This is a genomic window from Caulobacter vibrioides (assembly GCF_002858865.1).
Taxonomy (GTDB): Bacteria; Pseudomonadota; Alphaproteobacteria; order Caulobacterales; family Caulobacteraceae; genus Caulobacter; species Caulobacter vibrioides.
In genome coordinates this window covers 115,343-226,696 of record NZ_PJRR01000005.1, presented here as the reverse complement: position 1 = coordinate 226,696, position 111,354 = coordinate 115,343, and the positions used below count along the sequence as shown (strand labels likewise).

Sequence of the window (111,354 nt, the reverse complement as noted above, 5' to 3'; positions counted from 1 at the left end):
AGGGCGATGGCGTTCTCGAAGGCTTGCTTGGTCAGGATGTCGAGCGGTTTGACGTCGTCATAGGCCAGATCAACGATGCGCTGGCCGGTCTTGTAGGCCATCTGGCCGCGCTCGCGGTACGGGGCGGGAATGGCCGCGCAGCCGGTCAGAGACAGGCCAAGCGCCTCGGCCACGGCGTTCATGGTCGAGGCCGTGCCCATGGTGTTGCAGTGGCCCGCCGACGGCGCCGAGCTGGCGGCGCGGTCGATGAACTCTTCCTCGGTGATCTCGCCGGCCGCCAGCTTGCGACGCGAGCGCCAGATGACGGTGCCCGAGCCCACGAGCTCGTTCTCGTGCCAGCCGTCCAGCATCGGGCCGCCCGACAGCACGATGGCCGGGATGTTGACCGTGGTGGCGGCCATGATCCCGGCCGGGGTGGTCTTGTCGCAGCCGGTGGTCAAAACGACGGCGTCGATCGGATAGCCGTGCAGGGTCTCGACGAGACCCAGATACGAGAGGTTCCGGTCCAGCGCCGCCGTCGGGCGACGGCAGTTCTCGAAGATCGGATGGACCGGGAACTCCATGGGGATGCCCCCGGCGTCGCGGATCCCGTCCCGCACCCGCGCCACCAGGTCGAGGTGGATGCGGTTGCAGGGCGAGATGTCGCTGCCGGTCTGGGCGATGCCGATGATCGGCTTGCCGCTGCGCAGCTCCTCCGGCGTGATCCCGTAGTTCATGAAGCGCTCCAGATAGAGCGCGGTCATGTCGATATGGTCGGGGTTATCGAACCAATCGCGGGACCGGAACCGGCGGGGCGTGCGGTTAGACAAGGCGGACCTCATGCTGGGGTTGGCCGGCCACATCGACCGGAACGGCGAACACACCGCCGGCCAGCGGGTACTGGGCCAGGGTCTCGTCGCTCAGGCCCTTGCGGGCGGTGGTGAAATAGAGGGTCTTCAGGTCAGGCCCGCCGAAGCAGGGCTTGGTGACGTTGGGGGCGGGCAGTTCGATGCGCGTCACGGCCTCGCCTTGCGGCGAGAAGCGGACCGCGCCGAAACCGCCCCACAGGGCCGTCCACAGATAGCCTTCGGAATCGACGACCGAACCGTCCGGATAGACCTCGTCGCCCAGGGCGAACTGCACGAAGACGCGCTTGTTCGACAGCAGGCCGTCCTCGGACAGGTCGAAGGCGTAGATCGTCTTTTCCAGGGTGTCGGTGTGGTAGAAGGTCTTGCCGTCGGGCGAGACGCACGGACCGTTGGTGATGCAGATGTCGCGGTCCATCCGGGCGACGCCGGTGAGGTCCATCCGATAGAGCGAGCCGCTCTTGTTCTCTTCCCCGTCGTGCATGGTGCCGAACCACAGACGGCCTTGCGCGTCGACCGTGGCGTCGTTGGGGCGGTTGTTCAGCGCCGCGTCCTCGACCTCGAGCAGCAGGCTGAAGCCCGTGGCCGGGTGGAAGCGGTGAATCCCGGCCTTCAGACCGACGACAAAGCCGGTCGCGCCGACGATCGGCCCCAGGAAGGTCACCTGATCCGGCGCGTCGAAGCTGAAGCGCTCGCCGGTGGCGGGGTGGTAGTTGTGGATTTTACGCTGCTTGATGTCGACGAACCACAGGGTGTCGCCATGCCAGATCGGGCCTTCGCCCAACGTGGCCTTCAGATCCCATACGCAAGTGACTTGAGCGGTCATACAATCATTCCTCTGTCATCCCGGCCGTAGCACAGCGGAGAGCCGGGACCTCCGGACGCGTGGCGCTTGCCGTGGTCCCGGCTCGGCGCGCTTCACGCTGGGCCGGGATGACAGTTTTCTTAGGTCAACGCCAGCCGGCGTCGATCCAGTATTCGTGGCCGGTGCACAGCGAGGCGTCGTCCGAGGCCAGGAACAGCACCAGCGCGGCGACGTTCTCCGGGACGATGCGGCCCTTCAGGCATTGGGCCGCCACGATCTGGGCCTCGCCTTCGGGCGTGTACCACTTCTCCTGGCGCTTGGTCTTGACGTTGCCCGGCACCACGCAGGTGACGCGGATGTCGTCGGGACCCAGCTCCCGGGCCAGGGCGCGGGTCATGCCCTCGATGCCGGCCTTGGCTGTTTCGTAGAGGACAAGGTCCTCCAGCCCCAGGTGCCAGCTGATCGAACCGAAGTTGATCACCGCGCCGCCGCCGCGCTTTTTCATGCCCGGCGCGACGGCCTGGGTGCAGAACAGCATGTGGCGCAGGTTGACGTTGATCCGCTCGTCCCAATAGGCGCCGGTCACGTCGCCCAGGCTGTGGCGGTCGTCATTGCCGGCGTTGTTGACCAGCACGTCGATGTCGCCGATCTCGGCGAAGGTGGCCTTGATCGAGTCGAGGTTCATCAGGTCGCAGCGCTTGTAGACCGGCGGGATCGGCGAGCCGGCCAGCTCGGCTTCCAGGGCCCTGGAGTCTTCGTCGACGATGTCGAGGAAGATCACCTCGGCGCCCTGACGGGCGAAGCCGGCGGTGAGGCCGGCCCCAATGCCCGAGCCGCCGCCGGTGATGACGACGCGCTTGCCCTTCAGGCTGGGATAGATGGCTGAGGACATGCTGCTTACGACCACGAGTAGGAGGTTTTGGTCTGGGTGAAGAACTCGACCGCCGCGAAGCCCTGCTCGCGGGCCCCGTACGAGCTGCTCTTGGTGCCGCCGAACGGCACGTGATAGTCGACGCCGGCCGTGGCCAGATTGACCATGGTCATGCCCGCGCGCGCATAGCGCTGGAAGTGGCGGGCGTGCTTGAGCGAGGTGGTGGCGATGCCCGCCGACAGGCCAAACTCGACGCCGTTGGCGATCTCCAGGGCCTCTTCGTAGCTCTTGACCCGGATGGTCGAGGCGACGGGGCCGAAGACCTCTTCGTTGTTGATCCGCATGCCGGCCTCGGTGTCGGCGATCAGGGTCGGACGCACGTACCAGCCCGGATTGTCGAGCTTGATGCGGTCGCCGCCGGTGACCACGCGGCCGCCTTCGGACGCAGCGATGTCGATATAGCGGTACGAAGTCTCCATCTGGTCTTCGGAGACGGCCGGGCCGATCTGGGTGTTGGGGTCCAGCGCGTCGCCGACGCGCAGGGCGGCGACCTTTTCGGCCAGCAGGGCGACGAACTTGTCGTGAATCCCGTCCTGGACGATCAGGCGCGAGCTGGCGGTGCAGCGCTGGCCGGTGGCGAAGAACGAGCCGTCCAGGGCGATGGCGACGGCGCGTTCCAGGTCGGCGTCGTCCAGAACGATCAGCGGGTTCTTGCCGCCCATCTCCAGCTGCACGCGGGCCTGACGGGCCACGGCGGCGGCGGCGACCTGCGCGCCCACGCCTTGCGAGCCGGTGAACGAGATCCCGTCCACGTCCTTGTGCTTGATCAGCGCATCGCCCATCGAGCCGCGACCGAACAGCATGTTGAACACGCCGGCGGGGGCGCCGCACTCGGCCATGATGTCGGCCAGAACGTTGGCGGTGGCGGGCGTCGGGCCGGCCGGCTTGATCACCACGGTGTTGCCGAAGGCCAGGGCCGGGGCGGCCTTCCAGGCCGGGATGGCGATCGGGAAGTTCCAGGGCGTGATCAGGCCATAGACGCCCACGGCCTGACGATAGGTCTGGATCTCGACGCCCGGACGGGTGCTTTCCAGGTTCTGGCCGTGACGGCGCAGGGCTTCACCGGCGAAGTACTTGAAGATGCGGCCGGCGCGGACGGTCTCGCCGACGCCTTCCGCCAGGGTCTTGCCCTCTTCGCGGGCCAGCAGGCGGCCGATGTCGGCGCTGCGGGCGATGATGGTCGAACCGACCTTGTCCAAGAGGTCCGAGCGGACCTCCGGCGAGGCGTCGGCCCAGGCCGGGAAGGCCTTGCGCGCGGCGTCGACGGCGGCGTCGACCTCGGCCTGGCCGCCCATCGGGACCTTGGCGACGACGTCGTTGGTGTTGGACGGGTTCAGGCTCTCGGCCGGGGCGTCGGCCGCGACGCGTTCGCCGCCGATGTAATGGCGCAGGGTGTCGGTCATCGCGGGAAGCTTTCGATTAGAGGAGGCCGCGGCCGGCCAGGTTGCGGATCAGGGCCGAGATGCCGAACGTCCACGGCTTGGCCTTGTCGCAGGTGGTGACTTCGTTCTCGAGCACGCCCAGCTTCGGCGTCGAGACACGCACGCGGTCGCCGACCTTGTGGGTGAAACCCTGGCCGGGGGTGTCGCGGTCCTGGATCGGGGCGAACATGGTGCCCAGGAACAAAGCAAAGCCGTCCGGATACTGGTGCTGCTTGCCATAGGCCTGGCCGGCCAGCACGGCCGGGTCGCGGCTGATCAGGCTCATGTTCGACTTGCCGTCGAGCACGAAATTGTCGCGGCCGGTGATCTTCAGCTCGACCTCGGCCGAACGGACGTCGTCCAGGCCGAAGGTCTCGTCGAACAGGCGGAAGAACGGACCGATGGCGCAGCTGGCGTTGTTGTCCTTGGCCTTGCTGAGCAGCAGGGCCGAACGGCCTTCGAAGTCGCGCAGATTGACGTCGTTGCCCAGCGCCGCGCCGCGGATCAGGCCCGAACCGTCGCACAGCAGCACGACTTCCGGCTCGGGGTTGTTCCAGTGGCTGTCATTGCGGACGCCGACCTGGTCGCCCCAGCCCATCGAGGACAGGGTCGGACCCTTGGTGAAGATCTCGGCGTCGGGGCCGATGGCCACTTCCAGATACTGCGACCACAGGCCGTCGGCGATCAGGGCGTCCTTCAGGCGCTGGGCGCCCTGCGAGCCCGGCTCGACGCTCTTGAGGTCGCCGCCCATGCGTTCGGCCAGCAGGGTGCGGATCTTCAGCGCCTCGCCGGCGTCGCCGCGCGCGCGCTCCTCGATCACCCGCTCCAGGGTCGAGACCGCGAAGGTCACGCCGGCGGCCTTCAGGCATTGCAGGTCGACGGGGGCCAACAGCTTGACCGGCGCGGCCCCGTCCGGGTCTTCCCAGACGGGGCGGATGTCGAGGGCTTCCAGCGGACCCTTGTCCTCGCCGCGCGGGATCGCCGCGCCGGGCTGGAAGGCGTTCATCAGGTCAGCGACGGTGGGGGCGATCTTCGACACGTCCTCGACGCGGCCGCCGCGCACCAGCACCGGCGTCGGGCCTTCGCCAAAGTCGATGCGCCCCAGCAGGGTCGCGGCTTTCCAATCTTCCGGCAGGAATTCACTCACGCCCACGGCGTCGTCTCCCCAAAACTCGAGCGTCTGAAGCGCCGACACCGTCGGCGGCGCGCGTTCGTCGGCACTTGGTAGCGCTAACATGTAGGGACGGCAAGTAGGTTGTCTGACCAGCGCGAAATCCTCGGCCTCACGGGCGCGGGCGGTCCATGCTAGAAGCCGCCGACAAACCACGACCTGGACCTCTTGCCCATGACCGACCTGACCCCCGACCAGGAAGCCGCCCTGCTGGCCGCGCTCACCGACACCTGCCGCGCGGCCGGCTATGTCGTCGAAGCCATCGACCGGGGGCTGGAGGTTTCGGGCGAGGATCAGGACGAGGGCGCCTTCTACCTGCTGCCCGACCACGGCTGGCTGCAGATCCGCTGCCTGGTGCTGGACCACGACGACTTGGACGCCGCCCGCGACCTGACGGCCCTGTTCGAGACCATGGCCCGCGCCCAGTTCCGCCTGATCGGCTGCCGCTTCGCCTTCGATCCCGGCACGGGCCTGTGGCTGGTGGAGGACCTCTACCCCGGCTTCGACCCGGCCAGCGTCCCGACGATCATGGAGCAGATGGCCTTCATCTGGTCATCGCTCGAAGACCTGTTCGACGCCGCCCTGGAAGGGGCGGTTCCTGGCGACGACGCCCTCGACGCCGCGTTCGATCTGGAAGCGGGCGGCGCGCCGAATTAGAGCTTCTCACCCAAGTGCTTAAACCCGTGTCATCCCGGAAGCGCGGAGCGCTATCCGGGACCCAGGGGGTGACGAAGCGCCGTGCTTGTGGCCCTGGGGCCCGGCTCTCCGCTGCGCTTCGGCCGGGATGACACGCTTTGTGGTGGCGATGGATCGTGCGCAGGCCTTAGAGTTCGTGCCGAGGGACTTGCGGGCGGGAACCGGCGGCGAGGCGTGCCGTTCCCGTGGCGTGTTTTTGTCGGGAGGGCGTTGTGACGCCGAAAACCCTATTGATCATCAGTGGAGCCGCCGCCGTGCTGCTGGCCTCCAGCGCCCACGCCCAAGTCAAGCCGCCGGCCAAGCCCGAGGAGCCGTCCGGCCGCTGGGGCGAGGCGGGCAAGAAGGCCGTCGACATCGGCACCCAGCCGGTGCGCGACGTCGGCCTGTCCAAGCGCGAGGTGCCGCCGGTCCTGGCCAAGGCCTTTGACGACCCCTACAGCCTCGCGGGTCTCAAATCCTGCCAGGCCCTGGCCAATGAGGTGAAGGCGCTGAACGCGGCGCTGGGGCCCGACTACAAGGTCGGCGCCGAGTACGCCGAAAACCGAGCCGGCAAGCTGGCCGAGGCCGGTGGCAAGACCCTGATCAACAGCATCATCCCGTTCCGGGGCCTGGTGCGCGAAGTCACCGGCGCTGCCCCCGCCGACCGCCAGATGAACGCCGCCGTCGACGCCGGCCTGGCCCGCCGCGGCTTCCTGCGCGGGGTTCATCTGAAGCAGGGCTGCAAGACGCGGTTCTGACCTCTCTGCCGACCTCCCCGGCGAATGCCGGGGTCCAGATCGAACCGTATCAGCTTGGCCCGATCCCGAGGGGGCGGCGACCAAGGCTACGCCCTGGCTGAAGATCCCCATCGTGTGTCATCCCGGAAGCCTCGCAGAGGCTATCCGGGACCCAGGGGCAAGCGCGCTGCGGTTCCCCCTGGGTCCCGGCTCTCCGCGCTGCGCGCTGCGGCCGGGATGACACCAGAGACAAAATCGAAGAGGCGTAAGGCCCCCCTCAGTTCACATCCGTCTTCTTCGGCGGACCCGGCGGCAGGGGCACCACCTTGACCCCGTCCTCCACCAGCGCCTTGACCTCGGCGGGGGAGGCCTCGCCGTAGATGCCGCGTTCCTCGGAACTGCCTTCGTGGATGGCGCGGGCCTCCTTGGCGAAGGCGTCGCCGACATAGTCGAAGTTTTCCTCGACGTGGCGGCGGACCTCGCCCATGGCCGTCATCATCATCTCGCGCATCTTGGGATCGACGACGGGCTCGGTGGACCGCTGGGCCTTGGTGCCGGCGACGGCCGGGGCCATGATCTGCTTGGAGACGCCCGTTGAGCCACAGACGGGGCATTCGACCAGGCCGCGCGCGGCCTGATCGTCATAGTCGGCCGACGAGCCGAACCAGCCTTCGAACTCATGAGTCCGGTCGCACCGGAGCGCGTACTTGATCATGGGTTAGACATGGTGACGCTCACGGGCCGGTGAAAGCCCGGGCGTTCTTCAGGGCCGGGATCGCCGCGCGCGCCTTGTCGGCGGCAGGCAAGTCGAGATCCGCCAGCAGCACGCCGGGTTCGTCATGGTCGAGCGTGGCGATGATCTCGCCCCACGGCCCCACCACGATCGAGCGGCCCCAGGTGCCGCGACCGTCCTCGTGGAAACCGCCCTGGGCGGCGGCCAGCACGAAGGAGCCGGTCTCGATGGCGCGGGCGCGCAGCAGGACCTCCCAATGCGCTTCGCCGGTCGGGCGGGTAAAGGCCGCCGGAACCGTCAGCACGGTGGCGCCGGCCAGGGCCAGGGCCCGGTGCAGGGCCGGGAAGCGCATGTCGTAGCAGATGGTCAGGCCCAGCTTGGCCCAAGGCGTGTCGACCACTACGGCCTTATCGCCGGGCTCATAGGCCGAGGACTCCCGCGCGGTTTCACCGGTCGGCAGGTCCACGTCGAACATGTGCAGCTTGTCGTAGGTGGCCACGATCGCGCCGGTCGGGTCGATGACCACCTGGCGGTTGGCGGCCTTGTCGCCGGTCTCGCGGCGCACCAGGGCCGAGCCGATGACGATCCAGGTCCCCGTCTGCGCGGCGATCTCGCGCAGACCCAGCACCACGGGGTCCTCGTCCAGGGTCTTGAGCGCCGGCAGCAGCAGGCTGCGGTCCTTCTGGACGACGTTGGTGCATTCGGGGGTCAGCACGAGCTTCGCGCCGCCCGCGATCGCCTCGCGCACCAGCGGCGCCACGTGGCCCAGCGCAGCGGCGTGGGTGGCGGGGGTGCGGGTCTGGATCAGCCCGACGCGGAGGAGCGCAGGAGGGCTCATGCCGACAGAAGGCTGTCCAGCTTGCCCTGATCTTCCAGGGCCATCATGTCGTCACAGCCGCCGATGTGCTGCTCGCCCACGAAGATCTGCGGGAAGGTGTTGCGGCCCGAGCGTTGCATCATTTCCTGGCGCAGGGCCGGGTCCATGCCGGCCTCGATCTCGGTGAAGTCGGCGCCCTTGTCGGTCAGCAGCGCCACGGCGCGCGAGCAGTAGGGGCAGAAGGGGCGGGTGTAGATGGTGACCTTGGCCATGAGGTGACTCGCTGGTGTTCCGACGTCCTCATATAGGGCGCGCCTGCGTTTCTGTAACGCGCGCGACGACGGCCAGGGTCACGCGGGCCGCGCCGGCGGCCAGCAGCGCCCGCGCGCAGCCCTCGGCGGTGGCGCCGGTGGTCAGGACGTCGTCAATCAGCAGGATCTTGCGCCCCGCGACCAGCCGTTGCCGAGACGGTGGAACGACGAAGGCTGCGGCCACGTTGCGTCGCCGCCCCGAGGCGGACTTGCCGCCCTGGCTCTGGGTGTCGCGCCGCCGGATCAGGGCGTCGGGCAGGTAGGCGCGCCCCGCCATCCGCGCCAGAGGGCGGGCGATCTCGGCGGCCTGGTTGTAGCGCCGGGTCAGCATCCGGGCGCGGTGCATGGGGACCGGCGCGATGGCGTCGGCCTCGTCCAGCAGCGGGGCCGCCGCCCGCGACAGCCAGCGCGCGAACAGCCCCGCCAGATCGACGCGGTCGGCGTGCTTGAGCATCAGGACAAGATCGCGCGAGTGCTCGTCATAGACACAGGCGGCCCGGGCCCGGGCGAAGGCCTTGGGCTTGGCCTGACAGGCGGGGCAGCGCTCGGCCGCCGCATCGGCATAGGCCATGGCCAGGCCGCAGCCGTCGCAGACCGGATCGTCGATGAAGGTCACCTTGGCGAACGCCGCCGGCGACAGGCCGCCGCTCAGGGCGGGACCACCGTCCAGGCTGGCGGGCGGCAGGACCAGGTCCAGCAGCCCGCGCCCCAGGCCGCGCAAATGAGGGACGAGGCGCTCTGTCGCGGCTTTCCATGTCGGTTCGAAATCGCCATGTTCCGCGCGCATGACCGCTTCTCCGCTTCTGTTCGACCGCGCCCTGCTTCGCCGGCGCCTTGACCGCGCCGCGCCCGAGTTCGGCGCGGCCGACTTCCTGAAGGCCCGCGCCGCCCAGGACGTGGTGATGCGGCTGGAGACGATCCTGCGACGCTTTCCGATCGCCGTCGACCTCGGCGCGAGAAACGGTCATTTTTTCAAGGCCTTGAGCGACAGCGACGCGCGCGCCAACATCGATACGCTGATCGAGGCCGACCTGTCGGGGCGGATGCTGGCCGGCCGCGAGACCCTGCGCCTGGTCGCCGACGAAGAACGCCTGCCGTTCGGCGACGCCACGCTCGATCTGCTGGTCTCGACCCTGTCGCTGCACTGGACCAACGATCTGGTGGGCGCGCTGATCCAGATCCGTCGAGCGCTGCGGCCCGACGGCCTGTTCGTCGGCGCGCTGTTTGGCGGGGCGACCCTGACGGAACTTCGCCAGTGCCTGCTGGCGGCCGAGGCCGAGCTGACCGACGGCGCCTCGATGCGCGTCTCGCCGTTCGCCGACGCCATCGACGCGGCGGGCCTTTTGCAACGCGCCGGCTTCGCCTTGCCGGTTGCGGACGTCGATCGCGTGAAGGTGCGCTACGCCCATCCGATCGCGCTGCTGAGGGATCTTCGGAAAATGGGCGAGACCAGCGTGCTGCTGGACCGCTCGCGCAAGCCCTTGACCCGCAAGGTGCTGTTCCGGGCGATGGAGCTCTATGCGGAGCGGTTTGCGGAGGCCGACGGCAAGGTGCCGGCCACGTTCGAGATCGTTTCGGTCACCGGCTGGGCGCCGCATGACAGCCAGCAAAAGCCGCTGCGGCCGGGCTCGGCCAAGATGCGCCTGGCCGACGCGCTTGGGACGAAGGAGCAGTCGACCGGCGACAAGGCAGGGTAGGGGCTTAGCTGCCCATCGCGTCGGCGGACTTGGTGAAGGCGGTCTTGATGCCGTCGCTCAGCACGGTGATGGCGCCGATCAGGGCGATGCTGATCAGCACGACGATCACGCCGACCTCGACGGCTGTGGCGCCGGACTGATCGCGCCAGAACGCGCTCAGAGGACGTCGCGCAGCCAGGCCACCAGGGGCTCGTCGGCCGGCGGCATCGGATAGTCGCTCAGCTTGTCCGGTTTTACCCATGCCAGCGCCTCGTGCTCCTTGCGCGTCACTTGGCCTTCCCAGCGACGCAGCAAGTAGAGTGGCATCAGGAGGTGAAAAGACTCGTAACTGTGAGACGCAAAAACAAACGGCGCCAGACAAGCTTGCGCCACCTTGATCCCGAGTTCTTCTTGCAACTCGCGGATCAGGCACTGTTCCGGCGTCTCGCCGGCCTCGACCTTGCCGCCCGGAAACTCCCACAGGCCGGCCAGTTGCTTGCCTTGCGGGCGCTGACAGATCAGCACGCGGCCGTCGACATCGATCAGGGCGGCGGCGGCGACGAGGACGATGGGCTTGGTCATGGGCGGGGTTTGGCGCGGAGCGCGGCGCGGATCAAGGCTTCATCCAGCGAACCTGCTCTGGGGTGGCCAGCAGGGAGCGGACAGGGCCATCAGGCGTTCTGGGCGGCTCGTCGCGCCAGCAGTTCGCCATAGCCTTGAGGCTTCGCGCCCACCATTGCGGCAAGGGACCAAAATATTCGCTGCGGATTGCTCGAACGCCCGCCCAGCCTTTCTGGTCCCCGACGGCGGGCCCTGCGAGCCGCGTCTCGGTGACATCGGAAGGCGCTGGCGCACCCACAGGGTCATCCGGACCGGCCATCTTCAGCGGTGGCAGCTTGGCCATCTCCGTCAGTACGGTTTTCAAAGCGGGGCACGACCGCCCGTCCGCCCATTGGTGCTTGTCCTGCAGCACTGTGCGCAACCGGACCTCCTTCACCTTCCGCTCGACGGTCCAGAAGGATTTGGGATCCCGGGTGATACCGACGCGACTGAAGATGACGGTTTCGTCGATCGTGTAGCCAAGGCCGCCGCCGTCCCGCGAGAGCCGATAGCGGGGATCGCTCATCGGGCCATTCGCCCTGGCCTGATCAACCGCCGCACCGGCCACCAGAACGCTGATCAGCACGATTGAGCCGCGCAACCCGCGCATGAAGCCCTCCAAAGCTTACCGGATTGGAACCCTAGCAACCTCCGGCTGAAGCGCAAAACTTGACTTTCCCGCTAGGATAACCGATACGGACCCCGCGCCACTCCGGCGCTATTGGCGCTCCAGCCGCGTGAGGGTCCGTTTTCGGACCAGCCTGTCGAGCGCCTTGAGAGCTTTTCTCACCCGATCGCCCGTGCACGCGGGGCGCTCCCCCGAACGATAGCCGACAGGCCAGCCGTGCGAGAAACGCATGGGCTGCCTTTCGGCGCACGAAAGACACAACACACGTGACTCAATTTTCCGACCTTGGCCTGGCCAAGCCGCTGCTGAAGGCGCTTGCTGAAAAGGGCTACAAGGAACCGACCCCGATCCAGGCCCAGGCCATTCCGGTGGTGCTGCAAGGCAAGGACCTGTTGGGCATCGCCCAGACGGGCACCGGCAAGACCGCCGCCTTCGCCCTGCCGATCCTGCAACGCCTGGCCGAGGATCGTAAGCCCGCGCCGCGCCGCGGCTGCCGCTGCCTGGTCCTTTCCCCGACCCGCGAACTGGCCACCCAGATCGCCGAGAACTTCAAGGCCTACGCCGTCCACATGGGCCTGTCGGTCCACACCATCTATGGCGGCGTCAAGTACGGCCCGCAGATGAAGGCTCTGGCCGGCGGCATCGACGTGCTGGTCGCCACCCCTGGCCGCCTGATGGACCACATGGCCGAGAAGTCGGCCATCGTCTCGGGCACCGAGATCTTCGTGCTCGACGAAGCCGACCAGATGCTGGACCTGGGCTTCGTGGTGCCGATCCGCAAGATCGCCGCCCAGCTGACCAAGAACCGCCAGAACCTGTTCTTCTCGGCCACTATGCCGAGCGAGATCGGCAAGCTGGCCGGTGAGCTGCTGAACAACCCGGTGCAGGTCTCGGTGGCGCCGCAAGCGACCACGGTCGAGCGCATCGACCAGCGCGTGCTGTTCATCGAGGCCCAGCGCAAGCGTCCGCTGCTGGCCGAGCTGTTCGCCGACACGAGCTTCTCGCGCACCATCGTCTTCACCCGCACCAAGCGCGGCGCCGACCGGGTGGCCAAGTATCTGAACGCGGCCGGCATCGAGGCCGCCTCGATCCACGGCGACAAGACGCAGGGTCAGCGCGAACGCGCGCTCGCGGCCTTCAAGGCCGGTGAGATGCGGGCTCTCGTGGCCACCGACATCGCCGCGCGCGGCATCGACGTCAACGACGTCAGCCACGTGATCAACTACGAGCTGCCCAACGTGCCGGAGGCCTATGTCCACCGGATCGGCCGCACCGCCCGCAAGGGCAAGGACGGCATCGCCATCAGCTTCTGCGCCGATGACGAGCGTAACCTGCTGAAGGACATCCAGAAGGCCACCCGCCAGACGATCCCGTCCTTCGACCGTCGCAACGACAAGCAGCTGGCCGCCGCCGCCGCCGTCGCCGACAAGCTGGTCCCGGCCGAGAAGTATGTCGACCCGCGCAAGGCCGACCCGCGCAACAACGTCCCGTCGGAACTGCGCCGCAAGCGTAACCGCAACGGCGGCGGCGGCGGCGGCGGTCGCGCCGAAGGCGCTCAGAAGGCGCAAGGTCGCGGCCCCGGACAGGGCAAGGCCGGCGCCAAGCCGGGCCAGAAGGCCGGTCCCGGCCAGAACGAGTTCCGCGGTCCCAAGCGCCAGTCGGCCACGGCCGAGAAGCGCTGGTCGCCTATCGACTAATTTATAATATAAACAATAGGTTGTAGTGGCCGGGCGAAGAGGCTCTCTTCGCCCGTTCGCCGCGCGGTTTCGCCAAGGCGACGCTTGAATCCGCCTGAACTATAGGGTCACCTTGCGGCTAAGCCCGGTCGGGGAGCCGGATGGGGGATCTAGCGAATGGGCGAGGGCGGCCAGCGAGCCACGCCTTCTGTAACCAAGATCGTGGGCGGCGAGATGGCCGCGCGCGTGCGGGCGTTCGACTGGTCCAAGACGCCCCTGGGCCCGCGTGAGGACTGGTCGCCGGCGTTGCGACTGGCGACCGACATCGTCCTGGCCAGCAATTTCCCTATGGCCCTGCGCTGGGGGCCCGAACTGGTCCTCATCTATAACGACGGCTATGCGCCGGCCCTGCACGAGCGCCATCCCAGCGCCCTGGGCCAGAGCTTCTACGACACGACGCCGGAGTTTCAGGCCGCGCTGCGCGAGCTGCACCAGGACATTCTCACCGGGACCAGCGGCGGTTTCGCCTTTGAGCGCCTGCCCCTGAAGGTGCTGAACAACGGCGTGCTGGAAGCCGCCTATTTCACCGTCAACTACAGCCCCGTGCCGGACGAGACCGCCCCTAACGGCATCGGCGGCGTGCTGGTGGCGGCCGTCGAGATTTCCCAGTCGGTCAAGGCCGAGCAAACCCTGCGCGCCACCCAGGAACGCTACCAGATGGCCCGGGAAGTGGCCGGGGTGGTCGGGGCCTGGGAATGGGACATGAAGGCCGACAAGGTCTATGCCGACGCGCGCTACGCCGAGCTGCACAATGTCGACCCCGCCCTGGCCGAGAGAGGCTTGCCGGTGCAGGCCTTCCTGCCTGCGCTGCATCCCGACGACCGTGACCGTATCCGCGCTATCGCTCAGTCGTCCGCCGCGAACGGTGAGGCGTTTTCCGAGGAATACCGGCTGATCCAGGCGGACGGCTCGATCCGCTGGGTCTACACGCGCGGCAAGGCGTATCTGGACGCCGACGGCCAACCGGCCCGCAACACCGGCGTCATCATTGACGTCACCGAGCGGAAAAAGGCCGAGGCCGAACTGGCGGCCGCGCGCGTCGACCTGGACCTTGCCGCCCAGGCGGCGGGTCTGGGACGCTGGGTGTTGCGGCCCAGTGTCAACCAACGCCACTGGGACGCGCGCGCGCGGGCGATCTTCGGCCTTACCGAGCACGAGCCGCCCAGCACCGCCCGCTTCTTGTCGCTGGTGCACCCCGACGACCGCGAGACGGTTCGGGACGCCATGGTGGCGGCCACCGATCCCGGCGGATCAGGCACGATCAACCTCGACTATCGGATTCGGCGCGCCAATGACGGCGTGCTGCGCTGGATCGAGGTGTTCGGTCAGGCCTTCTTCGAGGACGGGGTCTGCACGCGGTTTGTCGGCGTGGTCTCGGACGTCACCGATCGTCGCGAGGCCGTCGATCGGCTGGTCCGCCAGGAGGAAACCCTGCGTCTGGCCATCGACGCGGCCGATGTCGGCACCTGGGACCACGATCTGGAGACGGGCGAGGTTCGCCTGTCGGACCGCTGCTACGCGATGTTCGGCGTGACGCCGGGCGAGCCGGTCACGCACGAGACATTGATGCCGTTCACGCACCCGGCGGACGTTGTGCGGGTTCAGGAGGCCGTCGCGCGCGCGCTCGACCCGGCGATCCGGGCGGACTACGCCATCGAGTTCCGGGTGAACGGGCGCGACGACCATGTCGAGCGCTGGCTCTCGGCCAAGGGCGAGGTTTCCTTCGACAACGAGGGCAGACCTCGGCGTTTCCTGGGGGCGGTCGTCAACATCACCGAGCGCAAGCGCGCCGAACTGCACCTGCGCCTGCTGGTCAATGAGCTGAACCACCGGGTCAAGAACAGCCTGGCGACGATCCAGGCCATCGCCGCGCAGAGCTTCAACGGCCAGCGCGACATGGACGAGGCCAAAGAGGCCTTCTCCAACCGCATCGTCGCCCTGGCCGAGGCGCACGATCTGCTGACCCGCGAGAACTGGGAAGGCGCGGAGATGCACGACGTCGCCGCGCGCGTGGCCGCCCTGCACGGCGGCGACGCCCGCTTCGAGCTGAGCGGCGTGGCGATCCGCCTGTCGCCCAAGACCGCCTTGTCGCTGTCCATGGCTCTGCACGAGCTGGCGACCAACGCTGTGAAGTACGGGGCCTTGTCCGTTCCGGAGGGTGTCGTCCGCATCGTCTGGGACATGGCGCCCGAGCCGGGCGCGCCGCGCCTGGATCTGACCTGGACCGAGCGCGGCGGACCGCCCGTGACGCCGCCGCAGAGGCGAGGCTTCGGCTCGCGCCTGATCGAGCGAGGTCTGGCCGCCGAACTGGCCGGGGCGGCCGTGATCGACTTCCAGCCCGAAGGCGTGGTCTGCCGTATCCGGGCGCTGCTGGAGGCTTAGGCTTCAGAGCCACGAAACACCGACCTCAAGCGGTGTCATCCCGGACGCCTCGCAGAGGCTATCCGGGACCCAGGGGCCGCAAGCGCGGCGTCGAGTTTGCAGCCCCAGAGCATTTTCCGACGAAGTGGATCCGGTTCGTCGTCAGAAAATGCGTCAATACAAAGGGCTAGAGCATTTCTCCGATCCAAACAGATCGGAAAATGCTCTAGTTCGAGGCCGCCGAGGCTGCGCGCAGGGCGGCGGCGATCTGCTCGTCGGTGCGCCGCAGGGCCATCATCAGCGCGCCGGCGACGATCAGCGGGATCACCGCCCAGACCAGCAGCCCGGCCACGGCCATCGCCGTCGCCCCGCCGATCAGGCTGGCGATCACCAGCTCGGCGAAGCCCACCAGGAACGAGCCGCCGCGACGCTGCTTGAAGTCCGCCCGCTTGCCGGGTTTCTGATGCCAGACGCCGATCAGACCCGCCGTCCAGGCGCACAGCGCCGCGCCGAGCGCCGTCCACAGCCCGGCCAGCGGGGCGTACCAGGTCAGGGCCGCGATGGGGACGATCAGCAGTCCGGCCACCGGGATCAGGGCGGCGGCCAGCTTGGCGCGGTTCAGCACGCGCATGGGGGGGGGGGAGATGGCCAGAAGGTCGGGCGTGTCCTCGGCCGAGACGGTGATCCAGATCAGGCTCCCCGTCACCTGGCCGGCCAGGAAGGTGACCGCCGCCGCCGGCCCCGCCAGAGCCCAGGCGGGCAAGCTCTCGGCGCCGCGCACCATCACGAAGGCGATGGGCACCATGTAAAGAACGCGCAGCAGCACCTGCGACAGCAGCGCGGCGTCGCGGCTGACCAGGCGCAGCTCTTTGCGCAGCGTGGCCTGGAACGCCCCGGCGGCGAAGGCCCCGACCGGCCCCTTGGCCGCCTTGCGGGTCTCGGCCCCTTGCGTGGCGGCGGCCGCGTCGGCGAAGCGTTTGCCCAACACCCGGGCCGCGAACAGGAACAGGCCAAGGCCGATCGCCATCAGGATCAGCAGCGGGATCGGCTCGCCCACCGCCGCGCGCAGCGGCAGGTCGGCGAACGGCGGCGGCTGGATGCGGCCGTCCCGCACGTCCAGGGCGATGCGCGCAAACAGGCTTTCGGAGGCGTCCTCGCCCATCAGGGTGCGATACTGGCTGGCCAGGAAGAAGGCCGCGCCGATCAGCGCCGCCAGGACCTGGGCCACGGTGCGGGTGCGGCGCGGTCCGATTAGGGCGAACAGCGCCATGGCCAGTAGCAGGCCGATCCCCGACGCGCCCAGCGCCGCAGCGACCAGCACCCCGAACACGCCCGCCCAGTGCGGATGGCCCATGAACAGCGACGGCGTCAGCACCAGCACCGCCGGCAGCACGAACCAGAAGCCGGCGCCCACCGCCAGGCCCATCGCCCGGACGAACAGCACCTTGCGCGGCGACAGGGGCGAGGAGAACAGCAAGTCCAGATCGCCGCGCTCGTAAAGCGCATTGGCGGCGGCCGCCAGGGTGTTGGCCAGCATCAGGGTCAGGATCACCGCCAGCACCAGGTCGACGATGATCACCGTGAACGGCGTGATCGGAACCTCATGGCCCCGGGTCGCCAGGGCCAGGAACACCCCGCCCGCCAGGACGACGGCCCCCAGGATGGCGAAGGTGATGATCGTGCCGACGCCCGTCGCCTTTTTTTCCCCCGAGACGCCGCGCCAGGCCAGGCGCATCTCGTGGGCCAGGAGCCAGGGCGTGCTGGCCGGCTTGAACGGCAGGCTCACGCGGCGGCCTCGGCCGTCAGTTGCAGGAAGACGTCTTCCAGCGTGCGGCCGCTGGCCTCGCCGGCCCGGCTGCGCAGCTCGTCCAGCGTGCCCTCGGCCAGCAGACGGCCGCCGGCGATGATGCCGATGCGGTCGGCCATGCGCTCGGCGACGTCCAGAATGTGGGTGGTCAGGATCACCGTGCCGCCCGCATCGACGCGGGCCTGCAGCATATCCTTGACCAGACGCGCGGCGGCGGCGTCCAGACCGGTCAGGGGCTCGTCCAGGATCAAGAGCTTGGGATCGTGGATCAGGGCGCCGGCCAGGGCGACCTTCTGCTTCATGCCGCGCGAGAAGCCTTCGCAGCGGCGGCGCGCCTCGGACGCCAGGCCCAGGGTGGCCAGTAGCTCCTCGGCCTTGGCCTTGGCGGTGCGGGGATTGATGTTCCAGAGCCCGGCGACGAACTCCAGATATTCCAGCGGCGTCAGCTTGTCGTAGATCATCGCCTCGTCGGGGGCCCAGGCCAGCAGGGCCTTGGCGCCCGCCGGGTCCTTGCGCGCATCGACGCCGAAGATGGCGATCTCGCCCGCGTCGGGCTGGGTCAGGCCGGCGACCATCCGCAAGGTGGTGGTCTTGCCCGCGCCGTTGGGGCCCAGCAGCGCATAGAGCTCGCCCGCCCGGACCGTCAGGTCCAGGTCCGACACCGCAGGCTTGGCGAACGTCTTGTTCAACCCGCGAACAACCAAGGCTTCCGTCAACGCCGCCCCCAAAAGCACAACTCAGCGGCGGCTATTGAGCCTGATGTGGGGCGGCAGGCAAGGCGACCCTGCGCGAAGACTGCTGACGCTGCGCTATGGCGCCCTGGACCGGGCGCGTCCGCCAGCGGCTTTGGCCATGTGCCCGGAGCGTTCTCCGATCAGTGTGAGCCGGTGATCGGATCGAAGAACGCTCTATTCGGACAGGCCCATCTCCTTCAAGCGCTCTGGCGCGTACTGGCAGATGATCGCCTCATTGCCTTCGGTGTCGGCGAACTGGCGAAGCTCGCACACGGTCGGGATCGCATGTTTGGGACCCAGAAGCCGGCCGCCGGCCGCTTCGATCAGGGCGCTGGTCGCATCGATGTCGCTGACCGCAAACGAGCACTCGAAGCCCTTGCGGCCGGCCGGCGGCGGTTCGCGGCGTTGCTGCAGGGCCGCGTGTACGCCCGCGCCATCGATCAGATAGAAGCCGGGCGGCCCCCAGGGCGAGAACCGCCAGCCGAAGACGGTCTGGTAGAAGCCGAGGGCGCGGTCGACATCGTCGGCCTCGATCGCGAAATGAGCCAGTTTGTTGGGCATGGCGTGATCTCCTTGACGTGACCGTGGCATGCGCCGCCCTTGTCGCCTACGCCGAGAGCCGTCATTTCTGTCGGATCATGCGACAGAGACTGGACCGAGCCGACGAGCCCTATCTCTTCATGCGGTCGCTCGCCGTCGACTATGCGGCAGGGGGACGCGAGGAAAGCCACACGCATGCCTGGCCGCAGTTTCTCTACGCCCGCAGAGGCGCGATCCGGGCCGAGATCGACGGCCGCCACTGGATCGTCCCGACGCGGCGCGGCCTGTGGATTCCCGCGCGGACGCCGCACCGCTTTTCGATGTCGTCGCGTCTGCAACTGCGAACGCTGTACTTCCGACCGGATCAGGCGGACCCGGAACAGGGCGCGGGCGTCGTTCCGGTCAGCGGCCTGCTGCATGAGGCCATCCTGCGGGTCTGTGATCAGGGCGCGCTCGACGAGCGGGTCGACTATGACCGCTGTCTGGGAACCCTGATCCGGGGCGAGATCCGGTTCGATGCGCCCACGCCGGTGGCGTTGCTGCAGCCGGCGGATCCGCGCGCGCAGAGGCTGGCCCGGATGTTCTTCTCGCCGGCCGAGGCCCATGTTCGCCTTGAGGCGTTATGCGCCCGCGCCGGGCTCAGCCGTCGAACGGCCGAGCGGCTGTTTCAGGCCGAATGCGGCCTGTCGCCCGCGCATTGGCGGCGGCTGGCGGTCCTGTCGGAAAGCCTCGTGGAGATCGCCGGCGGCCTGTCCATCGATCAGGCGGCGGTCAAGGCGGGTTACCAGAGCCGCACGGCCTTCAGCGAGGCGTTCTCCCTGGCGTTCGGCTTTCCGCCCAGCGCGGCGAAGCGGGGCGTCCTCAGTCCTTCGTGACCGTCATCATGTAGTTGATGTCGGTGTCGCTCGACCGGCTCCAGCGGCCTGTCAGCGGGTTGTAGGCCACGCCGAACGGGCCCTGCATCGCCACCGGCTCGCCGGCGAGAAAGGCGCGCAGCTCTTCGGGTTTCAGGAACTGCTTCCAGTCGTGGGTGCCCGGCGGCACCCAGCGCAGCACGTATTCGGCGCCGATCTTGGCCAGGGCCAGGGCCTTGAGCGTGCGGTTCAGGGTGGCGACGAACATAATCCCGCCGGGCTTGAGCAGGCGCGAACAGGTGCGCAGGAACTCGCCCGGATCGGCGACGTGCTCGATCACCTCCATGGTCAGGACCACGTCGAACGGTCCCGCGCCCTCGGCCAGCAGCTGCTCGGCGGTGGCGGGGCGATAGCCGATCTCGAGCCCCTGTTCGGACGCGTGGGTGGCGGCGGTCTTGATGTTCTTTTCCGAGGCGTCGATCGCGGTGACCGAAAAGCCCAGCCGCGCCATCGGCTCGCTCAGCAGCCCGCCGCCGCAGCCGATGTCGAGCAGGGTGAGGCCCTCGAACGGCGCGCGCGCCGCGCCGTCGCGATCGAACCGCGCCAGGGCCTGCTCACGGATGAAGGCCAGGCGGCAAGGGTTGAACACATGCAGCGGCGCGAACTTGCCCTTGGGGTCCCACCACTCGGCCGCGATGGCCGAGAACCGCGCCACGTCGGCGGGGTCGATGCTCCAGGAGGGGGCGGCGGAGGCGGCTTGTGTCATGGTCAGCGTATCAGCACGACTTCCACCGGCAGGTCCAGATCAGACCAAGCCGTATCGGCGGTCAGGACGGGCCGCTTCTCGCGCATCGCCAGAGCCAGACAGGCGCGATCGCCCAGGGAGAGGCCTCTGTGGCTCGTGGTCTTACGCAGAAGGGCGGCCTGCATGGCCAGGTCACGATCGAAATCCGCCACGGCGAGCGAAAGCTCGTCCACTTGGCGGTCGATCTGCTCGGGTGACAGGCCGCGATCCAGCATCTTCGACATCACCTCGGCGAGATTGACCGCGCTGATCGAAGCGCCGGGCAGAGCGGGGGCGACGGATTCCCGGCCCCTTTCCTGAAAGACCACGGCCAGGACGGCCGAGGCGTCGACCACCACCCTAGTCGCCACGACGAAGCCCGGCTTCGTCCATCTGGGCTTCGTCCATCTGAGCCTCGAGCGTCTCGATCGCCGCTTCACGTCGGCGATCCTCGATCAGTGATTCCGACATCAGCGCCCCAGGCGGTGGCGGCTGCGCCAGCCGCGCCTTCATGAGCTGGATGCCGGTCTTGCCGCTGACCAGGGTGAAGCGCTCATCGTCGAGGTCGGCGATGATCAGACCCCCTGGCCGCGCGCCCAAAGCCTTCAGCACCTCGGGGGGCAGGACTACCGATCCGTTGGCGCCGACACTCAGGAAATAGGTGTGCGGCGGCGTGTACTGAAAGAAGGACGCGTCGGCCTCGGCCATGCCCTCCATCGCCATGGAGGAAGGGTCCATGGCGGCCAGTTGGGGCGGCCCCGGCTCCTCCAGCACGTTCCTGACATGCTGGTAGCGCTTGCCCAGCAGGCGGGCGATCTCGGCGCGCGGATAGCCGGCCGCGTCCAGGGCCCGGATCTTGGCGGCGACCGTCTTGCAGCCCGCCAGGGTTTTCGCGAGCTCGGGCGACATGACGTCCTCCGGCGTGGGAAACGGATGATAGATAGTCAGGTAGGTTGTGTGGGGAGTCAAGGCGAGGGCCTCATCCCGTCAAAAAAGACATCCCCGCGACATTGCCGTTGCGCCATCGGCTCGCTAGAAGGCGCATCGCTTGCGCGAGAGGGAGGGTTCCCGCCGCGCGGGCGCAAGAAATAACCAAGTGTCGAGGTACCAAGGACGTGTCACGTCTGGTGATGAAGTTCGGCGGCACGTCGGTGGCCGACCTGGAGCGCATCCGCCGTGTGGCGCGCCTGGTCGCCGCCGAGGTCGCCACGGGTAAGCAAGTGGCGGTGGTCGTCTCGGCCATGTCGGGCAAGACCAATGAGCTGGTCGCCTGGACCGACGGCGCGGGCCGCGCCGCGGCCGGTCTTCCGGAATCTGACGACGAGTACGACGCCGTCGTCGCCTCGGGCGAGCAGGTGACCGCCGGCCTGCTGGCCATGACCCTGCGCAACATGGGCCACAAGGCCCGCTCGTTCCTGGGCTGGCAGGTGCCGATCCTGACCGATGAGGCCCACGGCCGCGCGCGGATCGAGGAGATCCCGCCGGAGAACCTCGAGGAATGCTTCGCCAACGGCGAGATCGCCGTGATCGCCGGCTTCCAGGGCGTGACGCCCAAGCGCCGCATCACCACCCTGGGCCGGGGCGGCTCGGACACCAGCGCCGTGGCCATCGCCGCCGCCGTCAAGGGCGACTGTGACATCTACACCGACGTGGACGGGGTCTACACCACCGACCCGCGGATCGAGAGCAAGGCCAAGCGCCTGGCCAAGATCTCCTACGAAGAAATGCTCGAAATGGCCTCGCTGGGGGCCAAGGTTCTGCAGACCCGCTCGGTCGAGATGGCCATGGCCCATCGCGTCCCGGTGCGGGTGCTGTCCAGTTTCGTCGAACCGGGCGAAGCCCCGGGCCAAGGTACGATCGTCTGCGACGAGGAAGAAATCATGGAAAAGCGCATCGTCTCGGGCGTCGCCTACAGCCGCGACGAAGCCAAGATCACCCTGCTGGGCCTGCCCGATCACCCGGGCGTGTCCTCGCAGATCTTCGGCCGCCTCGCCGAGGCCAATGTCAACGTCGACATGATCGTGCAGTCGCGCGCCCGCAGCGCCGACACCGCCAACATGGAGTTCACCGTCGGCAAGCGTGACGCCACGCGCGCCGTCGAGATCGTCCAGGCCGCCCAGAAGGAGATCGGCTTCGAGGCCGTCGCCGTCAACGAGGACGTCGCCAAGGTGTCGGTGATCGGGGTGGGCATGCGCTCGCACGCGGGCGTGGCCCAATCGATGTTCCAGGCCCTGGCCGAGAAGAACATCAACATCCAGGTCATCTCGACCTCGGAGATCAAGATCAGCGTCCTGATCGACGCGGCCTATACCGAACTGGCGGTGCGCGCGCTGCACGCGGTGTACGGGCTGGATCAGCTTTAAGGTCTAGCGTCCTTCGAGGCCCGCTGTGCGGGCACCTCAGGATGAGGGACACAGCATAGAGCTTTCCTCATCCTGAGGTGCGCGCTCCTGAGCGCGCCTCGAAGGACGCAACGCCCCTGCAAGAAAACGTCGCGTTCGGACGTTATGAGGGCTTCAGCCCAAGAGCCCTGCAAGAAGCCCCCATGCCCGACGTCTTCAAGTTCGACCCCGACGCCAAGACCGTCACCTTCCACGGTGATGCGGGCCTGGAGCTGCTCTACGATCTTTTGCTGCGCGCCAAGTTCGGCGACGGCTACGAGAAGCCGCTGCTGATCAGCCCGTGGCTGGCGGCCCTGCTGCGGCAACTGGATCAGGCCCTGCCGGACGACGGCCAGTGGTTCCCCGAAAAGCCCGGCCAGCCGATCTTCGACACCGACGACCTGCTGGCCATGGGCGACGCGGTCATCGAGGAAGGCCACACGGTCGGCTGGTGGACCATGACCCCGCTGGAAAAGCGCGACTACCTGCGCAAGGTCATCGCCGCCCCGCACCCGCTGACCGACCTCGAGGTCGAGTTCATCGAGAACGATATCGACGCGGCCCTCGAACAGGCCCGCCGTCTGGTCGCCGACGCCGACGATCACCTGGCGACGCCCGGCCACGGCTGACCGCGCCCTCTCGCAGACACTCCCTTAAGGGTGCGCGAGGGGAGGCGTTAACACTGCCTGATTACCCGTCGACAAGCACACCTGGAATATTCGCCGCTCAGTGAATTTTGAGCACGAGTAAGCCATGGATTTCGACGCCGCCATCGCCGCCCACGCCGACTGGAAAGTGAACTTCCGGATCGCCCTGGCGACCCACAGCACCGTGGACGCCCAGCGCGCCTGCTCCGACAAGATCTGCGTCCTGGGCCACTGGCTGCACGGCGAGGCGCGCAGCAAGCTGGCCGGCGACAAGACCTATCTGCAATGCGTCGAAGCCCACCGTGACTTCCACGAGGCCGCCGGCGAGGTGGCGGGCGCCATCAATCGCCGCGACTTCCAGCGCGCCGCCGATATGATCGACGTCGGGTCCAAGTTCCATGACGCCTCGATGCGCGTGGCCGTGGCGGTGCGCCGCCTGAAGACCCTGGCGCCGGCCTGAACGCTACTTCGCCGCGGGCCTCGGCTTGGGGTACCAGAGCGCATTGACGATCACCCAGCGCTCGCCGAACCGGCCCAGGCTGAGATGGTCGACGAACCACGGCGTTTCCACGCGCGCGATCGCCACATTGCCGGCCACGTCCAGCACGCGGACGGTGCGGTCCCACTGATCGCGCGGGGTCTTCAAGGCGCCTTGCCGCGTCAGGTCGATCAGCTCGTCGCGGCTCATCCGGCGCAGGGCCAGGACCTCGTCGGGGTCGGGCTTGGCGCGGACGGCGCGCTTGGCCAGATCCGGGTGCAGGGCGCGGGTCACGCGGGCGGTGTCGCCTTCCAGCTGGCCGTCGACATAGTCAAAGGCCACCGCCTCCACCGCCTTGACGGTCGCCGGATCCAGCGCCGGGGGCGGGGCGGCTTGCAAGGCGAGGGCGGTCAGCAGGGCGGCGATCATGCGCGTCTCCAAGGGGGCGAATCGAGGCGGCAAGCTCGCGACGAATCGTGACGCTAGCGTGGCGAACCGGCGTTCGGTGAGTTGCGCCGCTTAGCGGCCGTCCCGCCGATAGCGCGAGACGAAGGCCCACAGGGCGTCGTTGTCGGCGAGCCAGGTGTGGCCGCCGCCGACGGTCATGCGGCCCACCACGTCGGCGTTGTCCCGACAGCCGGAATAGCGTTCTTCATAAACGCTCGGAGCGACCCATTGCGTGGTCGGCGGGTCCTGGCAGCCGTTCAGCGCCGCCCAGCGCTGCTCGGCCGCATGCATCGTGTACTGCCAGTAGCCCGCGCCGCCGCCCTGGGTGGGATTGGTCGTATCCCTGTCGCCCGCGAAGGCGATCACCGGCATCGGACGGTCGGGCCGGCACGAGGCCGGATCGGGCTCGTCGGGCTTGTCGGGGCGCGGATTGCCCGCGCGCAGCCCCACCACCGGCGCGATGGCGCCATAGCGGTCCGCCGCCACGCAGCCCAGCCAAGAGGCCATGCGCCCGCCGCCTGACAGGCCGGTGACATAGACGCGGGCGGGCTCGACGCAGCCCTGCGCCACAAGCCCGTCGACCAGCGCCGCCAGATAGGCCACGTCGTCGGCGTCCGAGGCGTCGGGGATCTTGCCGGTCACGGTCGGCACGCCCGGAATGTTCCAGGCGAAGCCCTTGCCGGCGGGAATGGCGGCGGTGGGCGCGGCCACCAGGAAGCCGTGACGCTCGGCGGTCGCTTCCAGCCCGGAGGCGGCCAGCATCTTCCCGCCGTCGCCGCCGCTGCCGTGCAGCAGGATCAGCAAGGGCGCCGGCGCGTCGGTGATGGCCGGACGCCGCAGCAGGAACGGCCGGCCCGTCCCGCCGGCGTCCACGCTCATGGTCGCCCCCGGCGCGCCGACGGCGCAGGCGGCGTGCGCGCTCGCGGCGGTCGCCAGAAACGCCAAAGACGCCATCAGCGCCGCGACCCTGCGCGTCAGCGCTCCAACCGTCATTGAACGTCTCCTGCCCCCATATCGTCGCGGGAAGCTTAGCGACCGGTCGAACGGTCTGAAACCCGGTTGTGCGGCGCGGTCGGCCCAAGCCAAGCCGGCGGCGGACTGCTATGCGGCGATCATGACCCCCTCCCGCAACCTCCTGCTTGGCCTCCTGTGCGGCGTCATCGCCGGCGCCTTCTGGGGCGGGGTGTTCCTGGCGCCGAAGGTGCTGGCGGACTTCACGCCGCTGCAGGCCACGGCGGGGCGGTACCTGGCCTATGGCCTGGCGGCGGCCGTGCTGCTGGCGCCCAGCTGGAAGGCGGTCATGGCGCGGATGGACGGCCGCGACTGGCGCGACCTCCTGCTGCTCAGCCTGCTGGGCAACCTGATCTACTATGTGGGTCTGGCGGTCGCGGTGCAGAGCGCGGGCGTGGCCTTGGCCTCGCTGGTCATCGGCCTGTTGCCCGTGACCATCACCCTGGTCGGGGCGAAAGCGGGGGAGGGCACGCCGCTCAGGCGCCTGGTCTGGCCCCTGACCCTGATCGTCGCCGGCGGGGTGTGCATCAATCTGGACGCCTTCGCCACCGCCGGGCGGGCGGGCATGTCCAAGACGCTGGTCGGCCTGCTGGGCGCGCTGCTGGCGCTGGCCGTCTGGACCGCCTACGCCGTGTGGAACGCCCGGCGCCTGGCCGCCACACCCAAATTCAACAGCCACGAGTGGTCGCTGCTGACCGGCGTCGCTACGGGCCTGCTCTCGCTGGTCATCGTGGTCCCCGCCTTCGCGTTCGACGGCAAGACCCATGCGGCCGGCGCCTGGGGTCTGTTCTGGGGCGTCAGCTTCGCCGTCGCCATCGGGGCCTCGGTGATCGGCAACGGCCTTTGGAACGCCGCCAGCCGCCTGTTGCCGCTGTCGCTGTCGGGCCAGCTGATCGTGTTCGAGACGGTGTTCGCCCTGCTGTACGGCTTCCTGCACGAGGGCCGCTGGCCGCGCAGCCTGGAGAGCGTGGCCATGGCGCTGATGCTGGCCGGGGTGCTGTGGTCGGCGCGGTTGCATCGGGCGGGTGGGGCTAAGCCCGCAACCACCCCATAGTCCGACCTCCCCGGCGAATGCCGGGGCCCAGATTCATCCGGAACAGGTGGGGTTGGCCCGCCCACAGCCTCATTCAGACCCGCGACCTCAGCGGGCTCGATCTGGACCCCGGCGTTCGCCGGGGAGGTCGGGGGATTGAATGTGCAAAGGCCCCAGAACCTAAACCCCACCTGAACGCCCTGTCCCCACCGCGTTCAGCCCCGCAGGCCTACAACACCGATCAACGGCTTTCGTAGTCGTTCCAAAGCCGCCGGCGTCTTGATCCCTCCGCCAGCGCGCCAGACTGCGCCGTCCGGTTCCCCTCCGGGCGGCGCTTTTTCGTGAGCGCGCACCTAATCATCGTTCGGTTGACGACCGCGACTGGTCCCCGGGCGAAATCTGCTGTAGCCCCAACCTGGAGGTAAGAGCCGTCTTAACCCTTGGCGTCCGACGCTGGGTTAGGAAGTCTCTTAGGGATAGGGAGCGCGTACAGGCGTCATGGCGGCATCCGGCATCGCCGTTCGAGGACCACGCAGCCTGTTGCGGCAGATCCGCGAGGCCATGGCCGGCGCGGGTCCCGCCCAGGGCAAGCTGGACGTGGTGGTGCGCACCATCGCCATCTCGATGGTGGCCGAGGTCTGCTCGATCTATCTGCGCCGCGCCTCGGGTGATCTCGAACTCTTCGCCACCGAGGGTCTGGCCCGCGAGGCCGTCCACGTCACGCGCCTGAAGCCGGGCGAGGGCCTGGTCGGCGAGACCATGCGCCTGGGCCGGCCGCTGAACCTGTCGGACGCCGCCAGCCACCCGTCGTTCTCGTACCGTCCGGAAACCGGCGAAGATCCCTACCACGCCTTCCTGGCCGTGCCGCTGCTGCGCGGCGGGCGTGCCATCGGCGTGCTGGTCGTCCAGAACCGCACCGAGCGCAACTATGACGAGGAGGAGGTCGAGGACCTCCAGATCATCGCCATGGTGCTGGCCGAGATGGTCAGCTCCAGCGAGCTGCTGGGCGCCGACGAGCTGAAGGACGTCGAGCTGGCGCCGCACAAGCCCGAGCGCCTGAAGGGCTCGCGCTTCGCCGAGGGCCTGGCCTATGGCGTGGCGGTGCTGCACGAGCAGCCGGTCGCGCCCGAGACCCTGCTGTCCGACGACGCCCTGGCCGAGGAAGCGCGGCTGACCTACGCCATCGAGGCGCTGCAGACCCAGATCGACCAGATGCTGGAAGGCCAGCACGGCCTGGTCGGCGCCTCGTATGAGGTGCTGGAGACCTACCGCCTGTTCGCCCACGACCGGGGCTGGAACCGTTCGCTGCAGGAGGCGGTGCGCTCGGGCCTGACCGCCGAGGCGGCCGTCGAGCGCGTGCGTTCCGAGCACCGCGCACGCTTGGGCCAGGCCCGCGATCCCTATCTGCGCGAGCGGCTGCATGACCTGGAAGACCTGAACGACCGGCTGCTGCGGCACCTGTCGGGCGACGTGCACCATGTGCGCCAGCTGCCCGAGGACGCCATCCTGATCGCCCGGAACCTGGGTCCCGCCGATCTCCTGGAATACGACCGCACCAAGCTGAAGGGCATCCTGCTGGAAGAGGGCAGCGCCGCCAGCCACGCCGGCATCGTGGCCCGCGCGCTCGACATCCCGTGCGTCGGGCGCCTGGTGGGCCTGCGCGATCGGGTCAACGAGGGCGACCCCGTCGTCGTCGACGCCGAGACCCAGGAAGCCTGGCTGCGGCCGCGTCCGGACGTGGTCAAGGCGCTGAAGGCCCGGATGGAGGTCCGCGCCCAGCGCAAGGCCGAGTTCGCCCGCCTGCGCGACACCCCGCCGATCACCAAGGACGGCTCCAAGGTCACGCTGTTGATGAATGCCGGCCTCGCCGTCGATCTCGACATCCTGGGCGAGACGGGGGCCGAGGGCATCGGCCTGTTCCGCACCGAGTTCCAGTTCATGGTGGCCGAGGAGCTGCCGCGCCTGGAGGCCCAGACGGCGCTCTACGAAAAGGTGCTGGACGCGGCCAACGGCATGCCGGTGACCTTCCGCACGCTCGACCTCGGCGGCGACAAGCTGCTGCCGTACATGGAGCTGGAGCGCGAGGACAACCCGGCGCTCGGCTGGCGCGCCGTGCGTATGGGTCTGGACCGTCCGGCCCTGCTGCGCATGCAGATCCGCGCCCTGATCAAGGCCGCCAACGGTCGGCCGCTGCGGATCATGTTCCCGCTGGTGGCCAATGTGGACGAGTTCCGCGCCGCCCGTTCGTTCGTCGACCAGGAAGTGGCCTGGGCCCTGAAGCGCGGCCGTCCGGCGCCGGCGCGCCTGGACGTGGGGGCCATGATCGAGGCGCCGTCGTTGCTGTGGCACCTGGACGCTCTGCTGCCGATGACCGACTTCGTCTCGGTCGGCACCAACGACCTGATGCAGTACATGTTCGCGGCCGACCGGGGCAATCCGCGCGTCTCGGATCGCTATGACCCGCTGTCGCCGGCCGCGCTGCGGGCGCTGAAGACGATCCAGCAGGCCTGCGCCGACACCGGCACCCAGGTCTCGGTCTGCGGCGAGATGGCCGGCCGGCCGCTGGAGGCCTTCGCCCTGGTGGCCCTGGGCTTTGATCGATTGTCGATGCCGCCGGCCGGCATCGGGCCCGTCAAGCAGATGGTTTTGTCGCTGGATCGCGAGGCCGCGCGCCGCAATGTCGAGGCCCTGCTGAAGGGCTCCGGCGGATCCTTGCGCGGCGAGATCGAAACCTTGGCGCGCAAGCTCTACGTCGCCGTCTGACAAAAGCTTGGCCGTTAACCAAGTGTCGCGGTTTAGTACATTGAATCCCGCTACTTAGTTTGATATTCACAAACACATATTAAGAACTCCGTATAACCGGGGTGGGGGAGTGCGGCGCGCTTCGCGCGCAGCGCGATTTTCGGGGGCGTTTAGCCGATTATGCCGCTGGATACGGGGAACGTGAGGCGTTTGCACCTCGTCGCCGACGCCGATACGGACGAAGCGCCGATCGCCGTGGGCCAACCCTCGCTTGAGGATGGCGCAGACATTGGTCTGGCGCTGAAGGCCGCGCGCGAGTTTCGCGGGCTGACCACCCAGGACGTCGCCGACGGCACCCGCATCCGCCAGAGCTATATCGAGGCCCTCGAGGACATGCGCCTCGACGACCTGCCCTCACGGCCCTTCACCATCGGCTATGTCCGCGCCTATGCCGGCCTCTTGGGCCTGGACGCCGAAGCGGCCGTGGCCCGCTTCAAGAACGATGCGCCCGACGAGGGGGCCGAACTGCGCGCCCCGGTCGGCGTGCGGCGCGAGCGTGATCCGCGCCTGGCGCTGATCTTCGCCGGCGGCCTTTTGGTGGTCGGCGCCATCCTGCTGTGGAACGTCGCCCAGCGCGCCATTTCCAAGGACGAGCCCCCGCCGCAGATCGCGCCGGAATCGGCCCAGGTCCGCGTCGCCCACGGCGGGACCGTCGGTCCTGGCGGTTCGGTGTCGCTGGGCGCGCCGCTGCCCGCGCCGGTCGAGTCGACCACGCCCGAACCCTACAAGACCCCCGGCCTCGACGACGCCGCCGCCAACGGCGGCTCGGTCGACGCCGCCAAGCTGGCCGCCAAGGCGCGCGCCGAGGCCGAAGCCGCCGCCGGGATCACCGACACCACCAACCAGGTCGTGATCGGCGCGCCCTTCAAGCCCAAGGGCCAGATGCTGGGCGCCGGCGCCGCTGAGGCCTCGGGCGTTCTGATCCAGGCCCGCAAGGCCGGCGCCCTGACCGTCCGCCGCGCCGACGGCGGCATCCACATGACCCGCTGGCTGTCGGCCGGCGACGCCTACAGCGCCCCGCGCACGCCCGGCCTGATCCTGGACGTGGTCGAGCCGGCCCTGTTCGAGGTCTATTACAACGGCCGCCTGACGGGCCGGCTGACCTCGAACCAGACGGCGGTGGCCAGGCTGATCCCGGCCGCACCGGCGCCGGTGGTGGCGGCGACGGCGCCGAACGCGCGCTAACGTCCTTCTCCCCTTGCGGGAGAAGGTGGCCGCGAAGCGGTCGGATGAGGGGTTGATGACCCTCTCCGCCGCCTCAGCGCGACCCCTCATCCGTCGCCTGACGGCGACACCTTCTCCCGCAGGGGGGAGAAGGATGGGGAAGCCCCTTCTATCCCGCCCCAACACCCTCTAAATTAGCGCCATGGCCGCAGACCACACGCACGTCCGTCCCTGGCGCATGATCACGCGCCGGCAATCGCGCAAGATCCGCGTCGGCTCCGTCGAGGTGGGCGGCGACGCGCCGATCTCGGTGCAGTCGATGACCAACACCCTGACCAGCGACGCCGCCGCGACGCTGGAGCAGATCCGCCAGCTGGAGGAGGCCGGCGCCGACATCGTCCGCGTCAGCTGCCCGGACGTGGAGAGCACCGCGGCGTTCAAGACCATCGCCCGCGAGGCCAAGGTCCCGCTCGTGGCCGACATCCACTTCCACTACAAGCGCGGCATCGAGGCGGCCCAGGCCGGCGCGGCGTGCCTGCGGATCAATCCGGGCAATATCGGCAGCCCCGACCGCGTGCGCGACGTGATCCAGGCCGCCCGCGACCACGGCTGCTCGATGCGCATCGGCGTCAACGCCGGCTCGCTGGAGCGCGAACTGCTGGAAAAGTACGGCGAGCCGTGCCCCGACGCGATGGTCGAGAGCGCCCTGAACCACGCCCGCATCCTGCAGGACCACGACTTCCACGAGTTCAAGATCTCGGTGAAGGCGTCCGACCCGTTCATGACCGTGGCCGCCTACTACCAGCTGGCCGAGGCCATCGACTGCCCGCTGCATCTGGGCGTCACCGAGGCCGGCGCCACGCGCACCGGCACGGTCAAGAGCGCCATCGGCATCGGCGCGATGCTGTGGGCCGGCATCGGCGACACCATCCGCGTCAGCCTGGCCGCCGATCCGGTCGAAGAGATCAAGGTCGGCTTCGATATCTTGAAGTCGCTGGGCCTGCGCCACCGGGGCGTCAACATCATCGCCTGCCCGTCGTGCGCGCGGCAGGGCTTCAACGTCATCAAGACCGTCGAGGCTCTGGAAGAGCGTCTGGCCCACATCTCCACGCCCATGTCGCTGTCGATCATCGGCTGCGTGGTCAACGGCCCGGGCGAGGCCCTGATGACCGACATCGGCTTCACCGGCGGCGGCGCCGGGGCGGGCATGGTCTACATGGCCGGCAAGCCCGACCACAAACAATCCAACGAGGGGATGATCGATCACATCGTCGACCTCGTTGAGAAGAAGGCGGCCGAAATCCAGGCCGCGAAAGCCGCGGAGACCCTCGCGGCGGAGTAGGGAGATCACGTCCATGCGGTACAGGCTGAACGGACTGGTGGCGATGCTGGCTCTCTCGGTGGCCGGCGCGGCCAGCGCGGCGAACCCCAAGCCGCCGCCCGAGCAGGTCCTGGCGAAAATGCTGGACGGACGCACCGCCGGCGCGCCGGTCAACTGCATCGACTCCCGAGGCGTCGAGACCGTCGACATCGTCGACAAGACCGCGATCGTCTATCGCCTGCAGGGCGGACGCCTGTATGTGAACCGGCCCCGGGTCGGCGCCGAGTCCCTGCGACGCGATCAGGTGTTGGTGACCCGCACTGTCGGCACGCGTCTGTGCAGCTTCGATCCGGTCAACCTGCTGGAGTCCGGCGCGCGGTTCGACGCGGGCTTCGTCAGCCTGGGCGCGTTTACGCCCTACGACCGGCCCCGCCGCTGACCGCGGGCGACGCGCCGGCTCGATTGACAATCCAGAGCTGTATGTCATCGTCGTAAGCGCTGAAGGCGATCACCATTCGCCGTGACGATGTGGAGAGACCAGTGATGGTCAAATCGTTCCTGGGCGCGGGCCTGGCCGGCGTCATGATCTTCCTCTCGCCGACGACTTCCCTGGCCGATGACAAGCCCAAGGAGATCTACGCCAAGGGCGAAGCCAGCCTGCTGAAGGAGCTGAATGGTCGCGTGGCCGGACAGCCCGTCCCCTGCATCACGCGTCGCCTGGTGGTCGAGACCCGGGTCATTGACCGCACGGCCCTGCTGTTTCGCATGCCGGACGGCACCATGTTTGTGAATCGCCCGATCAACGGCACGCGCTGGCTGCAACATGACGGCGTGGTCGGTCAGATCGGCGCGATCCCGACCGCGATCTGTCAGAATGACGTGGCGGTCGTCTACGATCCCGGCGGCAAGGGCTATCGGCGTCCGGGAGCCTCGGCGCAGTTGGGCCCGTTCATCCCCTATTTCGAGCGCTGACCATGACACGCACCCAATGGAGCGCTTTCGGCGCCGCAGTCCTGACCTTTGCGTTCGCGTCGGCGGCTTTGGCGGCCGACAATGGCAAGGCGGCCGGCGAGGCCAGTCTGGCGCGTGAGCTGAACGGCCGCGTGCCGGGGCAACCGGTCAGCTGTATTGTCGGCCGGACGATCAGCGATACCTGGGTCGTCGAGCGGACGGCGATCCTCTACCGCATGCGCGATGGAACCGTGTATGTGAGCCGCCCGATCATGGGCGCCCAAGGGCTGGCTCGGGACGCCGTACTCGGCGGGACCGGCCCCCGCGCGCTGTGCCAGGGGGACGGGGTCGGTCTGGTCAGCCCAGGCGGCAAAGGCGTCCGCGGTTTGACCGCAGTACGCCTAGGCGCGTTCACGCCCTACACGCGGCCCTGAGGCACCGCTGGCTAGGGCCCCGTACTTAACCCGCTGCAATCACTTTCGGTCGTCATCCCGGCTGGATGTTCGCGCAGCGGGCTCTGGCGTCGGGCGCTGAACCAGAGGGCTATGTTGCCGAGTTTGACAATCCTGGGGGGCGCCATCGTTTCCCTGGAGCTGGGCCGGATATCCTGTCCCGCCCATTTGGAGGGAAGGTTTCGATGACGAAGTTCTCCTTCGGCGCAGGCGTCGCGGCCGCGGTGGCCTTGGTCCTGCCGGCGGTGGCTCTGGCGGGCGAAAGCCCCGACCAGGCCTATCTGCGCGGTGAAGCCAGTCTCATCAGGGAGCTGAATGGCCGCGTGCCCGGCCAGCCGGTGCCCTGCATCACGCGCCGACTAGTGGTCGAGACCCGGGTCATTGATCGCACCGCCATCCTGTTCCGCATGCCGGACGGCACGATGTTCGTGAACCGCCCCGCCAAGGGGACACAGTTGCTGCCGCGTGAAGGCGTGGTGGGCGAGATCGGCGCGACGCCGCGCGCGCTCTGCCAGAACGACTTTGTGGCGGTTCATGAACCCGGGGGCAGAGCGGTGCATATACGCGGGACCAAGGGCCTGCATCTTCCGGGAGCCTCGGCGCAGTTGGGGGCGTTCGTCCCCTACTTCGAGCGCTGACCAAACGTAAGAGGCTCGCAATTATTTGGTTAATTTCTATTGACCACACGTAAGGCGCGTGAGCTTGTAAACCGGTGTTATCTGGGGGTGTTACATGAAGCCTCGCGCTCTAGCGGCGTTGCCGCTTGCCTTAACGTTGGTCGCATGCACCAACCTTGAGGCCGTCAAAACGGCGTCCGGCAGTCTCGTCTCGGCATCCCGGAGTTGGAATGGACCAGCAAAGGACCTGAACGACGGCTGCGTTCGCCAGGCGCAATTCAATGCGCTGGTCAAATGCGACGGCGCGCCGGAGGTGGTGAAGCGCATCACCGACGCCAATGGCATTCTGACCCAGTATTTCCAGGCGCTTGGCGACGTGGCCGCCGACAAGAATTTCACGGTGCAGCCCGGGCTTGAGGCGGCTGAAGCGTCTGCCCTTAAGATCCCGAAGATCAACGCCGATCAGGCCAAGGCAGTGTCGGGCGTCGTCAAGCTTCTGACGGGTTGGGCGACGCGCGCCGCACGCGAGAGGGCTATCCGCAATTTGATAGAGGATGGCGCGCCGCCCGCTATCATGGTCATAGACGCCCTGCGCGAGCATGTCGCGGATGACATTGTCATCGTCCTCAACGGCGAGGCCCGCGAACAGGAAGCGCGCTTCTCGGACTATATTTTCGGCCGGCAGGTCGCGAGCGACAAAATCCAGGCGCTTTGTCCGAACCCGCCCGCCTACGAGTTGAGCGGCCAGCAATTTTTGGTGGCTGCGGAGTACTGCCGGCGGATGATGGTGCTGAAGGGAAAGTACGACGCGGTTGAAGCCTACAAGAAATCATTGGCCAGCGCGAAGACGACGCTTGAGGATCTTAACTCCGCCAAATCGCGGCTGACTGACAAGGAAGTCGTGAAGCTGCTCTACAAGGACGCCAAAGACCTCAATGACAAAGTGGAAGGCATCACCAAGGCCTATGCAGCGGAGGGTGCGAAATGACCACTTTGAGCGCGAGAGATTTCCTTAAGGAGCAGGCCAGGATTGCCGATGATCTGGCCAACGAAGTCCAAAAACGGCTCGTGCATCTACCGGACAGGCCAGGCGCGGCGGATCCTGTAAGCCAGGCCGCATGGGACGCGCAGTACCAGTATCTGACGAGCCAACGTCAACGCTTGTCCGCGCTTGCGACGACATTCGCCGTCCAGGCGGCAGGCGCGGCCATCGACGATGTCGCTCAAGGGCTCAAGGATGTCGCGAAGGCCACCGAAGCGGCGCAAGAGCAGATCAAGCAGATCGAGAAGGTATCGGATTTCGTTACGCGGATCGCGCAGGTGATCGATCTGGGCGTAGCGGTCGCCGCCGCCATCGCAGACCCAAGTGTCGGCACACTAAAGACGGTCGCCGAGAAGGTGAAGGTCCTGGCCTCGCCGGTGCGGGAAGACGATGAAGCTGGAGGCGGCTAGAAAAAGAAAGCTGAAGCCAGAGACCGCCCAACAGCAACGTCTCACGGATCAGCTCTGCCGCCGCCGTTCATGCTTCGGCACTCTTGGCGCGCTAACCCGCCACCAGCGCCGCCCGCTCGGCCGCCGTCAGCAAGCGCCAGTGGCCCTCGGGCATGTCGCCCAGGTCCAGCGGGCCCACGCGGACGCGGAACAGGTCGACGACCTTCAGGTCCACCAGTTCGCACATCCGGCGGATCTGGCGGTTGCGGCCTTCGCGCAGCACAAAGCTCAGGCGCTGATCGGAGATGACCTCGACCTCGGCCGGGCGCAGCTCGCGGCCGTCCAGCTCCAGGCCAAAGCGCAGCAGCTCCAGCTTCTCCTCGGTCAGCTCGCCCATCACCGCGACGCGGTACTCTTTTTCCAACTCCGACTGCGGACCGATCACGGCCTTGGCCACCACCCCGTCCTGCGACAGCAGCAGGAGGCCGCGCGAGTCCTTGTCCAGGCGTCCGATCGGCGGGATCAGGTCGCCCGACTGCGGGATCGCCACGCCGCGCGCGTCGCCCCACAGATTGGCGCGCGTCAGCAGGCGCGCGGCCGGCACCTGGCCCGGATCAGGTTGCGACGAGACCACGCCGCGCGGCTTGTGAACGAGGTAGGTCGGGACAGCGTCCAGCTTGGCGGTGGCGCGGTCGGCCAGGGTCAGGGTCTGGCCGGGCTGGATCTTGCGGCCGACGTCCTCGACCACCTCGCCGGCGATCGAGACGAGGCCGTCGCTGATCAGCTGCTCGGCCTCGCGGCGCGAGCACACCCCGCTCTGGGCCAGCCACTTGTTGACCCGCTGGGGCTCGGCCTCGTCGTAGGTGCGGGTCCAGGCCATCAGCCGAAGCTTTCCTCGAGGCTGGCCAGACGCTCGGCCTGGTCCTCGGCGATCAGCGGGTTGATCACGTCGTCCAGGGCGTCGCCCTCCATGATCCGCGCCAGATTGTAGAGCGTCAGGTTGATGCGGTGGTCGGTCACCCGGCCCTGCGGGAAGTTGTAGGTGCGGATGCGCTCCGAACGATCCCCGCTGCCGACCTGGCTCTTGCGGGCCTCGGAGCGGGCGCTGTCGAGGGCCTCGCGCTGCATGTCGTAGAGGCGCGCCTTGAGGTTCTTCATCGCCCGGGCGCGGTTCTGGTGTTGGCTCTTTTCCGAGCTGGTCACCACCACGCCGGTGGGCAAGTGGGTGATGCGCACGGCCGAGTCGGTCTTGTTGACGTGCTGACCGCCCGCGCCCGACGAGCGATAGGTGTCGATCCGCAGGTCGCTTTCCTTGATGTCGATCTCGACGTCCTCGGCTTCGGGCAGCACCGCGACGGTGGCGGCCGAGGTGTGGATGCGGCCTTGGGCTTCGGTGGCCGGCACGCGCTGCACCCGGTGCACGCCGCTTTCGAACTTCAGCCGGCCGAACACGCCGTCGCCGGTGATCGAGGCGACGATTTCCTTGAAGCCGCCCATTTCGCCTTCCGAGATGCTGTCGATCTCGACGCGCCAGCCCTGGGTCTGGGCGTAGCGCTGGTACATGCGGAAGAGATCGCCGGCGAACAGGGCCGCCTCGTCGCCGCCGGTGCCGGCGCGCACTTCCAGGATGGCCGAGGCGTTCTCGTCCTTGTCCTTGGGCGCCAGCATCAGGGCCAGCTCGCGCTCCATGACCGGCAGCTTCTCGTCCAGCGCCTGAATCTCGTCGCGGACCATCTCGGCCATCTCGGGATCGGCGGCCAGGACGTCCAGCTCGGCGCGTTCGGCCGACAGCTTGGCCAGCCGCTCGACGGCCTCGGCCACGGGGCGCAGCTCGGCGTGCTCCTTGGAGAGCTTGACGATCTCGGCGCCGTCGGTGGCCGCGCCCATGCGGGCCTCCACTTCACGGAAACGGTCGAGAACCTGGTCGAGGCGGGCCTGGGGCAGTCGCAAGGGGAGTTTCGCACGGCTGAGAGGGACGGGCGGTCTCTCTAAAGCCTTTCCCCGCCAAAGGGAATGTGGCGCCGACATGCAGCGCACGGCGCGTGGCGCGGGCCTGCGACAAGTTGCCTCAGGGGGTATTAGGTAGAGCTTAGCTTTGGCCTGCCAGAACCGGCATTCTCTCTCTCGCGGTATTGGACTTTCGCGACCATGAAGGGTGTCGAGGCCCGTCTTTCCGCACCCCTGGCGGCCATGGCGCTGCTGACGGTCGGCGTGCTGGTGGCGGTGCTGTTCATGATGGCCGCCCGTGTCGACCGCGACGCCCTGCGCCATGAGCAGGCGCTGGTCGCGCGGGGCATGGACTCCAAGATCGCCGACATCCAACGGGCCGTCTCGCCGCAGGTGCTGTGGGACGATGCGGTCATCAATCTCGATAACCGGTTCGACGCGGGCTGGGCCGAGGAGAACATCGGCGCCTATCTGATGGGCCAGGCCGGGTTCGACATGATCTTCGTGGTCGACGCCCAGGATCGTCCGCTGTTCAGCGCCCGGGTCGGGAAGCCGACGACGGCGGCCTATTACGAGCGCCGCGCCCCCAGCTTCGCGCCGCTGATCCGCAAGGTCCGCGCCCTCGAGGTCCGGCGCCCGCGCATCACCGGCCCGCGCGTCGACGGCGGCCTTGTCGCCACGCCCGCCCAGGCCAGCGCCGTCGAATCCATCGACGGCGAGGTCTACATCGTCACCGCCAGCCTGGTGCAGCCCGACTTCGGCAAGGCCCTCCCGCGCCAGGCGCGGGCGCCGGTGGTGGTCACCGCCCTTCGGCTGGACGCGGTGTTCCTGGAGGCCTTCTCCAGCCGTTTCCTGCTGGCCGGTATCCACCTGCACAAGGGCGACGCGCGGCCCGATGCCGACGACGCCCATGTCCCGCTGCGCAATCATGCGGGCCAGGTGGTGGCGACTCTGGACTGGGCGCCGCCCCATCCGGGTCAGCGTCTACTGCGCAAGGCTGTGGTCCCGATTCTGCTGGTGGTGGGCGGCCTGGCCGTCGTGGCGCTGCTGTTCGCCCGTCGCAGCCGGCGCATCGCCGAGGGGCTGGTCGCCAGCGAGGCGCGCGCCAAGCACATGGCCATGCACGACGCCCTGACCGGCCTGCCCAACCGGGTGCTGTTCGAGGAGCGGCTGCGGCAGGGCGTCGACGGCCTGTCGCGCCGGCGCGGCGCCATGGCGGTGCTGGCCATCGATCTGGACCGCTTCAAGGCGGTGAACGACACCCACGGCCACGCGGCCGGCGACGAACTGATCCAGGTGATCGGGGCCCGTCTGGCCGGCCTGTGCCGCGCCAGCGAAACCCTGGCTCGCCTGGGCGGCGACGAGTTCGGCGTGGTCGCCGCCGAGATCGACCCGCCGGGCGCGGCCGCCCTGGCCGAGCGCCTGGTCGCCGCCCTGGCGGCCCCGGTCGATCTGTCCTGCGGCACGGTGTTTGTCGGCGGTTCGGTCGGCGTGGCCGTCATCACGCCGGACGAGGCCTTTGTCGGCGCGGTCGAGGCCGCCCGGCGGGCCGACGTGGCCATGTATCGCGCCAAGGACGAGGGGCGCGGTCGCTACTGCTTCTTCGAGGCCGAGATGGACGCGGCCCTGAAGGCGCGGCGCGGTCTGGAAGCCGATTTGCGCCTGGCGCTCAAGGACGGCGGCGTCTGGGTCGCCTACCAGCCGCAGGTCGACGCGGCGGGCAAGGTGCTGGGCGTCGAGGCCCTGGCCCGCTGGACCCATCCCGAGAAGGGCGCGATCTCGCCGGGCGCCTTCGTGCCCCTGGCCGAGGACTGCGGCCTGATCGACGAGCTGGGCCGGCTGATCATGCGCCGGGCCTTCACCGACAGCCTGCGCTGGAAGGACCTGAAGGTGGCCGTCAACGTTTCGGCCCTGCAGATGCGCCAGGCCGGGTTCCCTGATCTGGTCGCCCAGATCCTGGCCGAAACCGGCGCGCGCGCCGAGAAGATCGAGCTGGAGATCACCGAAGGCGCGCTGCTGGGCGATGACGAGGCGACCCACGACGCCATCAGCCGCCTGCGCGAGATGGGCTTCTCTCTGGCGCTGGACGATTTCGGCACCGGCTACAGCTCGCTGAGCTATCTGCGGCGCTATCCGATCGACAAGATCAAGATCGACCGCAGCTTCATCACCCCCCTGGGCGGCGACAAGGAGGCCGGCGCCGTGGTGGCCGCGATCGTCCGCCTGGCCAAGGCCCTGAAGCTGTCGGTCATCGCCGAGGGGGTCGAGACCAACCAGCAGCGCGAGCAACTGCACGAGATCGGCTGCGTCCAGGCGCAGGGCTTCCTGTTCAGCGCGGCGCTGGCCGCCGACGCGATCGACACCATCGTCGACGAGGGCGGCCGCATGCACTTGGCGGCGGTGGCCTGACGGGGGCGCTTTGCGCTAACGCCCCCTCCGTCTCGTCGCTTCGCGCCGATCCACCTCCCCCGCAAGCGGGGCAGGAAGGTTGAGCTTTCCTCCTCACCCGTAGAACGGGGGAGGGGGCGCTTTCCGCTAGCGCCGCCAGAACGACGCCGCCGCTGTCGGGGTCCGGGCCGCCAGGGCGGCCTTGGCCTTGGCGTCGCCCAGAAGCTGCGCTTTCAGGAAGGTGACGCTGAGGGCCGAGGCCTCGGCGAAGGCGGGATTGTCGGGATGGTGCGCCAGGCCGTGGTCGACGCTCTTGCCGATCCAGGCGTACTTCTCGCCGGCGGGGCTTTCCTCGACCGCGCGCAGGTGGTCGCGCCAGTCGGCGACCATGCCCGGCACCAGGTCCAGCTCGCCCGTCAGCACCATCGTCGGGGTGGTCAGCGTCTGGAAGGTGGCCGGACCCATCAGGCCCTGGATCGTCCCGGGGCTTGAGAAGCACAGCACGGCCTTGGCGTTCGGATCGCGGGCCGGGATCATGCCCTCCAGGGCGCCGCCGCGCATCAGCGACATCAGTGAACCGTACGAGTGGCCCGCATAGGCCAGCGGCAGGCCCGGCGCGGCGGCGGCCGCCCAGCCGGCCGCCGCCCCGACGTCGGCGATCCTGAGCGGGAAGGACGAACGCAGATTGTACGCGGTCCTGCGGGGGTGCTTCTGGGAGTCGACGTGCAGCGGCGCCACCACCAGGAAGCCGGCCTGGCGCCAGCCCTCCAGCAGCGTCGCATAGGCCTCCGCCGTTCCGCCGGCGCCGTGCGAGAACACGACCACGCCCTTGGGCGCGGCGGGCCGCAGCACGCTGAGCTCCAGCGCGCGGTCGCCGACGGTGATCGTGATGGGCGAGGCCGCCGCGCGGGCCAGGGTCGGCGTGATCGCCAGGGCCAGGGCGCCGGTCAGCAGGCCACGGCGATGAAGGACGCGTTCGGTCACAGGACTCTCTCAGCTAGGGTCAGCCCAAGGTTGAACGCTTCAGCCAGGCTGTCCAGCGGATTACGGCGCTGCGACCGGCGGGAGGCCCGGGGAGCGGCCGACAGAAAAGAACCGACAATTCCACAATTTCTTGACATGGAAATTTTCTTCCATTCTTCTGGCGACAACCAACAGCGATGCCTGGCATCCGATAATTCGCATTAGAGAGTAGCCCCATGATCCGCCCCTCGATGTCGCGCCGGCGCTTGCTGGGTCTGGCCGCTGGACTGGGGCTGGGGACGGCGGCCCTGGGCCTGATGACCGGCTGCGCCCGTGGGGGCGCCGAGGCCGAGGTGGTGGTCAGCTTCAACGACCTCTCCCAGCCCTTCTTCGTGGCCATGCGGCGCGAGCTGGAGGACGAGGCCGCAAAGCTGGGGGTCAAGGTCCAGGTGCTGGACGCCCAGAACAACTCTTCCAAGCAGATCTCCGACCTGCAGGCCGCTGCGGTGCAGGGGGCCAAGGTCGTGATCGTCGCCCCCACCGACTCCAAGGCGCTGGCCGGCGCCGCCGACGACCTTGTGGAACAGGGCGTGGCGGTGATCTCGGTCGATCGCAACATCGCGGGCGGCAAGACGGCCGTGCCACATGTCGGCGCCGACAATGTCGCCGGCGGCCGGGCGATGGCCGACTGGGTCGTGAAGACCTATCCGGCCGGCGCGCGCGTCGTGGTCATCACCAACGACCCGGGCAGCTCCAGCTCGATCGAGCGCGTGAAGGGCGTCCATGACGGCCTGGCGGCCGGCGGTCCGGCCTTCAAGATCGTCACCGAGCAGACCGCCAACTCCAAGCGCGACCAGGCGCTGACGGTGACCCAGAACATCCTCACCTCGATGCGCGACACGCCGCCGGACGTCATTCTTTGCCTGAACGACGACATGGCCATGGGCGCCCTGGAGGCCGTGCGCGCCGCCGGGCTGGACAGCGCCAAGGTCAAGGTCATCGGCTTCGACGCCATCCCCGAGGCCCTGGCCCGCATCAAGGCCGGCGAGATGGTCGCGACGGTCGAGCAGAACCCCGGCCTGCAGATCCGCACCGCGCTTCGTCAGGCGGTCGACAAGATCAAGTCGGGCGCCGCGCTCAAGTCGGTCAGCCTCAAGCCGGTGCTGATCACCAGCGGCAACCTCACCGAGGCCTCGCGCATCGGCGAGATGAAATAGCGCCGACCCCGGATCCCAGGTCATGACCCTCCTGGACGTCAGCCAGGTCAGCAAGAGCTTTCCCGGCGTGCGCGCGCTCGACCAGGTGGACCTCGTCGTCGGTGTCGGCGAGGTTCATGCGCTGCTGGGCGAGAACGGGGCCGGCAAGTCCACCCTGATCAAGATCCTGTCGGCCGCCCACGCCGCCGACGCCGGAACCGTGACCTTCGCCGGCCAGGTCCTGGACCCGCGGGATGCGCCGCTGCGCCGCCAGCAGCTCGGCATCGCCACGATCTACCAGGAATTCAACCTGTTCCCGGAACTGAGCGTGGCCGAGAACATGTATCTGGGCCGCGAGCCGCGCCGCCTGGGGCTGGTCGACTGGTCGCGGCTGCGCGCCGACGCCCAGGCCCTGCTGAACGATCTGGGCCTGCCGCTAAATCCTGACGCGCCGGTGCGCGGCCTGACCGTCGCCGAGCAGCAGATGGTCGAGATCGCCAAGGCCATGACCCTGAACGCGCGGCTGATCATCATGGACGAGCCGACCGCCGCGCTCAGCGGCCGCGAGGTCGACCGCCTGCACGCCATCATCGCCGGCCTGAAGGCGCGGTCGGTGTCGGTGATCTATGTCTCGCACCGCCTGGGCGAGGTGAAGGCGATGTGCGACCGCTACACCGTCATGCGCGACGGCCGCTTCGTGGCCAGCGGCGACGTCGCCGACGTCGAGGTCGCCGACATGGTCCGGCTGATGGTCGGGCGGCATGTCGAGTTCGAGCGGCGCACGCGTCGGCGCCCCCCCGGCGCGGTGGTGCTGAAGGTCGAGGGCGTGACCCCGGCCGCGCCCCGACTGTCGGCGCCCGGCTATCTGCGCCAGGTGTCGTTCGCGGCGAGGGGCGGCGAGATCGTCGGTCTGGCCGGTCTGGTCGGCGCGGGCCGCACGGACCTGGCCCGGCTGATCTTCGGCGCCGATCCGATCGCCGCCGGACGCGTCCTGGTCGACGACAAGCCCCTGAGCCTGCGCTCGCCCCGCGACGCCATCCAGGCCGGGATCATGCTGGTGCCCGAGGACCGCAAGCAGCAGGGCTGCTTCCTGGACCACTCGATCCGCCGCAATCTGAGCCTGCCCAGCCTCAAGGCGCTGAGCGCGCTGGGCCAGTGGGTCGACGAGCGGGCCGAGCGCGACCTCGTCGAGACCTATCGCCAGAAGCTGCGCATCAAGATGGCCGACGCCGAGACCGCGATCGGCAAGCTGTCGGGCGGCAACCAGCAGAAGGTCCTGCTGGGCCGGGCGATGGCGCTGACGCCCAAGGTGCTGATCGTCGACGAGCCCACGCGCGGGATCGACATCGGCGCCAAGGCCGAGGTTCACCAGGTGCTCAGCGACCTGGCCGACCTGGGCGTAGCGGTCGTCGTGATCTCGTCGGAACTGGCCGAGGTCATGGCCGTCAGCGATCGCATCGTCGTTTTCCGCGAGGGCGTCATCGTCGCCGATCTCGACGCGCAGACCGCCACCGAAGAGGGCCTGATGGCCCATATGGCGACCGGCACGGACCGGGTCGCCGCCCCTGACATGGAACGCCTGACCGCATGACCGCCCCGTCGTCTCCCGCCCCGCTCGCGACCGACAAGCCCCGCTTCGACCTGTTGGCCTTCGCCCGCAAGCACCGGACGATCCTGTTCCTGCTGCTGCTGGTGGCGGTGTTCGGCGTGGCCAACGAGCGCTTCCTGACGGCGCGCAACGCCCTGAACATCCTGTCGGAGGTGTCGATCTACGGGATCATCGCCGTGGGCATGACCTTCGTGATCCTGATCGGCGGCATCGACGTGGCCGTGGGATCGTTGCTGGCCTTCGCTTCGATCGCCGCGGCCTATGTGGTCACCGCCGTCGTGGGCGACGGCCCCGCCACCTGGCTGATCGCTCTGTTGGTCTCGACCCTGATCGGTCTGGCCGGCGGCTATGTGCAGGGCAAGGCCGTGACCTGGCTGCATGTGCCCGCCTTCGTCGTCACCCTGGGCGGTATGACCGTCTGGCGCGGCGCCACCCTGCTGCTGAACGACGGCGGGCCGATCTCGGGCTTCAACGACGCCTACCGCTGGTGGGGCTCGGGCGAGATCCTGTTCCTGCCCGTGCCGGTGGTGATCTTCGCCCTGGTCGCAGCGGCCGGCCACCTGGCGCTGCGCTACACCCGCTATGGCCGTCAGGTCTATGCGGTGGGCGGCAACGCCGAGGCTGCGCGCCTGTCGGGCGTCAATGTCGATTTCATCACCACCAGCGTCTACGCGATCATCGGCGCCCTGGCGGGGCTGTCGGGCTTTCTGCTGTCGGCCCGCCTGGGCTCGGCCGAGGCGGTCGCCGGGACGGGCTATGAGCTGCGGGTTATCGCCTCGGTGGTGATCGGCGGCGCCAGCCTGACCGGCGGCTCGGGCGGCGTCGGCGGCACCGTGCTGGGGGCCCTGCTGATCGGCGTGCTCTCGAACGGCCTGGTGATGCTGCACGTCACCTCCTACGTCCAGCAGGTGGTGATCGGCCTGATCATCGTCGCCGCCGTGGCCTTCGACCACTATGCGCGCACCCACAAGGCGTAGGGCCCGCTAGAGCAGGCTAAGGCTTGGCCTTTGTCCGCGTCCTCGGCGACAGCGTGATCTCGGCCAGCACCGGGAAGTGGTCCGAAATCACGCCGGCGTCGGCGACGTCGGTCGGCACGGCGAAGCGCGCGACGTTCAGGCGGCGGTCCACGAAGATGTAGTCGATGGGCGGGCCGATCGACGCCGGCGTGAACCGGTTGAAGGTGCCCGTCGACGGCGAGAACACGCTGGACGCGGCCGCGCGGGCGTCGCGATAGGGGCCTTCGGGCGCGGTCAGCAGGCGATAGGGCGCTTCTTCCGGCGCGCTGTTGAAATCGCCCAGCGTGATCAGCCGAGCCTTGGGCCAGGGGGCGAGGGCCAGGATCTGGGCGGCGCATTTGGCCCGGGACTCCGCGCCCACATGGTCCAGGTGCGCATTACGGACATCGAAGGTGACGCCGGTGATCCGGTCCTTCAGCACCAGGCGCGTGAAGGTGCGGGGCAGGGCGGCGTCATAGGCCTTGCTGGGGGTGTCGGGCGTGGGCGAACACCAGTAGGTCTTGGCCAGCACCTGCTGGAACCGGTCGGCCCGATAGAAGATCGTCGTGGTCTCGCCGCGCCCCGCGCCGTCGTCGCGGCCGACGCCATAGTGGGCGTATCCGGCCAGGTCGCCGGCCAGCTGATCGACCATCGTCGGCAGGGCCTCCTGCAGGCCCAGGATGTCGGGCGCAAAGAAGCGGATCTGCTCGACCATCGGCCCCCGCCGCGTTCGCCAGTCGGGACGGTCGTCGGGATTGTCGTAGCGGATGTTGTAGCTCATCACCCACAAGGCGCGGCCCGGCTCGCCCGCCTGTGACCCCGTGACGGGCAGGAGGCTCGCGAGAACGGCCGCGAGGATGAGGGAAAGAGATCGCGCTTGGCTCATGCCTGGCCCTTTAGGCGGCGCCGGTGACACCCCTGCGACAGGGGGGCGGGATAGGCGGCAAGGCCCGCGCTAAGCCGTCGCCGCCACCGGGTTGCGCGGGTCCAGCGGCAGGCCGGCCGCCTGCCTCTGCTTCAGCAGGCGCAGCCAGCCATGCAGCGCCTCGCAGTCCAGACCGTGCATCATCAACCGATGCCCCGCCTGCAAGGTCGAGAGCGGCACCAGCGGGTGGCCGTTCTTGACGAACGACATGTGGTAGTCGGTCCCGAGGATCTTGCCGATATAGATCGCCACGGTCTCGTCCAGTTGCAGCGACTGGGCGGCGCGGACGAAGTCGGCGCGGGGCAGCATCAGCGCGTACAGCGGGGTGTAGACCTCGATGGCGGTCTGGGCGTCGGCGAAGTTCAGCCGCCTCCTGGGCAGCTCGCCCAGGGCGAAGGGCTCATCCGAGATCATCGAGAAGTCCGGCCGCTCGACCGGAACCAGGTCCCGCCCCTGGGCCCGCAGGCTGGCGTTCAGCTGGATGATGAAGTTGAAGACGTTGAGGTCGTGCTGCAGGAAGACGTTGTCCTCCAGGTCCCTGAGGGTGCGCGGCCGCAGGGGCACGGTGTCGACCTCCACCGGTCCGGCGTTGGCCTTGATGAAGGCCAGCAGCTCGGTGCCGACATGGAAATGGCGCAGGATCAGCGTGTTGGCCTCGGGCGTGCAGAACGTCTTCAGGCCCCAGTGGATCAGCTTGTGCAGCCCGGTGTTCAGGTTGGGGCGATGGGGCGAGATCCCGCGCAGGATCTTCACCAGGATGAAGAACACAAAGACGCCGGGCCGCGCGATCGGAAACAGCCAGCGGCGCGACCAGGAGCGGTTGCCCTTCAGCAGGGCCACCTTGGCCTCGGGCGCGATCGGCATGCCCTGGTCCAGATAGAGGGCCAGCCAAGGGTCCGGATCGTTGGGATCGTAGCGCGACAGGTCGAAGTCGGGGTGGGTCACGCCGTGATCTCCTCGATTTGCAGCGCATAGAGGCGGGCGGTGACCTCGGCGGTCCGAATGATGCGCGCGGCGACGGCCTCGCTCGGCAGCACCATTCCCAGCATCTGTTCGAACTCGCCGATGTGCTCGGCGTCGTTCTCGCCGTGGTACAGTAGGAACCGGACGGCGGTGTCGGGCAGGTCCAGCCTTTGCTGCGCCAGCGCGCCCCACTCGCAGGCCTTGATCGAGCCCAGGCCCTCGATGATCCACATCGCGCCCAGCAGGCCGAACGGGTTTGGCTTGGAGGCCTCGTGGAACATCCAGGCCGACAGGGCTTCGGAGCCGATGTTCTTCTCGGCGTTGCGGATCGTCTCCAGATCGCCCCCGGCGGCGACGAAGTCGGCCTCCAGCAGGCGGAAGTCCCGGTGCTCGACCACGGCGTGGCGCATCAGGGTCGAGCGCAGCTCCAGGTGATCCTCGTCGATATTGGACGCCGCCCGCGACATCCACAGCGCCCCGTCCTTCACCTGCTGACGCAGGCCGATCAGGAAGGCGTGGTAGTCGGCCATCTCGAACCGGCCACGCGTCAGCTTGCGGATCAGGGGCGTCTGCTCCAGCCGCCGCTCGAACTCGGTGAACACCACGGTCAGTCGGCGCAGAACATCGGCAACGGTCGTTGTGGTCATCCCACGGCCTCCAGCAGCATGAAGCCGACCATGGATCGGCCGCTTTCGGGCACCACGCACAGCACGGTCTGACCCGGTTTCAGCCGGTCGGATCGCAGGAAGGCCTCCAGCATCACCCAGATCGACGCCGAGCCGACATTGCCCACCGTGGCCAGGTTGGAGAACCACTTCTCTTCGGGGATCATGCCGTTGGTCTTCTCCAGCAGGGAGACGATCTCCTCGCGCAGCGACCGGGCCGAATAGTGGCACAGGAGGTGGTCGATCTCGTCGGGGACGATCCGGCCCTCGTCCACCTTCTTGAGATAGACGCCGACCCACGCGCGGATCACGCGCTTGAGCAGATCGAAGTCCTGCAGCAGCGCCAGGCCCCCCGCGCGGTGCGCCGCCTGGGGCCCCAGATGGCTCCAGCCGTCCAGGGCTTCGGCGTGGCTTTCAAGGCCGGCGCCGGCCCACATGCACGGATCGAACTGACCGGCCAGCGAGACCAGGTCGATGAACCGGATCCTCAGGCTCAGGCCCTGGGGGCGGGGAGCGGGCTCGACCAGGACGGCTCCCGCGCCGTCCGACAGCGTGAACCGCAGATAGTCGGCCTGCGGCTTCAGGCGCTGCTTGTCGTCGAGCAGGGACGAGCCTTCGTAGAACGACGGCTGGAACCAGCGCGAGGAGAACTCCCCCGCGCAGGCGGCGGCCACGCGGTGCTCGCCCGTCCGCACCGACAGATAGGCCGACTTGGCCGCCATCAGCGACGAGGCGCAAACCGACTGGAAGCTGGCGATCTCGATCGGGCCGCAGCCCAGTTCGCCATGCACCATGGCCGCGTGGCCGGGGACCAGGAAGTCGCCCTGGGTCGTGGCGGCGGCCAGGAAGCCGAGGTCCTCCGGCCCCAGGCCCGCGTCGTCCAGCGCCCGCCGCACGGCCAGGGCGCACATGCCGGCGTTGGAGTGGTTGGGCCGTCCGCCTGGGCTCAGGGCGTAATGGCGGGTCTCGACCCCGTTCCAGCGCAGGGCCCGGCGGCCCATCAGGCTGCCACGCCCGCCGATCCGCCCGATGAAATCCTCCATCGCCGCCGAGGGCACGGGCTCGCCCGGCAGAAACGCGCCGACGCCGGTGATGTAGGCCTGATCGTTCGAATGCATCACAAAACGTAACCTGGCGGCGAGGCGTTCGCCGTCGAACAACCCGCTTCACCGCCCTTATGCGGGAACACGGCGCGCCTTCCAACGCCGAGGCTCAGGCCTCTCGCATCTAGGGCGTGGTGTAGTCGTCGCAGTCCGGCAGCGGGCTGTCGGGCTGATAGGTCTGGCTCTTCGCGTCGAACGCCAGGACGCGACGATAGCTGCAGGCGAGGTCCGGGGTGGGGACGAGCTCGCTCTTCTTCAGCCGCTTGAACGACGGGGTGGGCGTGTCGCGCGAGGCCTTGGGCGGGAACGCCTTGGCCAGGGTCGCGAACTGGAACTTCGGCGGGCCCGAGGCGGTTTCCGGCGCGAGGGTCAAGGCGGCGTCGAAGGTATAGATGTCCTGACAGGCGCCTTTGCGGTCGGCGAAGTCCTGCTTGCTGAAACAGGCTCTGATCATGATCTCGCCCTTCAAAGGCACGGTCAGCACCGAGCGCGGCGGGCGCGACCGGTCGGGCCAGACCTGGATCAGCTCCAGAACGGTCGTGCTGCCGCCGCCGCCCGAATAGCTGGCGCTGCGGCGGCGCTCGACCCCGATCAGCACGCCCGCGCCGGGCGCCGCCAGCCGCGCCATCTGGGGCCAGACCGCCAGGGTCTCGTCCTCGTCCTGCTCCAGTTCGACGCTGGCGACGGCGGCGCTGGTCGGTCCGGTGAAGACGCTCAGCGTAGCGGAGTCGTCATCGATGCCGGCGCACCAGCGCTGGTCGCCCGTGCACAGGCGCGCAGTCTGCTCGGTCGTCGGCTTGAGCGGCTCAAGCTGATTGCCCGCCGCGTCCCGAGGCGACGGCGAAGCGGCGGCAAGCGCCAGAAGGAGGAGAGGTAGCATCATGCCGCCGCTGTACCGTGATCGCCGGAGCCGCGCCAAGCGGTGTTGGCGAGGTTACTTGTTGGTCGTCGGGCGTTCCTGCTGGAACCTTCCCAAGGGCTCGCGTCTGACGTCCGGTTCCTACCGGCTAGGCTGTGAGCCTCTGACATTCTAGCGGTCGCGCAGCGGCCGCCCTTCCTAGACCGCCCCCAGCACGCGCCGAACGCGATCCCCCACCGGTCCCGGCGCGATCGGCGCAAGCTCGAACCCTAGCTCGGTGTAGGCTGCCTGATGGACCTCTTCGAAGGCCTGGGCGTCATCCAGGCTGATGCGGCGGGCGGCCGTGGGCGTGATGAAGCCGAGGCCTTGCACCAGGAAGACGCGGCGCTGATAGACGCCCTCGCGGACGATCCGCGCCAGTTCGTCTTCCAGCAACGCCGAGACCGGATGGCCCAGGAACCGCGCCAGAGCCAGGGCGCAGACCGGCGAGCGGTCAAAGAAGATGCGGTCGCCGACCGCGCGGGTCTGCCGCTGGCGTTGAAGCCCAACGATGGTGTCGATGAAGCCGGGGTCGGTCCAGGGCTGGTCCACGCCTTGCGCCTGGGCCAGGGCGATGACGTCGGTGGCGGCCTCTTCGACCACGACCTCGCCGGCCGTTTCAAGGGCTCGCAGAAGCGCGGTCTTTCCAGCGCCCGGCGCGCCGGTCAGGATGTAGCGTTTCGTGGGATGTCTCCTGAAGGGCCGGACTCCGACCCCGTTCGCCGCCGCATGATGGAGACCCGCCGTCAAAGGCCCTCCGCCTCCAGGATCGCCTTGAGGATGGCCTCGGACCGGCGTTGTCCATAGCCGCGCCCGTAGGCGCTGGAGGTTATCGCCACCACTAGGCGCTGGTCCGGCGCGATGTAGATCTTGTTGCCGCCGTTGCCGGAGGCGAAGCGGATCGGCACCTTGCGGGACCCGAGGTCGTAGGTCTTGGCGTACCAGAAATAGCCGTAGGCGTCGGCATAGGGATCGTCAGCCTCGGGCGGTATCTGGAGGCGAGGCTGCAGCATGGCGTCGACGCCGGCCTCACTGACGATCCGGTGGCCCTTGTAGACGCCCCGCGCCCTGACAAGCTCGCCCAGCGTCGCGAAATCGCGGGCGGTCAGCCAGAGGTTTCCCTGCCCCTTGGTATGGCCCGCCACATCCGCGTCCCACCGCCAGACGTCGATCCCCAAGGGCTTGAAGAGTGTCTCGTCGGCGAAACGGGACATCGGGCGCCCAGCGGCCTTTTCGACCACCAGTCCGGCGACATAGGCCGTCAGGGAGTTGTAGCGGTAGTGGACGCCGGGCGTATGGGCCCTGGGCACGCCCAGGGTGAAGGCGACAGGATCGGCCGCTTCGTCGAGACGGTCTTCATCGCCAGGGGATGGCGTGTCCGCATCGAACGCCGCGAGGCCCGACCGCATGGTGAGAACATGGTCCAGCCTGACGTCGCCGATCGCGCTGGTCGCGGCTTGCGGCCAGTAGGTCTTAACCGGGTCGGCCAGCGATGAGATCAGGCCGCGATCGACGGCGATGGTCGCCAGCAGGGCCGTGACGCTCTTCCCCGCCGATCTGACATCGTGGAGGGTCTTGTCGGTCTCGCTGTTGAAATAGCGCTCGGCGACGACCTGTCCGTCGCGCATGACAACGACCGCCTTGAGATCGGCCTTGTCGTCCTGATCCCAGCGGGCGAGGACGGCGGTCAGTTCTGGGTCGGCGACGCTGGCGGCGTCCGACCGATCGCCGCAGCCGAGCAGGCTGAGCGCCATCCCGGCGACCAAGATCAAACGCATTCTTCTTCCCTTCGGCTCGCGACAGCAGATCTCCAAGATCGCTGTGGCTATGACGACGACAGGCTGGGCGCTCTCCCGCGCCCGCCTACCACAACAGCATCTTCACCCAGACCGAGCCGTCCGGCGCGGGTGAGGCGGGCTTGAGCTTGTCGAACTGGGCCAGCGGCTGGCCGACGGGCGCAGGCGTAACCGCCGCCTGGGCCGCGCCGGCGGCGACGAGCATGAGTGCGCCCAGCGCCGCCGCGCGAAACTTGAACGCCATGGAGAGTCCCTGAGCCGAAGACGCGGCATCTGAACGCGTCGGCCCGGACGGAGCTACTTAAGGTTCGGTAATGGGGCCCTACAGCCCCTTCTCCATCACCACGAACGCCAGGTCATCGCGCTGCGGCAGGCCAAAGCGCGCGTCGCCATAGGGGAAGGGCTGGGTTTCGCCGGTCAGGCGGTAGCCGCGGCGTTCGTACCAGGCGATCAGGGTGTCGCGGACCGAGATCACCGTCATCCGCATGACCTTGCCGCCGCGGGCGCGGGCATAGGCCTCGCAGGTCTCGAGCACGGCGCGGCCCATGCCGCCGGCCTGACGGGTCGGGGTCACGGTGATCATGCCAACGTACCAGACATCGTCGGCTTGCGGTTCGATCCAGGCGCAGGCGAACGGCTTTTCCCAGGCCTCGTCGCGGAAGGTCAGGAGGGTCGAGCCGGGCTTGGCCGCCAGATCGGCGCGCAAGGACGCCTCGTCGGTGCGCTGGCCGCCCAAAAGCTCGCTTTCGCTGGTCCAGCCCTGGGCCGCTGTCTCGCCGCGATAGGCGCCGTTCACCAGGGCGGCGATGTCGGCCAGTTCGTCGTCCTTGTAGAGCGTCAGCAGCGGCATGGGCGGGTTCCGGAGGGGCGGGGGCGGCAAGCTAGAAGCCGCCCGGCCGATCAACAACTGATTTCCCCGCGAGGTCAGGGGCCGCGCGCCAAGCCTTGCCAGACCTTGAGTCGCGGCCGATGGTCCGGGCCATGCAAGCCCGGATCGTCTCGCTGTACCGCCACCCCGTGAAGGGCTTCACGCCCGAGCGCCTGGAGCACGCCGACCTTGCGGCGGGAGCCTGCTTTCCCTGCGACCGGCTCTATGCGGTCGAGGATGGGCCCAGCGGGTTTGATCCGGCGGCGCCCGCGCACATCTCGAAGATGAAGTTCACGGTGCTGGCCAAGATCCCGGCCGTGGCCAGGGCCCTGACGGCCTATGACGAGAAGAGCGGCGTGCTGACCGCCCGCGCCGAGGGCCGCCCTGACTTCGCCGGCGACCTGCGCCAGGCTTCCGGGCGGGCCGGTTTCGAGGCCTGGCTGGCTGACCTCCTCGGTGACGACGCCCAAGGCCCGCTGAAGGTGATCGAGGGGCCGGGCGCGCACCGGTTTATGGACAGCAAGTCCGGCTATGTCTCGATCGTCAACCTGGCCAGCGTGCGGGACCTGTCGGCCAAGGTCGGGCGCGATCTCGACCCCTTGCGCTTCCGCGCCAATCTCTATGTCGAGGGCTGGCCCGCCTGGGCCGAGAACGACCTGACCGGCCAGACGCTGAGCCTGGGCGCGGCCAAGGCGGCGGTGCTCAAGCCCATTGTCCGCTGCGCCGCCACCCATGTGGACCCCACCAGCGCCGAGCGCGACGTCGATCTGGTCAAGGCCCTGTTCGACCACTACGGCCACATGTTCTGCGGCATCTATCTGAACGTCACCCAGGGCGGGGCGGTAGGCGAGGGGGATGCGGTGGTGGCGGGGTGATCAGTTGAGGTGGCTCGGCGCGTCCATCTGCTGGTGCAGGACGCGAACCACAATGACCGCGTCATCCTCGGGCGCGTAGTAGATGACGTGAGAGCGAAAGATCTGCTTGCGGCAGTCCAGGTCTTCCGCGATCGCGCCGTGGCTTGGATCCTTGGCGATCGCTTCGAACGTCTTGGTAAGCTCACGGATGTAGCGGTCCGCTGCGCGACGTCCCCAGACGCCGACCGTGTAAGCCCAGATTTCGCGCACGTCGTATCGTGCGCGAGGCGTCAGGCGATAGGCGCTCACGACTTGGCGTCGTAGTCGGCGTTCGCCTCCGCCAGAAAGGTCTCCACGTCGAAGGCCTCGGGCTTGCCGCTGTCCCAGCCCTCCTTCAGGGCGTTTCGCAGCGCGGCCAGTTTGGCTTCCTGATTTTCCAGAAGTCTCAGTCCGGCGCGCACGACCTCGCTGGCCGAGCCGTAGCGACCTTCCTCGATTTTCTCGGCGATGAAGGACTGGAAGTGCTCGCTGAGCACGATGGAGGTATTCTTGCTCATGGCCGTTCTCCCATCGGTGCAGCGTGCTCTTAGCTATACCAAAATCTGGTACCTCATTCAATCTCGCCTCCCGGCCGCCGACGCGCTAAAGCCCCGCCCATGACCCTGACCCTCGTCAAAGCCTGGACCGCCGCCAAGGATCGCCTCAAGGACGCCGGCATCGATCAGCCGTCGATCGACGCGCGCCTGATGCTGGAAGTCGCCGCCGGCGTCACCCGGACCGAAATCGTCACCGATCCCTATCGCGAGCTGAGCGCCGAGCAGATCGCCACGCTGAACGCCTATCTGGAGCGCCGCGCGCGCCGCGAGCCGGTCAGCCACATCATCGGCCGCAAGGGCTTCTGGAAGATCCTCTTGCAGGTGAACAAGAACGTCCTGACCCCGCGTCCCGAGACCGAGGTCATTGTCGACGAGGTGCTGAAGGCCTTCCCGGAACACATGGCCTTCTCGATGCTGGACCTGGGCGTGGGCTCGGGCACGATCCTCCTGGCGGTGCTGGCCGAGCGGCCGGCGGCCAAGGGGCTGGGCATTGACGCCTCCAGCGAGGCCCTGGCTGTGGCGCGCGAGAACGCCGCCAATCTCGACCTCAACACCCGCGCGGCCCTGCTGCACGGCGACTGGACGACGGGCCTTGGCAGCGACAGCTTCGACCTCGTCGTCTCCAACCCGCCCTATATTCCGACCGAGGTGATCGACACGCTGGAGCCCGAGGTTCGCATCCACGAACCGCGCCTGGCCCTGGACGGCGGGCCGGACGGCCTTGCCGCCTATCGCGAGCTGGCGCCGGAGATTCTGCGCGTGCTCAAGCCCGGCGGTCTGTTCGCGGTGGAGATCGGCTACGACCAGTCCCAGGCCGTCGAGGCCCTGTTCCGCGCGGCCGGCGCCGGCGAGGTTCGCACGGTCAAGGACCTGTCGACGCACGACCGCGTGGTGCTGGGGGTGAAAAATCCCTTGGAAACCCCCGCGTGAACCGTTAGACGAGTCATGTCTCCTTCCAAATCGCCAGGTGACGGGAAAAGCAGTCGTCGATGACGCTTCGGTGTCTGACGCATGCGTTGCTCCCCTGGCAGGCGCGCCCGGTCCGCCGGTCGCCGCGCCGAAAGAGCAGGATGGGGGCTCTACGGAAACCAGTGTCTCTGACATCGACCAGGGTTCGACCCGCCCAGAGACCAGCAAGGCCGGACGCGCCAGCGCAAGACTGACCTCCGGACAGGTTCAGAAGAGAACATGAGAGATTTCAAAGGCATGAAGCGCCAACGCGGCCGCAACAATCGCGGTGGCAACGGCGGCAAGCCTCAACAGCACAACGCTAACCGCGCGTTCGACTCCAACGGCCCCGAGGGCGTGAAGGTCCGCGGCGCGGCGCAGAGCGTGTACGAAAAGTACCAGCAACTGGCCCGCGACGCCTCGTCGTCCGGCGACCGCGTGCTGGCCGAGAACTATCTGCAGCACGCCGAGCACTATTTCCGTGTGCTGCGCGCCATCCAGCCGAATCGTCCGGTCGCCGACATCGTCGGCAAGGACGTCTACGCCGCCTACGAGATCGACTTCGAGGCCGAGCCGCCGGAAGAGCCCGAAGTCGTCGAGCAGCCCGCCGAGGGCCAGGCCGAAGGCGGCGAGGGTGGTGAAAACGGCGAGCCGCGCCGCGACCGCTTCGAGAACCGCGACCGTAACCGCGACCGCGACCGCAACTTCGAAAACCGCGACCGTGACCGCAATCGCGACGACCGCAACCGCGATGGCGACAGCCGCCGCGACCGCTGGCGCGACCGTGATGATCGTCCCCGTGATGATCGTCCCCGTGACGACCGCCCGCGCGATGACCGCCCCCGTGACGACCGTCCCCGTGACGAGCGTCCGCGTGAGGATCGCTTCCGCGACCGCGACGACCGCCCCCGTGATGATCGTCCCCGCGACGAGCGTCCGGCCGCCGAGGGCGACCAGCCGCAAGGTGAGGGCGAGTTCCGCGAGAGCCGCCGTCGCCGCGACCGCAACCGCGATCGTGACCGTGACTGGCAGCCGCGCGGCGACCGCGACCCGATGGCCGTGATCGAGCCCGAGGCCTCGCCCCTGACCGCTGAAGCCCCGGCCGGCGAAGGCTCGCCGATGCTGCGCGGTCAGGACGGCGCGGTCAGCCACGCCCCGGCGTTCCTCGGCCGCAAGGCCGAACGCGCCCCCGAAGCGGTCTCGTCGGCTCCGGCCGCCGAAGCGGCTCCGGCCTCGGACGACGGCGAAGAGGTCAAGAAGCCCCGCCGCCGCCGCGCCCCGCGCAGCTTCGAGGCCGCCGAAGGCGCGCCGGCCGAAGGCGGCTCGGACGAGGGCTGATCCGCTCGGACATCATGCGAAATGCGAAAGGGAGCCGTGAAAGCGGCTCCCTTTTTCGTTGGCGGGCTGAGTTGGCGTCATGTGCGGCCGCGTATGCGGATGGAAATCCTCGTCCTTCGACAAGCTCAGGATGAGGCTTCGACAAGCTCAGGATGAGGATTTTGTGCGAGCCGGAGCCGACAGTCGTCCTCACCCTGAGCCTGTCGAAGGGCGAGGACGGCCTCCCCCCCCCCCCTTGATCGGCTTATCAGAACACGCGTGGCGACACGGCATGGGCCTCTCGCGGTTGCGTCCCGAAGCTGCGCCGGGGATAAGACTTGTGTCGACTTCGAAACACAGTTCGCCGAGCCCATGACCCTGCCGCGCCTGATCCTTCCGCTGCTGATCGCCGCCGCCTGCGCCCTGGGCGGCTGCGCCTATAATCCGGACCTCGGGCGCGACCAGCTGTTGATCGTCAACGACAACAACCTGGCCCGCGACGGCGAGAAGGCCTGGGCCGACGCTCTGCGGACCAGTCACGTCTCCAGGGAGCCGCGCAAGAACGCCCGGGTTCAGGCCGTGGGGCAGCGGGTGATCGTCGCCGCCGGTCTGGCCGGGCGGCCTTGGGAATATGCGGTGTTTCTGGAGGAGACCCCCAATGCCTTCGTGCTGCCGGGCGGCTATGTCGGCGTGACCGTCGGCCTGCTGAGCCTGGTTGAGAACGACGACCAGCTGGCCGCCGTCATCGGCCACGAGGCCGGCCACGTGGTGGCCCGTCACGCCGCCGAGCGGGTGTCGCAGGAGACGACCTCCAAGGTCCTGTTGGGCATCGCCAAGGCCGCGGCCGGCGGCACCGAGTTCGGCAAGCTCTTGAAGGACCACGGCGAGGACGCCACCCGCTATGGCCTGTTGCTGCCGTTCTCGCGCAAGCAGGAGCTGGAGGCCGACAAGCTGGGCGTCGACTACATGCAGCGCGCCGGCTACCGCCCCCGCGAAGCGGTGAAGCTGTGGCGCAACATGCAGGCCCTGGACGGGGGCAAGTCCGGCGGCGACCTCGGCTCGACCCACCCCTCCGACGCCGTGCGAATCCAGGAACTGGAACGATATCTGACCAGCAAGGGCTGGTGAGGACTTGTGTGGCGTATCGGCCACACATACATCCCCCCTGCGGACGCGTTGTGCTTGATCAAGGCAGCGCGCTCCGATCCGCCTAGCAAGGGGACATCATGAATATCGACCTCTATTCCGACCGCGCCAAACAGGCGGTCCAGTCGGCCCAGAGCCTGGCGCTCGCCCGGGGCCATCAGCAATTCGCGCCCGAACACATTCTGAAGGTCCTGCTCGAGGAGAAGGACGGGCTTAGCCGCGCCCTGATCCAGAGCGCCGGCGGCCGCCCCGATCAGTTGGACGGCGGCGTCGAGACCCTGCTGGCCAAGACCCCGCGCGTCGACGGCGCCGGCGGCCAGCTCTACATGAAGCCCGACACCGCCCGCGTCTTCGCCGAGGCCGAAAAGTCGGCCAAGGCGGCGGGCGACGCCTTTGTCACCACCGAGCGCCTGCTGATCGCCATCGCCAAGGAAGGCGGCGACGCGGCCAAGCTCTTCAAGGAGGCCGGCTCCGGCGCCCAGGCCCTGGAGACCGCCGCCAACGCCCTGCGCAAGGGGCGTACCGCCGACAGCGCCAACGCCGAGGAAGGCTATGACGCCCTCAAGCGCTACGCCCGCGACCTGACGGCGGCGGCGCGCGACGGCAAGCTCGACCCCGTGATCGGCCGCGACGAAGAGATCCGCCGCACGATCCAGGTCCTCTCGCGCCGCACCAAGAACAACCCCGTCCTGATCGGCGAGCCGGGCGTGGGCAAGACCGCCATCGTCGAGGGTCTGGCTCTGCGCATCGTCAACGGCGACGTGCCCGAAAGCCTGAAGGACAAGAAGCTGCTCTCGCTGGACATGGGCAGCCTGATCGCCGGCGCGAAGTATCGCGGCGAGTTCGAGGAGCGGCTGAAGGCCGTGCTGAACGAGACCACGGCCGCCGAGGGCTCGATCATCCTGTTCATCGACGAGATGCACACCCTGGTGGGCGCCGGGAAGGGCGACGGGGCGATGGACGCCTCCAACCTCCTCAAGCCCGCCCTGGCGCGCGGCGAGCTGCACTGCGTCGGCGCCACTACGCTGGATGAGTACCGCAAGCACGTCGAGAAGGACGCGGCCCTGGCTCGCCGGTTCCAGCCGGTGTTCGTCAGCGAGCCGACGGTGGAAGACACCGTCTCGATCCTGCGCGGCCTGAAGGAAAAGTACGAGGTCCACCACGGGGTGCGCATCTCGGACTCGGCCATCGTCGCCGCCGCGACCCTTAGCAACCGCTACATCGCCGACCGCTTCCTGCCCGACAAGGCGATCGACCTGGTGGACGAGGCCTCCAGCCGCGTGCGCATGCAGATCGACTCCAAGCCCGAGGAGCTGGACGAGATCGACCGGCGCCTGGTGCAGCTGAAGATCGAGCGCGAGGCTCTGTCCAAGGAAACCGACGCGGCCTCCAAGCAGCGCCTGGAGAACCTGGAGGTCGAGATCGACGACCTGCAGTTCCGCTCCGACGAGATGACCGCCCGCTGGAAGGCCGAAAAGGAGAAGGTCGGCGGCGCCGCCCAAGCCCGTGAGGCGCTCGACCGCCTGCGCGCCGACCTCGCCAACGCCCAGCGCGCCGGCGACTTCGCCCGCGCCGGCCAGATCCAGTACGGCGAGATCCCGGCCCTGGAGCGCCGCCTGGCCGAGGCCGAAGCCGGCGACACCCAGGCCCTGACGCCCGAAGTCGTCGACGCCGAACAGATCGCCGCCGTCGTCAGCCGCTGGACCGGGGTGCCGGTCGAGAAGATGCTGGAAGGCGAGCGCGAGAAGCTGCTCAAGATGGAGGACGAGCTGCGCGGTCGCGTGGTCGGCCAGGACGAGGCGCTGGAAGCCGTGTCCGACGCCGTCCGCCGGGCTCGCGCGGGTCTGCAGGATCCGTCCAAGCCGATCGGCTCGTTCCTGTTTCTAGGCCCCACGGGCGTGGGCAAGACCGAGCTGACCAAGAGTCTCGCCGAATTCCTGTTCGCCGACGAGGCGGCCATCACCCGGATGGACATGTCCGAGTACATGGAAAAGCACTCGGTCAGCCGCCTGATCGGCGCGCCTCCCGGCTATGTCGGCTATGACGAGGGCGGGGCGCTGACCGAAGCCATCCGTCGTCGTCCCTACCAGGTCGTGCTGTTCGACGAGATCGAGAAGGCTCACCCCGACGTCTTCAACGTGCTGTTGCAGGTGTTGGACGACGGTCGCCTGACCGACGGTCAGGGCCGCACGGTCGACTTCCGCAACACGCTGATCATCATGACCAGCAACCTGGGCGCCGAATACCTGGCGAGCCAGGAAGACGGCGAGGACGTCGAAGCGGTCCGGCCGATGGTGATGAACACGGTGCGCGGCCACTTCCGGCCTGAGTTCCTCAACCGGATCGACGAGATCATCCTGTTCAAGCGCCTGTCGCGCCACAACATGGGCGACATCGTCCGCATCCAGCTGCAGCGTGTCGAAAAGCTGCTGGCCGACCGCCGCATGGCCCTGGCCCTGGACGCCGAGGCCCTGAACTGGCTGGCCGACAAGGGCTATGACCCCGTCTACGGCGCGCGCCCCTTGAAGCGCGTGATCCAGAAGGAACTGGTCGACCCGATCGCCAAGAAACTGCTGGCCGGCGAGATCGAGGACGGCGGGGTGATCGCTGTGGGGGTGGCGGACGGGCAGCTGTCGTTTGGCAAGGCGGTGCTGCAGTAAATGACCTCATCCCTCTCCCCTTGCGGGAGAGGGTGGCCCCGGCGAAAGCCGGGGTCGGGTGAGGGGTTGAAGACAATATCCGCCGCGACCGGCCTTTCCGCTGGTCGCGGCGGTTTTCGTTCGCGCGACCCCTCATCCGTCGCTTTCAGCGACACCTTCTCCCGCAAGGGGAGAAGGGGGAGGGCTTTTTCTCGGCCCCCCTTCGCGCTATCTCCGCGCATGGCCAAGACCACCAAACTCATCACCGAGTTCGACATCGAAGTCGACGGCGACCCCTATGTCTGGCGGCTGCACCGCCTGCCGCAGTGGTCGTATGACCCGTCCGAGCGCCACGGCAAGGTCATCGCCGCGCGGCACAAGGAAGGCCAGCGCGAGGCGCTGATCGAGTTCCCGCCCGGCCCCAAGCCCAAGTTCAGCGCCCCGCCGCTGAAGCCCTCGCAGATCCCCGTCCGCATCGTCGCCAAGGCCATCGCCTCGGCCATCGAGGCCGGCTGGGAGCCGCTGTCGCGCGGCAAGCCGGTGGTGATCTATGTCGATGAGGAGGGGGCGTAGAGCCCCGCGTCAGGGCCGCAGCAGCGCGTCCAGATAGGCCACATGGTCGGCGAAGGCCTTGGCGCCTTTCGGCGTCAGCAGCGCGCGGGTGCGCGGGCGGTTATTGGCGTAGTCCTTGATCAGCTCGATATAGCCGGCCTCGGCCAGGGTCTGCAGTTGGCGGCCCAGATTGCCGTCCGTGGCCTGAGTGACCGAGCGCAGGCGCTTGAACTCAACCGCCTCGTCCGGCGTGGCGGCCAGGGTGGCCATGATCTTCAGGCGCAGGCTTTGATGGATGATCTCGTCCATCTATTGCCTCCATAGCCAGAGGCCCGTGCCGGCCAGCAGCCCGCCGCCGGCCAGGGCCAGGATAAGGTCGAACGCAGGGCGCGCGCCGAACCAGGCCGCCAGCACGACCAGGCCCAGGGCCAGGCCCAGCCAGGCGATCCGCGCGCCGGTCATCAGTCCGACGAAGACATAGGCGGCGGCCACGATCAGGCCAACCACGGCGCTGGCCGCCTGCATGTCGGCGGGACCGGCCACGGCAAGCACGGCGACCAGCAGTCCCGCGAAGGTCGCTCCGCCCAGGGCGCTCTTGAGCGGGGGCCTTGGCCGGCTCGAGCGCCGCGCCAGCAGTCCGCCGGCGATGCTGGCGGCGATCCCGACCAGCATCGCCGCCGACCCGATCACCGCCGCCTGCGACGGCGCCAGCACCTTGGCCAGATTGGTGACGATCCAGACCAGACCCCAGACAGCGATCACCGGCCCGGCCGCAGCGTAGGCCTGGAAGGCCCGCGCGCGCTGGGTGGCGGTTTCGATGTCCTTCCGGGCCTGTTCAGGGTCGAACTGCATCGCGTTGCTCCTGCCGCGCTTCAGAGGCGCGAGACGTCCTGATTTGAAGCCTGTCTAGCGGGTTTGGTTGAGTCCCCCAAACCCTCCAGGCAGTGTTCAAGGCCTCACCGCTTCAGGGCGCCGTCGAAGAAGCAGACCAGCTTGGGCCACATGTCGGTCCGGGCGAAGCGGTTGCCCTCGACCGTGCCGCCCACGGCCTCGTCAGCGCCCTTGTCCGAACCGCCCATCAGCGCGGGCATGCCCGCGGTGTGGCCGGCGTCGGGATAGGCCAGGTGGCTGACCTTATGGGCGAAGCCCTTGGCCTTCAGCCGCGCCACGACCGCGTCCGACATCGCCGAGGACGGCCACATGGCGTCGGCGCGACCGCTGATCAGCATGACCGGACCGTGGATCTTCTCGACCGGGATCGCCGCCTGCGGATGGGCGTCGGCGGCCTTCAGGCCGGTGTCGTAGAGGCCGTAGATGAAGGCCATGTAGTTGCTGGGATCAAAGCGCACGCCCGGGCCGTAGGGCAGGTAGTCGACCGGCTTGCCCGCCAGGGTCCAGCTGGACTTGGCCGCGCCGCCGGTGGTGCTGATGCCCTGCCAGACGAACGACGTGCCCACGCCCGCCCCGGCCGCCTTCAGCGCCGGATTGCGGCTGGCGACCAGCAGCGAGGCCTCCGCGCCCTTGGAGACGCCATAGACGCCGATCGCCTTGGGATCGACCGACGGCTGGGCCGCCAGCCAGGCCACGGCGCGGTCGAAATACTCTAGCGGCAGTTCCTCGGCCGTCGCGGGCAGTCCCGGCGCGGCGAAGTAGGACAGCGCCAGGACCGCATAGCCCTGCTCGGCGAAAGGCTTGGCCAGCTGACGCACGCCGGCCGAGCCACCTTCCGATCCGCCCAGGATCAGCAAGGCCGGATGCTTGCCCGGCGTGGTCGGCTGCAGGAACTGAGCGACCAGGCCCTGTTCGCCGACCTCCTTGGCTGTCGTGGCCGTCGGCGCGCGGGGCGCGCAGTCGGGAGCCGCAGAAGCCGAACCACAGCCCAGCAGCAAGGCCGCGATCGCCGAGGCGGTAAAGGTGAAAGCACGCATCGAAACCTCCTGATTTAGAATACTCTACGAAATAGAGTTCTCTCGCATCGGTGTCAATCGCCGTTCTTTGAGGTGGGTGAAAGGGGAGCTGTGTCCTCCTCCCTCGCAAAGCGGGGGAGGTGTCGCGGCGCCGATAGGCGACGTGACGGAGGGGGCGCTCGAAGCCCCTACCGTCGCTTCAACTTCGTCAGCGCCGTCTGCATGGCCAAGGCCTGAGCCGCCTTTGGGGCGGCGGGTTGGGCGGCCGATTGGGCCTCACGGCGTTTCTCGGCCTCGGCCAGGATCGGGGCGCCGATGGCGTAAGCGCCCGTCCTCACCCGTAGTGAATGTCGAAGGCGCCGGAGCCTGTTCCCACCGTCAGTCCCGTCACGCCGACGATCTTGATCAGTCCGTCGCCCACATTTCTGTCTGACCTCATGTTGAGGCCGGCCACGCTGTCCTGGGCGTAGACATAGGTGTCGCCGCCCCAGGTGAAGACGGCGCCGGTGTTGGCGGCGACCTGCGCCGAGACCGCCGCCAGGGCGTCCTGAAGGCTCGCCTTGCCGTCGGCGTAGGTCTGGATGTTGGCGGTGAGCGCGTGGATCTGCACGTCCAGCACCAGATGATCGACGCCCTTCTGGAAGCCGATGATCTCCGGCGCGCGGTCCGGCGTGACGCCGTTGGCGAGATAGAGGTTCCCCAGGCCGGTCCCGGCGACGGCGGCGCTGGCGGCGGTGTCGAACTGGCTGGCGCCCAGGCTGATCGTGTCGACGCCGGCGCCCAGATAGAACTTGATGGGCTGAGGCGGATTGGCGCCGAACTGCGGATCGAAAAAGACCCGCAGATGATTGGTCTGGTCGCCGAGCAGGAATGTCGTCGGGGCGTCGTTCCGGGTGCTGGCGGTATAGGCCAGGTTGAGGTCACCGGCGCGGCGCGCGTCGATCGTCTTGAAATTCCAGGATATCTGGGCCGTCAGCGCGCCGGCGCCGTCGATGATCAGGTTGGGAAGGCTCCAGGCGTCCCCGTATCGGTTCCACGCCGCGTTGTTGACCGCACCCATGATCATGCCGGCGACGCTGTCGCTGTCGACATGCAGCGCCAAGGTGGCGTTGTTGTCCTGAGGGCCATCGCTCTGAACATGCAGATAGAGGTATCCGCCGTCCACCTTGCGATCGGCGTACCAGCCTGGGGCTGTGGGAATGTCCTGGGTGGTCGGGGCGCCGCGGAAATTCTGAAGATGCACATCGACCCGCGCCCCCTTTGCGGGATCGCCGGGCGTATAGACGTCGACAGCATTCGACGTGCCCTTGAGAACTGCCAGGGCCCCGTTGCCCAGGTTTATGCCGGTCCTCGGGATCGCGGGATCCATCGTGACGTCGTAGACTACGGCGGCGCCGGTGACCTGAGGGCCAGAGCCGGCGTGGAGATAGACGGTCTGGAAGCCGCTGATCGTGCTTCCGCCCCTCCAGAGATTCAGAACATTGCCGGTTCCCGTCGCGGTCAGGCTGCTTCCCGGAACCATGTCGCCGAGCAGGGACACCGTGTTGCCGCCGCCGCCCAGCGTGACGCGCCCCACCTGTGCGGGGGTCCCCTCCGTCGTGGGCGCCACGCCCAGCCGGCCGATCAGCACGGTGTCGCCGCCATCCTGGCTTGTGATCGTGCCGAAGATGTCTCCCCGGGCGCTGAAGGTGTCTCGCCCTTGGCCAAGATCAATCGTCACGCCGCCCGCCACGGCGCCGGTGACAGACACGGTGTCATCGCCCGCCGTGGATCTCAGGCCCGGATCGGTCGCTGTGGGAGACACCGATGCGGCGCCGGTCACCGACAGGTTCACGCCCGGTGTGGCGGTGGGCGTCGGGGCCCCATAGGCCTGGATCAGCCCGTGTTGGAAAAAGGCCACGCCGTCGGCGGCCAGGTCGCTCAGGAAGCCGTTGTTGGCCTTGGCGTAGACGCCCACGTTCTCTTTGGCGGCTGCGGCCAGGAGCCAGCCGACCATGGCGGCCTTCGTGCCGATCCCGTCCGCGCCATCGCCGCCATACGAGGCGAAATAGGCCTGCCGGGTATAGCTGCCGCCGGCTCCGTTGGGCACCGGGCTGTTGAGGAGCTCATCGACCTTGGCGGCGTCGGCGGCGAACCCGAAGATTTCCGCGTAAGCCTTGGCCGTCGCCTGGGCGAGGGTCAGGCCGCCATAGGCGCTCTTGAACGCCGTCGCGCCCTCGCCAAGCTTGCCCAGGTTGATGGCGAAGTTGATGTAGCGGTTCTCGAGGTTGAACGACTGGTAGTAGCTGCTGTTGAGGTTGGCGCCGTTGGGGCCATCCGCCGCGACCAGATAGTTGAACCCCTGCGGATAGGGCGTGGCGCCCGTGAAGAAGGTGTAGGCGAGGCTGGCCACCGAGGTGGTGTTGATCGCCAGGCGGGTGACCTGGGACTGGGCCGCCGACAGGCTCAACTCGCCCTTGTCGACCTGAGCCGACAGCGTGGTCAGGAGATCAAGGTGGGTGGCCGGGATGCGAAGGAAATCCGCCCACATCACGTTGCTGTAGTAGGACTTCAGGCCGTGAAGGGTGCTCGCCATCGTAAAGCCTGCTCCAGACACACGCGGGATGATGTCCCCTGATGATAGAGGCTTGCTTACTCGTTCTCAAGATGTGCTGAGCGCGCGCGATTATTTGGAGGCGAGTAGAAGCCCCTACCGCCGCTTCAACTTCTCCAGCGCCGCCTGCATGGCCACGGCCTGAGCCGCCTTCGGGGCGGCCGATTGGGCCTCACGGCGTTTCTCGGCCTCGGCCAGGATCGGGGCGCCGATGGCGTCGAGGCGGTCGAAGGCCTCGTGGATCGCGGCGGGCAGCTTGCTGGGCTTGTCGGGCTTGGGGTCCAGGGCCAGCACCTTGCGGGCCTCGCTGGCCAGCTGACCGCAGACGCGCGCGCGGTCGCGGGCCTTGGCCAGGACGGCGGGGTCGTCGCTGGCCTCCATCATCGCCCAGGCGGCGTCGATGGCGTCCATCAGCTTCTGTTGCAGGCGGTCGCACCAGGTGCGGGTCGAGGGGCGGGTCTGGCTCATGACCCACAGCATGAGGCCGCCGGCGGGGGCGGGGATAAGAAACCTGCGTTTTTGTGTAACGCCCTGATATTCCATAGAAACGGTGGTTACTGGCCGGGGATAGACGCCGTCCCAGGCCGGTCTGGGGCGCCGCCGGAGACGGCCGAGCCCAGAGCCCCACAGCCCCACAGCCCCGCAGGCCGCGCCGCCCTGTGGATAACTTTGTCTGCGGTGGTGGTGCCGGCGCCCGGCGCAGGCCGGCCGGTCAGCCCCGCTGGGCGCTGGGCGGCTCGCCGATCAGCAGGGCGCAGGCGGCCTCGGCGGCGGCGGGGTCGCGGCGCGCGATGGCCTCGGCCAGGGCCCGGTGCAGGACCACGTCGCGCATCTGATCCGCCGGCGACTGCTTTTCCATCTGCCAGATCCAGTAGCGCGTCGCGGTGTTCTGCAGGGCGATGACGAACCTGGCCAAGGTGGGATTGTGCGTGGCGAAGGCCACCGCGCGGTGGAAGGCGTGGTCCATGGCCAGCATGGCCCGGAAATCGCCGCTTTCGATCGCCGCCTCGGCCCCGTCGAAGGCGCCGACAATGGCCGGCAGGTCTTCAGGGCGATGGTTGCGCGCGGCCAGGGCCGCCGTGCGCCCCTCCAGGATCCGTCGCACCTCGAAGGCGTGCTCGATCTCGCCAAGGTCCAGGGGCGCGACGAGGGTGCCGACCCTGGGGCGCCGGATCACCATGCCCTCGATGGCCAGGCGGCCCAGCGCCTCGCGGACGCCCGACACGCCGCCGGCGTAGCGCGCGGCCAGGGCCTTTTCCTCCAGCACCTGCAACGGGGCCAGGTGTCCCAGGATGATGTCCATCAGGATCAGGTCGTAGAGCCTGGCCTTCTGCAGGCCGGGGGCCCAATCGCCCGACGGCTCGACGCTGGTCAGCGGGCCCTTCATGGCCGGATCGCGGGGAAACTTGCCATCGTGGTCCACACCTAAGCCCAAACGGCGCGAGGGTCATTCCCTGCGTGCCTAACATGTTAGGCTTTCGAAAAAGCTTGCGCGCTTGCGATCGGCGCTCGGCGAGCCCCACTTCGGGGCATGATGATCGACGCCACCCTTTCCCCGGCCCGCGTGATCCAGGGCTTTTCCGACGCCCTGGCGGCGGCGGAAGCCTATGCCGGCGCCACGGCCCCCAATCCGCCGGTCGGCTGTGTGGTGCTGGATGCGGCCGGAGAGACCCTGGCCGTCGCGGCGCACCAGCGGGCGGGTCAGGCGCACGCCGAGGCCGCGGCCCTGGCCGCCTGTCGGGAACGCGGCGCGGCCGCGCGCGTCGACACCCTGCTGGTCACGCTGGAGCCCTGCAACCACCACGGCCGTACGCCGCCGTGTGTCGAGGCGATCCTGGCCAGCCCGGCCCGGACCGTCTGGATCGCGGTCCGTGATCCCAATCTGGCGGTCGCCGGCGGCGGCGCGGCGCGGTTGAAAGCGGCGGGGCTGGAGGTGCGGTTCCTCAGCGATCTCGCCCATCCTGAAGCGAGCGATCTGGTCCGGCGGGCGCGTCGCCTGATCGCGCCGTTCGCGCTGTGGGCCCGCGAGGGGCGGCCCTGGCTGACGATCAAGCAGGCCATCAACCGCCAGGGCGACATGATCCCGCCGCCGGGCGCGAGCACCTTCACCTCCGAGACCTCGCTGACCCTGGCGCACGACCTGCGCCGACGGGCGGACGCCATCATCACCGGCTCGGGCACGGTGCTGGCCGACGCGCCCGCCTTCACCGTCCGCCGCACGCCGGATCCGAGACCGTTCGCGAGGCGGCTGGCCATTCTGGATCGGCGTCGCCGAACGCCCGGAGACTATATCGCGGCCGCCGAGGGGCGGGGCTTTCGCGTCAGCCTGCATGATGCGCTGCCAAGCCTTGTGTCCGAGCTCGCCGCAGACGGCGTCCTGGAGGCCCTGGTCGAGTGCGGGCCGACCCTGCTGGCCAGCGTGCTCGAGACGGGCCTGTGGGACGAGCATGTGGTGATCCGCCAAGCCGCCCGCGCCGGCGAGGCCGACCACGTCGAGCGGTTCGCCCGAACCGCCGACCAAGCCTGAGGAGGGCGCGATGTTTTCCGGGATCATTGAACGGGTGGGGCGGGTCGAGGCGGTGACGCCCGAGGCGGGCGGGGCCCTGCGCCTGAGCCTGGCCACCGGCTATCCCGATCTGGAGCTGGGCGAGAGCGTCGCCGTCAACGGGGTCTGCCTGACCGTGGTCCGCCATGACCCGGGCGGCGGGGCGGACTTCTTCGTCAGTCCCGAGACCCTGGACCGCACCAATCTGGGCGGCGCGCGGGCCGGTCACAGCGTCAATCTGGAGCGGGCGGTGACCTTGTCGACGCGGCTGTCGGGGCATCTGGTCCAGGGCCATGTGGACGGCCTGGCGCGGCTGATCGAGCGTCACGACGACGGCGGCGCCTGGCGGGTCGTCTTCAGCCTGCCGGCCGGCCTGCACCGCTTCTGCGTCGAGAAGGGCTCGATCGCGCTGAACGGCGTCAGCCTGACCCTGAACACGGTCGGCGCATGCGCGCCCGACGGCCGGTTCGCCGTCGGCCTGACCCTGATCCCCCACACCTGGACCCATACCAACCTGCAGCACCTCGCCCTCAACGACCCGGTCAATGTCGAGGTCGATGTGCTGGCCAAATATGTGGAGCAGCTATGTCGCGCCTATCTGAAGCCCTGACCCGCCTGAAGGCCGGCGGCATGATCGTGCTGGTCGATGACGAGGATCGCGAGAACGAGGGCGATCTGGTCATGGCCGCCGAGTTTGCGGACGCTGCGGCCATCGCCTTCATGGCCAAGCGAGCCAGCGGCCTGATCTGCCTGACCCTGGAGGCCGAGACGATCGATCGCCTGGGCCTGGCGCCGATGGTCAGCGACAACCGCACCAGCCGCCAGACCGCCTTCACCGTCTCGATCGAGGCCGCCACCGGCGTGGACACCGGCATCTCGGCCTTCGACCGCGCCCGCACCATCGCCGCGGCCATCGCCCCGGACGCCCAGGCGACGGACCTGGTTTCGCCGGGGCACGTGTTTCCCCTGCGCGCTCGGCCCGGCGGGGTTCTGGTCCGCAACGGCCATACCGAGGCCTCGGTGGATCTGATGCGGATGGCTGGTCTGCGGCCGGCCGGCGTGATCTGCGAGATCATGAAGGACGACGGTTCGATGGCCCGGCGGCCTGATCTGGAGGTCTTCTGCCGCGAGCACGACCTGCCGCTGCTGACGATCGCCGAGCTGGTGGCCCATCGCAAGGCGACCGAGCTGCTGGTGGACGAGGTGGCCGCCGCGCGCCTGCCGTCGGACCACGCCGGCCAGGCCTTCAGCGTCCGCGCCTTCCGTAGCCGGATCGACGGCGGCGAGCATCTGGCCATGGTCGCCGGCCCGCTGACCGGCGCGCCGCTGGTGCGGGTGCATTCCGAATGCCTGACCGGCGACGCCTTGGGCTCGCGGCGCTGCGACTGCGGCGAGCAACTGCGCGAGAGCCTTCGGCAGATCAGCGACAGCGGCAACGGCGCCCTGATCTATCTGCGCAATCATGAGGGGCGGGGCCTGGGCCTGGCCAACAAGATCGCGGCCTATGCGCTGCAGGACCAGGGACTGGACACCGTCCAGGCCAATCACGCCCTGGGCTTCGCCGACGACCAGCGCGACTACGGCGTGGCCGCGCAGATCCTGCGGGCGCTCGGCGTCGGCGAGGTCAAGCTCTTGAGCAACAATCCGCGCAAGGCTGCGGGCCTGCGCGCCAATGGCGTGACGGTGCGGCGCGAGGTTCCGCTGCTGATCCCGGCCAATCCCGACAACGCCGCCTATCTCGAAACCAAGCGCGACAAGCTGGGCCACAGCCTGGCGCGCGCCTCCTGAAGCCAGGGAGCTTCCATGACCGACCCCGTTCCGCCGCGCATCGCCATTGTCGTCAGCCAGTTCAATCCCGAGGTCACCGACGGGCTGCTGAAGGGGGCGCTGGACCATCTGGCCGCGCAGGGCGCCCCGGTGGCCGCGCCCGACATCATCGCCGCGCCCGGGGCCTATGAACTGCCGCTGATCGCCCAGACCCTGGCCCGGACGGGGCGATACGCCGGCGTCGTGTGCCTGGGCTGCGTCATCAAGGGCGAGACCGCCCACTTCGAATTCATCAGCCTGGGCGCCAGCCTTGGCCTGATGGCCGCCGGCCTGCAGACCGAGACGCCGGTGAGCTTCGGCGTCCTGACCACCTATACCGACGAGCAGGCCGTGGCCCGCAGCCGCGACGACGCCGAGAACAAGGGACGGGAGGCGGCGAACGCCTGTCTGTCCACCGTCCAGACCCTGAGACGGATCCGGGCGGACGCCTTGGTCTGAGGCATACGGCGGCGGCGGGGCGCCGCGCCCTTGCAGGACGGCGCGCGGCGCGGCAACGTCCGGCTCCTCTTGTCGTCCGGAGTCGTCATGCGCCTGCCTGTTGCCCTCGCCGCGCCCGCCTTGGCCGGCCTGTTTGTCCTGGGCGCGGCGCCCACGGTCCAGGCGCAGACGGCCCAGCCGTCCACCGACCAGCCCTTGCTGCGCACGCTCGCCGCCGAGGTCGACCCCAAGGCGCTGGAGAGCACGATCCGCTCGCTGGTCGGTTTCGGCACGCGCCACACCCTGTCGGACACCAAGTCGGACAAGCGCGGCATCGGCGCGGCGCGGCGCTGGACCAAGGCCCGCTTCGAGGCGATCTCCAAGGACTGCGGCGGCTGCTTGACCGTCGAGACGCCGTCCCAGGTCGTCACCGGCCGCCGGGTGCCCAATCCGACCGAGGTGATGAACGTCCTGGGCATCCAGAAGGGGACCACCGATCCGAACCGGGTGATCCTGATCGCCGGCCACATCGACAGCCGCGTCACCGACGTGATGGACTTCACCAGCGACGCGCCGGGCGCCAATGACGACGCCTCGGGCGTGGCGGCGGTGATCGAGGCCGCCCGCATCCTGTCCAAGCACAAGTTCCCGGCGACGCTCGTCTACGCGGTGCTGTCGGGCGAGGAGCAGGGGCTCTATGGCGGCAAGATCCTGGCCGACTACGCCCGCGCCCAGGGCTGGAAGGTGGTGGCCGACCTCAACAACGACATCGTCGGCAACAGCCGCGGCCAGAGCGGGCTGATGAACAATACCCAGGTCCGGGTGTTCTCCGAGGGCACCAAGGCCGTCGAGACGCCGGAACAGGCCAACAGCCGCCGTTACAATGGCGGTGAGGTCGACAGCCCCTCGCGCAACCTGGCCCGCTATCTGGACGGCCTGGCCGACCGGTATCTGACCAATTTCGACGTGGTGATGGTCTATCGCACCGACCGCTATGGCCGGGGCGGCGACCAGGTGCCGATGCTGGAGGCCGGCTATCCGGCCGTGCGCGTGACCGAGGCCGTCGAGAACTATGACCGCCAGCACCAGGACCTGCGCACCGAGAACGGCAAGGCCTATGGCGACACCATCGAGGGCGTCGACTTCACCTATCTGGCCCAGGTCACCCGCCTGAACACCGTGGCCATGGCCAGTCTGGCCTCGGCCCCACCGCCGCCGTCGGGCGTCAAGATCGAGGGGGCGGTCAGCGCCGACACCAAGGTCTCCTGGACCCCCACGCCCGGCGCGGCCGGCCACCGCGTCTGGTGGCGCGTGACCACCGACCCGCAATGGCGCCTGAACCGCTGGGTCCCGGGCCCGGCCGCCACCGCGACCCTGAAGGACGTGGTGATCGACGACTACTTCTTCGGCGTCTCGGCGATCAGCGCCGACGGCTGGGAGAGCCCGATCGTGTTCCCCGGCGCGGCGGGGAGCTTCGAGAGCCCACCGCCGGCGGCCGCTCCGAAATAGTTACGACGTCGTTCCGCCGTTGACGACTCCGTCGTGGTCGAACACCGTTCGGACCGATTTGGTCCGGGGGGATGGTTGATGGCGGAGTCCAGCTCTGCGCCGCGAAAGAAACGTCCGGCGCGTCCTGAACCGCTGACCACTACCGATCCGACCGAGATCGCCCTGGAGGCCCTGTCCAAGGACAGGCCGCCCCCCGGCGCGGCCCTGGCCCTGGTGCTGGAGCAGAAGCGCCTGGTCAGCTGGCAAGTGGCCAACGAGCGCGCGGCCTTCATGCTGCGCCTGTGCGGCGCGGTGGTCGCGGCGGCGGCGCTGCTGGTGTTCGCCGCCATGGTGTGGTCCGCCAGTCAGTCTAAGGCGCTGGTCATCGAGCCCTTTTCAGTGCCGCCGGACCTGGCCGCCAACGGCCTGACCGGCCAAGTGGTGGCCAGTCGCCTGCTGGACCGGATGGCTGACATCCAGGGCAAGGCCCAGAGTGTCCGCGCGCCCAACAGCTTCGCCCGCGCCTGGGACGGCGGCATCGAGGTGCAGATCCCGTCAACCGGCGTGACGCTGGGCGAGTTGATGCGCGTTTTGCGCGACTGGCTGGGACAGGATCGTCACATCTCGGGCGAGGTGGTGCGGACGCCTGCGGGCCTGTCCATAGCGGTTCGCACCGGGGAGGGCGCAGCCGTCGTCATCGAGGGACGGGAAGCCGAGATCCAAGGGCTCCTGTTGAAGGCGGGCGAGGCGGCGTTCGGTCAGGTGGAGCCCTACCGCTACGCCGTGTACCTGCGCAGCGAAAAGCGTTGGCCCGAGTCCCAGGCGGTCCTGCAATCCTTGGTCAAGCAGGGTACGGCCAGTGACAAGGGCTGGGGTCATGTCGGCCTAGGGGCGTTAGCGCGAGGCATGGGCGACGAGCCCTTGGCGCTCGCACATTACCGGGCCGGTGTTGCGGCGGCCCCTTGGCAGTATCTGCCTTGGCTCAATCTCAGCCACTCGCAGACCCTCCTGGGCGATCTTGACGCCGCGCGTGTCAGCATACGCAATGCGCAGCAACGCCTGAATCGGCGTGGTGAAGTCAGGCAAGGCATGCTGGAGAGCGAGCGCATAAGCGCCAAATCTCAGAGGGCCATGCTGGAAGGCGACTTTATGACGGCCCGCAACGGCTGGGCTGAGTTGGTCACCGATAAGCACTACGGCCCGGCCGTAGGCGTGGCGACGTCGCGATTGGGTTGGGCTTATCTGGAGCTGCATGAAGTTCAGGCTGCGAAGCGAGCCCAGCTCACCTACGCAAAGGCGGACCAGTATCAGGATACGTTGGAGGAGGTGGGCGTTCGGTTGGCTCTGGCCGAAGACGATCTGCAAGGCGTGTTCGATATCGCGGACCGGACTGCAGAGCGCGTTAAAACTGTTCCCGCCACCAACGCCGTCCGCCGGTGTGCGATCGAACCTTTCGCCGCCCTGGCCATGGCGCGGCTGGGCGACCTGCCCGGCGCGCAGGCGCGGGTGAACGCCACGCCTGAGGACTGCTACGACGCCCTGATCATCCGGGGGCGGATCGCGGCCCTGGCCGGCGATCGCGCCGGCTCCGACCGCTGGTTCGGCCGCGCCGTCGCCCGAGCGCCGAGCGTTCCGTTCGCCCAGACGGCCTGGGCCGATGTCCGGCTGGCCCGAGGCGACCAGAGCGGCGCGCTGAAACAGGCCGAGGCCGCGCACCGCCTGGCGCCGCGCTTCGCCGATCCGCTGAAGCTGATCGGCGATGTCCGCCTGGCGCGCGGCGACGCCAAGGGGGCGGTCAAGGCTTATCAGCAGGCCGCCGAGCGCGCGCCGCGCTGGGGCGGCCTGTACCTCGCCTGGGGCGAGGCGCTGGCGCGTCAGGGGCGGATGGACGAGGCGCAAAAGACCTGGCGCGCCGCAAGCGGCATGGACCTTTCGGCGGCGGATCGGACGCGCCTCACGGGTCTCATGGCGAGGCTCTAGGCGATCAGGTCCGGATCGTTCCGCTTGAGCCACGCCGCCGCATAGGAGCAGAGCGGCACGATCCGCATGCCCTCGGCCCGCGCCGTCTCGGCGACCTTGGCCATCAGGCGGCCCGCCGCGCCCTGGCCACGCAGGGCGGGGTCGGTCTCGACATGGGGGATGACCAGGCGCTGTCCGGCCCGCTGGTAGTCGGCGAAGGCCAGGCGGCCGTCCTCTTCCAGTTCGTAGCGGGACAGTTCGGGGTTGTGGCGGAAGGAGTCGGGCATGGGGTTTCCTTCGCTTGATCAGGCCAGGATATCCAGATCCTCCCCCTAGCGGGGGAGGTGGCGCGAAGCGCCGGAGGGGGAAGTCCTGCTGACCTTGCCGCTTCCCCCTCCGTCGCCGCTACGCGTCGACACCTCCCCCGCTAGGGGGAGGATTGATCGTTTAGACCAGCTCGATCGCCATCGCCGTGGCTTCGCCGCCGCCGATGCATAGGCTGGCCAGGCCCTTCTTGCCGCCGCGCGACTGCAGGGCGTTGATCAGGGTGCAGAGGATGCGCGCGCCCGAGGCGCCGATCGGGTGGCCCAGCGCGCAGGCGCCGCCGTTGACGTTGAGCTTGTCGTCGGGGATGCCCAGTTCCTTCTGGGCGATCATGGCCACGACCGCGAAGGCCTCGTTGACCTCGAAGAGGTCGACGTCGGCGATGCTCCAGCCGGCCTTCTTGAGGGCCTTCTGCATGGCGGGCACCGGGGCGGTGGTGAAGAGGCCCGGCTCATGGGCGTGGGCGGCGTGGCTGACCACCTTGGCGAGGATCGGCAGGCCCAGCGCCTTGGCGACGCTCTCACGGGTCATGACCAGGGCCGCGGCGCCGTCGCTGATCGAGCTGGAGTTGGCCGCCGTGATGCCGCCGTCACGGCTGAAGGCCGGGCGCAGGGTCGGGATCTTGGCCGGATCGGCCTTGCCGGGCTGCTCGTCGGTGTCGACGACCTCGGTTCCCTTGCGGGTGACGACGCTGACCGGGGTGATCTCGGCCTTGAACGCGCCGCTCTCGACGGCGGCCTTGGCCTTCATCAGGCCCCGGGTTGCGTAGTCGTCCATCGCCTCGCGGGTGAACTGGTAGGTCTGGGCGCTGTCCTCGGCGAAGGCGCCCATCAGCTTGCCGGGGGTGTAGGCGTCCTCCAGGCCGTCCAGGTACATGGAGTCCCACATCTGGTCGTGGCCGATGCGGGCGCCGGCCCGGTGCTTGGACATCAGGTAGGGCGCGCCCGTCATGCTCTCCATGCCGCCGGCCACGACGACGTCGACACTGCCGGCCGCCAGGGCGTCATGGGCCATGATCGCGGCCTGCATGCCGCTGCCGCACATCTTGTTGACGGTGGTGGCCTCGACCGAGAGGGGCAGGCCCGCGCCCAGCGCCGCCTGACGCGCCGGGGCCTGGCCAAGGCCGGCGGGCAGCACGCAGCCCATGATGATCTGCTCGACCTTGTCGCCCGCCACGCCGGCGCGTTCGATCGCGGCCTTTACCGCCGTCGCGCCCAGCTCGGTGGCCTTCACCCCGCCCAGCGCCCCCTGGAAGCCGCCCATCGGCGTGCGGGCGTAGGCGACGATGACGACGGGATCAGCGGCGGACATGGATCAAGCTCCCTGGAAGGTATTTTGGGGTGGGATAGGCCCTCATCGCGTCCGAACAGGCAAGAGGGTTGCGGAAACGTGATGCGAAAGGGGCGAGCGGCGCCGCCGAATAAGCGAGCCGCCCGCCAGGTGGCAATGAACCGAGAGAGTCAATTGCGAAAAAAAACCTACGCCGGTTCATCTTCAAACGCAACGCTCTCTTGCTTTCCCCCGCGGAACGCCTCAACCTCGCCGAATGGGTCGTACAGCTGACTATACGAACGAACGGTGCTCGGTCGCCGCCACGCTGGAAGTCGTCGGTGATCCCTGGACGCTACTGATCCTGCGGGACGCCTTCGCCGGCGTTAAGCGGTTCGAGCAGTGGCAGGATCGCCTGGGCGTCGCCCGCAACGTGCTGGCCGCGCGGCTGAAGACGCTGGTGAGCCACGGCGTGATGGAAACGCGGCGCTATTCGGAACGCCCGCCGCGCCATGAGTACTGGCTGACCGAGAAGGGCCTCGCCTTGTCGCCGGTGCTGCTGACCATGGCCGAGTGGGGCGATCGTCATGTCTATGGCCGCGATAAGTCGCCGGTGCTGTTTCGCCACAAGACCTGCGGCTGCGCCTTCCACCCGGTGCTGGCCTGCGAAGCCTGCGGCCAGGTCGTGGATCGCCGGGACATCGAGCGGGCCGGGCCTCAGGACCTGACCGCGCCGACCGTCGGCGAGGCGCTGGACGCGGTGAAGATCGCCGCCGAATAGGCAGCGGCGCGACCTCCGCGACAATCCGCCGCAGCCCTTGGAGCGGGGCGGATTCGGGAAGGCTTCACCGTTCTCGGAACACGGTTTTCCGCATGTTCGGCGCCGCCAATCTCTTCCGACGGATACGGAACCTCTTCGCCATTCGGCGCGACCAGCCCGAGCTGGTGATCGCCCAGGCGCGCGCGCTCGCCTGGCAGGTGCCGCTGATGTACGTGGTGGTGCTGGCCAACGCCTACGCCCTGGCCGCGAGCCATCTGCGTGTCGCGCCGCTTTGGCTGAATATCGGCCTGCCCGCCTTGCTGACCGTGGTCTGCGCCATTCGCGGCGTCGGGTGGCTGAAGATCGGCCGCGCCGGTGTCGACCCCGAACGGGCCGCCCGGATGCTGGCCGGCACGCTCAAGACCTCGGGCTTCCTGGCCGCCCTGTTCGCGGGCTGGTCGCTGGCGCTCTATCCGTATGGCGACGCCTATCAGAAGGCCCACATCGCCTTCTACATGTCGATCACCGTCATCGCCTGCATCTTCTGCCTGATGCATCTGCGCGGCGCGGCGATCCTGGTGACCCTGGTCGTTCTGGGGTCGATGGTGGTCTTCTTCGGGACGACCGGCCAGCCGGTGTTCCAGGCCATGGCCGCCAACATCGTCGTCGTCTCGGCGGTGATGATCGTGATCCTGCTGACCCAGTATCGCGAGTTCTCCGACCTCGTGCAGTCGCGCGTGACCCTGACCCAGAAGGCCGAGGAGGCCCGCCGTCTCAGTGACGAGAACGACCGCCTCGCCAACCTAGACAGCCTGACCGACCTGCCCAATCGCCGCCGCTACTTCGCCGAGCTGGACGCGCGCGTCGAGGCCGCCCGCCAGAGCGGCCAGGGCTTCGTGGCCGGGGTCATCGACCTGGACGACTTCAAGCCGATCAACGACGCCTTCGGCCACGCCACCGGCGATCGCCTGCTGATCGAGGTCGGTCGGCGCCTGAAGGTGTTCGAAGGCGCGCCGATCCTGGCCGCGCGTCTGGGCGGCGACGAATTTGGCCTGATCATCGACGCGGCGCTGGAGCCGGACGCCCTGCGGGTGCTGGGCCGCGAGCTCTGCGCTTCGCTACAGGCCACCTACGATCTGCGCGGCGTGCGCGCCCAGGTCGGCGCCTCGATCGGCTTCTGTCCGTTCCCGTCCGGCGCCGACACCAGCGAGCAGCTGTTCGAGCGCGCCGACTACGCGCTGTACCACGCCAAGCAGAACGGCAAGGGCGCGGCGGTGGTGTTCGACGAGCGCCACGAGGCTGCGATCCGAGACATGGCGGTGGTCGAGCAGGCTTTGCGAAGCGCCGATCTCGAGCAGGAGATGAGCGTCCACTTCCAGCCCCTGGTGGACATCGTCAGCCAGCGCACCATCGCCCTGGAGGCGCTGGCCCGCTGGACCAGCCCCGAGATCGGACCGATCCGTCCCGATGTCTTCATCGGCGCGGCCGAACGCTCGGGCCAGATCGTCGAGATCACCCGCCTGCTGGTCGCCAAGGCGCTGCGCGAGATGCGCGCCTGGCCGATGGACGTGCGGGTGTCGATCAACCTGTCGGCCCGCGACATCGCCTCGATGGAGAACGTCCGCCGGCTGCTGGCGATCGTGTCGGAGAGCTGCATCGCGCCCCACCGCATCGATTTCGAGATCACCGAGACGGCCATCGTCTGCGACTTCGATCAGGCCCGCGACGCCCTGGCGGCCTTCCATGAGCTGGGCGTGCGCACGGCGCTGGACGACTTCGGCACGGGCCATTCCAGCCTGAGCCACCTGCGCCTGCTGCCGCTGGACAAGCTGAAGATCGACGCCAGCTTCGTGTCGGACATCGAGCACAATCCCACCAGCGAGGACATCGTCCGCACGGTGCTGCAACTGGGCCGCAACCTGCGCATGGAGTGCGTGGTCGAGGGCGTCGAGACCGAGGCCCAGCGCGACCGGGTGGCCGCGCTCGGCGCCACGGTCATGCAGGGCTACCACTTCGCCCGGCCGATGCCGGCCGAGGCGGTGCCGGGCTATCTCAACGGCGAAGCCGTCTCGGCCGCGCGCCGTCGGCGTGGACGGGGCGCGGGTCCTGACGTCTGGGATGGGGACTTCTGCCGCGAGGCCGGCTGAGGCCGACGCCGATCAGGCGGCGTTGAGGTCCATCTGCCGGGTCGTGCCGGCGATGAAACCGCCGCCCAGCACCCTATCCGGATCGGCCGGGTCATAGAGCACGCAGGCCTGGCCCGGCGCGACGCCTTCCTCGGCGCCGTCGAACACCACCGAAAGCGCGCCGTCGATCATGGCCAGGCGGCCGGGCACCGGTTCGCGGGTCGAGCGCACGCGGGCCAGCACCCGCTGTCCATCCTCGGCGGCGGCCTCCAGACTGTCCTGAGCGCCCAGCCAGCTTCCTTCCTTCAAGGTCAGGGACGCGGTCAGCAGCGCCTCGCGCGGGCCGACGATCACCTGGCGCTTGTCGGCGTTGATCTTGACCACGAACAGCGGGTCGCCGACGGCGATGTTCAGGCCCCGGCGCTGGCCGATGGTGTAGCGGGTCACGCCTTCGTGGCGGCCCAGCACCCGGCCGTCCAGATGCACCACGTCGCCGGCCTCCGCGCCCTGCGGGCGGATGCGGTCGATGACGGTGGTGTACTTGCCCTCGGGCACGAAGCAGATGTCCTGGCTGTCGGGCTTGTCGGCGATCGACAGGCCAAGACCGGCGGCGACGGCGCGCACGGTCGGCTTGTCCATGCCGCCCAGCGGGAAGCGCAGGAAGTCCAGCTGTTCGCGCGTGGTGGCGAACAGGAAATAGCTCTGGTCCTTGGCCGGATCGGCCGCGCGGCGCAGCTCTGGCCGGTTGCCGCCGTTTCCGGGCATGGCGCGCTGGACGTAGTGGCCGGTGGCCATCGCCTCGGCGCCCAGGTCGCGGGCCACGTCCAGCAGGTCGCGGAACTTGACCGTCTGGTTGCAGCGCACGCACGGGATCGGCGTCTCGCCGCGCAGATAGGCGTCGGCGAAGTCCTCGATGACCTGCTCGCGGAAGCGGCTCTCATAGTCCAGCACATAGTGCGGGATGCCGATGCGCTCGGCGGCCATGCGGGCGTCCAGGATGTCCTGACCCGCGCAGCAGGCGCCCTTGCGCGAGATCGCCGCACCATGGTCGTAGAGCTGCAGGGTCACGCCCACCACATCGTAGCCGGCGCGGGCCAGCAGGGCGGCGGTCACGGTCGAGTCCACCCCGCCCGACATCGCCGCGACGATCCGTGTTCCCTCCGCCAGGCCGACGGCGGCGCGCGCCTGCTCGACCGCGCGCGCGATCAGCGTGTCGGAGTCGGGGGCGGGGGGCGTGTCGATCGAAGCCAAGTCCATCGCGGCCATATAGCGGCTTGACCCGGATTTTGCGAGGCGAGGGCTATGCGGCCTTACTTCAGGACATTCAGCAGCGACGAGGCCTGCAGGCTGCTGAACACCTGGGCCGAGGCCTGCACCGCCAGCTTGGCGGCCTCCAGGCGTGTGACCGCCTCGGCCATGTCCACGTCGACGATGCCGCCGACCATGGTGGTCAGGGTGTCGGCCTGGTTGGACAGGTCGATCTCGGCGGCCTCGAAGCGCTTCTGGTTGACGCCGTTCTTGCCCTGGATGTCGACCACCGACTTGTAGGCGCTGTCGAAGGTGGACAGCATGCCCTTCAGGAAATTGACCTGGGTGTCGTTGAGATTGCCGGTGAAGGGGCCGTTGGCGTCGATATAGGCCTGCACCTGCTTGAAGGCGTCGAAGGTGGCCGTGCCCAGGGCGTCGCCCAGCACGCCGGTCTTGGCGTTGGTCTGTTCGTCCACCCGGTTGGTGGTGATGTACTGGTCGTTCTGGAACAGCGAGGCCGTCGACGGGGCCGCCGTCAGGTCGGCCATGGTGGCGGCGGTGGTGGTCGCGGTCTGGGTCTGGGCGCCGGAGAACACATAGAGCCCGTTGGACTTGGTGTTGACGCCTTGCACCACCTCGCTGAACGCCGCCTGCAGCTGCTGCATCAAGGTGGTGGCGTTGCCTGCGGCCATCGCGTTGGCGATGGCTTCGCGCGCATCCTTGGTGCCGTCGGCGACCCGTCCGATGCCGGTGTTCTGCATCTCCAGCCGATTGGTGACCAGCTTGGTCTGGTCCAGCAGGCCGTTGATCTTGGTCTGGGCGCTGCGCATGGCGGTCAGCACCTCGGCGTTCTTGGCGTAGCCGCGCAGGTCGGTGGCGACCTTCTGGCTGGCCACCTGTCCGCCCACCTCATTCTGGCGGATCTGCGCCTTCATAAGGTTGGACGTCATGACGTTGTAATTCTGGACGGTCGAGACGCGGGTCATGGCTTACCCCAGGATTCCGGTGAGCACGTCGAACATGTCCTTGGTCGCCTGGATCAGGCGGGCCGAGGCGTTGAAGGCTTGCTGGTAGGTGGTCAGGTTGATCAGTTCTTCGTCCAGGTTCACGCCCTCTTCGGACTGACGCTGGCTGTCGACTTCGCTGGACACCGCGGCGGCGGCGTCCTTGCGGCTTTCGGCGGTGGCGGCCTTGCGGGCGATGGAGCCCCCGAAGTCGGCGGCGTAGCGCGAGACGGTCATGGTCACCGAGGCGGCGCTTCCGGCGACGCCGAACGTCGCGGTGCTCTCGCCGGCGTTGGCCAGGGCCAGGGCGCCGCGACCGTCGCCGATCGCCAGGGCCGCATTGCCGCCCACGGCCTGGGTCAGGTCCAGCTTGGCGAAGGGCAGGAGCTTGGGGTTCTGGTCCATCGCCGTGTTGAGGAAGAACTTCTCGCCGCGCGTGCTGCGTTCGGCGGGACCGATGCCGAACAGCTGGCTGGCCGACGGACCGCCGGCGCCGCGCTCGGTGCTGTCGGCGACGATCGACATCGTCACCGGCGTGTTGGTGTTCGACGTGAAGCTGACCTGGCCCTTGGCGTTCATGGAGAACTGGCCATAGAGGCCGACCCCCGAGGCGCGGGAGTTCAGCGCGTCGATCATGTTCTGCATGGTCCCGCCCACGGGCGGGGTGAAGGGGATGTCCCGGATCCGACCGCCCTCGACGTCGGTCAGGCGGATCGTCATCTGGCCGGTGGTGAAGCCGTGCAGGTCCGACGACGTCAGGCCCGTCTCGTACGGCGAGTAGCCGCTGGTGCGGACGATGTCGTTGAGGCCGAAATAGTGGCTGAAACCCTTGCCGGTCTTGCTGGACGGGGTCGTAGCGTCGTCGGCGATGGCCACGCCCAGGCCGCCCACGCCGTTGATGCTCAGGGCGCCGTTCGAGAAACCCGCCGCGCCCTGGCCGCCCAGGGCGGTGTTGAGCTGGGCCAGGAAGTTGGCCGGGGTGAAGGCCGGGCCGGCCGCGCCGTTCACGGTCATCGTGCCGGCGTCGAAATCGATGTCGATCCGGCGCTGGATCACGCCGCTGGCGTTGGTCAGGGCGATCGTGGTCTTGCCGGTGAAGCCGGTCAGGGCCGCCTGGGCGTCCAGACCGGTGTTGCGGCCCGTCAGGCTGGTGGGGGCGGGCACCGACGAGGCGGCGTTGGCGGCGCGGTTGATCTCCTCGGTCGCGCGCGAGGTGAACTCGCCCAGCTGGTCGGAGAGGTTGACCAGGTCGATGTTGCGCACGTCCATCAGGCCGCGGATTTCGCCGCTCGAGATGTTCAGCGGGACCGGATAGTCCGAGCCGTTGGCGAGCTGCACCGTCAGGAACCCTGTCGCGGTGGCCGAGGTCTGGTAGGTGACCTTGGCCGCGCCGTCGCCCGCCAGGTTCAGACCCTCGGTGGACCGCACCACGATCCCGCCCAGGGTGCGGGGCGAGATCTGCACGTTCATCAGCTTGGAGAGCTCATCAACCAGGCTGCTCTGGACGTTCTCGGCGCCCGTGGCGTCCGCGCCCGCGACCTTGGCCCGCGTGATGTCGGTGTTGAGGGCGTCGATCTGGCTGAGCAGGTCATTGACCCGCCCGACGTCGGCGGCGATCCGCGTATCGGCGTCCTTGCCCAGCTTCGACAACGAGGCGGTGATGCGGCTGGACCCGCTGAGGAAGTCGTCCAGCCGGGTCAGCGCCTGGGTGCGCAGCAGGCTGGAGGAGGGGTCGTCCTGCGCCGAGGAGAACGCGGCGTAGACGTCGTCCAGCACGGTGAAGAAGCTGGTCTCGCCGCTGGGGTCGCCGAACAGCTGCTGGGCGCTGTTGAGCGTGCTGGCGACGATCGAGGCGCGGCCGCTTTCCGAGGCGGCGTTCAGGCTGGCTGACTGCAGGAAGGCGTCGGTGGCGCGCTTGATGGCGTCGATATTGACGCCCACGCCCATGCCGTTGGACAGCAGGTTGGACTGGCTGACCGTCTTGCGGACATAGCCGGTGGTGTTGACGTTGGCGATGTTGTCCGACGTGACGCGCAGACCCGTCTGCGCGGCGTTCATGCCGGACGTCGCCGTGCTCATGATCGCATTGAGCGACATGGATCAGGCCTCCTTCGGCTCGGCAAACCGCGCAACGCATGATGCGCCGTTGCCCGGCGAAACTTGCCGGGTCGCGGTGGGGCATGATCCCCGATGATGTGCCAAGCCATTGAAATTCATGGCGATGTGTTCCGGCTGCCGGAAATTCGACGAGAGGTCTTCCGCAAGGACGGCGCCAAGCCGGGGCGCGGCTCGGCGACGCGGCAACTCCCGTCCCTGAAGGCCGCCCGAGCTCGGCAAAAAGCGCCGCACCCGGTGCGATTTTTCTTCGTAAACAAGCCATTAAAGTCATTTATAACAGAGGCTTAGGTCGTGTTTTCCGAGTTGGCCCGACCGTTGCTGAGGGAGGCGACGAAGGCGTGTCCGTCATGGAGCGCCGCCAACCGAGCAACGACTGCGCATGACCGCGATCGCCGCACCCACCGCCGCTCTTCCCGCCGCGCCGACCCCGGCCGGCGGCGTCAAGGCGTCCGCCGAGGGCTTCGACGCCCTGCTGGCCATCGCCGGCCGTTCCGACGACACGCCGTCCCCGCGTCCGACGCCCCAACGCGCCGAGACCAAGGCCGACGATCGGGATGCGGATCGGGACGCGAAGGCCGTCGAAAAGCCCGCCCGGACCGAAACCAAGGCGGTTGACCGCGACGACGAGGCCCGAGCCGACAGCGGCGATGCGGTCGAAGACGCCCGCGACGCCAAGGCCCCGAGCGAACGGACCGCCGACAAGGCGGCCGGCGAGGAGACGGCCGACGCCGAGACGGGCGGGGAGGCTTCGGCCGAGGCGGATACGACCGCCGCCGCCGCTCAGGCCGCCGCGACGCTGATCGCCGCCATGACCGTCGAGCCCACGACCCCGGTCCCCGCCGAAGTGACTGAAGAGGCGGCCCCGGCGGTTGCGACCGTCTCGGCCAACGCCGTCGCGGCCTTGCCCGCCGCCGTCGAGACGGTCGAGGTCGCGCCGGTCGCCACCCCGCAGGCCGCCGCCGATCCGGCGCTTGAGACCGCCGTTGCGGCCTCGCCGCAGGCGCCGTCCCAGGCCCCGGTCGCGACCGCCGAAGGACAGGCGCTGGACGCCGCCGGGCTCGAGGCCCTGACGGCCCTGGCCGGCGAGGAGCCGGCGGTGGTCGACACCGAGGCCACGCCGCAGACGCCGACCACCCCGTCCCAAGCCGCGAAGGCCGCGCCGTCGGCCGCCGCCGCGACCGCCGCGACCGCCCCGCAGGTGGCCAGCCTCTCGGCTTCGGTGGTTGAAGCGCCGATCGCCCCGGCGGCCGCGCCGGTTGAGGTTCCCATCGCGCAAGAGGTCGCCCCGGCGGCGATGGCCGCCGCTGTCGACGCTGCTGAGGTCTCGCCCGCCGTGACGGCGGATATCGCACCGGTCGCGGCCAAGCCGGCCGAAGCGACCAAGGCCCAGAGCGCGCCGGTCGCGGCCCCCGCCGTCGTGGCCGCCGAAGCCGCCGAGACCCCGCAAGCCGTGGCCGCCGTCGCCTCAGGCGCCTCGAGCGGCGACGCCAACGCCAACGCCAACGGCGACACCAATACGAACGCCAAGGGTTCTGAGACCGCCGCCGGCGCCGCCGTGACACTGGAGACTTCGGTCGCCGGCGCGGCGACCACCGAGGCCTCGCCGTCCGCGACGCCGACGCCCCTGGCCCCGACCCCTGTCGCCAGCGCCAACGCGCCCGCCGCCGCGCCGGCGCCGGTGCGCAGCTCGCCCGAAACCGTTGCGGCGCTGTCAGCCGAGATCATCAAGAAGGCCGACGCCAAGACCACCCGCTTCGACGTGGCCCTGACGCCCGACGGCCTGGGCAAGGTCGACGTGCGGATCGAGATCGGCCGCGACGGCGTCCTGACCGCGTCGATGCGCTTCGACACCGTCCACGCCGCCCAGGAGCTGCGCGGCAAGGCCAATGAACTGCGTCAGGCCCTGGCCGACGCCGGCTTCAACGTCGCCGACAACGCGCTCAGCTTCGACGTCTCCAGCCAGGGCGGCCAGAGCCAGAACCCGTTCTTCGCCTTCGAGGGCTGGGGCGACCAGGGACAGCGCGCCTTCTCGGGCCGCGCCTTCCAGGCCGCCCTGACCGGCGAGGAAGACATCACCATCACCCCCGAACTGCTGCCCGGCCTGAAGACGGTCGCCGACAGCGGTCTGGACATCCGGATCTAGGAGATACCGACATGGCCACCGCCGTCTCGTCACAAAACACCGCGTCGGTCCTCGACAAGATCAACAACTCGCGCACGTCGCTGGCGACCAACAAGGAGACCTTCCTGCAGCTGCTGACCACGCAGTTGAAGAACCAGGACCCTCTGTCGCCGACCGACACCACCCAGATGACCCAGCAGATCACGCAGATGACCGGCGTGGAGCAGCAACTGGTCACCAACGACCTCTTGGCCGCTCTGGTGGGCATGAACACCGGCACGGGCCTCTCCGAGGGCGTCGCGATGATCGGCAAGCAGGTTTCGGCGATCAGCGACACCTCGACCCTGAAGAACGGCAAGGCGACCTTCTCCTGGACCCAGCCCAGCGCTTCGGCGTCCCTGAAGGTCGAGATCAAGAACCCTGCCGGCAAGGTGGTCCGCACCCTGACACCGGAAGACCAGAAGAGCGGCGACCACATCATCACCTGGGACGGCAAGGACGACAGCGGCGCCCAGCTGCCCGACGGCGGCGTCTACGGCATCGTCGTGACGGCCAAGACCGGCGACGGCAAGGAAATCAAGGCGACCAACATCAAGGGTCGCACCGAGGGCGTCGTGACCGCCGTCGACAACGCCACCGGTCAGCCGATGGTCGTCGTCGATGGCAAGACCATCCCCGTCGACAACGTCGTCGGCATCAAGGCGGCCGCCGCCTAGAGCACTCAACCAGGCCGAGGCGGCCTGATCCCCCATCGACCGGGCGTCAGAATGACGCCGACGCGGTCCCCGGAAGACGGTCTTCCTGCGGATCCAAACGCAAACAGCGCTGAACCCTCGTCCCCCTTTTTTGTAGGAATTCAGTCATGAGCATCAACAGCGCCATGCTCGCCGGCGTTTCCGGTCTGGTCGCCAACTCGTCGGCCCTGGCCGCGATCTCGGACAACATCGCCAACGTCAACACCGTCGGCTTCAAGCGTTCGACCTCGAACTTCTCGACGCTGGTCACGTCCGGCAACAAGAACCAGACCTACAGCGCCGGCGGCGTGAAGGCCCAGACGCACCAGTTCATCAGCCAGCAGGGCCTGACCCAGTCGACGACCTCGAACCTGGACATCTCGATCTCGGGCTCGGGCTTCTTCGTCACCACGGAAAAGCCGGAGAACCTGACGGCGACCGATACGCGGTCGTTCACCCGGGCCGGCTCCTTCCAGCTCGACAGCCTCGGCTATCTGCGCAACGACGCGGGTCTCTATCTGCAAGGCTGGCTGGCCGACCCGGTCAGCGGCCTGATCACCCCCGATCCGTCGGACCTGATGCAGCTGGCCTCGATCAACGTCGGCAGCGTCGGCGGCACCGCCGAGAAGACCACCCGCGTCGGCGTCAACGCCAACCTGCGCTCGGAGCAGCCGGTGGCGGCGGCGGTCTCGTACAAGGTCGGCACGGCCGGCTCGCCGTCGAAGACCAACGTCGTCGACTCCGCGACCAATTCGCACAACTACGACGTGGTCTACAGCTCCACCGGCATCGCCAATCCGGTCTCGGGCAACAACGAGTACCTGGTCGACATCAAGGAAAACGGCGTGATCGTCGCCACCGGCAAGGTGGCCTATGACGCCGCCACCAACGAGTTGGTCAGCTCGACGATCGACTACAAGGGCGCCAGTCCGGTCACCGGCTCGATGACCACCACCCGCATCAACGCCGCAGGCACCACGGTGAACCTGGCCGATCTGGGCATCGTCAACGCCTCCGGCGCCGACGACGCCGAAGTCGTCGCGGGCAAGCTCTACGACCCGTCCACCTGGTCGATGTCGGACTACGCCAAGGACAACAGCAAGGGCGTGAAGCCGGACTTCGAAGTCCAGATCCCGCTGTCGGACTCCAAGGGCGGTCAGCGCACGGTGACCCTGTCCATGCTGAAGGGCCCCGGTCCGAACCAGTGGTACGCCGAACTGCGCGCCAAGCCCGGTGACCTGGCCAACAACGGCAACGGCCAGATCAGCACGGGCATCATCGAGTTCACCACCGACGGCAAGCTCAAGAACACGGGCGGCCTGTTCGGCAGCACCAGCCCGACGGCGATCACGATCAAGAGCTCCGGCTATATCGCCCCGGCGGTCACGCCGCCGGCCGTGCAGCCGCCCGCGCCGCCGACCTGGGCCGACGCCCTGGGCATCGACGAGCAGGAAGTCCAGATCGACCTGGCCAGCGCCGCCGGCGGCCTGACCCAGTACAACAGCCAGTCGGTGGTCCAGTCGGTGAACACCAACGGCACGGCCTTCGGCAACCTGACCAATATCGAGATCGACGAGGGCGGCTACGTCTCGGCCATCTTCGATAACGGCGTCACCCGCCGCATCGCCCAGGTCGCCATCGCCACCTTCTCGAACCCCAACGGTCTGAAGGGCGTGAACGGCAATGCTTATCGCGTCACCAATGAGAGCGGCACCTACAGCCTGAAGGCTCCGTCGCAAGGCGGCGCCGGCGCTCTGGCGCCTTCGACCCTGGAAGCCTCGACCGTTGACCTGTCGCAGGAGTTCACCGGACTGATCACTACTCAGCGCGCCTACTCGGCTTCGTCGAAGATCATCACGACCGCTGACCAGATGCTTGAGGAACTCTTGAATATTAAGCGCTAATCATAGGGCTTAACATTCTTTAATTCTTGTGTTTCACACTGAGACACTACGGACTGCTAAGGAGCCATCTTGTTTAGGCCTTTCTTTACTATTGGAATTAAGCCGCTGTTATTAGGCGGCGCCTATAGTGGCCTTCAACAGTGATGGTTGTGGGAAAGGCGTAAAGCCATGTTGCAGCAGCAGCGCACCAACAGCCGGGGTGAAAAGTACGTCATCGGTCCGACCGGTGCGCCTCTCACTCTGGCGGATTTGCCGCCCGCGGAGACCCAGCGTTGGGTTATCCGTCGGAAGGCCGAGGTCGTGGCCGCCGTTCGCGGGGGTCTGCTCTCGCTCGACGAGGCGTGCGATCGTTACAAGCTGACGAACGACGAGTTCCTCAGCTGGCAGCAGTCGATTGATCGGCACGGCCTGGCGGGCCTGCGGACCACCCGGATCCAGCAGTACCGTTAAGGTGGGTAGGGTGAGTTGATGTGACCGCCCTTCCTGGCCTCGAAAACCCCACGGGCCTTGCGCCACAAGGGTTTGATGACGTTCAGCGGCCGCGCCTGCAAGGGCGCGGCCGCGACGTTTTGGCGCCGCCGGAAAGCCTGACGATCGGCAGATATAAACGCCTCGTTTACCTTGTACTGGGTAAATCCTGCCTACCGGCGAGCGCTTCGTATGCGTTCGGCGGGCTTCCCCTCGGGGATTGTTGACGCAGGGGATGGGGCTTCGTGGAAAGCTTTCTGGGTTCAATCAGGCAGTTCGGCGTCGGGCGTCTCGCCGCGATGCTGGGTGTCGGCGCGGGTGTCGTCGCCGTGCTCGTGGCCCTGGTCATGTTCATGGGCAAGGAGCCCAGTGAGCTGCTCTATTCCAACCTGGACCTGAAGGAAGCCTCGGAAGTCACCCAGGCGCTGGATCAGGCCGGCATCAAGTATGAAACCAAGGGCGACGGCTCCACGATCATGGTGCCGCGCGACAAGGTCGCCAGCGCCCGCCTGATGGTGGCCGGCAAGGGGCTCGTGAGCTCCGGCTCCATCGGCTACGAAATCTTCGACACCAACAATGCGCTCGGCCAGACCGACTTCGTCCAGCAGCTGAACCGCCAGCGCGCCCTGCAGGGCGAGCTGGAGCGCACGATCAAGGCGATGCAGGGCGTCAACAGCGTCCGCGTACACCTGGTGCTGCCCAAGCGTCAGCTGTTCGAGGAGGACGCCGAGCAGCCCTCGGCCGCCGTGACCATCGGCGTCGGCTCGCGCGAGCCCTCGTCGGACATGGTCCGCGCCATCCAGAACCTGGTCTCGTCGTCGGTGCCGAACATGAAGGCCGAGAAGGTCGCGGTCATCGACCAGCACGGCAAGACCCTGTCGGCGCCCAGCGACGAGAGCCTGGCCGGCAAGATGGCCCAGGACCGCAAGTCCGAGGTCGAGGCCCGCATCGCCAAGACCGTCAAGGACATGATCGAGGGCGTGCTGGGCCCGGGCAAGGCGCGCGTGAACGTCACCGCCGAGCTGGACCTGAACCGCGTGACCACCCAGGAAGAGCGCTTCGATCCCGACGGTCAGGTGATCCGTTCGGAGAGCACGACCGAGGCGTCCAGCCAGGAAAACAAGAACGACGACAACGCCGGCGTCACCGCTGCGGCCAATGTTCCCGGCGGTCAGGGCGCCAACGGGTTCCAGCAGCTGGGTTCGCGCACGGGTCAGAACGACGCCGTCACCAACTACGAGATCTCCAAGTCGGTGACGACCACCGTCCAGGAGCCGGGCACGATCAAGAAGATCGCCGTCGCGGTCGCCATCGACGGCGTCTCGGCCCCGATGGCCGCGGACGGCAAGCCCGGCGCCTACACCCCGCGCACCGCCCAGGAGATCCAGCAGATCGAGGAGCTGGTGAAGACCGCCGTCGGTTTCGACGCCGAGCGCGGCGACCAGGTCCGGGTCACCAACATCAAGTTCCCGCAGCCCGAGGACCAGGGCCTGGAAGAGCAGGGCCTGCTGGCGGGCTTCGACAAGAACGACATCATGCGCGCCGCCGAACTGGGCGTGCTGGCGGTCGTGGCCCTGCTGATCCTGCTGTTCGCGGTCCGTCCGTTCATCAAGAACCTGTCGGCGCCGGCCCCGGGCCAGATCGCTCTGGCCGGTCCTTCGGGCGGTCCGCCCGTCACGCGGCTGGTGACGCTGGCGGACGGCACCCAGCAGCAGGTGGTGGTCGATCAGTCCGGTGAACCGATCGCGCTCGCTGGCCCGCCGGTCAGCGACATCGACCAGCGTATCGACATCGCCAAGATCGAGGGTCAGGTGAAGGCCTCGTCGATCAAGCGCGTGTCCGAGTTCGTCGAGAAGCATCCCGACGAGTCCGTCGCGATCCTGCGTAACTGGCTGCACGAGTCGACCTGATGGCTATGAAGCTCGCCGTCAACGACGTGAAGAACCTGTCGGGGCCTGAGAAGGCCGCGATCGTTCTGCTCGCCTTGGGCGAGGATCACACGCGTATCTGGGAAGCCCTGGACGACGAAGAAATCAAGGAAGTCTCCCAGGCCATGGCGGGTCTGGGCACGGTGTCGGCCTCGGTCGTGGAAGATCTGCTGGTCGAGTTCGTGTCGGGCATGAGCTCGACCGGCGCGATCATGGGCTCCTACGAGCAGACCCAGCGCCTGCTGGCCTCGTTCATGCCGCAGGACAAGGTCGACGCCCTCATGGAAGAGATCCGCGGTCCCGCGGGTCGCACCATGTGGGACAAGCTGGGCAACGTGAACGAGGCCGTGCTCGCCAACTATCTGAAGAACGAATACCCCCAGACCGTCGCCGTCGTGCTGTCGAAGGTGAAGAGCGACCACGCCGCCCGCGTGCTGGCCTGCCTGCCGGAAGACTTCGCCCTGGAATGCGTCACCCGCATGCTGCGGATGGAGCCGGTGCAGCGCGAGATTCTCGACAAGATCGAGATGACCCTGCGCACCGAATTCATGTCGAACCTGGCGCGCACGTCCAAGCGCGACAGCCACGAGATGATGGCCGAGATCTTCAACAATTTCGACCGCCAGACCGAAGCCCGCTTCATCGCCGCCCTGGAAGAACGCAACCGCGAAGCCGCCGAGCGCATCCGCGCGCTGATGTTCGTGTTCGAGGACCTCTCGAAGCTGGACCCGGGCGGCATCCAGACCCTGCTGCGCGGCACGCCGAAGGAGCAGCTGGCCCTGGCCCTGAAGGGCGCCTCGGACAAGCTGCGCGACCTGTTCTTCTCCAACATGTCCGAGCGCGCGGCCAAGATCATGCGCGAGGACATGGACAGCATGGGTCCCGTGCGCCTCAAGGACGTCGACGCCGCCCAGGTGGGCATGGTGCAGGTGGCCAAGGATCTCGCCGCCAAGGGCGAGATCATGCTGGCCGGCTCCGGCGCCGACGACGAACTGATCTACTGAGGGGCATGCGATGACCGATATCCCTCACCGCAAGTTCGCCTTCGACACCGTCTTCGACGACCACGGCGGCGTGGCCTACACCGCGCCGCGCGTGAAGAAGAGCTTCACGCCCGAAGAGGTCGAGGCCGCCAAGGCGCAGGCTTATGCGGAAGGCGAGCGTTCGGCCCTGGTCCGCACCGAGCAGGAGGCCGCCCAGGCCCTGGCCGAGGTGGCGCACGCGGTGCAGCAGGCGTTCGGCACCCTGGCCCATGTCGCGCACGAGCACCGCGAGGGCTCGGCGATGCTGGCCCTGGCCTGCGGTCGCAAGATCGCCGACGCGGCCCTGACCCATTTCCCCGAGGCGCCGGTCACCGCAGCGCTGGAGGCTCTGGCCCGCGAGGTCGAGGCTCAGCCCCGCATCTTCGTTCGGGTGTCGCCCGAGCTTGAGGAGCGCACCCAGCAGGCGCTGGAGAACGTCGCTGCGCAGATCGGCTTCCAGGGCCAGATCGTGGCGCGCGCCGACGGCGCCATGGCCCCGGCGGCCTTCACTTTCGACTGGGGCGACGGCCGCGCGGCCTTCGACCCGGACGGCGCCGCCCAGCGCGTCGCCGAGGCGCTGGAGGCGGCGATCGCCGCTGAAGGCCTCCACGCCGAACCCCTGTTTACCTAGGAAGGCTGACGAACGATGGCCGAAGACAATCTCACGCTCGACGAATTCGGAGGGGCCATGCTGGCCTCCGAGGCTCCGATCGAACTCAGCGACAAGACCGCTGCGGACCTGGCGCCGGTCTTCGACGTTCCGGTCAATATCTCGGCCGTGCTGGGCCGCGCCAACATGTCCGTGGCGCAGCTGCTGCAGCTGGGCCAGGGCTCGATCCTGGAGCTGGACCGCAAGGTCGGCGAGGCGATCGACATCTACGTCAATAACCGCCTGGTCGCCCGGGGCGAGGTCGTCGTCGTCGACGAGCGCCTGGGCGTGACCATGACGGAAATCATCAAGGACGGCGACCAGGGCTAAGGCCCGGTGGTCGTTCGAGAGGGAGAGTAAGAGATGCGGCTTCTGGTCGTTGGAAAACTGAACGGGCAGCTCTCGGTCGCCGTGAAGATGGCGATGAACGCGGGCGCGAAGGTCTCGCACGTCGAAACGACGGAGCAGGCGACCAACGCGCTGCGGGCGGGGCAGGGCGCTGACCTTCTGATGGTCGACTATGTGCTCGACATCGCCGGTCTGATCGCCGCCAACGAAGCCGAGCGGATGCGGGTGCCGGTGGTGGCCTGCGGCGTCGACGCCGATCCGATGCGCGCGGCCAACGCCATCAAGGCCGGGGCCAAGGAGTTCATCCCGCTGCCGCCGGACGCCGAGCTGATCGCCGCCGTCCTGGCCGCCGTCACCGACGACGAAAAGCCGATGGTCGTCCGCGACCCGGCCATGGAGCAGGTCATCAAGCTGGCCGACCAGGTCGCCCCCTCCGAAGCCTCGATCCTGATCACCGGGGAGAGCGGCTCGGGTAAGGAGGTCATGGCCCGCTACGTCCACGGCAAGTCGCGCCGGGCCAAGGCGCCGTTCATCAGCGTCAACTGCGCCGCCATCCCCGAGAACCTGCTGGAAAGCGAGCTGTTCGGCCACGAGAAGGGCGCCTTCACCGGGGCCATGGCCCGCCGCATCGGCAAGTTCGAGGAGGCCGACGGCGGCACCCTGCTGCTGGACGAAATCAGCGAAATGGACGTGCGCCTGCAAGCCAAGCTGCTGCGCGCCATCCAGGAGCGCGAGATCGACCGCGTGGGCGGCTCCAAGCCGGTCAAGGTCAATATCCGCATCCTGGCCACCAGCAACCGCGACCTGGCCCAGGCGGTGAAGGACGGGACCTTCCGGGAAGACCTGCTCTACCGTCTGAACGTCGTGAACCTGCGCCTGCCGCCGCTGCGCGAGCGTCCGGCCGACGTGATCAGCCTGTGCGAGTTCTTCGTGAAGAAGTACTCGGCCGCTAACGGCATCGAGGAAAAGCCGATCTCGGCCGAGGCCAAGCGCCGCCTGATCGCTCACCGCTGGCCGGGCAACGTCCGCGAGCTGGAAAACGCCATGCACCGGGCGGTGCTGCTGTCGGCGGGCCCGGAGATCGAGGAGTTCGCCATCCGTCTGCCCGACGGCCAGCCGATGGCCCCGGCGCCGGACGTCGCGGTGGCCCGCGGCGCCCAGATGGCCGCCGACGCCGCCTCGCGCGCCTTCGTCGGCTCGACCGTCGCCGAGGTCGAGCAGCAGCTGATCATCGACACCCTGGAGCACTGCCTGGGCAACCGCACCCATGCGGCCAACATCCTGGGCATCTCGATCCGCACCCTGCGCAACAAGCTGAAGGAATACTCCGACGCCGGCGTGCAGGTGCCTCCGCCGCAGGGCGGGGTCGGCGCGGCGGCTTAAGACCAGGGCGTCGAGGTGGCGGGACCGAAAACCTCGCCCTTCGACAAGCTCAGGGTGAGGTTTTCTATGCCTGGCCCGGCGCTTCATTCGTCCTCACCCTGAGCCTGTCGAAGGGCGAGGACGACGCAAAGCTCCGGGCCGATCTGGCCGCCGCCGCGACCATCGGTCCGGCGCCGCGCCGCGAAAAATTTGGTTAACAAGATGGCGGCGGGCCGCAAATCGCTCCAAGCGAAAGCCTAGCTTCCCATCTCCGGTTCAAGGTTCCGAATGGCCGACGCCGCCGCCCCGAACGCCAGCTCTATGCCCAGCGCCAAGTCGCTGCTCGACGGGCTGATGCGCGGCGAGATGGGCCTGGCCCTGGGCGTGGTCGGCATCATCGTGCTGCTGATCATCCCGGTTCCGGCGCCGCTGCTGGACGTGCTGCTGGCCATTTCGCTGACGGGATCGGTGCTGATCCTGATGACGGCGATCCTGATCAAGCGACCGCTGGAATTCACCTCGTTCCCGACGGTGCTGCTGGTCGCGACCCTGTATCGCCTGGGCCTCAACATCGCCTCGACCCGCCTGATCCTGAGCCATGGCCACGAAGGCACCGGCGGGGCCGGCGCGGTGATCGAGGCCTTCGGTCACCTGATGATGCAGGGCAACTTCGTCATCGGGGTGATCGTCTTCATCATCCTGATCGTCGTGAACTTCATGGTCGTGACCAAGGGTTCGGGCCGGATCGCCGAAGTGGCGGCCCGCTTCACCCTGGACGCCATGCCCGGCAAGCAGATGGCGATCGACGCCGACCTGTCGACCGGCCTGATCACCCAGGACGAGGCCAAGATCCGCCGCAAGGAGCTGGAGCAGGAAAGCACGTTCTTCGGGGCCATGGACGGCGCCAGCAAGTTCGTGAAGGGCGATGCGATCGCCGGCCTGATCATCACGGCCATCAACATCATCGGCGGCATCATCATCGGCGTCGTCCAGCACAAGATGCCGTTCGGCGACGCGGCCTCGACCTACACCATCATGACCATCGGCGACGGCCTGGTCAGCCAGATCCCGGCCCTGATCATCTCGATCGCCGCCGGCATGGTCGTCTCCAAGGCGGGCGTCGAAGGCTCGGCCGACAAGGCCCTGACCACCCAGCTGGCCATGAACCCCGTAGGCCTGGGCATGGTCTCGGCGTCTTCCGGGATCATCGCCCTGATCCCGGGCATGCCGATCTTCCCGTTCGCGGCGATGGCGCTGGCCGCCGGGGCCCTGGCCTACAAGCGCGTCCAGGACGCCAAGAAGCCCAAGGCCCTCGACCCCGCCGATCTTGAGGCCGCCGCGCCGTCCGAGCCGGAGGAGGAGCCGATCAGCGCCTCCCTGGCCATCGACGACGTCAAGATCGAGCTGGGCTATGGCCTGCTGACCCTGATCAACGACCTGGACGGCCGCAAGCTGACCGACCAGATCCGCGCCCTGCGCAAGACCCTGGCCAGCGAGTACGGCTTCGTGATGCCGCCCGTGCGCATCCTCGACAACATGCGCCTGTCCAACCAGGGCTACGCCATCCGCATCAAGGAGATGGAGGCCGGCGCCGGCGAGGTCCGCCTGGGCTGCCTGATGTGCATGGACCCGCGCGGCGGCCAGGTCGAGCTGCCCGGCGAACACGTCCGCGAGCCGGCCTTTGGCCTGCCCGCCACCTGGATCGCCGACGACCTGCGCGAGGAAGCCACCTTCCGCGGCTACACGGTGGTGGACCCGGCCACGGTGCTGACCACGCACCTGACCGAGATCCTCAAGGAGAACATGGCCGACCTGCTCTCCTACGCCGAGGTGCAGAAGCTCCTGAAGGAGCTGCCCGAGACGCAGAAGAAGCTGGTCGACGACCTGATCCCCGGCACCGTTACGGCCACTACGGTGCAGCGCGTGCTGCAGTCGCTGCTGCGCGAGCGCGTTTCGATCCGCGACCTGCCGCAGATCCTGGAAGGCGTCGGCGAGGCCGCGCCGCACACCGCGTCGGTCACCCAGCTGGTCGAGCAGGTCCGTGCGCGCCTCGCCCGTCAGCTGTGCTGGGCCAATCGCGGCGACGACGGCGCCCTGCCGATCATCACCCTGTCGGCCGACTGGGAGCAGGCCTTCGCCGAGGCCCTGATCGGCCCCGGCGACGACAAGCAACTGGCCCTGCCGCCCTCGCGCCTGCAGGACTTCATCCGCGGGGTGCGCGACAGCTTCGAGCGCGCGGCCCTGGCCGGCGAGGCGCCGGTGCTGCTGACCAGCCCGGGCGTGCGTCCCTATGTCCGCTCGATCATCGAGCGCTTCCGCGGCCAGACCGTGGTGATGAGCCAGAACGAGATCCACCCCCGCGCGCGGTTGAAAACAGTCGGCATGGTTTAGGGGGGAATGCGGACGATTTTTCGCAGAAGATCGTCGAAGTGTGACAATTGAAGGTGGACCGAAGCGCTCTCAGAAGGTGGTGTTTTTGCAACCCGTGCTCACGTCTCTCGTAGCGCTTCTCGCGGCCGGCGCTTGTCTGTCGCCCACCGGCGCTCTGGCCCAGGATCAACTGAGCCCCGATGAGGTCGCCGCGCTTCGGAACGAGATCGCCACCCTGCGCGCCCAGCTTCAAAAGATGGAGCAGCGGCTCGACGCGGTGACCAGCGCGCCGCAGACGACAGCGCCCGCCGCGCCCCCCGCCATCCAGCCGCCTGCGCCGGTCGCCACGACTGTCGCCAAGGCCTCGCCGCCGCCGGCCAAGCCGGCCTCGGCGCCGACCGAGATCACCTGGAAGGGATCGCCGCAGTTCACCAGCGGTGACCGCAGCTTCAAGGCCAAGGGGCGCATCCAGATCGACGTCGGTCAGGTCGACGCGCCGAAGGGTCTGGCGGATCGGGGCCTGGGCTATGGCGCCGAGATGCGGCGTATCCGACTGGGGGGCGAGGGCGACCTCGGCGCCGGCTTCGGCTACGAACTGGAGCTGGAGCTTTCCGACAACGCCGTCAAGCTGGTCGACACCTTCGTGACGTACAGGACCGGTCCCTGGCTGGTGACCGTGGGCAATCACAACCCGTTCCAGTCGCTGGACGAACTGACCGGCGACACGGTGGGCGCGTTCATGGAGCGTGCGGCCTTCACCGATGCGTTCAACTTCGAGCGCCGCCTGGGCGTCTCGGCCCAGTATGAGAAGGGCCCTTGGGTTTTACAGGGCGGCCTGTTCGCCGACGACATCGACGCGCTCTCCAACAGCAGCGATGGTCCCGAAGGCGGCGACGAGAACAACAGCTATGGGTTGGACGGGCGGGCGGTCTACGCGCCAAAGCTTGGCCAGACCCAGCTGCATCTGGGCGCGTCGGCCCACTGGCGAACCCTCAAGCGCGTCACCGACGCGGGAACCCGCTATCGCCAGCGCCCCTATGTCCACGCCAGCAACAGCCGCCTGATCGGAACGGCCGTACTGCCGGTCGAGGAGGAGGTTCACTATGGCCTGGAGGCGGCTTTTGTCAGCGGCCGCTGGCACGGCGCGGCCGAGACCTATTGGCAGGCTGCGGAACTGACGACCGGGACGCGCCCGACCTTCTTCGGCGGATATGCCGAGCTCGGCTACTTTCTCACGGGCGATACGCGGGGCTACAGGGGCGGCCAGTTTAGTCGCACCAGACCTTCCAAGCCGCTGGGCGACGGCGGTGTCGGGGCGCTGCAGCTGAATGTCCGTTACGACTATCTCGACCTGAACGATCGCGGCGTGGTCGGCGGCAAGCAAGACGCCTGGCTGGCGGCGCTGATCTGGCAGCCGCTTGGCTACCTCCGCTTCCATCTCAACTACGGCCTGCTCGACTACCAGGGCACCACGCCGCTGCGAAACGGCGACCGCGACTACAAGGTCAATGTCGCCGGCGCGCGGATGGAGCTGGACTTCTAGGTGGCCGCCTTCGCCGTCTTCGCGCCCGGCGCCGGGCGGTATTGCTCCGCGTCGCTCGTGAACTCCGCATGGCCGTAGCGCGCCAGCTGCTTCTTCAGCCGCGCCACCAGGCGGCGGTCGGTGAGGTCGGCGACGCCGGGGACGTTGCGGGCCAGGCGGTAGGCGGCCAGCTGGCTGCTCACCAACAGGGCCACCAGGCCAAACAGCATGAAGTCGCGCGGGCCGATCTCGACGCCCATCCGGCGCGCCGCGGCGCGGTCGCCGTTCAGGAAGTTCTTCAGGAAGAACACCTTGGCGAAGCCGCGCTCGACCTTGTCGAACAGCTTGTTCTCGGGGCGCTCATTGGGGGGCAGGTAGGCGTTGAGGGTGGCGCGGACCAGCTCGCCGCAGGTGGCGTCGTCGAAGCCGGCGCGTAAGGTCGCGCTGCGGGCGTTCATGGTGTCGACCACGCCCTGCGGGGTGTCGGCCAGGAGGTCCTCGGGCAGGCCCAAGAGGAAGCAGCGATAGCGGGCCAGCTCGACGCGGGCGCGCTCCTCGGGCGTGAAGACGGTGCGGCCCGTGGCCACGATCTTGTAGCTCATCAGGAAGATCGGGATCAGGCCGGCGGGCATCTGGTCGACCTGCGGAATGGGGATCCCGTAGACGCCGACGTCCCATAGGTTGGAGCGCTTCAGGGCGTTGAACCGCACCATCGAGTGCATCAGCCGCACCATGGCGGCGGCCTTGAACCCCGCGCCGTGACGCTCCAACGATCCGGGCAGCAAGGTGGTGGTGAAGAAGGTCGCCGTCTCATTGACCCGGCGGGCGGCGGTGTCGTTCGACAGCGTGCCGGTCAGCGCCATGGGCAGGGCGGCGTACTTGTTCATGAAGGTGGCGATGAACGCGCCCCGGATCGCGAACGGACCCAGATTGGCGGCGGCGTTGCGGTCCAGCTTCTGGCCCTCGCGCACCATGTCCATGTCCAGCCACGCGGGAATGCGCTCCATGTCGGCGATGAAGGCGGCCAGTTCCGGCGGCGCGTCGGGCACGGCGGCGATTCCCTGGTCGCAGGCCGTAGTCAGCATCTGGATCAACGGGCGAAAGCCGTACTTCGGCATCAGCGCCGCATAGGCGTCGGCCACGACGTCACCCAGCAGGGTGTAGGCCTTGATCAGGGCCAGCTTGTCGGGGTCAAGCTTGGCGTGGGCCAGGCGCGGGGCGACGCTGGTCTTCGGGTCGTCGGTGAACCGCTCGGGCGTGATGTCGAAGTCGACGTCGCCATACAGGGCGGGGAGGGCCTGCTTCTGCGAGGCGACCTTGGCGCGAACCCTCTCCAGCGCGGTGTTCATGCGATCCTCCCGGGGCGGTGGTCCCACGCGGACCCTCGTCTCTGATCCCAGCCTATGTAATCGTCGCCCAGCGGCCTACTCGCCTTGCCTGCAAGGGCAGGCAGCGCGGGAGCGATCCGGCAAGTGACTGAAAAGACGAGGCGAACGCCGCGCCAGCCGCGGTCCGAGGCGACGGTCGAGGCGATTCTCGAGGCGGCCTTTCAACTTTTGGAGCACGGCGGCGTCCGGGCCCTGACGACCAACCATATCGCCCAGCGGGCCGGGGTGAGCGTCGGCACGCTCTACCAGTACTTTCCGGGCAAGCAGGCGATCCTGGCGGCGCTGGCCCAGAGGCAGGCGGCCACCGCGCGCGACCGCATCGCAGCGATCGTCATCGACGGGCCCAAGATCAGCGCGGTGCGGATGATCGTGCGCACCCTGGCCACCGCCTTCGAGGGGACGCCGGCGACTCGCCGGGCCCTGCTGGACGCCTTCGCCGGCGAGGCGGGCGACGCGGCGGTGATGCGACATCACCGCCTGTTCTTCGACGCCATCGCCGGCAAGGCCCGGTTCGATTTCGACATGACGCCGGAAGCCGGGTTCGTCTTGACCCACGCGGTCATCGGCTTGCTGCGCGCGGCGACCATCGAGACCGAACTGGCGCTCGATCCGCAGCGTCTGGAGGACGAACTGGTCCGGCTGATGGAGGCCTACATCCTGGCGCTGATCGAGGCGAAAGGCGTGCCAGGCCAGCACGGCATTGCCGAGCGGGCCGGTCGCTGATAGCGATGGCCTCAAAGAGGCGCCTTTCGCCGTCTTGGGGTTACGTATGCCTCCGGCCAACAAGTCCAAGCGTGGGTCCAGCTCGCTGCTTTGGGATCTTCTGACGTTTGATCGCCTGGTCACCGGGCCGGTGATTCATTTCATCTATTGGGCGGGCCTGGGCGTCGTCGCCCTGTTCGGCTTTTCCGTCGTCGGCGCCGCCGTGGGCCTGGCGCTGAAGGAGCCGGGCGTCGGTTCGCTGTTGCTGGCCTTCCCCGTGCTGGTCGCGGGCCTGCTGGTGGCGGGCGCGCTGGTGCTGCTGTGGCGCGCCTTCTGTGAGTTCTACGTCGCCATCTTCCGGATCAGCGAGGACCTGCGAGCCCTGCGCCAGACCAGCGACGCCGACCACGCCGCTCACCGGGCGCGTCAGGCCCAGAAGGCCGCGTCAGAAGCTCAATAGCTACCTGGCCACCGTTTTCAGGCGATCGCGCAGGACGCCCATCGCCTCCAGCGGCATGTCCAGCGCGCAGAAGACCTTTTCGGGAATCGTCACCGCCTGATCGCGCAGGGCGCGGCCCTTGTCGGTCAGCGCGACGATCACCCGCCGCTCGTCCTCCGGATCGCGGTCGCGGGTGACCAGGCCCCCGGCCTCCAGCCGCTTGAGCAGCGGGGTCAGGGTGCTGGAATCCAGGTCGAGCGCCTCGCCCAACGCCCCGACCGTCCGGGGGCTGGCCTCCCACAGCACCAGCATCGCCAGATACTGCGGATAGGTCAGGCCCAGGGCGTCGAGCAAAGGGCGATAGAGCCGCGTCATCCGGTTGGCCGCGCCGTAGAGGGCGAAGCACAGCTGGTTGTCGAGACGCAGGATCTCGACGGGCTGATCGGATGACGCGGGCTTCTGGCTCATGGGAACCCTGTTAGGCGGCCTTGGTGGTGATGGCCACGTCGATGTTGCCGCGCGTGGCGTTCGAATAGGGGCAGACCGCGTGGGCCGCCGCAACCAGGGCCTCGGCGTCGGCTTGCGACAGGCCTTGGGTCTCGACCTCCAGCGCCACTTCCAGGCGGAAGCCGACCTCGGCGGTGGCCAGGCTGACCTGACCGGTCACGGTCGAGCCGGCAAGAGCGATCTTCTGGGTGCGGGCGACATGGCCCATGGCGCTCTGGAAACAGGCGGCGTAGCCGGCGGCGAACAGCTGCTCGGGATTGGTGCCGGCCTCCTTGCCGCCCAGCGACTTGGGCATCGACAACTGGACGTCCAGCAGGCCGTCTTCGGTGCGGGCGTGGCCTTCACGGCCGCCGACGACAGTGGCGCGGGTGGTGTAGAGGGTGGTCATCGGGAAGCTCCTTGGCTTGAAATCGTACGAACGATTTAATCGTGCGCGATATGAATTCAAGGGCGGGCTGCGAAAAAGATCGCGCGCGATGGAATCTTCTGGAGCGCCCCCTCCGTCACGCGGCTGCGCCGCGCGCCACCTCCCCCGCAAGCGGGGCAGGAAGGAGCTTTCTTCTCCTCACCCGTGAAACGGGGGAGGTGGATCGGCGCCGACAGGCGACGAGACGGAGGGGGCGCTTAGGACCTAAGCCGCCCAGGCGGCGGCGAAGCGCTTCAGCAGTGAGCGGGCTGGGCTCTCGCCACGGCCTTCGGACGCTTCCAGGCGCAGGAAGAGATCGCCGGCCTTGTGGTTGGCGCGGGCGGGCAGGCCCTGGCCGGGCAGGCGCACGAGGCCGCGGGCGGCGGCCTTGGTCGAGATCCAGGCGGGGCGGGGGCCCAGCGGCGTGTCGGCGTCGACCCGGCCGCCCTCGGCCAGCACGCGCGGATCGACCTTGCCGGTCAGCCACAGGTCATCGCCGCGCACCATCGCCCCGTCCTGGGCGCGCAGGCGGACCTCGAAACAGACGCCCTCGACCCGGACCTTGTCGCTCTCGCGCAGGCCGGCGGGCAGCTTGAGCCGCAGGCGCCGACCGTCGATGGCCAGCTCCTCGGCGCCGCCCGACAGGGCCGTGGTGATGTCGATCTCCAGAAAGACCCGGTCAGCGATCGGCGGCGGGGTGACGGCCGGCGGGAAATGATGCCGGACGACCGGGGTGTCCTGCAGCAGGCGATAGGCGGCCAGCACGTCGCGGAACAGGGCCGCGTCGCCGGTCGGGCGGTCCGGATGGGCCCGCTTGGCGGCCTCGCGATAGGCCTTGCGCAGCTCGCGCTCGTCAGCGTCGGCCGCCACGCCAAGCAGGGCGCGGGCGGCGGAAAGCGTCAGGGCGGAGTGCCGGGCGGTCATCCGCCGACCCTGGAGTCCCGATGGTCAACGCCCGGTTAAGTTAAGACTTTCGGTTTGGGGCGCTGGATGGTGGTCGCGCCATCGCATGAGGACTATATCCACGCCATGAGCGCCGACCCGACCCTGATCCCCGCCTCGCCCAGCGAGGACGACTATGTCCGCCAGGTGCGGGAGGCTACGCCCCCGCCGCTGCTGAGCGAAGAGGATCCGTTCGCCCTGTTCGCCGAATGGCTGGAAGAGGCGGGCAAGAAGGAGCCGAACGATCCCAACGCCATGACCGTCTCGACGGTCGACGCCGACGGCATGCCTGACTCGCGCATGGTGCTGCTGAAAGACTTCGATGCGCGCGGCTTTGTCTTCTACACCAACACCCAAAGCGCCAAGGGCCAGGAGCTGAACGCCCATCCCAAGGCGGCGCTGCTGTTCCACTGGAAGTCGCTGCGCCGCCAGGTGCGGATTCGCGGGACGGTCGAGCCGGTCACCGAGGCCGAGGCCGACGCCTATTTCGCCAGCCGCGCCCGGCACAGCCAGATCGGCGCCTGGGCCAGCGACCAGTCGCAGCCTCTGCCCGATCGTCACGCCCTGGAAAAGCGCGTCGCCGAGATGGGGCTGAAGTTCGGCCTCGGAAAGGTGCCGCGCCCGCCGCACTGGTCAGGCTATCGGATCACGCCGGTGACGATCGAGTTCTGGCGCGACCGGCCGTTCCGCCTGCATGAGCGGCTGGTCTTCGACCGCGCCGACGGCGGCTGGACGACGAAGCGTCTGTTCCCGTAGGGGACAATCCGTCAGCGCGCGCCGTAGCGGGCCAGGAAGGTCTCGACCGCGTCGTCGGCGATGCTACGGACGCATCGTCGGGACTGGATATCGTCGCCCGCCGCCAGGCCCAGCACCAGGGTCACATGATCCAGCATGCCCAGCAGCTGGCCGGCGGCCCACGACGGCTTGTCGACCTTGAGCTCGCCGGTCTTCACCAGGTCGTTGATGACCGCGATCGCCGCGCCGCCCAGCTCGTCGCGGGCGCTTTGCAGAAAATAGTCCGCGACCTCCGGGAACCGACGGCGCTCGGTGGTGGCCATCCGGAACATGGCGCGGGTGTCCGGACGCGAGAAGAAGGTCGCATAGGCCGTGGACAGGGCGATCAGCCGCGCGCGGGCCTGGCCCTTGACGCGCACGGCCTCGCGCACCGGCGCGGCGATGCCGCTGACCGTCTCGATGACGATCGTCCGGAACAGGTGGGCCTTGCTGGGAAAATAGGCGTAGAGCGTGGCGGTCGAGATGCCCGCCGCCCGGGCGATCGCCTCCATCCCCGTGTCCGCGTAACCCTCGCGTAGGAAGTGCGCCCTGGCCGAGCCCAGGATCTCCTCGCGCTTGTGCCCCGACCGCTTCAGACCTGCCCCAACCAGCATCAACCCACCCGCCATGGTTTGCTGAATACAATCTAATCGCGAAAATCGACGCGAGGCAAGGACTGCGCGAGGGGACTTGCGAGCAGGTTTGGGCTATGGAGCCCCGGCGCCGGATTTCGAGCGCGGAAAGATGGGATTGTCGGCGTGATCAAGGACGCGGAAGCCGCGCGCGAGCAGGAAGTGGCCGCCTGGTTTGGCGAGCGGGCGGAGAACACGATCGAGACGTCGTGCGCGCGCGTTTTCCTGATCGGCGAGTCGGCCTTCAAGGTGAAGCGGCCGGTCGACTTCGGCTTTCTCGACTACTCGACGCTGGAGCTGCGGCGCTGGGCGCTGGAGCGTGAACTGAGCTTCAACCGCGCCGCCGCGCCGGACATCTACCGCGAGGTGCGCCGCCTGACGCGCGCGACCGACGGCGGCATCGAGATCGACGGCGAGGGTGAGATCGTCGAGTACCTGCTGGAAATGCGCCGGTTCGACCAGAACGGGGTGCTGGCCACCCAGCCTTGGGCCATCGACGACGCGCTGGAGGATTCGCTGGGCCGCACCGTGGCGCGCTTCCACGCCGGGGCCAGCTTGCGCCCGCAAGGCGGCGGGGTCTCGGCCCTGGGCTACACCATCCGCTCCAACGCCAACCTGCTGCGGGGCCTGGCGCCGCGTCTGGGCAAGCAGGCCGTCGAGCGTCTGGTGCACGAGACCGACCTGGCGCTTGAGCGCCTGGGGCCGTTGCTGGATGCCCGCGCCGGCGAGGGCTTCGCCCGCCATTGCCACGGCGATCTGCACCTGGGGAACATCCTGATCGAGAACGGTCAGCCGATCCTGTTCGACTGTATCGAGTTCAACGACACCTTGTCGGACATCGACATCCAGTACGACCTGGCCTTCCTCTTGATGGATCTGGACTTCCGCCGTCGCCGCGACGCCGCGGGCCGGGTGCTGAACGCCTATCTGGACGAGGCCGCCCGCACGTTCGGCGAGGGGCTGTGGACGGGTCTGGCGGCGCTGCCGCTGATGCTGTCGGTCCGCGCCGCCGTGCGCACCCATGTCTGGGCCTATACCGGCGATGACGAGGCCGCGCGGGCCTATCTGCAGACGGCGCTGGAGCATCTGGCCCCGAGGCCCGTCAGCCTGGTGGCGGCCGGCGGTCTGTCAGGCTCTGGCAAGTCGACCTTCTCGCGCGTCTGCGCGCCGGGCCTGGGCGCCGCGCCCGGCGCGGTGGTGCTGCGCACCGACGAGATCCGCAAGCGCCTGTGGGGCGTGCCGTCCCTGCAGCGGCTGCCGCGCGAGGCCTATACGCCGGAGATGAGCGCCAGGGTCTATGACCAGCTGTTCCATGACGCCGAGCTGTGCCTGAAGGCCGGTCGCTCGGTGGTGCTGGACGCGGTGTTCCTCAAGCCCGAAGAGCGCGCCCGCGCCGAGGCCCTGGCCAAGACCTGCGACGTCGCGTTCCTGGGCGTCTGGCTGGAGGCCCCGCCCGAAGTGCTGCGCGCCCGCGTGGCCGCCCGCGTCAACGACGCCTCGGACGCCGACGTGGCGGTGCTGGAGAACCAGCTGACCCGCGACGCCGGCGAGATCACCTGGCGCAAGGTCGACACGGTCAGCGCCTTCGAAGACGAGGCGCGAGCGCTTGCGGAGGCGATGGGGTAGGGGGGCTGAGTGGTCGCGCGAGCGGTCTGCCCGGGAGCGGAAGCATAGCCTCGCCTAACCCCGTCATCCCGCGCTTCATGCGCGGGACTGCGACGGAATGTAGTTCTGGAATTGGTGGAAAGCGGCCACAAGGAATCCCTCTCTCATGGAGAGAGGGAGGGGCCCGCGCCGCAGGCGTGGGAGGGTGAGTGGGTAGGCGAAGCCCGTAGACGATTCTGACGCTGTGCTGATCTATGTGCCGGCACGCCGGCTGAAGGCGTAACCACTCACCCTCCCAAGCTTCGCTTGGGCCCCTCCCTCTCTCTAAGAGAGAGGGTTCTTGCGCGAGGTCCGCCCAAGGCCGAAAGCCGTCTCGAGCCGCGCCCGGGGAGGCAGATAACCGTCAGGCCGCCCGTCGCCCTTCATCGGGCGGAGGCCCCACCGCCTTGGCGATCGCCGTGATCAGGTCCACCGGCTTGACCGGCTTGCCCAGGTGGTCGTCGAAGCCCAGCCCCAGGAAACGCTCGCGATCGCCTGTCATCGCCGAGGCGGTCAGGGCGATCACCGGCATGGCGGGGTTTCCCGTGCGGCCGTCGCGGATGGCTTCCAGGGCGGTGATGCCGTCCATCACCGGCATGTTGATGTCCATCAGCACGCAGTGGAACCGCCGCTCGGCCATCGCCTCGAGCGCCTCCTGGCCGTTCTCGACCACGGTGAGCGCCACGCCCAACGGTTCCAGCATCGTGCGGACCACCAGCTGGTTGATCGCGTTGTCCTCGGCCATCAGCACCTGAAGGGGGCCAAGCGCGTCGCCGTTCGCCCCGACCTCTTCCGGCGCAGCGACGGGCGCGGCGCAGGCGGGGGCTGCGAACGTGAAAACGAAACACGCGCCCCGCCCGGACGGGACCAGGACGAGATCGCCGCCCATCTGACGGGCCAGGGCGCGGGCGATCGACAGGCCAAGCCCCGCCCCGCCGTGCTCGCGCGAGATGGTCTGGTCGGCCTGGGTGAAGCTGTCGAACACGCGCTCCATCGCGTCGGCCGGCACGCCAGGACCCGTGTCGGCGACGGTGATCGAGACGCGCTGATCGCCGCCGTTCGCGGGGCGGGCGGCGACCTCCAGCCTCACGCCGCCGTCGACGGTGAACTTGATGGCGTTCGAGACGAGGTTGGTCACCACCTGGCGGATCCGCAGCGGGTCGGCATGGACGCCGGGCGGCAGGTCCGGCGCGTAGTCGACGCTCAGGGACAGGTTTTTGAACACCGCCGCATCGCGCCACGCATCGACAACTTCGCCGACGAGGTCCTGCAAGCTCATGTCGATCGGCGCCAACTCGACCTTGCCGGTCTCGACGCGCGAGAGGTCCAGCACGTCGTTCAGCAGTTGCATCAGGCTGTCGCCCGACTTGATCATCAAGGCGATCTGCTCGCGCTGGACCGGATCCAGCGTCGAGCGTTGCAGGGCGTGGGCCATGCCGAGCAGACCGTTCATCGGGGTGCGCAGTTCATGGCTGGTCACGGCGATGAAGGTCGACTTGGCGCGGGCGGCCTCCAGGGCCTTCTCGCGCTCCTCGCGCAGGCCGCGCGTCAGTTCGTCCATCCGTCGCGCCGCCGCACGATTCTGGATCATCACGTTGAGGGTGGTGCCGACCAGCAGCACCAGGCCCCAGCGCGCGGTCTGGGCCGCCGCGCTGGCGTCGGGCATGAAGAAGAACGGGAAGATCAGCAGGCTGGCCATCGGCGTCAGCCCGTTCAGCAACAGCAGCGCTGCGGATTGGTGACGAAAGTTCTGGGTGTAGATCACCTGGCCGCACCAGATCGCCACAGCGGCGATCTTCATCAGGTCCTCGCCGTGCAGCCACAGCAGGATCGCCAGGGTGGTCCAGCTGATATTGATCGGGATCGAGGCCCAGGCGAACCAGGCCCGCTCGCGCGGGGTTCCAGTGCGTCCATCCTTGAACCTGCGGGTGACCAGCAGCGCCAGGCCCTCGCCGACGTAGAGGCTGAGCAGCCAGCCGGCCGCGATCGCCGGGCCCAGGGCGAAGACCATGATCACGGCCACCAGCGCGGCCGAGATCAGGCGCGACAACGTTAACCGATAGGTGTCGGCTGCGACCTCATCCAGCCGCTCGTCGGACCATGCCTTGGCCAACCAGCCCAAGTCGCCTCACAGGTTTGAATTCAGGACGAGCGAAGCACCTTCACCACACGGCGAAATATCGACCGCCCGCAACCAAAAGTCCCTGAACGACGCCTGCGACCTATGATCGCGCTGCGTCAGCCGTTCGACACTGGAGCACATTCCTGCTCGCGCGATGAGCGCGGCGCGTTGCGTGTTGCGCCGCACACCGATAGCTTTGTCTTAACAACGATAAGCACACGGGAGAGCTGAGGGCCGATGCAGGGGCTGATGCAGCACGGGGCGCTGACCCTCGACAAGATCATCGATCACGCCGCGATGTGGCATGGCGGCCGCGAGGTCGTCAGTCGCTCGGTCGAGGGACCGATCGTCCGCACCACCTATGGGCAGATCCGCGACCGCGCCAAGCGCGTCTCCAACGCGTTGCTGGGCATGGGGATCAAGTCGGGCGACCGGGTCGGGACCCTGGCCTGGAACACCGGCCGCCACATGGAGGCCTGGTACGGCATCATGGGCATCGGTGCGGTGTGCCACACGCTGAACCCGCGCCTGTTCCCCGAGCAGATCGCCTGGATCGCCGATCACGCCGGCGACCGCGCCATCTTCACCGACCTGACCTTCCTGCCGATCATCGCCGCGATCCTGCCGCGCCTGCCGCACGTGGAATATGTGGTGGTCTTCACCGACCGCGCGCACATGCCGGCCGACTTCGCCCCGGCGGGCGACGCGCCGCACTTCAAGGGCCTGCTCTGCTACGAGGACCTGGTCGAGCAGCACCACGCCGACTGCGCCTGGGGCGGGTTCGATGAGGGCACGGCCGCTGGCCTTTGCTACACCTCGGGCACGACCGGTGATCCCAAGGGGGTGATGTACTCCCACCGCTCGAACTTCCTGCACACCCTGATCACCCTGCAACCCGACGTGATGGGCCTGTCGCAGAAGGACGTGATCCTGCCGGTGGTGCCGATGTTCCACGCCAACGCCTGGGGCGTGGCGTTCTCGGCGCCGGGCTCGGGCGCCAAGATGGTCATGCCGGGCGCCAAGATGGACGGCGCCTCGATCTATGAGCTGCTGGACAGCGAACAGGTCACCTTCTCGGCGGCCGTGCCCACCGTCTGGCAGATGCTGCTGCAGCACCTGGAAGCCACCGGCGCCACGCTGCCCACCCTGAAGAAGGTGGTGATCGGCGGCGCGGCCTGTCCTGAGAGCATCATCCGGGCCTTCCACGACAAGTACGACGTCGAGGTGGTCCACGCCTGGGGCATGACCGAAACCTCGCCCGTGGGCACGCTGTCGGTGCTGACCGACGAGCTCTCCAAGCTGCCCTATGACCAGCAGATGCACTGGCGCCTGAAGCAGGGCCGTCCGCCGCTGGGCGTCGAGATCTGCCTGAAGGACGACGAGGACAAACCCCTGCCGCACGACGGCAAGGCCTTCGGCCATCTGAAGATCCGCGGCCCGATCATCGCGGCCGAGTACTTCCGGGGCGCCGGCGGCAAGATCCTCGACGACGAGGGCTTCTTCGACACCGGCGACGTCGCCACGATCGACGAGCATGGCTTCATGCAGATCACCGACCGCGCCAAGGACGTGGTCAAGTCGGGCGGCGAGTGGATCTCGACCATCGAGATCGAGAACATCGCCGTGGGCCACCCCAAGGTCGCCCTGGCGGCGGTGGTCGGTCAGCCGCATCCCAAGTGGGACGAGCGCCCCGTGCTACTGGTCAAGCTGAAGGAGGGCGAGACCGCCACGCCGCAGGAGTTCATCGACTATCTGCAGGGCAAGATCGCCAAGTGGTGGATGCCCGACGATGTGCTGATCGTCGACGACATCCCGCTGGGCGCGACCGGCAAGATCGACAAGAAGCTGATCCGCAAGCGCCTGGCCGAGGACGGCTACAAGCTGCCGGAGACGCCGCTGCAGCCCAGTCCGCCCGCGCCCAAGCCGACCCTGGCGGCGGCCGACGGAAGCCAGCCGGTCAAGATCTACGCGCCCGAGCCTGTCGAAGAGGTCGCGGCTGACGCTGTCTTGCACACGCCGGAGGCCGCCCGCGAAGAGGAGACCCAGCCGGCGGGGGAGCCCGTGGCGGCGTCGGAGGCCATCTCGCCCCAGACGCCGCCGCCCGAAGCCAAGCTGATCGCGGCTGAGCCTGAGGTCCAGGCCAAGGCCCCCGAGGCCCCGGCGCCGGAGGCCAAGCCGGTCTCCGCCGCCGACGCGATCATCGCCGAAGCCGCCGCCATCGCCGCCGCAGGGCCCAAGCCCGCCGCGCCGGTGACGGCCCCCGAGGCCAAGGCGTCCGAGGTCAAGGCGTCCGAGGTCAAGGCGCCGGAGGCCAAGCCGGACGCCAAGTCCGAGGCCGACGCGCCGCTGCGTCTGCACGAACCCGACAAGGCCGAGGCCCCGAAGGCCCGGCCCGTGGTCGCCGAGGCCACGCCGTTCGCCGTGCCGATCACGCCCGGTCGCAAGGGCAAGACCGCCAAGGCGAGCGACGGCAAGAAGGCCAAGCCCGGCTGGGCGTCGACCTATCTGGACTTTGCGGTCCTGGTCGCCCTGACCCCGGCGATCCTGGCCGGCGGCGGCGCTCTCGGCGTCAAGCTGGGCCTGATCGACCTGCCCTTCGGCTACAATATCATGACCCTGGACTGGGCCCCGCGCGCGGCCCAAGCCGGGATCGCGACGGGCCTGATCGGCCTGGTCATCGCCCTGTTCGCCGGCTTTGGCCGGTTGTGGAAGGCCGCGCTCCTGGCGCTGCTGATCACGGGGGCGACCTTCGGCGTGATGTTCGGGGCCAAGGCGCTGTTTGGCCAGGCCCCGCCGATCCACGACGTGGCCACCGACTGGAAGACGCCGCTTTCGTTCTCCGACGCGGCCTTGGCCGCGCGGGGCGGGACGGCGGCGCTGGTCGACGACGATCCCAGCCTGCCGGTCGGCTCGGCCGCCTTCGCTGGTCGCCGGATCGCCGAGATCAACGCCGAGACCTGTCCGGCGGCGCGCCCGCTGGTCAGCAGCCGCTCGCCCGCCGACGCCTATGAGGCGGCCAAGGCCGCCGTCCTGGCGTCCGGCATGACCCTGATCACCGACGATCCGATGGACGGTCGGCTGGAGGCGACGGCCAGCAGCTTCTGGTACGGCCTGACCGACGACGTGGTGGTGCGGGTGCGCCCGGACGCCGCCGGTTCGCGCCTCGATATCCGCTCCATCGGTCGTGACGCAGGGCCGGATCTTGGCCGCAACTGCGACCGCATCGGCGCCCTTATGACGGCGGTCAAGGCGCGCTGAGCCGTCCTCAGGCGAGGCGGTATTCAGCGTCCAGGCCCGCCTCGCCGGCCGTGACGACCCGGCCCTCGCGGACCAGCTGGATCATGTGGGCCAGCACCGAGTGGGCCGCCGCGGGATGCAGGCGCGGATCGACGGCGGCGTAGAGGCTGGGCACCATCGCCTTGATGGTGGTCGGGCCCGCGCCCAGGGCCTCCAGGATCTGGGCCTCGCGCGCCCGGCGATGGGCGACATAGGCGTCGATGAACGGCGCGACCTCGCGCACCGGCGCGCCGTGCGTGGGCCACAGCGTCTCGAACCCACGCGCCCGCACCTTGGCCAGGCTGGCGAAATAGTCGCCCATGTCGCCGTCGGGCGGGGTGATCACCGTGGTCGACCAGCCCATGATGTGGTCGCCGCAGAAGAGGGCGTTCTCCTCGCGCAGGGCGAAGCACAGGTGGTTGGAGGTGTGGCCGGGCGTCGCCACCGTCTCCAGAGTCCAGCCGGGTCCCGTCAGCACCTGGCCATCGGCCAGCACGACATCGGGGCGGAACCGTGCGTCGTCGCCTTCCTCCAGGCTGGGCCCGGCGGCCTCGCCATGATCGCTCGGCGCGGGCAGGCCATAGACCTTGGCGCCGAACGCCTGCGCCAGCGGGTGGGCGAGGGGGCTGTGGTCCATGTGGTGGTGAGTGACCAGCACATGCGTGACCCGCTCGCCGGCCAGCGCCGCCTTCAGCGCCTCGAAGTGCTCGGGCAGGTCGGGACCCGGATCGATCACCGCCACCTCGCCCCGGCCCAAGATATAGACCCCGGTCCCGGTGAAGGTGAACGGCCCCGGATTGCGCGCGATCACCCGCCGGATCAGCGGGCTGACCTGGTCGCAGCGGCCGTACTCGAACTCAAGCTCGCGGACGAAGGGGATCATCGGATCGCTCCTGCTAGAGCCCTTTCCGATCTGATTGAACCAATCAGATCGGACAAAAAGGGCTCTATTTCAAAAGTTTAGAGCATTTTTCGACCCGATAACCGTTTCACACTTATCGGAAAATGCTTTAGAGCCTCGCGCGTCAAAACGGAATCGTTTTGACGCGCGAGGCTCTAAATCAAACACTTAGAGCGTGATTGCCGCCGAAACCGCTCACACTTTCGGCTATCACGCTCTCGGACGGCGCCGGTCTTGCGCTGGGGTTCTCCAGTACCCGAGGGAGAACCGGCCATGGCGGCGGACGCGGCGATTTTTGTGTCAAAACGGCTCCAGCGCGCGGCCTTCGCCATCCTGTGTATCATGCTGGCCCAGTTTGTCCTCGCCAGCTGCGAGGCCGAACCGACGCCGATGGCGGCGCGCGAGTCCGCCGCCTTCTAAAGCTCTAGACGGGCAGCACGCCCGACAGGTCGTAGCCCGCCTCAAAGCCCTGGGCGACCAGGGTCTCACGATCCACGCCCGCCAGCGCCTGACCGATCGACCAGGTGACGATCGAGCGCGTGCCCGAGCGGCAGAACGCCAACACCGGGCCGCCCGCGGCCTCGAACGCCGCGCGCATGATCTCCACCTGGTCCGGGGTCGGACCGCCGCGCACCGGCACATGCAGATAGTCCATGCCTGCGGCCCGGGCGGCCGCCTCGACGCTTGCGCTGGGCGGCTGGCCGGGGTCCTCGCCATCGGGCCGATTGTTGATCACCAGCACGAACCCTTCGGCGGCGGCGCGCGCCATGTCGGCCGGATCGACCTGCGGGCTGACGGACAGGGATTCGGTGACGAAACGGAAGTCGCTCATGCGGGTCGGGTCTCAGGTACGCGCGGCGCGATTTCACCGCCCGGACATCTTCGCCAGCATGCGGCGCCTAGGCAATGGGCGGCGATCATATCGACCTGCCCAAGGTGGAGGCTTCGGCGCAAGAACGTTGCTCAAATCCGCCGGGACAATAAAACAGATTTGTGAAAAATCAGATCTTCCCGGCATCAGATTGGCGGAAGTCAAGATTGTCCGGGGTCGTATTCGCGTCTTGCCTTTCGAAAAAGATCGCTATCGAACGGTGTTTCGGGAGCGGAAAATAGCCTAGAAAAAACAGCCTCATGTTTGTGAGCGCGTGCTGTTTTCGATGCTTGCGTATCCATATTGAGCAATGATTTTCCGAAAAGCGTTCCGCATGTGGCGATTTTGCGACAGGGGGGTCGGGATAATGATTACTTTTTTGCAATCAGAATTGACCCTCGCCCGATCCACCCCCTAACGTCGCTGCAACCGGAAGGGTTTGTTCCGGGACACATGTGATTGCGTGGTGGATTTACAGCGGATTTCGGCTCGAAAACGGACAGGTCGCTGAGGGGCTTCTTGTTCGGCTAACCGCTGCCAACACGTTCAGAGGGGACTAAACAGCATGAATTCGACCAAAAGCAGCGCGCGCGCGCGCCTGCTCTCCAAGGGTGCTAGCCGCCTGGCTCTCGGCGTGGCGCTCAGCGTCATCGTCGCCGGCTCGGCCTTCGCGCAGTCGCAAGGTGCGCTGCGTCTGACCATCACCGGTTCGACCGGCCAGCCGGTCGCCGGCGCGACCGTGGTCATCAAGTCGCCGGACAGCCTGGTGAGCCGTACGGCCACCACCGACGCCGACGGCAAGGTCCGCGTCAGCGGCCTCGACCCGGCCACCAACTACACGGTCTCGATCGTGGCGTCGGGCTACAGGGACTTCACCGCCGACAACGTCGCCGTTTCGGCCGGTAAGGACCTGTCGTCGGGCTACGCCCTGGCTTCGGACGAAAACGCCGTTGAGCAGATCGTCGTCACCGGCCGTTCGCTGGCCGCCGTCGACGTGACCTCGGCCACCGTCGGCACCACCCTGACGCTGGGCATCGTGGAATCGCTGCCCACCGGCCGTAACTATCAGAGCTACCTGCAGCTGGTTCCGGGCGTGAAGCCCTCGAGCGGCGGCAACCCCGCTTCGCGCTCGGGCGTCAACTATTCGGACGTCGGCGGCACGATCGGCGCCTCGACCGACAACGTCTATTATCTGGACGGCGTCAACGTCACCGACCCGCTGACCGGCACCTTCGGTTCGAACATCAACTCGGAAATCATCCAGGAACAGCAAGTCACGGTCGGCGGTCTGCCGGCTGAATCGGCGGGCGGTTCGGGTCTGGTGTCGCGCGTCGTCACCAAGTCGGGTTCGAACGAGTGGCACGGCTCGCTGAACTACTACCTGCAGAACGACAAGCTGGTCGCCAAGGACAAGCACTCGACCTCGGGCGGCTTCAAGACCTACGACACCGCGTTCACCCTCGGCGG

The 111,354-nt window shown here is 68.4% G+C and carries 112 protein-coding genes and 4 pseudogenes (2 of these 116 only partly in view); 58 read left to right on the top strand and 58 right to left on the bottom strand.

Features of this window, described 5'->3' with window-relative positions:
• The 5 genes from xylD to CVUC_RS02600 all read right to left on the bottom strand — a co-directional run.
• On the bottom strand, positions 1-809 hold the start of the coding sequence (gene xylD / locus CVUC_RS02620) for a xylonate dehydratase XylD (protein WP_164468076.1). The gene continues 967 nt to the left of window position 1, outside the view; the window shows 809 of its 1,776 coding nt (coding positions 1-809); the start codon lies at positions 807-809; its stop codon lies beyond the left edge, outside the window.
• A complete protein-coding gene (locus CVUC_RS02615; RefSeq protein ID WP_096032635.1) occupies positions 802-1,671 on the bottom strand; it encodes an SMP-30/gluconolactonase/LRE family protein in 870 nt (289 codons plus the stop codon). Before CVUC_RS02615 ends, xylD begins: the two co-directional genes overlap by 8 nt.
• Before the next feature lie 124 nt (positions 1,672-1,795).
• A complete protein-coding gene (xylB, locus tag CVUC_RS02610) occupies positions 1,796-2,542 on the bottom strand; it encodes a D-xylose 1-dehydrogenase (protein ID WP_096032636.1) in 747 nt (248 codons plus the stop codon).
• A 5-nt stretch (positions 2,543-2,547) separates the two neighbouring features.
• Positions 2,548-3,984, bottom strand: a complete 1,437-nt coding sequence (locus tag CVUC_RS02605; RefSeq protein WP_096032637.1) for an aldehyde dehydrogenase family protein — start codon at positions 3,982-3,984, stop codon at positions 2,548-2,550.
• A 16-nt stretch (positions 3,985-4,000) separates the two neighbouring features.
• Entirely contained in the window at positions 4,001-5,155 is a 1,155-nt protein-coding gene (locus CVUC_RS02600; protein ID WP_096034733.1) for a fumarylacetoacetate hydrolase family protein, read from the bottom strand.
• A 186-nt stretch (positions 5,156-5,341) separates the two neighbouring features.
• Here CVUC_RS02600 and CVUC_RS02595 point away from each other — a divergent pair, with 186 nt between their 5' ends.
• Positions 5,342-5,830, top strand: coding sequence for a hypothetical protein (locus CVUC_RS02595; protein ID WP_096032638.1), 489 nt, complete (start codon positions 5,342-5,344; stop codon positions 5,828-5,830).
• A gap of 53 nt (positions 5,831-5,883) precedes the next feature.
• Here CVUC_RS02595 and CVUC_RS20760 read toward each other — a convergent pair.
• Positions 5,884-5,993, bottom strand: a pseudogene (locus CVUC_RS20760) (hypothetical protein); the annotation flags it as partial.
• Between the two features lie 88 nt (positions 5,994-6,081).
• Here CVUC_RS20760 and CVUC_RS19800 point away from each other — a divergent pair.
• Positions 6,082-6,606 (top strand): hypothetical protein, encoded by a 525-nt coding sequence (locus CVUC_RS19800; RefSeq protein ID WP_164468077.1) that lies wholly within the window; start codon positions 6,082-6,084, stop codon positions 6,604-6,606.
• A gap of 256 nt (positions 6,607-6,862) precedes the next feature.
• On the opposite strand, the gene CVUC_RS02585 is transcribed toward CVUC_RS19800, so the two are convergent.
• The 4 genes from CVUC_RS02585 to CVUC_RS02570 are packed head-to-tail and all read right to left on the bottom strand — an operon-like array spanning position 6,863 to position 9,233.
• Positions 6,863-7,300, bottom strand: a complete 438-nt coding sequence (locus CVUC_RS02585) for a DUF1178 family protein (protein ID WP_096032639.1) — start codon at positions 7,298-7,300, stop codon at positions 6,863-6,865.
• Positions 7,301-7,319: 19 nt separating this feature from the next.
• On the bottom strand, positions 7,320-8,156 hold the full coding sequence (locus tag CVUC_RS02580) for a carbon-nitrogen hydrolase family protein (RefSeq protein WP_096032640.1): 837 nt from the start codon (positions 8,154-8,156) through the stop codon (positions 7,320-7,322).
• Positions 8,153-8,407 (bottom strand): glutaredoxin 3, encoded by a 255-nt coding sequence (grxC, locus tag CVUC_RS02575; RefSeq protein ID WP_010918714.1) that lies wholly within the window; start codon positions 8,405-8,407, stop codon positions 8,153-8,155. Before grxC ends, CVUC_RS02580 begins: the two co-directional genes overlap by 4 nt.
• Positions 8,408-8,435: 28 nt before the next feature.
• Positions 8,436-9,233 (bottom strand): ComF family protein, encoded by a 798-nt coding sequence (locus CVUC_RS02570; protein ID WP_096032641.1) that lies wholly within the window; start codon positions 9,231-9,233, stop codon positions 8,436-8,438.
• Between CVUC_RS02570 and CVUC_RS02565 the strand changes: the two genes are divergently transcribed.
• The gene (locus tag CVUC_RS02565) at positions 9,232-10,143 is read left to right on the top strand and encodes a methyltransferase domain-containing protein (RefSeq protein WP_096032642.1); all 912 of its coding nucleotides are present in this window, start codon (positions 9,232-9,234) and stop codon (positions 10,141-10,143) included. The two genes, CVUC_RS02570 and CVUC_RS02565, sit on opposite strands and share 2 nt — an antisense overlap.
• A gap of 4 nt (positions 10,144-10,147) precedes the next feature.
• On the opposite strand, the gene CVUC_RS02560 is transcribed toward CVUC_RS02565, so the two are convergent.
• The 3 genes from CVUC_RS02560 to CVUC_RS02550 are packed head-to-tail and all read right to left on the bottom strand — an operon-like array spanning position 10,148 to position 11,344.
• The gene (locus CVUC_RS02560; protein ID WP_010918717.1) at positions 10,148-10,321 is read right to left on the bottom strand and encodes a Flp family type IVb pilin; all 174 of its coding nucleotides are present in this window, start codon (positions 10,319-10,321) and stop codon (positions 10,148-10,150) included.
• Positions 10,300-10,704: an 8-oxo-dGTP diphosphatase MutT gene (gene mutT, locus CVUC_RS02555; RefSeq protein ID WP_010918718.1), complete on the bottom strand. Its 405-nt coding sequence runs from the start codon at positions 10,702-10,704 to the stop codon at positions 10,300-10,302. Before mutT ends, CVUC_RS02560 begins: the two co-directional genes overlap by 22 nt.
• A 31-nt stretch (positions 10,705-10,735) precedes the next feature.
• Positions 10,736-11,344: a hypothetical protein gene (locus CVUC_RS02550; protein ID WP_010918719.1), complete on the bottom strand. Its 609-nt coding sequence runs from the start codon at positions 11,342-11,344 to the stop codon at positions 10,736-10,738.
• Between the two features lie 272 nt (positions 11,345-11,616).
• On the opposite strand from CVUC_RS02550, the gene CVUC_RS02545 reads away from it, so the two are divergent.
• Positions 11,617-13,047, top strand: coding sequence for a DEAD/DEAH box helicase (locus CVUC_RS02545; RefSeq protein WP_010918720.1), 1,431 nt, complete (start codon positions 11,617-11,619; stop codon positions 13,045-13,047).
• 156 nt (positions 13,048-13,203) lie between these two features.
• Positions 13,204-15,468, top strand: a complete 2,265-nt coding sequence (locus CVUC_RS02540; RefSeq protein WP_096032643.1) for a PAS domain-containing protein — start codon at positions 13,204-13,206, stop codon at positions 15,466-15,468.
• A gap of 205 nt (positions 15,469-15,673) precedes the next feature.
• Here CVUC_RS02540 and CVUC_RS02535 read toward each other — a convergent pair whose 3' ends face one another.
• The 3 genes from CVUC_RS02535 to CVUC_RS02525 all read right to left on the bottom strand — a co-directional run bounded on the left by CVUC_RS02535 (position 15,674) and on the right by CVUC_RS02525 (position 18,549).
• Positions 15,674-17,233: a hypothetical protein gene (locus CVUC_RS02535; protein ID WP_101685780.1), complete on the bottom strand. Its 1,560-nt coding sequence runs from the start codon at positions 17,231-17,233 to the stop codon at positions 15,674-15,676.
• Positions 17,230-17,982, bottom strand: a complete 753-nt coding sequence (locus CVUC_RS02530; RefSeq protein WP_096032644.1) for an ABC transporter ATP-binding protein — start codon at positions 17,980-17,982, stop codon at positions 17,230-17,232. The genes CVUC_RS02535 and CVUC_RS02530 overlap by 4 nt, the downstream gene beginning before the upstream one ends.
• A 180-nt stretch (positions 17,983-18,162) precedes the next feature.
• Positions 18,163-18,549, bottom strand: coding sequence for a VOC family protein (locus CVUC_RS02525; protein WP_096032645.1), 387 nt, complete (start codon positions 18,547-18,549; stop codon positions 18,163-18,165).
• A 119-nt stretch (positions 18,550-18,668) separates the two neighbouring features.
• Here CVUC_RS02525 and CVUC_RS02520 point away from each other — a divergent pair, with 119 nt between their 5' ends.
• Positions 18,669-19,403 (top strand): AraC family transcriptional regulator, encoded by a 735-nt coding sequence (locus tag CVUC_RS02520; protein WP_164512722.1) that lies wholly within the window; start codon positions 18,669-18,671, stop codon positions 19,401-19,403.
• On the opposite strand, the gene ubiG is transcribed toward CVUC_RS02520, so the two are convergent.
• The 3 genes from ubiG to CVUC_RS02505 are packed head-to-tail and all read right to left on the bottom strand — an operon-like array spanning position 19,390 to position 21,075.
• On the bottom strand, positions 19,390-20,148 hold the full coding sequence (ubiG, locus tag CVUC_RS02515; protein WP_096032647.1) for a bifunctional 2-polyprenyl-6-hydroxyphenol methylase/3-demethylubiquinol 3-O-methyltransferase UbiG: 759 nt from the start codon (positions 20,146-20,148) through the stop codon (positions 19,390-19,392). The genes CVUC_RS02520 and ubiG overlap by 14 nt on opposite strands.
• A gap of 2 nt (positions 20,149-20,150) precedes the next feature.
• Positions 20,151-20,537: a type II toxin-antitoxin system VapC family toxin gene (locus CVUC_RS02510; RefSeq protein WP_096032648.1), complete on the bottom strand. Its 387-nt coding sequence runs from the start codon at positions 20,535-20,537 to the stop codon at positions 20,151-20,153.
• The gene (locus CVUC_RS02505; protein WP_096032649.1) at positions 20,527-21,075 is read right to left on the bottom strand and encodes an AbrB/MazE/SpoVT family DNA-binding domain-containing protein; all 549 of its coding nucleotides are present in this window, start codon (positions 21,073-21,075) and stop codon (positions 20,527-20,529) included. The genes CVUC_RS02510 and CVUC_RS02505 overlap by 11 nt, the downstream gene beginning before the upstream one ends.
• A 206-nt stretch (positions 21,076-21,281) precedes the next feature.
• On the opposite strand from CVUC_RS02505, the gene CVUC_RS02500 reads away from it, so the two are divergent.
• The 3 genes from CVUC_RS02500 (at position 21,282) to CVUC_RS02490 (ending at position 23,654) form a co-directional block, all read left to right on the top strand.
• On the top strand, positions 21,282-22,529 hold the full coding sequence (locus tag CVUC_RS02500; protein ID WP_096032650.1) for an aspartate kinase: 1,248 nt from the start codon (positions 21,282-21,284) through the stop codon (positions 22,527-22,529).
• 182 nt (positions 22,530-22,711) lie between these two features.
• Positions 22,712-23,176, top strand: a complete 465-nt coding sequence (locus tag CVUC_RS02495; protein ID WP_010918729.1) for a hypothetical protein — start codon at positions 22,712-22,714, stop codon at positions 23,174-23,176.
• A gap of 124 nt (positions 23,177-23,300) precedes the next feature.
• Positions 23,301-23,654: a CZB domain-containing protein gene (locus tag CVUC_RS02490; RefSeq protein WP_010918730.1), complete on the top strand. Its 354-nt coding sequence runs from the start codon at positions 23,301-23,303 to the stop codon at positions 23,652-23,654.
• 3 nt (positions 23,655-23,657) lie between these two features.
• Here CVUC_RS02490 and CVUC_RS02485 read toward each other — a convergent pair whose 3' ends face one another.
• Entirely contained in the window at positions 23,658-24,101 is a 444-nt protein-coding gene (locus CVUC_RS02485; RefSeq protein WP_096032651.1) for a nuclear transport factor 2 family protein, read from the bottom strand.
• A gap of 90 nt (positions 24,102-24,191) precedes the next feature.
• Complete coding sequence (locus CVUC_RS02480; protein ID WP_164468078.1) at positions 24,192-25,112, bottom strand: alpha/beta hydrolase family esterase; 921 nt, start codon at positions 25,110-25,112, stop codon at positions 24,192-24,194.
• 121 nt (positions 25,113-25,233) lie between these two features.
• On the opposite strand from CVUC_RS02480, the gene CVUC_RS02475 reads away from it, so the two are divergent.
• The 10 genes from CVUC_RS02475 (at position 25,234) to CVUC_RS02425 (ending at position 34,922) form a co-directional block, all read left to right on the top strand.
• Entirely contained in the window at positions 25,234-26,184 is a 951-nt protein-coding gene (locus CVUC_RS02475; RefSeq protein ID WP_096032653.1) for a DMT family transporter, read from the top strand.
• A 477-nt stretch (positions 26,185-26,661) separates the two neighbouring features.
• The gene (gene ptsP / locus CVUC_RS02465; protein WP_010918734.1) at positions 26,662-28,926 is read left to right on the top strand and encodes a phosphoenolpyruvate--protein phosphotransferase; all 2,265 of its coding nucleotides are present in this window, start codon (positions 26,662-26,664) and stop codon (positions 28,924-28,926) included.
• 159 nt (positions 28,927-29,085) lie between these two features.
• The gene (locus tag CVUC_RS02460; protein ID WP_096032654.1) at positions 29,086-30,150 is read left to right on the top strand and encodes a helix-turn-helix domain-containing protein; all 1,065 of its coding nucleotides are present in this window, start codon (positions 29,086-29,088) and stop codon (positions 30,148-30,150) included.
• Between the two features lie 181 nt (positions 30,151-30,331).
• Positions 30,332-31,471 carry a flavodoxin-dependent (E)-4-hydroxy-3-methylbut-2-enyl-diphosphate synthase gene (ispG, locus tag CVUC_RS02455; protein WP_096032655.1) on the top strand — a complete coding sequence of 380 codons (1,140 nt, stop codon included), beginning with the start codon at positions 30,332-30,334 and terminating at the stop codon, positions 31,469-31,471.
• A gap of 13 nt (positions 31,472-31,484) precedes the next feature.
• A complete protein-coding gene (locus tag CVUC_RS02450) occupies positions 31,485-31,889 on the top strand; it encodes a hypothetical protein (protein ID WP_096032656.1) in 405 nt (134 codons plus the stop codon).
• Between the two features lie 104 nt (positions 31,890-31,993).
• Positions 31,994-32,422: a hypothetical protein gene (locus tag CVUC_RS02445; RefSeq protein ID WP_096032657.1), complete on the top strand. Its 429-nt coding sequence runs from the start codon at positions 31,994-31,996 to the stop codon at positions 32,420-32,422.
• A gap of 2 nt (positions 32,423-32,424) precedes the next feature.
• The gene (locus tag CVUC_RS02440) at positions 32,425-32,835 is read left to right on the top strand and encodes a hypothetical protein (protein ID WP_096032658.1); all 411 of its coding nucleotides are present in this window, start codon (positions 32,425-32,427) and stop codon (positions 32,833-32,835) included.
• A gap of 203 nt (positions 32,836-33,038) precedes the next feature.
• Positions 33,039-33,491 (top strand): hypothetical protein, encoded by a 453-nt coding sequence (locus CVUC_RS02435; protein ID WP_096032659.1) that lies wholly within the window; start codon positions 33,039-33,041, stop codon positions 33,489-33,491.
• A gap of 94 nt (positions 33,492-33,585) precedes the next feature.
• Positions 33,586-34,458: a hypothetical protein gene (locus CVUC_RS02430; RefSeq protein ID WP_125469917.1), complete on the top strand. Its 873-nt coding sequence runs from the start codon at positions 33,586-33,588 to the stop codon at positions 34,456-34,458.
• Positions 34,455-34,922: a hypothetical protein gene (locus CVUC_RS02425; protein ID WP_096032661.1), complete on the top strand. Its 468-nt coding sequence runs from the start codon at positions 34,455-34,457 to the stop codon at positions 34,920-34,922. The genes CVUC_RS02430 and CVUC_RS02425 overlap by 4 nt, the downstream gene beginning before the upstream one ends.
• Positions 34,923-35,013: 91 nt before the next feature.
• On the opposite strand, the gene CVUC_RS02420 is transcribed toward CVUC_RS02425, so the two are convergent.
• Positions 35,014-35,781, bottom strand: a complete 768-nt coding sequence (locus tag CVUC_RS02420; RefSeq protein ID WP_096032662.1) for a pseudouridine synthase — start codon at positions 35,779-35,781, stop codon at positions 35,014-35,016.
• Positions 35,781-36,851, bottom strand: a complete 1,071-nt coding sequence (gene prfA / locus CVUC_RS02415; RefSeq protein WP_096032663.1) for a peptide chain release factor 1 — start codon at positions 36,849-36,851, stop codon at positions 35,781-35,783. Before prfA ends, CVUC_RS02420 begins: the two co-directional genes overlap by 1 nt.
• A gap of 198 nt (positions 36,852-37,049) precedes the next feature.
• Here prfA and CVUC_RS02410 point away from each other — a divergent pair, with 198 nt between their 5' ends.
• Together CVUC_RS02410 and CVUC_RS20755 are read left to right on the top strand one after the other, a co-directional pair.
• On the top strand, positions 37,050-39,257 hold the full coding sequence (locus CVUC_RS02410) for a putative bifunctional diguanylate cyclase/phosphodiesterase (RefSeq protein WP_096032664.1): 2,208 nt from the start codon (positions 37,050-37,052) through the stop codon (positions 39,255-39,257).
• 14 nt (positions 39,258-39,271) lie between these two features.
• Positions 39,272-39,340: pseudogene (locus CVUC_RS20755) on the top strand (hypothetical protein); the annotation flags it as partial.
• 43 nt (positions 39,341-39,383) lie between these two features.
• Here the strand turns inward: CVUC_RS20755 and CVUC_RS02405 are convergent.
• Positions 39,384-40,220, bottom strand: a complete 837-nt coding sequence (locus CVUC_RS02405) for a serine aminopeptidase domain-containing protein (RefSeq protein ID WP_096032665.1) — start codon at positions 40,218-40,220, stop codon at positions 39,384-39,386.
• A gap of 215 nt (positions 40,221-40,435) precedes the next feature.
• Here CVUC_RS02405 and CVUC_RS02400 point away from each other — a divergent pair, with 215 nt between their 5' ends.
• Genes CVUC_RS02400 through CVUC_RS02390 form a run of 3 tightly spaced genes read left to right on the top strand, consistent with a single transcriptional unit; the run spans position 40,436 to position 43,981 of the window.
• The gene (locus CVUC_RS02400) at positions 40,436-41,416 is read left to right on the top strand and encodes a sugar ABC transporter substrate-binding protein (RefSeq protein ID WP_010918744.1); all 981 of its coding nucleotides are present in this window, start codon (positions 40,436-40,438) and stop codon (positions 41,414-41,416) included.
• 22 nt (positions 41,417-41,438) lie between these two features.
• Positions 41,439-42,986, top strand: coding sequence for a sugar ABC transporter ATP-binding protein (locus CVUC_RS02395; RefSeq protein WP_096032666.1), 1,548 nt, complete (start codon positions 41,439-41,441; stop codon positions 42,984-42,986).
• Complete coding sequence (locus CVUC_RS02390; RefSeq protein WP_096032667.1) at positions 42,983-43,981, top strand: ABC transporter permease; 999 nt, start codon at positions 42,983-42,985, stop codon at positions 43,979-43,981. The genes CVUC_RS02395 and CVUC_RS02390 overlap by 4 nt, the downstream gene beginning before the upstream one ends.
• A gap of 16 nt (positions 43,982-43,997) precedes the next feature.
• On the opposite strand, the gene CVUC_RS02385 is transcribed toward CVUC_RS02390, so the two are convergent.
• The 9 genes from CVUC_RS02385 to CVUC_RS02345 all read right to left on the bottom strand — a co-directional run bounded on the left by CVUC_RS02385 (position 43,998) and on the right by CVUC_RS02345 (position 51,199).
• A complete protein-coding gene (locus CVUC_RS02385) occupies positions 43,998-44,885 on the bottom strand; it encodes an endonuclease/exonuclease/phosphatase family protein (protein ID WP_096032668.1) in 888 nt (295 codons plus the stop codon).
• A 69-nt stretch (positions 44,886-44,954) separates the two neighbouring features.
• The gene (locus CVUC_RS02380; RefSeq protein WP_096032669.1) at positions 44,955-45,869 is read right to left on the bottom strand and encodes a DUF6999 family protein; all 915 of its coding nucleotides are present in this window, start codon (positions 45,867-45,869) and stop codon (positions 44,955-44,957) included.
• Complete coding sequence (locus CVUC_RS02375) at positions 45,866-46,594, bottom strand: iron-containing redox enzyme family protein (protein ID WP_096032670.1); 729 nt, start codon at positions 46,592-46,594, stop codon at positions 45,866-45,868. Before CVUC_RS02375 ends, CVUC_RS02380 begins: the two co-directional genes overlap by 4 nt.
• Positions 46,531-47,670, bottom strand: a complete 1,140-nt coding sequence (locus CVUC_RS02370) for a beta-ketoacyl-ACP synthase III (protein WP_096032671.1) — start codon at positions 47,668-47,670, stop codon at positions 46,531-46,533. The genes CVUC_RS02375 and CVUC_RS02370 overlap by 64 nt, the downstream gene beginning before the upstream one ends.
• A 109-nt stretch (positions 47,671-47,779) precedes the next feature.
• Entirely contained in the window at positions 47,780-48,517 is a 738-nt protein-coding gene (locus CVUC_RS02365; protein WP_124743107.1) for a hypothetical protein, read from the bottom strand.
• 195 nt (positions 48,518-48,712) lie between these two features.
• Positions 48,713-49,303, bottom strand: coding sequence for an AAA family ATPase (locus CVUC_RS02360; protein WP_096032673.1), 591 nt, complete (start codon positions 49,301-49,303; stop codon positions 48,713-48,715).
• Positions 49,300-50,367, bottom strand: a complete 1,068-nt coding sequence (locus tag CVUC_RS02355; RefSeq protein ID WP_164468079.1) for a serine hydrolase domain-containing protein — start codon at positions 50,365-50,367, stop codon at positions 49,300-49,302. Before CVUC_RS02355 ends, CVUC_RS02360 begins: the two co-directional genes overlap by 4 nt.
• A gap of 49 nt (positions 50,368-50,416) precedes the next feature.
• Complete coding sequence (locus CVUC_RS02350; protein ID WP_096032674.1) at positions 50,417-50,593, bottom strand: hypothetical protein; 177 nt, start codon at positions 50,591-50,593, stop codon at positions 50,417-50,419.
• A 78-nt stretch (positions 50,594-50,671) separates the two neighbouring features.
• Positions 50,672-51,199 carry a GNAT family N-acetyltransferase gene (locus CVUC_RS02345; protein WP_096032675.1) on the bottom strand — a complete coding sequence of 176 codons (528 nt, stop codon included), beginning with the start codon at positions 51,197-51,199 and terminating at the stop codon, positions 50,672-50,674.
• Positions 51,200-51,330: 131 nt separating this feature from the next.
• Here CVUC_RS02345 and CVUC_RS02340 point away from each other — a divergent pair, with 131 nt between their 5' ends.
• On the top strand, positions 51,331-52,092 hold the full coding sequence (locus tag CVUC_RS02340) for an MOSC domain-containing protein (protein ID WP_096034735.1): 762 nt from the start codon (positions 51,331-51,333) through the stop codon (positions 52,090-52,092).
• Here the strand turns inward: CVUC_RS02340 and CVUC_RS02335 are convergent, their stop codons facing one another.
• Both CVUC_RS02335 and CVUC_RS02330 read right to left on the bottom strand, forming a co-directional pair.
• Complete coding sequence (locus CVUC_RS02335) at positions 52,093-52,380, bottom strand: type II toxin-antitoxin system RelE/ParE family toxin (protein WP_096032676.1); 288 nt, start codon at positions 52,378-52,380, stop codon at positions 52,093-52,095.
• The gene (locus tag CVUC_RS02330) at positions 52,377-52,628 is read right to left on the bottom strand and encodes a type II toxin-antitoxin system ParD family antitoxin (RefSeq protein WP_096032677.1); all 252 of its coding nucleotides are present in this window, start codon (positions 52,626-52,628) and stop codon (positions 52,377-52,379) included. The genes CVUC_RS02335 and CVUC_RS02330 overlap by 4 nt, the downstream gene beginning before the upstream one ends.
• Positions 52,629-52,727: 99 nt before the next feature.
• Here CVUC_RS02330 and prmC point away from each other — a divergent pair, with 99 nt between their 5' ends.
• From prmC to CVUC_RS02315, 3 genes are read left to right on the top strand one after another with little or no spacing between them, the layout of a single operon-like run.
• Entirely contained in the window at positions 52,728-53,597 is an 870-nt protein-coding gene (gene prmC / locus CVUC_RS02325; RefSeq protein WP_096032678.1) for a peptide chain release factor N(5)-glutamine methyltransferase, read from the top strand.
• Between the two features lie 37 nt (positions 53,598-53,634).
• Positions 53,635-53,859, top strand: coding sequence for a hypothetical protein (locus tag CVUC_RS02320; protein ID WP_096032679.1), 225 nt, complete (start codon positions 53,635-53,637; stop codon positions 53,857-53,859).
• Positions 53,856-54,953: a DUF4167 domain-containing protein gene (locus CVUC_RS02315; RefSeq protein ID WP_096032680.1), complete on the top strand. Its 1,098-nt coding sequence runs from the start codon at positions 53,856-53,858 to the stop codon at positions 54,951-54,953. The genes CVUC_RS02320 and CVUC_RS02315 overlap by 4 nt, the downstream gene beginning before the upstream one ends.
• 136 nt (positions 54,954-55,089) lie before the next feature.
• Here CVUC_RS02315 and CVUC_RS20215 read toward each other — a convergent pair.
• Positions 55,090-55,176 (bottom strand): annotated as a pseudogene (locus tag CVUC_RS20215) (hypothetical protein); the annotation flags it as partial.
• 128 nt (positions 55,177-55,304) lie between these two features.
• On the opposite strand from CVUC_RS20215, the gene CVUC_RS02305 reads away from it, so the two are divergent.
• Positions 55,305-56,060 carry a M48 family metallopeptidase gene (locus tag CVUC_RS02305; RefSeq protein ID WP_096032682.1) on the top strand — a complete coding sequence of 252 codons (756 nt, stop codon included), beginning with the start codon at positions 55,305-55,307 and terminating at the stop codon, positions 56,058-56,060.
• Positions 56,061-56,158: 98 nt separating this feature from the next.
• On the top strand, positions 56,159-58,738 hold the full coding sequence (gene clpB / locus CVUC_RS02300) for an ATP-dependent chaperone ClpB (protein WP_096032683.1): 2,580 nt from the start codon (positions 56,159-56,161) through the stop codon (positions 58,736-58,738).
• 6 nt (positions 58,739-58,744) lie between these two features.
• Here the strand turns inward: clpB and CVUC_RS02295 are convergent.
• Positions 58,745-58,959: pseudogene (locus tag CVUC_RS02295) on the bottom strand (hypothetical protein).
• On the opposite strand from CVUC_RS02295, the gene CVUC_RS02290 reads away from it, so the two are divergent.
• Positions 58,958-59,290: a hypothetical protein gene (locus CVUC_RS02290; protein ID WP_012640079.1), complete on the top strand. Its 333-nt coding sequence runs from the start codon at positions 58,958-58,960 to the stop codon at positions 59,288-59,290. The pseudogene CVUC_RS02295 and the gene CVUC_RS02290 overlap by 2 nt on opposite strands.
• Before the next feature lie 9 nt (positions 59,291-59,299).
• On the opposite strand, the gene CVUC_RS02285 is transcribed toward CVUC_RS02290, so the two are convergent.
• The 7 genes from CVUC_RS02285 to CVUC_RS02260 form a co-directional block, all read right to left on the bottom strand.
• Complete coding sequence (locus tag CVUC_RS02285) at positions 59,300-59,578, bottom strand: transcriptional regulator (protein ID WP_010918765.1); 279 nt, start codon at positions 59,576-59,578, stop codon at positions 59,300-59,302.
• Positions 59,579-60,121, bottom strand: a complete 543-nt coding sequence (locus CVUC_RS02280) for a hypothetical protein (protein WP_096032684.1) — start codon at positions 60,119-60,121, stop codon at positions 59,579-59,581.
• Between the two features lie 104 nt (positions 60,122-60,225).
• Positions 60,226-61,197: an acyl-CoA thioester hydrolase/BAAT C-terminal domain-containing protein gene (locus CVUC_RS02275; protein ID WP_096032685.1), complete on the bottom strand. Its 972-nt coding sequence runs from the start codon at positions 61,195-61,197 to the stop codon at positions 60,226-60,228.
• 167 nt (positions 61,198-61,364) lie between these two features.
• A complete protein-coding gene (locus tag CVUC_RS19795; RefSeq protein ID WP_164512716.1) occupies positions 61,365-61,514 on the bottom strand; it encodes a hypothetical protein in 150 nt (49 codons plus the stop codon).
• Complete coding sequence (locus CVUC_RS20005) at positions 61,511-63,751, bottom strand: bluetail domain-containing putative surface protein (protein WP_205685770.1); 2,241 nt, start codon at positions 63,749-63,751, stop codon at positions 61,511-61,513. Before CVUC_RS20005 ends, CVUC_RS19795 begins: the two co-directional genes overlap by 4 nt.
• 114 nt (positions 63,752-63,865) lie before the next feature.
• Positions 63,866-64,249 carry a hypothetical protein gene (locus CVUC_RS20000; protein WP_233279804.1) on the bottom strand — a complete coding sequence of 128 codons (384 nt, stop codon included), beginning with the start codon at positions 64,247-64,249 and terminating at the stop codon, positions 63,866-63,868.
• 232 nt (positions 64,250-64,481) lie between these two features.
• Positions 64,482-65,156, bottom strand: a complete 675-nt coding sequence (locus CVUC_RS02260) for a GntR family transcriptional regulator (RefSeq protein WP_096034736.1) — start codon at positions 65,154-65,156, stop codon at positions 64,482-64,484.
• 144 nt (positions 65,157-65,300) lie between these two features.
• Between CVUC_RS02260 and ribD the strand changes: the two genes are divergently transcribed.
• The 6 genes from ribD (at position 65,301) to CVUC_RS02230 (ending at position 72,026) form a co-directional block, all read left to right on the top strand.
• Positions 65,301-66,296, top strand: coding sequence for a bifunctional diaminohydroxyphosphoribosylaminopyrimidine deaminase/5-amino-6-(5-phosphoribosylamino)uracil reductase RibD (ribD, locus tag CVUC_RS02255; protein ID WP_096032686.1), 996 nt, complete (start codon positions 65,301-65,303; stop codon positions 66,294-66,296).
• Positions 66,297-66,306: 10 nt separating this feature from the next.
• Positions 66,307-66,924, top strand: a complete 618-nt coding sequence (locus CVUC_RS02250; RefSeq protein ID WP_096032687.1) for a riboflavin synthase — start codon at positions 66,307-66,309, stop codon at positions 66,922-66,924.
• Complete coding sequence (ribB, locus tag CVUC_RS02245) at positions 66,900-68,102, top strand: 3,4-dihydroxy-2-butanone-4-phosphate synthase (protein WP_096032688.1); 1,203 nt, start codon at positions 66,900-66,902, stop codon at positions 68,100-68,102. The genes CVUC_RS02250 and ribB overlap by 25 nt, the downstream gene beginning before the upstream one ends.
• A 15-nt stretch (positions 68,103-68,117) precedes the next feature.
• The gene (gene ribH / locus CVUC_RS02240) at positions 68,118-68,579 is read left to right on the top strand and encodes a 6,7-dimethyl-8-ribityllumazine synthase (RefSeq protein WP_096032689.1); all 462 of its coding nucleotides are present in this window, start codon (positions 68,118-68,120) and stop codon (positions 68,577-68,579) included.
• An 87-nt stretch (positions 68,580-68,666) separates the two neighbouring features.
• Positions 68,667-70,067, top strand: a complete 1,401-nt coding sequence (locus CVUC_RS02235) for a M28 family metallopeptidase (RefSeq protein ID WP_096032690.1) — start codon at positions 68,667-68,669, stop codon at positions 70,065-70,067.
• A 78-nt stretch (positions 70,068-70,145) separates the two neighbouring features.
• Entirely contained in the window at positions 70,146-72,026 is a 1,881-nt protein-coding gene (locus CVUC_RS02230) for a tetratricopeptide repeat protein (protein WP_105212840.1), read from the top strand.
• Here the strand turns inward: CVUC_RS02230 and CVUC_RS02225 are convergent.
• Positions 72,023-72,292, bottom strand: a complete 270-nt coding sequence (locus CVUC_RS02225; RefSeq protein WP_096032692.1) for a GNAT family N-acetyltransferase — start codon at positions 72,290-72,292, stop codon at positions 72,023-72,025. The genes CVUC_RS02230 and CVUC_RS02225 overlap by 4 nt on opposite strands.
• 160 nt (positions 72,293-72,452) lie before the next feature.
• The gene (locus CVUC_RS02220; RefSeq protein ID WP_096032693.1) at positions 72,453-73,640 is read right to left on the bottom strand and encodes an acetyl-CoA C-acyltransferase; all 1,188 of its coding nucleotides are present in this window, start codon (positions 73,638-73,640) and stop codon (positions 72,453-72,455) included.
• 235 nt (positions 73,641-73,875) lie between these two features.
• Between CVUC_RS02220 and CVUC_RS02215 the strand changes: the two genes are divergently transcribed.
• Together CVUC_RS02215 and CVUC_RS02210 are read left to right on the top strand one after the other, a co-directional pair.
• On the top strand, positions 73,876-74,379 hold the full coding sequence (locus CVUC_RS02215) for a winged helix-turn-helix transcriptional regulator (RefSeq protein WP_010918780.1): 504 nt from the start codon (positions 73,876-73,878) through the stop codon (positions 74,377-74,379).
• 92 nt (positions 74,380-74,471) lie between these two features.
• Complete coding sequence (locus CVUC_RS02210; RefSeq protein ID WP_096032694.1) at positions 74,472-76,505, top strand: putative bifunctional diguanylate cyclase/phosphodiesterase; 2,034 nt, start codon at positions 74,472-74,474, stop codon at positions 76,503-76,505.
• Between the two features lie 12 nt (positions 76,506-76,517).
• Here the strand turns inward: CVUC_RS02210 and mnmA are convergent, their stop codons facing one another.
• The 4 genes from mnmA to CVUC_RS02190 are packed head-to-tail and all read right to left on the bottom strand — an operon-like array spanning position 76,518 to position 80,953.
• Positions 76,518-77,741: a tRNA 2-thiouridine(34) synthase MnmA gene (gene mnmA / locus CVUC_RS02205; protein WP_096034737.1), complete on the bottom strand. Its 1,224-nt coding sequence runs from the start codon at positions 77,739-77,741 to the stop codon at positions 76,518-76,520.
• A gap of 53 nt (positions 77,742-77,794) precedes the next feature.
• Entirely contained in the window at positions 77,795-78,718 is a 924-nt protein-coding gene (locus CVUC_RS02200; protein WP_096032695.1) for a flagellin, read from the bottom strand.
• Positions 78,719-78,721: 3 nt separating this feature from the next.
• Positions 78,722-80,833, bottom strand: a complete 2,112-nt coding sequence (flgK, locus tag CVUC_RS02195; protein WP_096032696.1) for a flagellar hook-associated protein FlgK — start codon at positions 80,831-80,833, stop codon at positions 78,722-78,724.
• Between the two features lie 3 nt (positions 80,834-80,836).
• On the bottom strand, positions 80,837-80,953 hold the full coding sequence (locus tag CVUC_RS02190; protein ID WP_101685783.1) for a hypothetical protein: 117 nt from the start codon (positions 80,951-80,953) through the stop codon (positions 80,837-80,839).
• Between the two features lie 280 nt (positions 80,954-81,233).
• Between CVUC_RS02190 and CVUC_RS20750 the strand changes: the two genes are divergently transcribed.
• From CVUC_RS20750 to CVUC_RS02120, 12 genes are all read left to right on the top strand, one after another.
• Complete coding sequence (locus CVUC_RS20750; protein WP_423748625.1) at positions 81,234-82,997, top strand: flagellar hook-length control protein FliK; 1,764 nt, start codon at positions 81,234-81,236, stop codon at positions 82,995-82,997.
• An 11-nt stretch (positions 82,998-83,008) separates the two neighbouring features.
• Positions 83,009-83,692: a flagellar hook assembly protein FlgD gene (locus tag CVUC_RS02170; RefSeq protein WP_096032698.1), complete on the top strand. Its 684-nt coding sequence runs from the start codon at positions 83,009-83,011 to the stop codon at positions 83,690-83,692.
• A 146-nt stretch (positions 83,693-83,838) separates the two neighbouring features.
• Positions 83,839-85,614 carry a flagellar hook protein FlgE gene (gene flgE, locus CVUC_RS02165; protein WP_096032699.1) on the top strand — a complete coding sequence of 592 codons (1,776 nt, stop codon included), beginning with the start codon at positions 83,839-83,841 and terminating at the stop codon, positions 85,612-85,614.
• A gap of 168 nt (positions 85,615-85,782) precedes the next feature.
• Positions 85,783-86,064, top strand: a complete 282-nt coding sequence (gene sciP, locus CVUC_RS02160) for a CtrA inhibitor SciP (RefSeq protein WP_010918787.1) — start codon at positions 85,783-85,785, stop codon at positions 86,062-86,064.
• Between the two features lie 20 nt (positions 86,065-86,084).
• Complete coding sequence (locus CVUC_RS02155; RefSeq protein ID WP_012640085.1) at positions 86,085-86,309, top strand: hypothetical protein; 225 nt, start codon at positions 86,085-86,087, stop codon at positions 86,307-86,309.
• Positions 86,310-86,327: 18 nt separating this feature from the next.
• On the top strand, positions 86,328-87,992 hold the full coding sequence (gene fliF / locus CVUC_RS02150) for a flagellar basal-body MS-ring/collar protein FliF (protein WP_010918789.1): 1,665 nt from the start codon (positions 86,328-86,330) through the stop codon (positions 87,990-87,992).
• Positions 87,992-89,014 carry a flagellar motor switch protein FliG gene (gene fliG, locus CVUC_RS02145; protein WP_010918790.1) on the top strand — a complete coding sequence of 341 codons (1,023 nt, stop codon included), beginning with the start codon at positions 87,992-87,994 and terminating at the stop codon, positions 89,012-89,014. Before fliF ends, fliG begins: the two co-directional genes overlap by 1 nt.
• Before the next feature lie 10 nt (positions 89,015-89,024).
• Complete coding sequence (locus CVUC_RS02140) at positions 89,025-89,663, top strand: protein FlbE (RefSeq protein WP_010918791.1); 639 nt, start codon at positions 89,025-89,027, stop codon at positions 89,661-89,663.
• Positions 89,664-89,678: 15 nt separating this feature from the next.
• On the top strand, positions 89,679-90,011 hold the full coding sequence (fliN, locus tag CVUC_RS02135) for a flagellar motor switch protein FliN (protein WP_010918792.1): 333 nt from the start codon (positions 89,679-89,681) through the stop codon (positions 90,009-90,011).
• 33 nt (positions 90,012-90,044) lie between these two features.
• Positions 90,045-91,412 carry a sigma-54-dependent transcriptional regulator FlbD gene (flbD, locus tag CVUC_RS02130; protein WP_010918793.1) on the top strand — a complete coding sequence of 456 codons (1,368 nt, stop codon included), beginning with the start codon at positions 90,045-90,047 and terminating at the stop codon, positions 91,410-91,412.
• Positions 91,413-91,679: 267 nt separating this feature from the next.
• Positions 91,680-93,782 (top strand): flagellar biosynthesis protein FlhA, encoded by a 2,103-nt coding sequence (flhA, locus tag CVUC_RS02125; protein WP_096032700.1) that lies wholly within the window; start codon positions 91,680-91,682, stop codon positions 93,780-93,782.
• A 40-nt stretch (positions 93,783-93,822) separates the two neighbouring features.
• Complete coding sequence (locus tag CVUC_RS02120) at positions 93,823-95,304, top strand: OprO/OprP family phosphate-selective porin (protein WP_096032701.1); 1,482 nt, start codon at positions 93,823-93,825, stop codon at positions 95,302-95,304.
• Here the strand turns inward: CVUC_RS02120 and CVUC_RS02115 are convergent.
• Positions 95,301-96,632 carry an oxygenase MpaB family protein gene (locus CVUC_RS02115; RefSeq protein WP_096032702.1) on the bottom strand — a complete coding sequence of 444 codons (1,332 nt, stop codon included), beginning with the start codon at positions 96,630-96,632 and terminating at the stop codon, positions 95,301-95,303. The genes CVUC_RS02120 and CVUC_RS02115 overlap by 4 nt on opposite strands.
• Before the next feature lie 123 nt (positions 96,633-96,755).
• Between CVUC_RS02115 and CVUC_RS02110 the strand changes: the two genes are divergently transcribed.
• Complete coding sequence (locus CVUC_RS02110) at positions 96,756-97,394, top strand: TetR/AcrR family transcriptional regulator (RefSeq protein ID WP_096032703.1); 639 nt, start codon at positions 96,756-96,758, stop codon at positions 97,392-97,394.
• Between the two features lie 34 nt (positions 97,395-97,428).
• Positions 97,429-97,833 carry a DUF4282 domain-containing protein gene (locus CVUC_RS02105; RefSeq protein WP_012640090.1) on the top strand — a complete coding sequence of 135 codons (405 nt, stop codon included), beginning with the start codon at positions 97,429-97,431 and terminating at the stop codon, positions 97,831-97,833.
• On the opposite strand, the gene CVUC_RS02100 is transcribed toward CVUC_RS02105, so the two are convergent.
• The 3 genes from CVUC_RS02100 to CVUC_RS02090 all read right to left on the bottom strand — a co-directional run bounded on the left by CVUC_RS02100 (position 97,834) and on the right by CVUC_RS02090 (position 99,649).
• A complete protein-coding gene (locus CVUC_RS02100; protein ID WP_010918799.1) occupies positions 97,834-98,280 on the bottom strand; it encodes a MarR family winged helix-turn-helix transcriptional regulator in 447 nt (148 codons plus the stop codon). It lies immediately after the preceding gene.
• Between the two features lie 10 nt (positions 98,281-98,290).
• Positions 98,291-98,707, bottom strand: a complete 417-nt coding sequence (locus CVUC_RS02095; RefSeq protein WP_096032704.1) for an organic hydroperoxide resistance protein — start codon at positions 98,705-98,707, stop codon at positions 98,291-98,293.
• Positions 98,708-98,950: 243 nt separating this feature from the next.
• Entirely contained in the window at positions 98,951-99,649 is a 699-nt protein-coding gene (locus CVUC_RS02090) for a DnaJ domain-containing protein (RefSeq protein ID WP_096032705.1), read from the bottom strand.
• A gap of 105 nt (positions 99,650-99,754) precedes the next feature.
• On the opposite strand from CVUC_RS02090, the gene pdxH reads away from it, so the two are divergent.
• Positions 99,755-100,423, top strand: coding sequence for a pyridoxamine 5'-phosphate oxidase (gene pdxH / locus CVUC_RS02085; RefSeq protein WP_010918802.1), 669 nt, complete (start codon positions 99,755-99,757; stop codon positions 100,421-100,423).
• Positions 100,424-100,434: 11 nt separating this feature from the next.
• On the opposite strand, the gene CVUC_RS02080 is transcribed toward pdxH, so the two are convergent.
• Positions 100,435-101,055 (bottom strand): TetR/AcrR family transcriptional regulator, encoded by a 621-nt coding sequence (locus CVUC_RS02080; protein ID WP_096032706.1) that lies wholly within the window; start codon positions 101,053-101,055, stop codon positions 100,435-100,437.
• Positions 101,056-101,199: 144 nt separating this feature from the next.
• On the opposite strand from CVUC_RS02080, the gene CVUC_RS02075 reads away from it, so the two are divergent.
• Complete coding sequence (locus CVUC_RS02075; protein ID WP_096032707.1) at positions 101,200-102,699, top strand: AAA family ATPase; 1,500 nt, start codon at positions 101,200-101,202, stop codon at positions 102,697-102,699.
• Positions 102,700-103,081: 382 nt separating this feature from the next.
• On the opposite strand, the gene CVUC_RS02070 is transcribed toward CVUC_RS02075, so the two are convergent.
• Positions 103,082-104,839 (bottom strand): ATP-binding protein, encoded by a 1,758-nt coding sequence (locus CVUC_RS02070; RefSeq protein WP_096032708.1) that lies wholly within the window; start codon positions 104,837-104,839, stop codon positions 103,082-103,084.
• 237 nt (positions 104,840-105,076) lie between these two features.
• On the opposite strand from CVUC_RS02070, the gene CVUC_RS02065 reads away from it, so the two are divergent.
• The gene (locus tag CVUC_RS02065) at positions 105,077-108,097 is read left to right on the top strand and encodes a long-chain-fatty-acid--CoA ligase (RefSeq protein ID WP_096032709.1); all 3,021 of its coding nucleotides are present in this window, start codon (positions 105,077-105,079) and stop codon (positions 108,095-108,097) included.
• 7 nt (positions 108,098-108,104) lie between these two features.
• On the opposite strand, the gene CVUC_RS02060 is transcribed toward CVUC_RS02065, so the two are convergent.
• Positions 108,105-108,998 carry an MBL fold metallo-hydrolase gene (locus tag CVUC_RS02060; RefSeq protein WP_096032710.1) on the bottom strand — a complete coding sequence of 298 codons (894 nt, stop codon included), beginning with the start codon at positions 108,996-108,998 and terminating at the stop codon, positions 108,105-108,107.
• A 291-nt stretch (positions 108,999-109,289) separates the two neighbouring features.
• On the opposite strand from CVUC_RS02060, the gene CVUC_RS02055 reads away from it, so the two are divergent.
• On the top strand, positions 109,290-109,436 hold the full coding sequence (locus tag CVUC_RS02055) for a hypothetical protein (protein WP_024265645.1): 147 nt from the start codon (positions 109,290-109,292) through the stop codon (positions 109,434-109,436).
• Between the two features lie 4 nt (positions 109,437-109,440).
• Here the strand turns inward: CVUC_RS02055 and CVUC_RS02050 are convergent, their stop codons facing one another.
• Positions 109,441-109,848 (bottom strand): TIGR01244 family sulfur transferase, encoded by a 408-nt coding sequence (locus tag CVUC_RS02050; RefSeq protein ID WP_096032711.1) that lies wholly within the window; start codon positions 109,846-109,848, stop codon positions 109,441-109,443.
• 604 nt (positions 109,849-110,452) lie between these two features.
• Between CVUC_RS02050 and CVUC_RS02045 the strand changes: the two genes are divergently transcribed.
• Positions 110,453-111,354 carry the 5' portion of a TonB-dependent receptor gene (locus CVUC_RS02045; RefSeq protein ID WP_096032712.1) on the top strand. It continues 2,128 nt past the right edge of the window, so only the first 902 of its 3,030 coding nucleotides appear in the window; its start codon is at positions 110,453-110,455; the stop codon falls past the right edge of the window.

Bases quoted from the DNA above. Each gene is read 5' to 3' on its own strand.
- CVUC_RS02440 (WP_096032658.1), top strand. From the start codon at position 32,425: ATGACACGCACCCAATGGAGCGCTTTCGGCGCCGCAGTCCTGACCTTT.
- CVUC_RS02115 (WP_096032702.1), bottom strand. From the start codon at position 96,632: ATGAACACCGCGCTGGAGAGGGTTCGCGCCAAGGTCGCCTCGCAGAAG.
- CVUC_RS02285 (WP_010918765.1), bottom strand. From the start codon at position 59,578: ATGGACGAGATCATCCATCAAAGCCTGCGCCTGAAGATCATGGCCACC.
- ribH (WP_096032689.1), top strand. From the start codon at position 68,118: ATGACCGACCCCGTTCCGCCGCGCATCGCCATTGTCGTCAGCCAGTTC.
- pdxH (WP_010918802.1), top strand. From the start codon at position 99,755: ATGAGCGCCGACCCGACCCTGATCCCCGCCTCGCCCAGCGAGGACGAC.
- prmC (WP_096032678.1), top strand. From the start codon at position 52,728: ATGACCCTGACCCTCGTCAAAGCCTGGACCGCCGCCAAGGATCGCCTC.
- ispG (WP_096032655.1), top strand. From the start codon at position 30,332: ATGGCCGCAGACCACACGCACGTCCGTCCCTGGCGCATGATCACGCGC.
- CVUC_RS02390 (WP_096032667.1), top strand. From the start codon at position 42,983: ATGACCGCCCCGTCGTCTCCCGCCCCGCTCGCGACCGACAAGCCCCGC.
- CVUC_RS02095 (WP_096032704.1), bottom strand. From the start codon at position 98,707: ATGACCACCCTCTACACCACCCGCGCCACTGTCGTCGGCGGCCGTGAA.
- CVUC_RS02450 (WP_096032656.1), top strand. From the start codon at position 31,485: ATGCGGTACAGGCTGAACGGACTGGTGGCGATGCTGGCTCTCTCGGTG.
- CVUC_RS02215 (WP_010918780.1), top strand. From the start codon at position 73,876: ATGGGTCGTACAGCTGACTATACGAACGAACGGTGCTCGGTCGCCGCC.
- CVUC_RS02420 (WP_096032662.1), bottom strand. From the start codon at position 35,781: ATGGCCTGGACCCGCACCTACGACGAGGCCGAGCCCCAGCGGGTCAAC.
- CVUC_RS20750 (WP_423748625.1), top strand. From the start codon at position 81,234: ATGACCGCGATCGCCGCACCCACCGCCGCTCTTCCCGCCGCGCCGACC.
- mnmA (WP_096034737.1), bottom strand. From the start codon at position 77,741: ATGGACTTGGCTTCGATCGACACGCCCCCCGCCCCCGACTCCGACACG.
- CVUC_RS02540 (WP_096032643.1), top strand. From the start codon at position 13,204: ATGGGCGAGGGCGGCCAGCGAGCCACGCCTTCTGTAACCAAGATCGTG.
- CVUC_RS02190 (WP_101685783.1), bottom strand. From the start codon at position 80,953: ATGAATTTCAATGGCTTGGCACATCATCGGGGATCATGCCCCACCGCG.
- CVUC_RS02210 (WP_096032694.1), top strand. From the start codon at position 74,472: ATGTTCGGCGCCGCCAATCTCTTCCGACGGATACGGAACCTCTTCGCC.
- CVUC_RS02485 (WP_096032651.1), bottom strand. From the start codon at position 24,101: ATGATCGCCGCCCTGCTGACCGCCCTCGCCTTGCAAGCCGCCCCGCCC.
- CVUC_RS02065 (WP_096032709.1), top strand. From the start codon at position 105,077: ATGCAGGGGCTGATGCAGCACGGGGCGCTGACCCTCGACAAGATCATC.
- CVUC_RS02615 (WP_096032635.1), bottom strand. From the start codon at position 1,671: ATGACCGCTCAAGTCACTTGCGTATGGGATCTGAAGGCCACGTTGGGC.
- CVUC_RS02435 (WP_096032659.1), top strand. From the start codon at position 33,039: ATGACGAAGTTCTCCTTCGGCGCAGGCGTCGCGGCCGCGGTGGCCTTG.
- ribD (WP_096032686.1), top strand. From the start codon at position 65,301: ATGATGATCGACGCCACCCTTTCCCCGGCCCGCGTGATCCAGGGCTTT.
- CVUC_RS02505 (WP_096032649.1), bottom strand. From the start codon at position 21,075: ATGTCGCCCGAGCTCGCGAAAACCCTGGCGGGCTGCAAGACGGTCGCC.
- CVUC_RS02220 (WP_096032693.1), bottom strand. From the start codon at position 73,640: ATGTCCGCCGCTGATCCCGTCGTCATCGTCGCCTACGCCCGCACGCCG.
- CVUC_RS02060 (WP_096032710.1), bottom strand. From the start codon at position 108,998: ATGATCCCCTTCGTCCGCGAGCTTGAGTTCGAGTACGGCCGCTGCGAC.
- CVUC_RS20005 (WP_205685770.1), bottom strand. From the start codon at position 63,751: ATGGCGAGCACCCTTCACGGCCTGAAGTCCTACTACAGCAACGTGATG.
- CVUC_RS02410 (WP_096032664.1), top strand. From the start codon at position 37,050: ATGAAGGGTGTCGAGGCCCGTCTTTCCGCACCCCTGGCGGCCATGGCG.
- CVUC_RS02580 (WP_096032640.1), bottom strand. From the start codon at position 8,156: ATGAGCCCTCCTGCGCTCCTCCGCGTCGGGCTGATCCAGACCCGCACC.
- CVUC_RS02385 (WP_096032668.1), bottom strand. From the start codon at position 44,885: ATGAGCCAAGCGCGATCTCTTTCCCTCATCCTCGCGGCCGTTCTCGCG.
- flbD (WP_010918793.1), top strand. From the start codon at position 90,045: ATGCGGCTTCTGGTCGTTGGAAAACTGAACGGGCAGCTCTCGGTCGCC.
- xylB (WP_096032636.1), bottom strand. From the start codon at position 2,542: ATGTCCTCAGCCATCTATCCCAGCCTGAAGGGCAAGCGCGTCGTCATC.
- CVUC_RS02350 (WP_096032674.1), bottom strand. From the start codon at position 50,593: ATGGCGTTCAAGTTTCGCGCGGCGGCGCTGGGCGCACTCATGCTCGTC.
- CVUC_RS02170 (WP_096032698.1), top strand. From the start codon at position 83,009: ATGGCCACCGCCGTCTCGTCACAAAACACCGCGTCGGTCCTCGACAAG.
- CVUC_RS02370 (WP_096032671.1), bottom strand. From the start codon at position 47,670: ATGCATTCGAACGATCAGGCCTACATCACCGGCGTCGGCGCGTTTCTG.
- CVUC_RS02475 (WP_096032653.1), top strand. From the start codon at position 25,234: ATGACCCCCTCCCGCAACCTCCTGCTTGGCCTCCTGTGCGGCGTCATC.
- CVUC_RS02090 (WP_096032705.1), bottom strand. From the start codon at position 99,649: ATGACCGCCCGGCACTCCGCCCTGACGCTTTCCGCCGCCCGCGCCCTG.
- CVUC_RS02315 (WP_096032680.1), top strand. From the start codon at position 53,856: ATGAGAGATTTCAAAGGCATGAAGCGCCAACGCGGCCGCAACAATCGC.
- CVUC_RS02140 (WP_010918791.1), top strand. From the start codon at position 89,025: ATGACCGATATCCCTCACCGCAAGTTCGCCTTCGACACCGTCTTCGAC.
- CVUC_RS02520 (WP_164512722.1), top strand. From the start codon at position 18,669: ATGCGGTCGCTCGCCGTCGACTATGCGGCAGGGGGACGCGAGGAAAGC.
- CVUC_RS02100 (WP_010918799.1), bottom strand. From the start codon at position 98,280: ATGAGCCAGAAGCCCGCGTCATCCGATCAGCCCGTCGAGATCCTGCGT.
- fliN (WP_010918792.1), top strand. From the start codon at position 89,679: ATGGCCGAAGACAATCTCACGCTCGACGAATTCGGAGGGGCCATGCTG.
- CVUC_RS02280 (WP_096032684.1), bottom strand. From the start codon at position 60,121: ATGCAGTTCGACCCTGAACAGGCCCGGAAGGACATCGAAACCGCCACC.
- mutT (WP_010918718.1), bottom strand. From the start codon at position 10,704: ATGACCAAGCCCATCGTCCTCGTCGCCGCCGCCGCCCTGATCGATGTC.
- CVUC_RS02230 (WP_105212840.1), top strand. From the start codon at position 70,146: ATGGCGGAGTCCAGCTCTGCGCCGCGAAAGAAACGTCCGGCGCGTCCT.
- CVUC_RS02460 (WP_096032654.1), top strand. From the start codon at position 29,086: ATGCCGCTGGATACGGGGAACGTGAGGCGTTTGCACCTCGTCGCCGAC.
- CVUC_RS02525 (WP_096032645.1), bottom strand. From the start codon at position 18,549: ATGCCCAACAAACTGGCTCATTTCGCGATCGAGGCCGACGATGTCGAC.
- CVUC_RS02275 (WP_096032685.1), bottom strand. From the start codon at position 61,197: ATGCGTGCTTTCACCTTTACCGCCTCGGCGATCGCGGCCTTGCTGCTG.
- CVUC_RS02345 (WP_096032675.1), bottom strand. From the start codon at position 51,199: ATGCCGCTGCTGACGCTCTACAAGGACGACGAACTGGCCGACATCGCC.
- CVUC_RS02445 (WP_096032657.1), top strand. From the start codon at position 31,994: ATGGTCAAATCGTTCCTGGGCGCGGGCCTGGCCGGCGTCATGATCTTC.
- CVUC_RS02425 (WP_096032661.1), top strand. From the start codon at position 34,455: ATGACCACTTTGAGCGCGAGAGATTTCCTTAAGGAGCAGGCCAGGATT.
- CVUC_RS02305 (WP_096032682.1), top strand. From the start codon at position 55,305: ATGACCCTGCCGCGCCTGATCCTTCCGCTGCTGATCGCCGCCGCCTGC.
- clpB (WP_096032683.1), top strand. From the start codon at position 56,159: ATGAATATCGACCTCTATTCCGACCGCGCCAAACAGGCGGTCCAGTCG.
- CVUC_RS02225 (WP_096032692.1), bottom strand. From the start codon at position 72,292: ATGCCCGACTCCTTCCGCCACAACCCCGAACTGTCCCGCTACGAACTG.
- ribB (WP_096032688.1), top strand. From the start codon at position 66,900: ATGTCGCGCCTATCTGAAGCCCTGACCCGCCTGAAGGCCGGCGGCATG.
- CVUC_RS20000 (WP_233279804.1), bottom strand. From the start codon at position 64,249: ATGCTGTGGGTCATGAGCCAGACCCGCCCCTCGACCCGCACCTGGTGC.
- fliG (WP_010918790.1), top strand. From the start codon at position 87,992: ATGGCTATGAAGCTCGCCGTCAACGACGTGAAGAACCTGTCGGGGCCT.
- CVUC_RS02570 (WP_096032641.1), bottom strand. From the start codon at position 9,233: ATGCGCGCGGAACATGGCGATTTCGAACCGACATGGAAAGCCGCGACA.
- CVUC_RS02290 (WP_012640079.1), top strand. From the start codon at position 58,958: ATGGCCAAGACCACCAAACTCATCACCGAGTTCGACATCGAAGTCGAC.
- CVUC_RS02565 (WP_096032642.1), top strand. From the start codon at position 9,232: ATGACCGCTTCTCCGCTTCTGTTCGACCGCGCCCTGCTTCGCCGGCGC.
- flhA (WP_096032700.1), top strand. From the start codon at position 91,680: ATGGCCGACGCCGCCGCCCCGAACGCCAGCTCTATGCCCAGCGCCAAG.
- sciP (WP_010918787.1), top strand. From the start codon at position 85,783: ATGTTGCAGCAGCAGCGCACCAACAGCCGGGGTGAAAAGTACGTCATC.
- ptsP (WP_010918734.1), top strand. From the start codon at position 26,662: ATGGCGGCATCCGGCATCGCCGTTCGAGGACCACGCAGCCTGTTGCGG.
- CVUC_RS02480 (WP_164468078.1), bottom strand. From the start codon at position 25,112: ATGACGGTTGGAGCGCTGACGCGCAGGGTCGCGGCGCTGATGGCGTCT.
- ubiG (WP_096032647.1), bottom strand. From the start codon at position 20,148: ATGACACAAGCCGCCTCCGCCGCCCCCTCCTGGAGCATCGACCCCGCC.
- flgK (WP_096032696.1), bottom strand. From the start codon at position 80,833: ATGTCGCTCAATGCGATCATGAGCACGGCGACGTCCGGCATGAACGCC.
- CVUC_RS02055 (WP_024265645.1), top strand. From the start codon at position 109,290: ATGGCGGCGGACGCGGCGATTTTTGTGTCAAAACGGCTCCAGCGCGCG.
- CVUC_RS02495 (WP_010918729.1), top strand. From the start codon at position 22,712: ATGCCCGACGTCTTCAAGTTCGACCCCGACGCCAAGACCGTCACCTTC.
- CVUC_RS02395 (WP_096032666.1), top strand. From the start codon at position 41,439: ATGACCCTCCTGGACGTCAGCCAGGTCAGCAAGAGCTTTCCCGGCGTG.
- CVUC_RS02050 (WP_096032711.1), bottom strand. From the start codon at position 109,848: ATGAGCGACTTCCGTTTCGTCACCGAATCCCTGTCCGTCAGCCCGCAG.
- CVUC_RS02340 (WP_096034735.1), top strand. From the start codon at position 51,331: ATGCAAGCCCGGATCGTCTCGCTGTACCGCCACCCCGTGAAGGGCTTC.
- grxC (WP_010918714.1), bottom strand. From the start codon at position 8,407: ATGGCCAAGGTCACCATCTACACCCGCCCCTTCTGCCCCTACTGCTCG.
- CVUC_RS02330 (WP_096032677.1), bottom strand. From the start codon at position 52,628: ATGAGCAAGAATACCTCCATCGTGCTCAGCGAGCACTTCCAGTCCTTC.
- CVUC_RS02260 (WP_096034736.1), bottom strand. From the start codon at position 65,156: ATGAAGGGCCCGCTGACCAGCGTCGAGCCGTCGGGCGATTGGGCCCCC.
- CVUC_RS02605 (WP_096032637.1), bottom strand. From the start codon at position 3,984: ATGACCGACACCCTGCGCCATTACATCGGCGGCGAACGCGTCGCGGCC.
- CVUC_RS02235 (WP_096032690.1), top strand. From the start codon at position 68,667: ATGCGCCTGCCTGTTGCCCTCGCCGCGCCCGCCTTGGCCGGCCTGTTT.
- CVUC_RS02200 (WP_096032695.1), bottom strand. From the start codon at position 78,718: ATGACCCGCGTCTCGACCGTCCAGAATTACAACGTCATGACGTCCAAC.
- flgE (WP_096032699.1), top strand. From the start codon at position 83,839: ATGAGCATCAACAGCGCCATGCTCGCCGGCGTTTCCGGTCTGGTCGCC.
- CVUC_RS02250 (WP_096032687.1), top strand. From the start codon at position 66,307: ATGTTTTCCGGGATCATTGAACGGGTGGGGCGGGTCGAGGCGGTGACG.
- CVUC_RS02400 (WP_010918744.1), top strand. From the start codon at position 40,436: ATGATCCGCCCCTCGATGTCGCGCCGGCGCTTGCTGGGTCTGGCCGCT.
- CVUC_RS02490 (WP_010918730.1), top strand. From the start codon at position 23,301: ATGGATTTCGACGCCGCCATCGCCGCCCACGCCGACTGGAAAGTGAAC.
- CVUC_RS02080 (WP_096032706.1), bottom strand. From the start codon at position 101,055: ATGCTGGTTGGGGCAGGTCTGAAGCGGTCGGGGCACAAGCGCGAGGAG.
- CVUC_RS02585 (WP_096032639.1), bottom strand. From the start codon at position 7,300: ATGATCAAGTACGCGCTCCGGTGCGACCGGACTCATGAGTTCGAAGGC.
- CVUC_RS02430 (WP_125469917.1), top strand. From the start codon at position 33,586: ATGAAGCCTCGCGCTCTAGCGGCGTTGCCGCTTGCCTTAACGTTGGTC.